This is a genomic window from Kitasatospora sp. GAS1066B, assembly GCF_041262605.1.
Classification (GTDB): domain Bacteria; phylum Actinomycetota; class Actinomycetes; order Streptomycetales; family Streptomycetaceae; genus Kitasatospora.
The window spans coordinates 1-112,971 of sequence record NZ_JBGCCO010000021.1 but is presented as its reverse complement, the minus strand read 5'-3'; the positions used below and the strand labels follow the sequence as shown (position 1 = coordinate 112,971).

The window sequence follows — 112,971 nt, the reverse complement described above, 5'->3', positions numbered from 1 at the left end:
CCGCGGCCCGTCCAGCTCGGCCCGGACCTGCTCGGGCGCGGTGGCCCGAAGTGCCGCCAGCTCCACCCCGAGATCCGGCACCGAGGAGGTCGGCGGCGGCGCCACGAAGACCGGGATCGCCAACGGCCCCTCCGGCACCAGGTCGGCGAGCAACTGCCAGTCCAGCCGGGCGGCGGCCAGCCGGGGGCGGACCGCCGCCAGCCATGGTCGGTGCAGCGGGTGCTCGTCCGGCCGCCGCAGCACCCGGACGCTGGCCACCACCTCCCAGAGCGGGGAGACGGCGAACCGGGTGTGGGCCAGGTCGCGGGCGGTGAACTCCAACTCCAGCACGGGGCAGGCCTTCCTCGACGGGCGACGGGTGGCGGGCGACGGGCGGCGGCCCGTCGAATTAGCTCAGTCTAAATTCATGGCCAGGGACTCCTGGCCGAGGCCAGGGTTGTGCGCCATGACCACCGATCTGCGGCTCGAGCTGCCCGCCGCCCCCGCGACCTCCTCCGATTCGGATTTCCGACTGCTCCTCGCCGCCGCCACCGTCAGCAAGCTCGGCACCGCGGTCAGTTCGCTCGCCCTGCCCCTGGTCGCGGTGCTCGCGCTGCACTGCTCGGCCGGCCAGGTGGCTCTGCTGGCGATGCTGAGCACGGTCGCCTTCCTGCTGATCGGGCTGCCGGTCGGCGCCTGGGTGGACCGGCTGCCGAAGCGCCCGGTGATGATCGCCGCCGACCTGGTCCGGGCCGTGCTCTTCGGCTCGGTCCCGGCGGCCTGGCTGCTCGGCTGCCTGACCTTCACCCAACTCGCCCTGGTGGTGCTGCTCGCGGGGGCGGCGACCGTCTTCTTCGACGTGGCCGCGCTGAGCAACCTGCCGTGGGTGGTGGGCCGGCCCGGTCTCACCCGGGCCAACGCGCATCTGGTCACCGCGGACGCGGTCACCCAGGTCGGCGGGCGCGGGGCGGGCGGCTTCCTGGTGGCGCTGGTGTCGGCACCCGCGGCGGTGCTGGTCGACGCGGTCAGCTACCTGGGCTCGGCCGTGCTGCTGCTGCGGATCCGCCGCCCGGAGCCGGCGGTCCCTCCCCGGCCGGCCGGCGGTAGTGGGCGGGGGTTGGCGGGCGAGGTGCGCGACGGGTTGCGCTTCGTGCTGGGCGACCCGCTGCTGCGCCCGATCGCGCTGGCCGGCGCCTGCACCAACCTGTCCATCCAGCTCTGCCAGACCGTGCTCCCGGTGCTCTTCGCCCGCACCCTGCACCTGCCGGACGGCGTGCTCGGCCTCTTCTTCGCGCTCGGCGGGGTGGGCGTCTTCCTCGGCTCGCTGCTCGCCCGCCCGCTGGCCCGCCGACTGGGCGCGGGGCGAGTGCTCTGGCTGATGGGCCTGGCGGTCGCGCCACTGGGGGTCCTGGTCGCCCTGGCCGACCGTGGCCCGCTGCTCTGGTGCGCCGCCGGGGCCTGGCTGCTGATCACGCTCAAGGTCGGCAGCGACAACGTCATCAACGTGAGCTTCCGTCAGCACGCCACCCCCGACCACCTGCTCGGTCGGATGAACGCCACCATGCGCTTCCTGCTCACCGGCGCGCTCACCGTCGGCGCCGCCCTGGCCGGCCTGCTGGCCACCGTCGCCTCGCTGCGCGCCGCCCTCTGGGCCGGCGCGCTGGGGCTGGCCGTGGTGTGGGTCCCGATCTACCTCTCGCCGCTGCGCGGCATGCGGGACCTGCCGGGGACGGAGCACTGACGCCACCAACTCGCCTGCCCCGAACCGACGCCTGCGGCTACCGCGGCCGGCGGTGCGCGGGGGCCGGGGGCCAAGTCCCCGGCGCGAGGACGCCGGTGGCGTAGGCGCGGGCGACCAGTGCCGTCCTGCTCGTGGTTCCCCAGCGCTGGGACAGGTGCCTGAAGTGGTAGTTGACCCCGTCGGCGGTCAGGCCCACCGCCGCGGCGATCTGGGTGGTCGTGGAGCCGCCCGCGGCCAGGGCGAGGATCCGCGCTTCCACGGCACTGACCTGGGTGTGCTCCTCCGGGCCCGGCGCCGGGGCGGGTGCGGCGGGTTGGTCCACCACGCGCAGGAGCAGCAGGAGGTTCGGTGGCGCGTCCGGCTGGTCGGTGACCACGTCGATGTTCAGCTCGCCATGGCGTTCGGTGCCGCTCCCGCTGGACCAGGAGACCTCGACCGGGTACCGCGACCTGCGCCGCAGCCGTACCGCTTCGTTGACCGGGTGGAGTCGGGCGCCGGCCGTCAGCCGGAAGAGCGCCAGCGCGTTGTGCCCGCTCAGGTGGCCGGGCAGGACGCCCCATTCCAGGGCCATCGCCGAGTTCACCACCCGGATCGTGCCGTCCGCTTCGCAGAAGGCGGCCGGCAGTGGGAGGAGGTCGAAGAGGATCAGGAGCCGGTTGCGCCAGAAGATCGCCCGCTCGCGATCGGACGACATCGCGGCGTCGGCCGGCAGCCAGCCTGCCTGCTGCCCTTGGTGATCCATCACGCCTTCCCACCCGTCGCGTCGTTGGCGCCGCTACCCCACTGTGCCGTACCCCACTGTGCAGCTACCCCACGGCTCCGAGACCCGCAAGTCCGAGGCGCCCGAGGCCACTACAAAATCATGTAGCCACCCGAGCGCTCAACGTGCCCCCGGGGCGGGACGGTGGAGTAGGCCGCCGCGACCGCGGCGGCGCCAGACCGCTGAACCCCATATTCCGGAGGGCAGTTCACCCATGGCCGATACCCTGCTCCCGCCGCAGCAGTCGAGCGGCGAAGACGTCCCCGCCACCGACGTCCCCGTCATCGACATCTCCGCCGTCAACTTCAGCGGCACGCCCACCCTGGGACTGATGCGAGCGGCCCGCCTGCTCGGCCCGGCCTTCGCGCTGCGCGTGGACGGCCAGGACAACCTCTTCGTCTCCAGCCTGGACCTCGTCACCGAGCTTGCCGACGATCAGCGGTTCACCAAGAACATCGGCCTCGGGGTGGCGAACCTGCGGCCGATCCTGGGTGACGGACTGTTCACCGCGCACATCGACGAGCCCAACTGGGCCAAGGCACACGACATCCTGATGCCCGCCTTCGGTCTGGGGTCGATGCGCACCTACCACCCGGTGATGCTGAAGGTCGCCCACCGGCTCATCGAGTCCTGGGACCGCCGGGCAGCCACGGGGAGTCCGGTGGAGGTGGCCGACGACATGACGCGGATGACGCTGGACACCATCGGACTCGCCGGATTCGACTTCGACTTCGGCTCCTTCGACCGCGACGAGCCGCACCCGTTCGTCAGCTCGATGCTGCGCTGCCTGGACTGGGCGATGACCTCGGTCGGCCGCGCCACCGGGGTCGACTTCAGCGAGCAGGACGAGGCGATGCGCGTCGACGCCGCCTACCTGGCCTCGGTGGTCGACGAGGTGATCGCCGCGCGCACCACCGCGCCCACCGTCGCCGGCACCACCGCCCGCACCACCGCGCCGGACACCGCTCCCGGCAAGCCGCAGGACCTGCTGGGCCTGATGCTCACCGCGACGCATCCCTCCGACGGCGCCACCCTGGACCTGGAGAACGTCCGCAAGCAGATCATCACTTTCCTGATCGCCGGGCACGAGACCACCTCGGGAGCCCTGGCCTTCGCCCTGTACTACCTGGCCAAGAACCCGGCCGTGCTGCGCCTGGCGCAGCGCGAGGTGGACGAGATGTGGGGTGACACCCCCGCCCCGGAGCCCACCTTCGAGGACGTCGGACGCCTGGGCTACCTCCGGCAGGTGCTGAACGAGGCCCTGCGGCTGTGGCCCACCGCCCCCGGGTTCGCGCGCGAGGCGCGCCAGGACACCGTGCTGGGCGGCCGGATCCCGCTGCGGGCCGGGCAGAGCGTCAGGGCCCTGATCCCGATGCTCCACCGCGAGCCGGTGTGGGGCGACAACCCCGAGCTGTTCGACCCCTCGCGCTTCGCGCCGGAGGCGGTCGCCGCGCGCTCCCCACACGCGTTCAAGCCGTTCGGGACAGGTGAACGCGCCTGCATCGGACGGCAGTTCGCGCTGCACGAGGCCACCATGGTGCTCGCCATGCTGCTCCATCGGTACCGGCTGATCGACCACGCCGACTACGAGCTGAAGCTGAAGCAGTCGCTCACCATCAAGCCGGACGGGTTCACCCTCACTCTCGCCCCGCGCACCGCCGCCGACCGGGCCGCCAACCGCGCCGCGCTGCCGACCGCGAGTGCCGCACAGCCCGACCGCGGCCCGGCCGAGGTCGCCGACCTGCCCACTCGGGTGCGCCAGGGCACCGGGCTGCTGCTGCTCCACGGCTCCAACTACGGAACCTGCCGCGACTTCGCCACCGGCCTCGCCGAGGCCGCCGCGGAGTTGGGGTGCGACACCACCGTCGCCCCGCTCGACGCCCACCGAGGCGCGCTGCCCACCGACCGGCCCGTGGTGATCGTCACCGCCTCGTACAACGGCCAACCCACCGACGACGCGGCCGCGTTCGTGAGCTGGCTGCGGGAAGCCGAAGCCGAAGCCGAAGCCGAAGCTGGTGCGGCCGAGGGCGTCAGCTACGCGGTCCTCGGCGTCGGTGACCGCAACTGGTCCGCCACCTACCAGCGCATCCCCACCCTCGTCGACGACCGGCTCGCCGCGCTCGGCGCCACCCGCATCCTCGGCCGCGCGGAAGCCGACGCCTCCGGCGACCTGACCGGCAGCGTCAAGGCGTTCACCGCCGCCCTGCGCACCGCACTGCTGGAGCGGTACGGCGACCCGGCCACCGTGGGCGCCGGGCCGCAGCGCCGGCAGGACGGCCCCGCCTACACCGTCACCGAAGTCACCGGCAGCGCGCTCGACACCCTGGCCGCCCGGCACGGCATGACGCCGATGACGGTCGTCGAGACCGCCGGGCTCACCCACCCGCAGTACCCGCGGGTCAAGCGCCTGGTCCGCCTCGCCCTGCCCGAGGGGACGTCCTACCGCACGGCCGACCACCTCACGGTGCTCCCGGCCAACGACAGCGCCCTCGTCGAGCGCGCCGCCCACCTGCTCCGGGCCGACCTCGACACCGTCCTGAGCATCGTCCCCAACCACCCCCGCCGTGACGGGATCCCGGTAGCCGGACAGTTGACGATCCGTCAGTTACTCACCCATCACGTCGAGTTGCAGGACCGCCCGACCGTGGCTCAGCTGGCCGTGCTGGCCGCCCTCAACCCCTGCCCGCCGGAGCGGGCCGCGCTCGGGGCGCTGGCCGAGAACGCCGATGCCCACGCCGCCGACCAGCGCACCCTGTTGGACCTCATCGAGGACCACCCCGCTCTGCGCGAGAGCCTGAGCTGGCCCGCGCTGCTGGAGCTGCTGCCGCCGATCAGGCCCCGCCACTACTCCGTCTCCTCCTCGCCGACGGCCGACCCGCACCAGGTCGACCTCATGGTCTCGGTGCTGGAGGCACCCGCCCGTTCGGGGCGCGGCACCTTCCGAGGCACCGGCTCCGGCTACCTGAACTCCGTGCGGCCTGGCGACACCCTGCTCGCCCGGATCCAGCCCTGCCGCGAGGCCTTCCGGGTCGGGCACGACGCCGACACCCCGGTCATCATGATCGCCGCCGGCACCGGGCTCGCCCCCTTCCGCGCCGCCATCGCCGAGCGTCGCGCTCTCGCGCTCGGCGGCACCCCGCTCGCCCCGGCGCTCTGCTACTTCGGCTGCGACGCCCCCGACGCCGACTACCTGCACGCCGACGAACTGCGGGCTGCCGAACAGGCCGGCGCGGTCTCCCTGCGCCCTGCCTTCAGCAAGACCCCCGTCGACGGCGGGCGTTTCGTGCAGGACCGCATCACCGCCGAAGCCGACGAGGTGTGGGAGCTGCTGAACGCGGGAGCCCGGGTCCACGTCTGCGGCGACGGTGCCCGGATGGCGCCCGGCGTTCGGGACGCCTTCCAGGCCATCTACCTGCGGCAGACCCGAAGCGCCGACCGCGCCGAGGCTCAGCGCTGGCTCCAGACCCTGATGGACCAGGGCCGGTACGTCGAGGACGTCTTCAGCGGCTGACCCACCACCGGGCCCGCCCCCGTCCAGCTGTCGGCGGGGGCGTTGCCGGGCCCGTGCGTGTGGGGCCTCAGTTGTCGACCCGGCCCACCCACACCTCGGTGATCCCGCTGACGTAGCGCGCCCCGCAGTGGTCGCTGGGGACCACCAGCTGTGGCCCGGTCGCGTCCAGCGGCGCGCCGTCCACGCTGGTGGCGAGCAGCACCTGATGGCCGCCGAAGTCCGGGTCGATCTCCGCCCAGGAGAGCACCACGTGGTGGCCGTCCGCGCCCTTGACGGTCAGCACGAAGCCCAGCCGCTGCTTGCGGCCGGTCAGGTCGACCTGTGGGCGCGCCGCGCGAAGCACGTCCCACAGCTTCGGCCCCTCGAAGCCGTGCCGCTGCTCGCCCTCGGTCAGGCAGTCGAAACTCACCTGGACCTGATGGGCCGGCAGGTCACGCAGCTGGGCGACGGTCAGCTCGACAGGTTCGTCGAGGCGGCCGTGGAAGCGGACGGCGGCAGGTCTGCGCATCGGGACTCCATCTCCGGACCGCGCCCGTGCGGCCCGTTTCGGGTGGTACCCGTGGGGCCTCGCAGATACCCACCCAACCGGCAATTTCACCGGCAGATGCGATGAATCGACCCATGCAGGCCTGGCAACTGCCAGGTGGCGGTGTGTCAGCCGTCGTGATGGCCCCGGAGGCTGTCGAGGGTCTCCTGGAAGCTGCGGATCAGTGCGGCGAGTCCGGTCTCGAAGGCCCGCTCGCGAAAGTCGGCGGGAGCGTTCAGCAGCGGCTCGAGGCCGGGCGGCAGCGTCTCGGCCGTCCAGGCCGCGTCGAGCGGGCGGTCGAGGTGGAGGGCCGAGCCGATCAGCAGGTACTCGACCGACTGCACGAGCGGGAGGAGGTGCTCCTCCGGCCACCCGGCGGCGCGCAGCACGGCGAACGCGTTGGCGTACCCCTGGAGGGCCGCGAGGGACTGGGTCGGCCGGGAGGTCAGCAGCGGAACCGCGTTGGGGTGGGCGGCGAGGGCGGCGCGGTACGAGCGGGCCCAGGTGTCCAGCGCGGCCGTCCACGGCTGGATGGTCGGGTTGAGCTCCATCTCGGCGACGATGAGGTCGCGGATGCCGTCGATGATCGCTTCGCGCCCGGCGACGTAGTTGTAGAGCGAGGGCCCCTTGACGCCCAGTCGGGCCGCGATCCGGGTGCTGGAGAGCGCGTCGCTGCCTTCCTCGTCGACGAGTTCGAGAGCGGCGCGCATGATCCGGTCCCGGGTCAGCAGCGGCCGTGGCGGTCTGCCCATCTGTTCGTCCTGGCGCCTTTCGCTTGTTACCCCCGGGTATTGGGCCTCCGCCCGATCTAGTGTACGTTCTCGCCCAGGCAAAACTACTGGCTCTAGTTTTAGGAGCGCCTGGTGGATTTGCGCCTGGCGCCGCCCCGGTGGCACCAGGTCCGGTTTCGAAGGGCAACTCGCCTTCGGGGCCTCGGCCGACGGCGGACTTCGGCCACCTCCCGTGTGATCGCTCCACCTGCCGGCAGCCACCCGGGAACCTCTCCGCGGTGGACTTCTGCCGGTGCCGTCCCTGGCATGCCCCTGGCAGGGGTTCCCAGGGAGCCTCCCCGTCCGTCCCACGCCGAAGGTGACCCTCCGCATGTCCACGCGCACCCTCGCGCTGTCCGTGCTCGCCGCATCCGTGGTGCTCTCGCTCAGCGCCTGCGATCCGACGACCCCGGCAGCCCAGTCCGCCGACTCCGGCACTGCCGCCGCCCGGACCACGTCCGCCCCGGGCGACCAGACTGCGCCGATCACCTCGGTCGCCACCGGCAATCCCGCGGTGACCCTGGTGACTCCGGCCGCGGACCGCACGACGTCAGCCACCCCGGTGGCCGCCGTCGGTACCCCGACCAAGTCGGCCACCAGGCCGGCCGGTTCGCCGACGTCCTCGGCCGCCGCCGGCGTTTCACCCGCGTCGGCCACCCCGTCCCCGTCCGGCACGCCGACCCTCGCGGGCGCGGCGCCGGACCTCACGTTGGCCTCGTACAACCAGCAGACCGGCAAAGCCGTGCTCGCCGTCGGCGCCGACGGCACCGGCACCGCGAGCCCGTCCGCCCCGAGCCCGTCCGCCGCGAGCCAGTCCGCCCCGAGCCCGTCCGCCACGGCCGCGGCCACCGCGGCCGTGCGGACCGGGCAGCTGATCGACAGCCCGCCGTCGACCGCCGCGCCGCACGGCGCGCTGCTGGCGATCACCGCCGTCAAGCAGGGCAGCGCGGGGACGGTGCAGGTCGACACCCGCCCGGCCACCATCTCCGAGTTGCTCGGCCAGGCCTGGGCGAACATCAAGACCGCCCTGGATCCGCACCAGATCCAGGTCACGCCCAGCATCCAGGACCTCAAGGCCTCCTACGTCCCGAACCCGGACGGCGGCAACGGCTCGGCCTCGGTCGCGCTGAAGCTGGACGCGAACGACACCGTCGCGCTGCCCGGCGGCGCCAAGGCCACGCTCACCGGCTCGCTCGAACTGGACCCGAGCGTCGTCTTCTCCTACCAGGGCGCCCACGGCATCCTCGCCCCCGAGCAGGCCAAGGTCGGGTTCGACCTGGGCGCGCACGCCAACTGGCACCTCACCGCAGGCCTCACCGGCTCCACCGGCCCGGTCCGGATCCCGGTCGCCACGCTCACCGCCAGCCCCACGGTGATGGTCGGCGGGCTGCCGGTCGTGATCACCCTCAACCTGACGGTCTACGCCGAAGTCAGCGCCGACGGCAGCGTCAGCGTCGACGTCGCGCAGGCCGTCGACGGTGACTGGGCCATCCACGCCGACTACACCAAGGCGTCCGGCTGGACCAGCGCGACCGACCCGATCACCACCCGGATCACCCCGGTCAAGGCCACGTTCGCCGGCAGCGCCGACGTGCGCAGCGGCCTGGTCGCCGAGGGGTCCGTCGCCCTGTACGACGCGGTGGGCGTGAAGGCCACCGTCGAGCCGTACCTGCGGGCCGCGGTGCAGGGCACGGTGAGCGTCGACAGCAGCGGCGCCAAGCCGACCGTCAACGGCAGCGGCGGCCTCTACGGCGGGCTCGACGTGAACGGGGCCGTGATGGCGAGGATCGCCATCCTCGGCACCCCGCTGCTCGAGAAGGACCTGCCGTTCGCGACCTACCACAACGAATGGCCCATCCTGGCCGGTTCGTACGGCAACGCGACCCCGAGTGCCAAGCCGACCAACTGACTGTCCGTCCATCCGATCCATCTGATGAAAGGTCAAGTCCCGATATGAGCACCAAGGCGAAGCTCATCGCCGCCGCGGCCCTGACGGCCGCCCTCACCACCGGTCTCGCCACCCCCGCGATCGCCGCGCCCGCGACCCCCGCCCAGCCGACGGCCGCCGTCGCCGCTGCGACCAGCAGCAGCACGGTGACCGAGGCGCAGTGGCTGTCGGACGTGAGCGCCGCGATCGCCCCGGCCGCCGCATACGTCCAGCAGCGCACGGCCGAGCCCACGGACCAGAAGCTCGCGATCGTGTTCGACATCGACAACACCACGCTCGCGACGCACTTCCACCCGTTCACGATGCCGGGCATCGCACCGGTCGTGCAGCTGGCGCAGTACGCCCACGCGCACGGGGTCGCGCTGATCTTCGTCACCGCGCGGCTGGACTTCATCGACCCGATCACCCGTCACAGCCTGTCCGAGGCCGGCTACACCGTGGACGAGCTGCGCGGGCGCGACTTCGGCGATCTGTTCGAGCCGGTCCAGCAGTTCAAGACGAACCAGCGGATCCAGGTGGAGGACGAGGGCTACACGATCATCGCCAACATCGGCAACAACTGGACCGACCTCAACGGCGGCCACGCCGAGCAGACCTTCAAGCTGCCGGACTACAACGGGCTGCTCTCCTGAGGCTGCCTCACCTGAGTGAACTCCCGCCCGGGGCCGGGCCGGTGCGCCGAGCCCCGGGCGGGTGAGCACGGCGGTGGGTCACGGGGTCGCGGCCTCGCCGGCCGTGGCCCCGGCGGTCATGGGGGTGGGGCTCTTGGCGCCGGTGGGGGTGTCGTCCAGGAAGCCGCCCGACTGGTGTTGCCACAGTTTGGCGTAGGCGCCGTTGGTGGCGAGCAGTTCCTGGTGGGTGCCCTGTTCGAGGATCCGGCCGCGGTCGAGGACGACGAGTTGGTCCATCTTGGCGACAGTGCTCAGCCGGTGAGCCACGACGAGGGCGGTGCGTCCCTCCATGAGTCGCCACAGGGCCTCCTGGACCAGGAGTTCGCTCTCGGAGTCCAGGGCGCTGGTCGCCTCGTCCAGCAGCAGGATGGGTGCGTCGCGCAGGATCGCACGGGCGAGGGCGACGCGCTGGCGCTGGCCGCCGGAGAGTTTGACGCCGCGCTCGCCCACCATGGTGTCGAAGCCGTCCGGCAGCGCGTCGGCGAACTCGGTGACGTGTGCCGCCTCGGCCGCGCGGCGGATCTCGGCTTCGGTGGCGTCCGGGCGGGCGAACGCGATGTTCTCGCGCAGCGTGCGGTGGAACATCGCCGGGTCCTGCGGCACGTAGGCGATCTGGCCGCGCAGGTCGGTCTGGCGCAGCCTGCTGATGTCCTGACCCCCGATCAGGATCCGCCCGGCGTCGATGTCCGTCATCCGCAGCAGCAGCCGGGTGAGCGTGGTCTTGCCCCCGCCGGACCGGCCGACGAGGCCGATCTTCGCGCCGCCGGGCACGGCCAGGTCGAGGCCCTCGAAGATCGGCTCGGCGCCGGCGTGGGCGAAGGTCACCCGCTCGAAGCGGACGTCGGTGGCCCGCAGCCGCAGCGGTTCCGGCGAGGCCGGGTCGACCACGGTCGGCGGCGTCCGCAGCAACTCGGTGAACTGCGCGGCCTCCGTCATCGAGCTCTCCAGCCGGCGGTAGATCTGGTTGAACTCGAACATGACCCGGGTCGCGCTGCTGTAGTACGTGAAGGCGACGACCACCGCCTCCACGCTGTGCCTGCTGCCGCCGAGCGTGACCGCGAGCAGCAGGCCCAGTGCGTTCGTCAGCACGGACATCGGCGCGACCAGCGTGTCGATCCGCAGGTTGCTGTAGTCCCAGGATCGCAGGGCCAGCCGGCGCGACTGCGCGACGCGGGAGCGGTGTTCGGCGGCCTCGCGCTCCTCGGCGGCGAACGCCCGGACGGTGTCCATGTTCATCAGGCTGTCGGCGACGTGGCCCGACACCCGGGCGAGGGCCTCCTCGCGCTGGTCGACCAGCTGCTGGCGGCGCCGGATGAGGGGCGTCACGCATGCTGCCGTCAGCACGATCATCGCCAGCAGCCCGACGACGAGCAGCGGTTGGTAGTGCCACAGCACCACCGAGCCGAACAGCAGCGGCACGAAGTTGGCCACGACCGAGAACGTCAGCGTGTCCACGAACTCCTCGAAGCGCGAGGCGAAGCTCAGGACGCGTTTGGTCAGCGAGCCGGCGAAGTTGTCATGGAAGAACGCGGAGTCCTTGGCGAACAGTTCGTCCATCCCGATCACGTACAGGTGCTCGATGCCGCGGGCTTCGAGGCGGTTCATGCAGTGCAGGCCGATGCGCCAGAGCGTCTCCGCGACCAGCAGGACTCCGGCGAAGGCCAGCACGTAGGGCAGCGTGGTGCCGATGCCGACAGCCGAGGCGGCGGCGATGCGACCGACGAGCTTCGCGACGACCAGCGGCGCGAGGTAGGCGATGCCGATGTTGCCCAGCGCCGGCAGCAGCATGGCCGGCAGCGCCAGCCGCGGCGACCGGGCGAGCTCCCGTCCGTAGTAACGAAGTGCGAGGAGCATCGAGGCCCGGCCCGGCGAGCCCTGGTGCGATTCGGACGATCCCATCCCAACCCCGGGTTGTCGTGCGGCGGCGTGTGAGGAGGCCAGAAACCGAAGTCTCCCGCGCGGGCGCCCGGGGCGTCCAAGGGTTTTATGACGGACCGTCAGCAGGATCAGTGGCCCAGCGCGGCCTTGGCCGCCACGATCACCAGCCCGAGCACCAGATTGACCGCCGCCTCGATCAGCGCCTCGAGACGCGACGCGCTGGCGTGCAGGGCACCGAGGTAGGCCCAGCTGACCTGCTGGGCCACGGCGACGATCAGGGCGAACCAGCCGGTGGCGCTGAGGCTCAACCCCAGCAGCGGACTGATGGCCACCGCGACCGCCGGCAGCACCGCCGCTTCGGTGATCGACCACTCGTTCCGGCCGACCTCGCGCACCTCGGACCAGCCGATCAGGCGGCCGACCGACCTCTCGCCCACCAGGCGCGCGTACACGTGGGCGGCCCAGAAGACCAGCCCGGTGACGAGCAGCAGCACGACGGTCTGGAAGCGGGGGAACTTGCCGACCGTGCTCGACGCGGCGAGCACGGAGGCGGCCAGCAGGGATCCGTAGACGGCTCCCGCGTAGTCGGTGCGGGAAGGCGCATGACCGCTCCGGTGGGGTTTGCGCCGCCACGGGATGACATGGTTCACCGGGTCACCGTACAGGCGCCCGGGGCGTGCGCCGGGTGCGCCACGCGCGCCGGGCATCGGCCCGGGAGCCGTCCGCACCCGCTCTGATCAGGCGCTCGCTGCCAGGAGTGTGCCCGGACGGTGACCGTCCGGGCACACGCCGTCAGACTTCGTCGGCCTCTTGGGTCATTCCGGCGCAGAGCGCCCAGATGACGAAGATGTCGATGGCGATCAACACGATGGCCCAGAACGGGTAGTAGGGCAGCCACAGGAAGTTCGCGATCATGGCGAGACCGGCGAGGACGATACCCACGACGCGTGCCCACACGGCGCCGGTGAACAGGGCCACGCCCGCGAGGGCGACGAGGAAGCCCAGGATGAGGTGCACCCAGCCCCAGCCGGTGGCGGTGAAGCTGTACGAGTAGTGACGCGTGACGACGACCAGATCGTTCTTGGCGATGGCGGAGATTCCCTCGAATATCGCCATCGCGCCACCGAAGATCATCAACGCGGCGGCGAAGAAGGTCCATCCGGTGGCGAGCGGCCGTCGGGAAGTCCGGGCGCCCGTAGGCGCTCCACTGGTGCTGCTGGCCATGTCTGTGCTCCTTCGGAACAGCCTGCCGTCAAGCCGGGTGGCAGGTGGGCAACTCCCATTCCAGGCTGGCACAGCGGGAGGTGGGCAGCGCGCTGAGTGGCCGCAGGCTCGTTCGACGTGCCGGTGTTCGCGTCGATCGCCGTCCGAGCACGCTGCCCGGCCCGCGCCGAAGCGGGCCGGGCAGCATGCTCAGCCGGTCAGTAGAAGAGGTCGGGGCTGAGCTGGTAGTCGTAGCCCGAGCCGCCCTGCCAGTAGAAGCGCACCTCGGTCTTGTAGTCGTGGCCCCCGCTCGGGTCGGTGAGGACCCAGGTGAAGCTGTACGAGCCGTTGTGGCAGGGGAACGTGGTGTCGAGCGCCTTGCCCTGGGTGGTGTAGTCCCAGAGGATGACCTCCTCGTTGCAGTTGCCGTTGGCGAAGTTGGAGGTCGCGGTCGCCGTGACGTGGCCGTCGCCCGCGCTCACGCAGGCCTGCTCGGTGCCGGTACCGCCACAGCCACCGCCACTGGACGCCGCGGCACTGCCCGCGCCCACCAGCCCGATGCTGCCGGCCAGCGCCATGCCGACCAGTGCCACGGTGGCCTTCCTGACTCCGTTGACGAACATGAGGTCCCGCCTTTCGACTGTGGCCCGGTCCAGCGACCGGGCACTTGAAAAGGTTCGGGTACGACGATGGACATTCGATGAGCACGCGTGTCAGGCCAGGCCGTGCAGCGTCCGCTCGACCTCGGCCGCCTCCCAGGGGAGGTTCAGCTGCCGAAACCGCCCCAGCGCTTCGACCAGGCACGACCTGGCCCGATCGGTGCGGTGCAGCCTGGCGCACGCCTCGCCGAGGGTCCGCAGCAGGTGGCCTTCGAGTTTGCCCGAGGCTTGCCGGGCCAGCGGGAGGGTCTCCTCGGCCGCCTGGACGGCGGCCCGCTCGCGCCCGGCGGCGAGATGGACCAGGGCGATCAGGCTGCCGGCGGCGACGTGATAGTCCGTCAGCCCGAAGCGGCGCAGCCGCCGGTGCGCGTGCTCGGCCTCGGCGAGGGCGGGGGCCAGGTCGCCGTCCAGGTGCAGCACCTTGGCGAGGTAGAAGCGACCGAGCGCCTCGGAGCTGGAGAGCTGCCCGCCGGTGAGTTCGGCGCCGCGGGTGGCGGTGGCCCGGGCCTGCGCGAGGTGCCCGCACTCGGCCTGGTTGACGGCGAGTTCGCCGAGCGTGAGGCCTTCGGCTTCGGCGTCGCCGAGTTCGCGGAAGACCGCGGCGGCCTCCGTCAGCACGCTGATCGCCTCCTCGTGCTTCCGCAGCATCCGCGCGGTCCGGCCGAGGATTTGCAGGACCCGGGCCCGCAGCCCGCGCAACTCCCGTCCCTCGCAGAGCGGCAGAGCGCGGCCGAGTTCGGTGCCCGCCCGCGCATAGCAGGCGGTGTGCCAGAGCATGCCGCCGCGCACCGCGCGCGCCAGCGCCTCGGCACCACGCTCACCGCGGGCCAGGGCAGCGGCGGCGAGGTGCCCGGCGAGGTCGGCCACCGTGCTCGCGTAGGTGCAGCCGAAGAGGGCCGAGCCCATCGTGTCCAGCAGCGCGGCGGCCCCGGCCAGCGGCAGGCCGGGGTCCTGGCAGGCCCGGTGGATCACCGCGTGGTGCAGGGCGCTCTGCGTCAGCATCCAGGCGTTGGCCCGCTCGATCGTGTGGAAGGCCAGCCCCGGCGCGGTGGTCGTGGCCTCGATCGGGCTGCGCCGGGGCCGGCTGGCATGGTGCGCGGTCCGCTCGGCGTTGCGGGCGCTCGCCAGGCAGAAGTCGAGCAGCCGGGCGAACGCGGCGGTCACCGACCCGGGGGAGTCCTGCCGGGTGCTGCGCTGCCGGGCGAAGACCTTCACCAGGTCGTGGAAGCCGTACCGGTCGGCGGCCGGGGACTGCAGCAGGTTGAGGTCGACCAGCGTCTCCAGCAGTTCGCGGGTCCCGTCGAGGCCGTGGTCGAGCAGCGCGGCGGCGGCGGGGAGCGCGAGTTCGGGTGCGTCGGGCAGCGCGAGCAGTCGCAGGGCGCGTGCCTGCGCCGCATCGAGCCGCGCGTAGGAGAGTGCGAGCACGGGCTCCACCGCGGCGGGGTGGCAGGCGAGTTCGGCGAGCCTCGTCGCCTCGTCGGCCAGGCTCGCGGCGAGCTGGCCGAGCGGCTGCGTGGGATCGGCGGCCAGGCGGGATCCGGCCACCCGCAGCGCCAGCGGCAGCAGCCCGCAGGCGGTGGCGATCGCGGCCGCCGCCTCGGGTTCGGCCTGGATCCGGGCCCGCCCCGCGATGGCGGCGAGCAGGTCGAGCGCCTCGGACCGCTCGAGGGCGTCGAGGTGGAGGTGGTGGGCGCCCGGCAGCGCGGTCAGCCAGCCGCGGCTGGTGATCAGCACGGCGCAGGTCCTGGCACCCGGCAGCAGCGGGATCACCTGTGCGGCGTCGGCCGCGTTGTCGAGCAGGAGCAGCAGCCGGCGCCCGGCCACGGTGGTGCGGTAGAGCGCGGCACGCTCGACCGGGTCGGCGGGGATCGCGCGGCCCGCCAGGCCGAGTGCGGCCAGCAGGGTGGCGAGCGCCTGGGCGGGGTCGATCGGGTCGGCCTCGGCACCTCGCAGGTCCAGGTGGAGCTGTCCGTCGGGGAAGCGCTCGCGCAGCGAGTGGGCGACGTGCAGGGCCAGCGTGGTCTTGCCGACTCCGCCGAGGCCGTTGACGGCCAGGACGGCCACGGCTGCCGGGTCCGGCCGGGAGAGCAGGGCGGTCAGCCGGGCGACCACCGTCTGGCGGCCGGTGAAGTCCCCGACACCAGCCGGCAGTTGGCGAGGCACCAGGGCCGGTGCCGAGCCAGCCGGCGCGGGGTCGGCGTGGCGGGTCCGGTCCAGCAGCGCGTCCAGGTCCGGGCAGTCCAGCCCCTCGGCGCGGTAGAAGCGCCGGGCCTCGGCATGCACCGCCCGGGCCTCGGCCGGGCGGCCCGACCGGTGGAACTCCACCATCAGCAGCGCCCGGAAGCGCTCACGGAACGGGTGGGCGAAGACGGCCTGTTGGAGGTCGACGAGGCAGCAGGGGCTGTCCCCGAGCTCGACGTCCAGGCCGAGTTTGGTCTCGAGCACCGCCAGCCGGCGTTCGGCCAGGTGTCGCCGCAGCTCGGCGGCGTGCCGTCCCGGCAGGCCCGCCAGCGGCTCACCCTGGTGCAGGGCGAGCGCCCGGGCCAGCAGGTCCCGGGCTCGCGGCCGCTCGCCGGCGCCGAGGGCTTCGTCGGCCTGTGCGACCAGGAAGTCGAAGGCGTCGACGTCCACTGCCTGAGCGGGCAGGTCGAGCCGGTAGCCGCCGTCGACCGTGACGAGCAGGTGCTCGGCGGCGTACCTGCGGAACTCCCGGCGCAGCCGGTAGACATGGGTGGCCAGCACGGAACGGGGCCGGCTCGGTGGGCGGTCCTCCTCGAAGACCCCGCCGCCGAGCGCGGCGACCGTCAGCACTCGGCCGGGCCGGGCCAGCAGCATGGCGAGGAAGGCCTGTTGCTGGCGCCGTCCCAGATCCAGCGGCTGCTCGCCGTGCCAGCCGCCCAGCGGGCCCAGCAGCCGGAAGCGCAGCCCGGCCCCGCCGCTCGGCACCGGCTTCTCCCGATCGGCCGGGCCACCGCTATCCGCCACACTTCTCCCCTCCGCCGGCCGCCGGAACCAGCGCGGAGATGGACCAGGCCGGGCGGCGCACCAGCAGGTCGGCCGAGCGGCGCAGCGGACCCGGCAGGTGGTCGCAGGCGGCGGCCAGTGCTCGTGCGGCCACCGGCTCAACGTCGAGCCGCTGCGGACCGAGCACCCGGCCGAGCAGCACCTGCGCCTCCTCGGGGGTCATCCGGCCGACGCCGACGGTGTGGCCGGCCGCCGCGCCACCGGCGTCCTCACCCGGTCCGTCGACCGTGACGAGGGTGGCGCAGCCGGCTGTCGCGGGCAGCAACGGGTGGACCTGGTCCATGGCGGCGACGCCGTCGAGGACGACCAGCACCCGGCGCCCGGCCAGCAGCCGGTGGTACAGCAGGCGGCGGTCGTCCTGGCTCACCGGCACCGCGTGCTCCTCGATGCCCAGCGCCCGCACGAACGCCGCCAGGATCCCGGGTACCGCGCCGGGGCCGGTGCCGTGCAGATCCGCGTACAGCTGCCCGTCCGGATAGCCGGCCCCGGCCAGGTGGGCGGCGTGCACCGCCAGCGCGCTCTTGCCGGCCCCGCGCGGTCCGGTCACCATGACCAGCGGTGCCGTCGGCGGAGCGGAAACGTTCAAGGCCTGGGCGATCGAGGCCAGTTGGGCCCGGCGCCCGGTGAAGTCGGCGAGATCGGAGGGCAGCTGGAAGGGCCGCCGGACCGCCCGGGCAGCCGGCAGCGGGCCGCGCCGGCCGGCGAGTTCGAGGTCCAGTTCGTGGCAGCGCCGCATCGCCTCGTCCCGCCGACCGGCCAGCAGGCGGCGCTCGTGCGCCGCGAACGGCCCCGGCACCTCGTCCAGGGCCGGGCCCGACCACAGCTGCAGCGCACCGGAGAGCAGGGTCCGGGCCCGCTCCGGCTGCCAGTTCCGGCGGGCGGTGGCGGCCTCGGCGAGTGCGCCCAGGAAGGCCGTCCGGTCGACGGCCTGCGGATCCGCGTCCAGCCGGTACCCCTTGCCCTCGTGCCGCAGGACGCTCGCGCCGGCCCGCTCCGGGCCGGCACCGTCCAGCGCCTTGCGGAGCCGGTACACGTGGCCGGGCAGCGCGCCGACCCGGTCCGGCGCCTCGTCCCCCTCCTCGCCCCACACCCCCTCGACGATCTCGCCGACCGGTACGGGCCGCCCCGCGGCGGCGAGGAGCACCGCGAGCACGGCCCGGTCCCGGGCCCGGTTGATCCGCAGTTCGCGGCCCGCCCGCCAGGCCCGCAGCGGACCGAGGACGGTGAAGTGCAGCTCCGGCACGGGCTTCTCCAGCGTGCAGAGGTCGACAGCCCGTCATTCTATCGATTCGTAGACGGAGTTGGTGGAGAACGCCGACTGCCGGGCGCGCACGGCGCGGAGCGCGCCACCCCGGCGCGCGCCTACCGGCCCGTGCATCGAGTGGGGCATCCGGGGAAAGGTCATGCCGCCGTTCCCGTCAGCAGCGCGGTGGCGGCCCAGAGCCTGCCCGCGGCCTCGGTGTCGCGTGCGGCCCGGGAGGGCCGGCCGACCTTCGGATGGCCCTTGATGCCGCCCGGGCCGTCCGGGCCGATGTAGGAATTGCCCGGCAGGTCCTGAGTCGCGGCGAACAGTGTCGGCAACGCGCCGTGCTCGGGATCGTTGAGGAAGAATCGGAACTTGTTGATCCGGTTGGCTGCGGAACGGCTCGCCAACGACGTGGTGGCGATCCCCGGGTGCGCGACCATGGAGCGCACCGGGCTGCCGGCCTCGGTCAACCGCCGTTGCAGCTCCAGCGAGAAGAGGAGCAGGTCGAGCTTGGAGCCGCTGTATGCGTCCATCGGCTTGTACGGCCGCCGCTCCCAGTTCAGGTCCTCCGGCCGGGCGTGCCCCATCCGATGCAACTGGGAGGCGACGTGCACCACCCGGTCGGTGATGCGCGGCAGCAACAGGTTCGTCAACGCGAACGGCCCGAAGTAGTTGGTCGCGGTCTGCAGGTCCAGCCCGTCCGCCGTCCTGCTGAGCGGGACGTCCATCACACCCGCGTTGTTGACCAGCACGTCCACCTTCCCGGTCCACTCCGTCGCGAAGGCACGCACCGACTCCAGGCTCGACACGTCCAGGCGCCGCACCTCGGTGCGGCCCGTGATCCCGGCCGACGCGGCCTCGCCCTTGGCGATATCGCGCACCGCGAGCACGACCCGGGCGCCGACCCGGGCCAACTCCCGCGCGGTGACCAGGCCGATCCCGCTCGACGCACCGGTGACGATCACCGTGCGGCCCGACAGGTCCGGCAGCTCAGCCGCCGTCCACTTCGACATGAGGCTCTCCTCGATCCGTGATCGACGCGAGCCGCAAGGTCCTGGGCCCGTCGTCCGCCGCCGTGGCGGTGGACACGAGTAGACGCCGCGCCCGAGGAGGCGACAAGGACCCGCCGAGCCACTGAACGCCGGACAGTGGATACCGGACCCGGCGCCCGTCGATAGTGGAACCAGCGGCGCCGGCAACCGGCCCGCCACACGAACGGGATGAGGACATGGACCGGGACGAACTCGGGCACTTCCTGCGCAGCCGGCGCGAAGCCCTGCAACCCGAGGACGTCGGCCTGCCCGGCCGGACCCGCCGACGCACCGCCGGCCTGCGCCGCGAGGACGTGGCCGAGCTGTCGGGCATGTCGGCGGACTACTACGCCCGCCTCGAACGCGGAAACGGCCCGCAGCCCTCCGAACAGATGACCGCCGCCCTCGCCCGTGGCCTGCGACTCTCCCTCGACGAACGCGACCACCTGTTCCTGCTCGCCGGCCACCGCGCCCCGCTCCGCGCCCTGCGGGCCGAGCACGTCAGCCCCGGCCTGATGCGGGTGCTCGACCGGCTCGACGACACCCCCGCGCAGATCATGGGCGCGCTCGGCGAGACGCTCGCCCAGACCAGGCTCGCCACCGCGCTGTTCGGCGACGAGACCAAGCACACCGGCCCCGCCCGAAGCGCCGTCTACCGCTGGTTCACCCACCCCGCCGCCCGCCGCCTCTACCCCGCCGAGGACCACCCTCACCACAGCCGCGTCCACGTCGCCCAACTGCGGACCGTCGTCACGCAGCACGGTCCGCAGTCACCTGCCGCACAACTGGCCCACACCTTGACCGGCCTGAGCACGGAGTTCGCCGACCTCTGGAACGGCCACCAGGTCGGACTGCGCTACACGGAGCAGAAGCGGTTCATCCACCCGGAAGTCGGCCGGCTCGACCTCTACTGCCAGTTCCTGCTCGACCCGGATCGAACCCACGTGCTGCTGATCCTCACCGCCACGCCTGGTAGTGAGAGTTACGAGAAGCTCGCCCTGCTGGCGGTCCTCGGCGCGCAGCACCTCGCTCCCGGCTGACGCGAGGTCATCAGCTGCTGGGGACCGTGACGCAGACCTCCTCCTGGTACGCCCACACCTGATCGAAGCCGTCCCACGCCTGATCGAGGCCGCAGTACTGGCCGGGGCCGTCGCCGGGCACGCTGACCGAGAAGCTGCCGGGGGCGGGAAGGGTGTGCAGGCCGGTGACGAGGAGTTGCCCGGTGGGTCCGCTGAGGATGATCCGGCCTCCCCAACCGCGCCCGCCGGTGGCGACGTTCACCGTGGCGGTCACGGTGGTCGGCGCGGCCGGCGGGCCGTCGAAGCTCAGGCAGATGGACTTGCCGATCCGCTGTCCGGAGCAACTCGCGGCAGTGGAAGGCCAGTTGGAGGCGTGAGCGGCGGTGGGCAGTGCCGCCAGGCACAGGATCGCGAGGCCGGCGGTCGTGGTCCTGCGTAGGGTGAGCCGTGGTCCGGTCATCAGTGTCTTCCTTTCCTACCGGTCCGGTGTGCGTCAACTCGTGGTGACGCAGACGCTCTTCTCCTGGAAGTAGGTCTGGTGGTAGACGTCCCAGCGCCAGTCGACGGCGCAGTAGCGGCCGGGGCCCGCGCCGGGCCGACTGTTGGCCCAGCTCGCGGGAGCCTGGAGCATGTGGTCGCCGGTGCGCAGCAGTTGGCCGCTGGGGCCGTCGATCTCGATCTGGCTGAACCAGCCGCGCCCGCCGGATTGGACGATCATCGTCGCGGTGACGGTCTGCTGGCCGACGCCGAGGCAGATCTGCTTGCCGTAGGGGACGACGGCAGAGCAGCCGGAGGCCGCTGACGCGGCCGTCGCGGGCGGGCCGGCGAGTGTGACTGCCGCGACGGCGAGGCCGACGGGCGTGGCCAGGCGCGGGAGTCGTTTCACGGGAGACGGGCTCCTTCCGTGTGCTGATGGGTGACGGGGCGCGCGGTCGTGGTCTGCGCCGTTCTGAAGGCGGTCAGCAGGACGGTGGCGGCCGTGATCAGGAGGATGCCCTCCACGACGACGCTGATGAGGCCCAGGGGTTCGGTCCAGTTGCCCTTGTCGTCGTTGTAGTCGGGCAGGCCGGGGCCTCGGGAGAGGATGAAGCCGAGCAGCGGGCCGAGGGCGACTCCCATGGCGAGCAGCCAGTCGACGGGGTAGGCGTCGCGGGGCACGCGTTGCCGGGTGCTGGCGAGGAGCAGGACCGCGCAGAGCACGCCAGTCGCCTCCAGCAGGTAGTAGCCGATGCCGACGTAGTGCGGTGTCTTGTCGCCGGGGAAGCCTCCCTGGTCCTGGACGTGGATCCAGGACACGGCGAGGCAGAGCAGCGCGGCGACCACTCTGGGGAGTAAGCGGGCACGGTCGAGCGAGGGCATGGACATGGGAGCCTCCGGGGCATCAGGGCAGGAGCGCGTCGGTGAGCCGCCGCTGGAGGCGGACTTGACGCTGTGCCTTCAATGCTGACGAGATGTCAGCGAAGTTGCCATGTTCCCGTCCTCTGAGAACCCTCTGAATCGCCACCCGGCTTCCACCGGCGCTCCGGCGCCATGACTCGGTGCCCCTCGGCGCCCTGTCGGGTGCACGAGGCGGCCCAGTGCGCGGGGCTGTTACCGGGGTGTTATGCGCCGGCGGCGACAGTGGTGCGGTCAGATCCCCGCAGAGTGATGGGAGCCGCCGGTGTCCACCGTGAGCGCATCCTCCGCACGGCAGGCCCGCCACCGGGCAGGGCCGTCCCCGCAGCAGCAGCCGTCCGGCCTGCCGGGCGCCGGCCACCTCTGGTCGCGGGTCCTGCTGCTGGTCATCTGGGCCGGCGTGCCGGCGGTCCTGGCGATCTGGTGGCAGGACACCATCCCGGGCTCGCTGCGCGGCGGCGGGGACTACGTGACCGCCGCCGGGCGCCTGTCCGGCCTGCTGGCCGCCTACCTGCTGCTGGTGCTGGTCGCGCTGATGGCGCGCATCCCGTGGCTGGAGAACCGGGTGGGCTCCGACGTGGTGGCGCGCTACCACCGGACGCTGGGCGAGTACACGGTCGCCCTGGCCGCCGCCCACGCCGTGCTGATCATCCTCGGCTACGCGTGGCAGTCCGGCACCAACCCGCTCACCGAGACGGGCACCGTCCTGTTCCACTACCCGGACATGCTGCTGGCCACCGCCGCACTCGCCCTGCTGGTGCTGGTGGGGGTCGTCTCGGCCCGCGCGGTGCGCCGCAAGCTGCCGTACGAGACCTGGTACCACGTCCACCTGCTCGTGTATGTCGCGATCGCGCTCGCCTTCGCCCACGAGTTCTCCGTCGGCGCGGACTTCTCCACCTCGCCGAGCAACCGCCTGCTCTGGTCCGGCGCGCACATCGCGGTGGCCGCCGCTGTCCTCGTCTTCCGGGTCGTCGTGCCGGTGCGTCGCTCCCTGCGCCACCAGGTGCGGGTGGCCCGCGTCGTGTCGCAGGGGCCCGGCGTCGTGTCGATCCACCTCACCGGACGCGACCTGGACGAACTGGGCGCTCAGGCCGGCCAGTTCCTGCGCTGGCGCTTCCTGGCCCGCGGCCTGTGGTGGCAGTCGCACCCTTACTCGCTGTCCGCAGCACCCGAGCAGGGACAGTGGCGGATCACCGTGAAGAACCTCGGCGACTCCAGCGCCGCCGTCAGCCGCCTGCACTCCGGCACCCGGGTCTGGTTCGAGGGCCCCTACGGCGCCTTCACCGAGCAGCGCCGCAGCCCCGCCCGCAAGGTGCTGCTGATCGCGGGCGGCGCCGGCATCACCCCGATCCGCGCGCTCTACGAGAGCCTGCCCGGCACCGGCGCCGACGTGATCCTGCTCTACCGCGCCACCCGCCCCGAGGACCTCGTCCTCTACCCGGAGCTGCAGGACATCGCCCACCGGCGCGGCTTCGGCCTCTACCCGCTGGTCGGCCCGCGCACCGGCCCCCAGGGCGACCCGCTGTCCGCCGCCCGGCTGCGCCAGATCGTGCCCGACATCGCCCAGCGGGACGTGTTCGTGTGCGGGCCGGGCGGGATGGCCGAGGCGGCCGCGCGGCAGCTGCGGCGGCTGGGGGTCCCCCAGCGGCGGATCCACCGCGAAGCGTTCGAGTTCTAGGAGGGGCACGCACCATGCGCAAGACCACGATGGCTCTGCTCTCCACCAGCGCCGGGCTCGCCCTGCTCATCGGGGCCAAGGCCGCGTCCGCCGGTGCCCCGAAACCCGCGCTGGCCGCGACCTCCCGCCTCCCGGGCGCACCCTCGTCGGCTGGGCACGCCCCCACGCAGTCCGCCGCCCCGGCGAGCGGCCCGTCGTCCGGTCCCACGACGGCTGCGGCCGGCGGGCGCTTCGCCGGCAGCGTGGTCGACACGCCCTACGGACCCGTGCAGGTCCAGGCCGTGCTGAGCGGCGGCAGGCTCACCGATGTCACCGTGCTCCAGCAGACCAGCGGCGGCCACAGCTCACAGATCGACTCCTACGCCCTGCCCCAGCTCAAGTCCGAGGCGCTGAAGGCGCAGAGCGCCAACATCGACGCCGTCTCGGGCGCGACCTACACCTCCGACGGCTACGCGCAGTCCCTGCAGGCCGCGCTCGACGCGGCCCACCGGTGACCGCCGTGCGCACCGCGACCGACCACGTCATGGGCACCGTCGTCTCCCTCACGGCCCCCGACACCACCGACCCCGCCCTCTTCGAGACCGCCGCCACGGCGGCCTTCGCCCACCTCCACCACGTCGACCGCGTCTTCTCGCCGTATCTGTCCGACAGCCCGATCAGCCGCATCCGCGACGGCCGCCTGCCCCTGGCCGACCTCGTCGGCCACCCCGACGGCCCGCAGATCCGCGAAGTCCTCGACCTGTGCGAGCGGTTGAAGCAGGACAGCGGCGGTGCGTTCGACGCCTGGGCGGTCGGCGACCCGCCGCGCTTCGACCCGTGCGGTGCGGTCAAGGGCTGGGCCGCCGAACACGCCTGCGCCCTCGCCGCCGCCCACGGCCTGCCCCGGCACCTCCTCAACGCCGGCGGCGACATCCGCCTGTACAGCGGCAACGACCCGGCCCTGTGGCGGGTCGGGATCACCGACCCGCACCACCCGGGAACCGTGCTGACCGTGCTGCACCTGCGGGACGGGGCCGTGGCGACCTCCGGCACCGCCGAGCGCGGCACGCACGTCTTCGACCCGCGCACCGCACGTCCAGCCGCAGCGCTGACCCAGGTCACCGTCACCGGACCCGACCTCACCCTCGCCGACGGCTACGCCACCGCCGCCCTCGCCATGGCCACCGACCCCCGCGGCCGGACCGCCGCCCAGGCCTGGCTGGCCGCCCTCGCCGCCCGCACCGGCTACCAGGCGCTGACCGTCGACCCGTTCGGCGTCACCTGGCACACCGCCCAGCTGCCCGACCTGCTCACCGCACCTGTCACCCGCACGCCCGCGCCCGCGAGAGGATGACCCCATGCGGATCCTGATCGCCGAGGACGAACAACGCCTGGCCGCGCGCATCGCCGAAGGGCTGCGCGACCAAGGCATGGCCGTGGACGTCAGCCACGACGGCGACGATGCCCTGTACAAGATCGACGTCAACGCCTCCTACGACGTCCTCGTCCTGGACCGCGACCTGCCCGGCACCCCCGGCGACGAGATCTGCCGCCAGCTGTCCGGCCGCGAGGACGCCCCGATGATCCTCATGCTCACCGCCCTGTCCGACCCCGGCGACCGCGTCGACGGCCTCAGCCTGGGCGCCGACGACTACCTCGGCAAACCCTTCTCCTTCCCCGAACTCACCCTGCGCATCCGGGCCCTGGCCCGCCGCGGCCGCTCCCACACCGCCCTGCTCACCCACGGCGACCTCACCATGGACACCCTGCGCCGCACCGTCCACCGCGCCGGCCACCCCATCTCCCTGACCGCCAAGGAGTTCACCCTCCTACAGGTCCTGCTCACCGCCGACGGCGCCGTCCTCAGTCAGGAGCAACTCCTCGAACGCGCCTGGGACGAACACGCCGACCCCTTCACCAACACCGTCCGCGTCACCGTCAACCGGCTGCGCCGCAAACTCGGCCAACCCGAACTGGTGGAAACCGTCGTCGGCTCCGGCTACCGGATCACGCCATGACCCGCCACCTGCCCAAGCCGCCCAGCTGGCTTCGGCTGCCGCCCCTGACCATCCGCACCCGCCTCACCCTCACCTACGCCGCCCTGTTCACCGTCGGCGGCACCGTGCTGCTCTTCGCCCTCACCTTCGCCTTCTACCGCGCGATCTTCCGGCCACTGCCCGCCAACCAGATCCCCAGCCGCTTCGACCCCGACCACGACCACTTCGTCGGCCTGAGCGACCAGATCCGCTCCTCCGCCGCCGAACACCTGCTGCGCGACGCCTTCCTGCTGCTCCTGGTCGTGGTCGCCGTCTCCGCCCTGCTCGGCTGGTGGGTCGCCGGCCGCCTCCTGCGCCCGATCGCCGCCATCACCACCGCCGCCCGCCGCGCCGGCCAGACCACCCTGCACGAACGCCTCAACCTGGCCGGACCCAGCGACGAACTCAAGGAACTCGGCGACACCTTCGACGCGATGCTGGAGCGCCTCGACACCGCCTTCGCCGCCCAACGCCGCTTCGTCGCCAACGCCAGCCACGAACTGCGCACCCCACTGGCCGTCACCCGCACCACCACCGAGGTCACCCTCGCCAAACCCGAACCCACCCAGGCCCAATGGCGCGCCATGGCCCACGACGTCACCCAGGCCACCGACCGCGCCCAGCGCCTGATCGAGGCCCTGCTCATCCTGGCCCGCTCCGAACAACGCCTCACCGACCTGGAAGACGACGACCTCGCCGACATCACCGCCGAGGCCCTCGACCACACCGCCACCCGAGCCCGGACCCGCGCCCTGCACGTCGAGACCGACCTGGCGCCCGCACCACTGCGCGGCAACCTCGCCCTGCTCGACATCGCGGTCACCAACCTCCTGGAGAACGCGGTCAAGTACAACCACCACGCCGGCCTGCTCCAGATCTCCACCCGCACCGTCCACCACCCCGACCACACCCCGCACCCCGGCACCTGGGCCGAACTCACCGTCACCAACGACGGCCCCCACCTCGACCCCACCACCATCGACCGGCTCCTCGAACCCTTCCACCGCGGCGACCACACCCGCCTCACCACCACCGAAGGCGCGGGCCTGGGCCTGTCCATCGTCCGCGCAATCACCCACGCCCACCACGGACACCTGACCGCCACCGCCCGCCCCGACGGCGGACTGATCATCACCATCCTGCTGCCCGAGGCACCCTGAGCCCAACGAGCTGACGGACTGGATACCGCTACCCCGGGGCAGGCCACCGCGGCGCAGGCACCGAGCCTGAGCGCCTCCCGCACAGCCTTCAGCTTGCAGGCAGGCCTCCTGGTCACCTCCGTGACCTGGAATCCGACGCTGATCGTCTCGGTGCAGGCCTCCGCTGTAGGGGGTGCCTACACCGGAACAGTGACGCACTCGGTTGCCTAGCGCCGCGTCGGGAGGTACGGGAGGTGATGGTGCCTCAGGCCCGCCCGGTGGTCACCGGCCAACCGTGGTCGACGCGGCGGTGGCGAGGATGCCGGCGGTGGTCAGGCCGGCGCTGCGGGCGTGTTCCGCTTGGGCCGGGCGGCAGCGGTTCTGGTCCGGGTCGTACTCGGTCATGATCACGCCCGCGTGGTCGGAGGCGGGTGTTTCGAGGTGCGCCGACCACCCGTGGTCCCGCAGGGCGTCGCGGAATTCCTCCGAGTAGCGGCTGCTCACCAGCGTGTCCGAGGTGCCGTGGACGAGCCAGACGGGACTCGGCGCGAGAGCGGGGCGGGACAGCTCGGCCGTCGGGCTGGTGCCGGTGATCCGGGACGGCCGGTCGTAGCGGCCCGCGATGCCGACCGCGGCCGTCGGGCGCCAACCGTCGACGGCCTCGGGGGCCAGGGCGAGGCTCACCGCCGCCGAGGCCCCGGCCGACCAGCCGGCCAGCACCGTGCGGTCGGCGTCACCCCCGTGCGAGGCGGCGTGCTCGCGGACGAACCGGAGGGATTCGAGGAGGTGGCCGCGGCCGCCGTCCTCGGCGTCGGGGCGCCAGTCGGGAACGTAGACGAGCAGGCCCTGCCGGGCCGTTGCCTCGGCCAGGGGTGCCAGCACGTCCCGTTCATCGGGACCGATGCCGTGCCAGAGGAGCACGACGGGTGCCGGGCCGGCCGGCGTGGGCCGGTAGATGTCGATCGACTTGGCGCCGGGTCCGTAGGTCGAGGTGGTGACTTCGAGGTTTGCCGTCATGGCGTGTCGGTGCTCTTTCCGCTGGTGTTCTTCTGGTTCGCCCAGTCCATCAAGTGGCATCCTCGTGCGCGGCGGCGGTCGCGAAGTGGGCGGCGATGCGCAGCAGTGCGCGAACGTCGTCGTCCGGCGTGCGGACCTCGTCGCGGTCGCCCGCGTCGGCGTAGGCGGTCGGGGCCTTCGGTGATTCGTTGCGGTGGTAGGCCGTCAGCGCCCCGCGGAGTTGGTCGGCGGTGACCGCGGCGGCCAGCTCGGCGCCCTGCAGCCCGGCGCTCGTGTGACGCGTCTCGGCCGCGTGGCGCACGGATGCGTCCAGGTGGTGGCGCAAGGCCCACTGGCCGTCCCGGATCTCCACGGTGCGCCGGTAGAGGTGCCAGGTGGCGCCCCAGACGGGCGGGCGGTCCGCCGAGGCGTGCCGGGAGGTCTGCAGCGCGATGGTGGGCAGGGCGTCGTGCACCCGGTGCCACAGCGGTGCGAGGCGTTGGTAGTTGCGATAGGCGCTCGCCCAGGCCCGGGCCCTCGGGACGGCGTGCACGGCCAGCGTGGGAATGAAGAATCCGGTGAGTTGGAGCGTGGTGCCGCCGTCGGCGCAGAGCCAGGCGAAGTTCTCCGCCTGCGCCGACGCATGGGGGAGGCCGAAGACCGCGGTTGCGACGTCCACGAGTCGGACCGCGCTGTAGCCGAAGGTCAGCAGTGCCCCCGCGCCCACGACGCGCAGACCACGGGCGATCCATGGCTCGCCCGTGCCGCCGGCCCGCCGCCAGCAGACCACGGCGGCGATGCCCTCCCCGATGGCATAGGCACCGATGTAGAGCGTCAGGAACGCCTGATAGATGCCGCTGTGGATGTACTTGGCCGTGAAGGCCTGCGGGGAGACCGCGCCGGTGACGGGGAGCAGGAGGAACAGCGTCGCCAGTGCGGCGATGACCGCCGCCCCGGCCGCGAGGCAGAGCCGGACCGTCCTGCGGGCCTTCTCCGGCGGCAGGACCCAGTGGGCCAGCACGATGAGCTCCAGCGTCTCCAGCGCCGTGACGATGCCGAAGGAGGCCAGGATGCCGATGGCCGGGTTGCCGGTCGTGCGGCCCAGAAACGCCCAGACCGGATCGAGGGACACCAGGAAGGAGAAGCCGGAGAGACCGTACATGCCGACCAGGGCGGTCAGCGCCCGGTCCCGGCCCAGGTGTCGCGGTGGGCAGAGCAGTATCAGGAAGCCGGTGACGGCCAGGGTCAGACAGACCGGGTGCAGGAACTGCTGCATGGACCCGTGTCACCGCCTTTCGCGCAGCAACGTGTCCGCCACCGGATCGTCGCCTTGGCGGCGCGGGCCCGGGCGGTGTGCGTGGCGCTGCAGGTAGGTGCCGATCAACTCCGCCTCCTCCTCGTCGTCGTGTTCGTAACTCGTGCGGCCCAGCATCATCTTGACCACCCTCGGGTCGAGGTCGGGGACCAGCCGGTCGGCGACCGGCTTGGCCGACGGGGCCGACGGGAGGACCGGCAGACCCTGGTGGTTGCGGAGGATGTGTCCGAGCTCGTGCGCGATGATGTGGTCCTGGTGGGCGGGGCTGGTGTCCGGGTGGACGAAGATGTAGTCCGTGCTCTGCGAGCGGATCCAGAGGCCGCACAAGCCCTGCGCGATGTCCTCGGAGATGGGGAGGGTCCGGATCGGGTAACCGGAGAGGTTCTCGACGACCGGGAAGAGCTCGCGCACGCTGCTGACGCGCGGCAGGTCCAGGCCACGCACGAAGCGCCGGCAGCTGCTGCGCAGGCCGCCTCTCATGGGTTCCGGTCCGTTCCTTCGTCGGCTGAGCCGGCCGGGAGCCCTTCCTGTGCGCGCAGTTGCTCGACCGTGGCGAGCACCTGCTCCATGCTCTGCGGTGACAGCCCCGCCACCCGCAGGGCGACACGCTGCACTCCGCTGTTGCGCAACTCACCGAGGAAGGCCAGCTCGGCCGTGACCCTGTCGGCGGTGCTGTCGTCGAAGAAGTAGGCCGCGGGGACGCCGAAGAACCCCGCCAGCGCCTCGAGGTGCCGCCTGGTGGGGTTGTCCCGCCGCCCGGTGCGCAGCTGCCACAGATAGACGTGGGAGAGGGAGGCGCCACCGCGTTCGCGCAGCAGGTCGGCCACTTCGTGGTTGCTGTAGGGGCCTCGGTCGGGTGGGTGGACCGTCTCGAACAGCGCGTTCAGTCGCTCCTGGAGTGTCCTGGTCAAAAGAACCCCTCCCCGGTCCTCAGGATGAACGTGAGCTGACGCAGCGTACCGATCATGCGACAGTCAGCATGGTAGCCGAACGCACTGTCGCCGGGCCCGGGCCGGTGGCCCGAACCCGGCGACGGCCGGTGCCTGCCCGGGGCAGGGATCCGAGCTCAGGGACCCGAGGTCAGGTACGTCACCGTGGAGCCGCTGGAGACCTGGCCCCCGGAGCCGTTGATCACGTGGCTGATGGTGCCGCTGCCGCCGAGCGAGACGGTGACCATGTCGTGGAAGGCCGAGCCGCTGCCGGGGACCTCGATCGCCCGGTCGGCGACCACCGACGGGTTGGTGCTCATGTAGCAGTAGACGCCGAGCCCCCAGGCCTGGTGTGAGGTGACGGAGTCGGCGACCTTGTAGGAGGGGTAGCCGTTCTGCCCGCCGCCGGGGGTCCAACTCGCGTTGTCCGGGACGTCGTAGGGCATCTCGGACTGGTAGAAGTAGGTCCGGCCGCCGTTGCCGTTCCAGAGCGTCTGGTACTGCTGGTAGTGCTCGACCGCCAGGCCGTACATGGTGACGTTGTCGCCGTTGACCACCAGGCCGTTGGCGGCGGTGTTGGTGTTCCAGCCGAAGGTGCCGCCGTTGCCGTGGTCGGCCCGCCAGATCCACAGGTCGTTGCCGATGGTGTCGTTGCTGTTCACCACCAGGGACCGGGTGGCCTGGCCGGCCACGTCGCCGCCGACCCGGAAGAACACGTCCTGGAGGCTGGTCGGGTCGGCCGCGTGCGAGGCGGTCGCGCCGGCGGGGCCGATCTGCACCAGGGAGGAGCTGTTGGTGGTGCCCGCGCTGACGATCAGTCCGGCGATGTCGATGCCGTTCACGTCGGCGGTGGTGATCGCGGTGACGCCGTTGTCGGGCACCAGGGTCGCCATGCCGAGTCCGAGCACCACGGTGTCCGGCTTGGTGATGTTCAGCGGCGCGTTGAGGTGGTAGACGCCCGGCGTGACCAGCAGGTTCTTGCCGGCGGCGAGCGCGGCGTTGATGGTGGCGGCGGTGTCACCGGCCTTCACCACGTAGAACTGGGTGATCGGGATCGAGGTGCCCGCGGTGCTGCCGCCGGTCCAGTCCGGGCCGGTGGCGTTGGTGCGCAGGGCCGGCACCATGACGTTGTAGAGGCCGGTGGAGTCCTCGTACAGGTAGGGCTTCTCCCGCACGGTCGGCGTCTGGGCCACCGTGGTGTAGGTCGGGAAGGACTGCGCGGGGGCGCCGTTGTCGCCGACGAAGACCATGTTCCAGTTGGAGCCGCCCCAGCTGCCCATCGTGCTGTCCTGGGTCAGGTACTGCTGCTGGGTACCGGAGTTGATCTGGCCGGAGACCTTCGAGTCGCCGATGAACCCGCCGGAGGACCAGTTGCTGCTGCTGTTGCCCGAGGTGTAGTCGTCCAGGGTCATGTTGCCGTGCACGTCGACCCGGCGGAACGGGTCGGCCTGCGAGACCGCGTACTCCAGGGTGCCCGAGCTCGGCGTGTCGGAGAGGTTCTCCACGTCGCGCCAGAAGTTCTGGGTGGCGTTGCCGCCGGACCAGGCGGCGTCCACGTGGATGCCGCCGCCGGTCAGCGAGACGTCGTCGGGGGACGCGCCGAGGCCGGCCACCTGGGTGTAGAAGCCCACCGGCACGTCGACGTCGTAGCTGCCCGGCGTGAACAGCAGCGCGTACCGGTCGGTGCCGAACTGGTTCGACTGCTGGGAGCCGTAGACCGAGTTGATGGTCGACTGGATGCTGGCGGCGGACATCGACGGGTCGAAGATCTTGACGTTCGGTCCCAGGTCGGGATTGTTCGGGTTGGGCGGCGGGGCGCTTCCGCCGACCTGGTTCAGTGCGTAGGACTGCGCGGCCGTGCCGTTGCAGGTGTACTGCTGCAGCTGCACCGCGTCCGCGGTCGAGGCGGACGGTACGTCAAGGCAGAGCCCGCTGTAGTGGTTGACGAAGTGGTAGCCACCGCCGCTCTCGGCCACCGGCTGCCACTCCTGGCTGCTCCAGCCGCCGTTCGACCAGAGGTGGATCTGCGCGCCGCCGGCGGTCGACGGACCGGCCACGTCGATCGCCGGCTGGGCGCCGTTGGCGTTGACGATCACGTAGTAGCCGGCATCGGTCGCCGGCAGCAACTGCCACTGCTGGGCGCCGGTGCCGTTGCAGGTGTACTGCTGCACGGCGGTGCCGTTGGCGGTGGCGCCGGAAGCGGCGTCCACGCACTTGCCGCTGTTGGCGTTCACCAGGTTGTACCAGGCTGAACTGGAGACGGCGGCGTGCGCGCCCGTCGCGCCGCCCACCGTGGAGAGCGCGGCGGCGACCAGGACCGCGGCGGCCCCCGGTCCGGCCAGGCGGCGCGTCGGCCGACCGTGCTTCAGGAAGCGTTTCATGGTGACCTCTCCCGAGCGGGATTTTGTTTCTTGAAGGAAGCAGAGCCGATGCCGCCGCGTCAAGGCTTCCGTTCATCCCGGTGGGTGGCCCTCGTGCTGCCTCGGGGGAGCTGCAACTATGCAGTGAATCAGATGACTTGAGGCAACGCCAGCCTACTGGACGGTCTAGTGGTCCAGACCATGTGGGGCTTCATCTTCTGCACGCGATCGGGCGGTGAACCGCGTTCCGGCAACATCGTGCGCAGGTAGGCAAGTGCGCAGGTCGGAACCGTTGCGGCGGGTCTGGGGCGGTCCGTTCTGGTGATTCATTGGGAAGGTTTCCTGTTACAAGCCTTGACGAGGTGTCATGAGCGCGCGCAGACTCCCGTTCTGCTCGGGTCGGATGAAACACCCCCGCCATCGGCCACCTACGGAGCCCCTGATGCGTTTCAAACACGGCACCGCCACGCTCGTCACGACCGTCGTCGCCTCCGCCGCCGCCTTCCTGGGCAGCGCGGGCCAGGCACACGCGGCGACCGCAGCTCTTCCCGCCCACTTCGCCGCCCCCTACCTGCAGCTGAGCAGCGGCACCGCAGCCGACCTGGCGTCCGACATGAACGCCACCGGTCTGAAGAACTACACGCTCGCCTTCCTCATCCCGCAGTCCGGCTGCACCGCGCAGTGGGAGGCCGGCGGCGACCCGGTGGGCGCCTACACCTCGCAGATCAACGCGCTCAAGGCGGCCGGCGGCAGCGTCATCATCTCGTTCGGCGGCGCCCAGGGCGGCGAGCTGGCGCAGACCTGCACCTCGGTCTCCGCGCTCACCGCCGCCTACGCCAACATCGTCAACACCTACGGTGTGACCCGCCTCGACTTCGACATCGAGGGCGGCACCCTGGGCGACACCGCCGCCAACCAGCGCCGCAACCAGGCGCTCGCCGCGCTGCAGGCGCAGAACCCCTCGGTGCAGGTGGCGTACACCCTCGCGGTGGCCCCGAACGGGCTGCCGTCGCAGGAGTACGGCGTGCTGACCGACGCTCAGAGCCAGGGCGTCAACGTCAGCGCGGTCAACATCATGACCATGGACTTCGGCAACGGCGAGAACGCGCTGAACGACGCCGAGTCGGCCGCCACCGCCAGTGCCGGCCAGCTCGCCGGCCTCTACGGCATCTCCACCTCGGCCGCCTACGGCCGGCTCGGCCTGACCCCGATCGCCGGCCAGAACGACGACAACGAGTACTTCTCGCAGTCCGACGCGCAGACCCTGGAGAGCTTCGCCGCCGCCCGAGGCGTCCAGGAACTCTCCTTCTGGGAGGTCGACTACTACGACAAGCCGACCGGCTACGCCTACTCCCGGATCTTCAACCAGCTGACCGGCGGCGGACCCGGCCCGGGCCGCACCGGCCAGATCACCGGCTACGGCGGCAAGTGCGTGGACGTGGCCGGCGCCGCCACCGCCAACGGCACGGCGGTCCAGCTCTACGACTGCAACGGCACCGGGGCCCAGCAGTGGACCGTGGGTACCAACGGCACCTTGAGCGCCCTGGGCAAGTGCATGGACGTGACCGCCGCCGGCACCGCCGACGGCACCCAGGTGCAGCTGTACGACTGCAACGGCAGCGGCGCCCAGGTCTGGCAGCCCCAGTCCAACGGCGAACTGGTCAACCCCAGTTCGGGCAAGTGCCTGGACGCCACCGGCCCCAGCTCCGCCAACGGCACCCGGCTGCAGATCTGGACCTGCTACGACAGCGCCAACCAGCAGTGGACGCTGCCCAGCTGAGCCCCACCGGCACCAATCCGGGAGCAGTCCCACCGTGCCCGGGCACGGTGGGACTGCTCCCGGTGTCAGAGGAAGTAGAGGCGGCTGAGCGGCACGTCCTGCGCGGGCTCGGACCGCACCGGGGTGCCGTCGAGGGTCACCAGGCCATTGCGCGGGTCGACCTGGACGTCGCCCAGGCGGGCGTTGCGGATCAGGTCGGCTGGGCCGATGCCCCGGGCTCCCCTGACCGCCACCCGGCGCCGCCGGGTGGCCATGGCGTCGTACGGACGGCCGAACGAACCGGACTCGGCGGCGGCCCGGCCGACGAACGCGACCGACAGGTCGGCGGCCGTCGCGCCGTGCGCGCCGAACAGCGGCCCCAGGACGAGCGGTTCGCAGGCTTCGGTGGCCGCGTTCGGATCGCCCGTCACGCCGTAGGCGGGGAAGCCGGCCTTGAGGACCAGCTGGGGCTTCGCGCCGAAGAACGCGGGCCGCCAGAGCACGAGGTCGGCGAGCTTGCCGACCTCGATCGAGCCGACCTCGTGCGAGAGGCCGTGCGCGATGGCGGGGTTGATGGTGAGCTTGGCGATGTAGCGCAGGACGCGGGCGTTGTCGTCGTCGGGCCCGTCGCCCGCCAAGGGACCGACATCGGCTTTCATCTTGGCCGCCACGGCGAAGGTGCGGCGGACGGTCTCGCCGGCGCGGCCCATGCCCTGCGCGTCGGAGGAGGTGATGCCGATGACTCCGAGGTCGTGCAGGACATCCTCGGCGCCCATGGTCCCGGCGCGGATCCGGTCGCGGGCCATCGCGGCGTCGCCCGGCAGGTCGGTCTTGAGCCCGTGGACGGAGACGATCATGCCGTAGTGCTCGGCGACCGCGTCCCGGCCGTAGGGGAGGGTGGGGTTGGTGGAGGAGCCGATGATGTTCGGGACCCCGGCCATCTTGAGGACGTTGGGGACGTGTCCGCCGCCGCAGCCCTCGATGTGGAAGGCGTGGACGGTGCGGCCCTCCAGGACGGCGATGGTGTCCTCGACCGAGAGGCACTCGTTCAAGCCGTCGGTGTGCAGGGCGACTTGGACGTCGTGTTCCTCGGCGACGCGCAGTGCGGTGTCCAGGGCGCGGGTGTGGGCGCCCATGTCCTCGTGCACCTTGAAGCCGCAGGCGCCGCCCTCGGCCAGCGCCTCGACCAGCGGCGCCGGGTCGGAGGACGAACCCCAGCCCAGGAAACCGATGTTGACGGGCCAGGCGTCGAAGGCGTTGAAGGCGTGGCGCAGCGCCCAGGGGGAGTTGACGCCGACGCCCCAGGCGGGGCCGATCTCCTGGCCGATGATCGTGGTGACACCGGAGGCGAGCGAGGCCTCCATGATGCGCGGGGACATCAGGTGCACGTGGGTGTCGACGGCGCCGGCGGTGGCGATCAGGCCCTCGCCGGAGACGATCGTGGTGCCGGTACCGACCACCACGTCGACCCCTTGAAGCGTGTCCGGGTTGCCGGCCCGGCCGATCGCGGCGATCCGGCCCTCGCGGATCCCGATGGAGGTCTTGCGGATGCCCTGGATCGCGTCGATCACCAGCACGTTGCTGATGACCACGTCACAGGTCTCGCGGACGGCCGCGGCCTTGAGGTGCAGTCCGTCGCGGGCGGTCTTGCCGAAGCCGACCAGGAACTCCTCGCCCGGCAGCTGCGAGTCGGACTCGACCCGGACCACCAGGCCCGAGTCGCCGAGGCGCACCCGGTCACCGGCTCTCGGGCCGTGCACGGCGGCGTACTCGTGGGGTTCGATCGTCGTGCTCACCGCTTGCCCTCCAACTCGTCGGTCAGGGCTCCGAGGTAGCCGCACGCGGCGGCTCTGCGCAGCGCTTGCTGCTTGGCGCCCGGTGCGTCCAGCGGGCCGTCGACCAGCCCGGCGAAGCCGATCGCGACGCGGGCACCGCCGATCGGGACGAGTCCGACCTCGATCACCGCGCCCGGGTCGAAGCGCACGGACGAGCCGGCCGGGACGGCGAGCCGCATGCCGTAGGCGGTGGCGCGGTCGAAGTCGAGCCGGGGGTTGGCCTCGAAGAAGTGGAAGTGGGACGTCACGCTCACCGGCACCGTCGCGGTGTTGCGGACCGTCAGAGTGTGGACCGGCTGCGGCAGGTACGCCGTGTCGGTGCCGGATATCACGGCACCGGGCGCGGCCTCGCCCAGGCTCCCGCCGCCGAACGGGTCGGGGACCACCGCCAGCCGGGTGCCGTCGGCGAACACCGCCTCGACGTTGACCTCGGTGACGAGGTCCGGCACGCCCGGCAGGACGTCCTGCGGCCCGAGCACGCAGCGGGCGCGCTCGATCGCCTCGGCCAACCGCAGGCCGTCGCGCGCTGCCTCGCAGACGGTGTCCGCGATCAGCGCGGTGGCTTCGGGCACGTTGAGCAGCAGCCCGCGCAGGCGGCGGGCGCGGGCCAGTTCGGCGGCTGTGAAGATCAGCAGCCGGTCGCGCTCGGTCGGGGTCAGCCGCACGGTGTCACCCGGCCGGCTGGTCGTGGGTGGAGCAGTGGATGCCGCCGCCACCACCGGCGATGGTGTCGATCTGGAGCGGGACGATCTCGCGGTTCGGGAAGTGCTCCTTCATCAGCCCCTGCGCGTGCTCGTCGGCCTTCGGGTCGCCGAACAGCGGCAGGTAGACGCCCTTGTCACCGATGTAGAAGTTCAGGTACGAGGAGACGAAGGCCTCGCCGCGGCCGGTGATCAGGTCGGGGTCCGGCTGCTGGAGGTCGATGACCGTCAGCGGTTTGCCGGTCGCGTCGGTGGCGCCCGCCAGGACGGTCCGGGCCTGGTCGGCCGAGCGCGACCAGACGTCCGCCGGCATGCCGGGGAAGGCCTGGTCCAGGAACACGACACCGGGGCCCGCGAATCGGGCGAGGCAGTCCACGTGCGCGTCGGTGATGTCCTGGCCGCGTACGCCGGCCAGCCAGATCACCTTGGTCACGCCCAGGGCCGTCCTGAGGTCCGCCTCGATCTGGTCACGGCTCTTGCCGGGGTTGCGGTTGTCGTTGACCACCGAGCTCTCGGTGACCAGCAGGGTGCCCCGGCCGTCGCTCTCGAACGAGCCGCCCTCGGCGACGACCGGGGTGCCGATCCGGTCCAGGCCGTACCTTGCCAGGACCGCGCGGGCGACGCCGGCGTCGTTCGCGTGCTGCTGCTTGCCGCCCCAGCCGCTGAAGTTGAAGTCGACGCCCTTCACCTTTCCGGCCTCCTCGACGAACACCGGCACGGTGTCGCGGGCCCACAGGTCGTCCACCGGGGTCGAGAAGATCTCGATGTCCGAGCCGCAGGCGTTCTGCGCCGAAGCCTCCTGGCCGGGCCGCACCAGCAGGACGACCGGCTCGCGGCTCCCGATCGCCCGCGCCACGCCTGCGATGTCCTTGCGGACGGCGTCGAGCTGCCCACCCCAGGTCTCCTGCGACGCGGGCCACGCCATGAACGTGCGCGCGTGCTTCTCCCACTCGGCGCCGAGCCGGCGTCCGGCCGTCGCGCTGGTCGAACTGTCGGGCTGGACAAGCCCGTTGGAGGCTGGCGTGCCGGGTCCGGCCGAGCCGTCGGGCCCGGTGCAGGCCGCGGCGCCGAGCGCGACGACGCCGGCACCGGCGAGGGACCGCAGCACGGTACGGCGGGAAAGGGCGGACAGGGCCACGTGGTTCTCCGGGGATCGGGGGGCGGTGCCGGGTGCCGTACTGGTCTACGGGAGCGGTTCCTGCATGGTCGAGCAGTGGATGCCGCCACCGCCTGCCATCAGGCGGTCGACATCGAGCTGGACGACGGCACGGCCGGGGAAGGCCGCCTCCAAGGTCCGCTTGGCGGCCGCGTCCTTGTAGTCGTCGCCGAACTGGGCGGCGATGACGGCGCCGTTGACGACGTGGAAGTTGAGGTACGAGTCGACGAAGTCGGAGCGCCGCGAGCGGACGCTGTCCGGCCCCTCGACGCGGACGACCTCCAGCCGTCGTCCCCGCGCGTCGGTCTCCGCGGTCAGGATGTCGAACTGCTCGCGCGCATCCCGCGCCCAGGCGTCCTTGCGGCCGTCCGGTGGCAGCTGGACCAGCACCAGACCCGGGCGGACGAAGCGGGAGGTGACGTCGATGTGGTCGTCGGTGATGTCCTTGCCCTTGATGCCGGGCACCCAGATCATCCTGTCCGCGCCATACACGTCGAGGACGGCCGCCTCGACCTCGTCGCGGCTCCAGCCGCGGTTGCGGTTCTTGTTGACCAGGCTGCTCTCGGTCGCCATGACCGTGCCGGCACCGTCGGTCTCGATGCCGCCGCCCTCACCGACGAAGTCGGCGCGGATGAAGGGCAGGCCGGTCAGGTGGGCGACGCTCCCGGCGACGTGGGCGTCGTCGGCGTGGACCTGCTTCCTGCCCCAGCCGTTGAAGTTCAGCCCGATCGCCTGCAGTCCGCCGCGACCGTCACGCCGGAAGACCGGGGCGATGTCGCGCATCCACAGGTCGTCCGTCGGGATCGAGCCGATCACGGAGACGCTCGGGCCGCAGGCGTGCTGGGCCTGGGAGACCGAGTAGTCGTCCGGTGCGCACAGGACCACGGGCTCGTAGCGCGCGATCGTGCGGGCGATCAGCGCGATGTCCTCCTGCACTCCGCGCAGTTGACGTCCCCAGACCGACTTGCGCGACGGCCAGGACATCCATGTCCGGGCGTGCGGCACGTCGTCCCTGGGCACCTGGGGGCGCAGAAGCGAGTCTTTCATGGGCCCCACTCTGACACTGACTGAAAATTCAGTCAAGCATCGGGCCGCGTGTCTGCGCCCGGATCGGACGCCGGGGCGCCTACGGACGCAGTCGCGCGATCTCGGCGTCGATACCGGCGGCCATCAGGGCGCGGGCGTGGTCCAGCGGCAGCCCGCCGCTGAGCCAGCGCACGCTCAAGCCCTCCAGCAGCGCGGTGAGCCGCTCGGCTGCGCCGGCCAGTGCCACCGCCGATCCCATCGGCTGGATCCGCCCGAGGATCTCGGCGATCTCCTGGACCCAGACCAGGGTGGCCCGGGCCAGGTCCTCGCGCAGGTCGGGCTCGAAGACCGCGCTGGCGCGCAGCTCTCCCCAGGCGGTGCTGTTCTCCCGCACCTCGGGGGTGTCCTGCAGCTCCAGCAGCAGGGACTGCTCCAACTCCTCGCGGGCGCTGAGGGGTTCGCTGCCCGCTTCCTGCTGCCTGGTGTAGCGCTCGGCGCGGTCGCTGATGAACTCCAGCGTCTGGCGGAGGATCCCGGTGCGGTCCTTGAAGTGGTAGTAGATCAGCGCGGTGGACACACCGGCCTCCGCGGCGAGTTCCTCCACGCGAAGACCGCGCACCCCCCGCCGTGCGATCACGCGCGCGGCGGCCTCCATGATTGCTGTTCTACGACCGGCCATGGTCCGATACCCTACGCGACCCCAGCTCGGCGTCGATGGCGCCTTCGAGCAGGTGCCGGGCGTGGTCCAGCGGCAGGGAGCCGCTGAGCCAGCGGACGCTGAGGCCCTCGATGAGGGCCGTCAGACGTTCGGCGGCGGCCGCGTGCGCCGGGGCCGTGCCCAGCGGATCGGCGCGGGCGAGCAGATCGGCGATCTCGTGGACCCAGGTGTGGGTGGCCCGGGCCAGGTCCTCGCGCAGGTCGGGCTCGAAGACCGCGCTGGCGCGCAGCTCTCCCCAGGCGGTGCTGTTCTCCCGCACCTCGGGGGTGTCCTGGAGTTCGAGCAGCAGGACCTGTTCCAGGTCGGCCCGGGCGTCGTCGGGGTAGGTCCCGGGGCTGCGCTCGGCGGTGTAGCGGTCGGCGCGGTCGCTGATGAACTCGAGCGTCTGGCGGAGGATCCCGGCGCGATCGGTGAAGTGGTAGTAGATCAGCGAGGTCGACACCCCCGCCTCTGCCGCCAGCTCGCTGACGCGCAGTCCGCGCACGCCCCGCCGCGCGATCACGCGGGTGGCTGCCTTGAGTATTTCCGTCCGACGATCCGACATGGTTGCTCACTCTACCTTGACTGAATTTTCAGTTCGGTGCAGGATGCGGGGCACATCACACCCCCCGTTCCCCACTTGCGAGTTCTGGATCGAACAGGAAGAGGTCGCCGTGAGTTTCCGTATGCCTGCCGAATGGACCGAGCACGACGGCTGCCTGATGGCCTGGCCCGTCCGGCCGGACCTGTGGGGCGAGACCCTCGACGAGGTCAAGCGCGAGTACGCCGCGGTCGCCCGTGCCATCGCGCAGTTCGAGCCGGTCACCATGGCGGTGCCGCCCGGGTACGGCGACGAGGCCCGCGAGAGGTGCGGCGACGGCGTCACGGTCGTCGAGCTGCCGATGGACGACTCCTGGCTCCGTGACTCCGCGCCGATCTTCGTCCTGGACGAGGACGGGCACCGCGCCGGTGTGGACTTCCGGTTCAACTCCTGGGGTCGCAAGCACCACCCGTGGGACGCCGACGACAAGCTGAGCGCGCTGCTGCTGGAGCACCTCGGTGTTCCGGTGATCCGCTCCGAGATGATCCTGGAAGGCGGTGCGATCACCGTCGACGGCGAAGGCACCCTGATCACCACCGAGCAGTGCCTGCTGCACCCCAACCGCAACCCGGGGATGAGCCGCGCGGAGATCGAGGACGAGCTGAAGGCCCGGCTCGGCGTCACCAAGGTCATCTGGCTTCCGTACGGCGGGCTGCTGGACACCGAGACGGACGGGCACGTGGACGGTGTCTGCGCCTTCGTCGCCCCCGGCCAGGTCGTTGTCCAGCTGCCGGCCGACCCCGAGCACCCCGACTACGTGCGGATGCGCGCCAACCGCGCCGTCCTGGAGCACTCGACCGACGCCCAGGGCCGTCCGTTCGAGATCATCGACCTCCCGCAGGCCGCCTGGGTCGAGGTCGCCGGCAGGCGGACCGAGGTCGGGTACCTGAACTTCTACCTCGCCAACGGCGGCGTCGTCGCCCCCGTCGCGAACCATCCCGAGGACGAGGGCGCCCTGGCCGTGCTCGCTCGCGCCTTCCCCGGCCGCAAGGTCGTGGGCGTGCGGACCCGTGTCATCGCCTACGGCGGGGGCGGCGTCCACTGCATCACCCAGCAGGTCCCGGCCGCCCGCGCGCGTGCCTGATCCTCCATCAGAGCCCGATCGTCCAGCAGACCCTGACCCCCACCAGAATCGGAGAGGAAGCGCCGATGCCCCCCACACCGCCGCGCCCGGGAAGACGCGGGAGGCACGCCAGCGGGATCACCCTGGCCGCCTCCGCCCTGAGTGCCTTCGCGCTGGTCGCCGCCTGCGCCGGCCCGCCGCAGCCGAGCGGCCCCGGCGGCCAGGACGCCTACACGCTGTCGGCGGACACCCCGGCCGCGAAGGGCCAGCTCGACTCCTTCAGCTGGGCCCTCTACGCCGAGCCGCCGACCCTGGACTACCTCCAGGCCTTCGACTACCCGCAGAACACCGTCCTGTCCAACATCTGCGAGAGCCTGATGCGCTGGACGCCCCAGCTCAAGGAGGAGCCCGGACTGGCGGAGCGGGCCACCAACCCCGACCCCACCACCTGGGTCTTCGACCTGCGCCCCGGCGTCAAGTTCCATGACGGCACCGTGATGACCGCGGACGACGTGGTGTTCAGCCTGGACCGGCAGCGGAACCCGGACAACGGCGGCGCCTGGGCGAACGAGTTCCAGAACGTCGACACCATCGCCAGGACCGGACCGCTCCAGGTCACCGTCAAGCTCAAGACCCCCGACTCCCAGTTCCCGCAGTACATGGCCACCGCCGCCGGCGTGGTCGCCAGTGCGCGGGGTGTGCAGGCGGCCGGCAAGGACTACGGCACCAGCGGCAGCCTCGACTGCACCGGCCCGTATCGGCTGGGCAGTTGGACCAAGGGCCAGTCGATCGAGCTGGACCGCTTCGACGACTACTGGGGCGCCAGGGCAAAGTCGAAGAAGGTCGCCTTCGAGTTCCTCACCGACCCGTCCGCCCGCACCAACGCCCTGCTCACCGGCGAGGCCGACGGCGGCTACCTCATCCCCACCGAGAGCTACGCCCGCCTGAAGAACAGCAGCGCCGGCACCCTCTACTTCGGCGAAGGCCTCAGCACCGTCAACGTCAACGTCACCAACACGCACGGCCCACTCGGCGACGTCCGGGTCCGCAAGGCGCTCTCGCTGGCCATCGACCGTGCCGGTTTCGTCAGCACCGGCCTCGGCGGCAACGGCACGGCGACCACCTCCCTCACCAGCAAGGCGGCCTGGGCCGCAGCGGACGCGGCGACCCAGCAGGCGGCCCTCGGAGGACTCCAGCCGACCGCGCAGGACATCGCGCAGGCGACCCAGCTGATCAAGGACGCCGGCGCGCGCGGCAAGACCCTCACCATGGCCACCAGCTCGATCGGCCAGGACGTCTCGCTGCTGGCCACGGCCGTGCAGTCGGCGGGCACCAGGATCGGGCTGGACATCCAGCTGAAGACGATCGCCCCGGACGCCTTCACCGCGCTGTTCACCGACCCGAAGGCGCGCGAGGGGATCGACATGTTCCCCGAGACGTACTACCTGTCCATCACCGACCCGATGGACCTGCTCACCAACTTCCAGACCGGCTCCTACCAGAACTACGCCGGCTACAGCGACAAGGCCTACGACGACCTCGTCAAGCAGGCCGTCGGTACGTACGACCCGGCCCAGCGCCTGGCCATCGAGGCCCGGTTGAACCGGCAGGCCGCCGACCAGGCGCTGTGGATCCCGGTCGCGCAGTGGCCGACCTCGCTGTTCATGAACAAGCGGATCACCGGCGCCCCGACCACGATCTCCTACATGTACTACCCGTGGGCAGCCGACGTGGGGGCGGCCAGGTGAGCTTCGCGAGATTCGCCGTCCGGCGGCTGCTGGAGATGGCCGCCACCCTGCTCGGCGCCTCCTTCGTGATCTTCGGTGCGATGTACCTGGCGCCGGGCGATCCGGCGAGCTTCCTGCTCTCCGGGCGGTCGGCCTCACCGGCCGCCCTGGCGGAGATCAACACCCAGTACCACCTCCAAGACCCCTTCTTCGTGCGGTACTTCCGTTGGCTCGGCCAGGTGCTGCACGGCGACTTCGGGCGCTCGATCGAGTACCGCACCGGCGTCTCGAAGCTGCTCGCCGACCGGCTGCCCAGCACCCTGCTGCTGGTCGCGATGGCACTCGTCCTGGTCGTCGTGGTCGGCCTGGCGCTGGGCTGGATCGGCGCGGTGCGCGGCGGGGCCACCGACTCGACGATCCTGGTCGCCACGACCGTCGCGGTCGGCACCCCGTCCTTCGTCGCCGCCATCCTGCTGCAAGGACTGTTCTCCGTCCGCCTCGGCTGGTTCCCCACCAGCGGCACCGGCCAGGGCTTCGGGGACATGATCCGGCACCTCATCCTGCCCGCGATCGCCCTCGCCCTGTACCTGATCGGCATGCTCGCCCGGGTCACCCGCGCCGCCATGCTCGAGCAACTGGACAGCGAACACGTCGCCGTGGCCCGCAGCCGCGGCGTCCCGGAGCGGCAGGTGATCTGGCGCCACGTGTTCCGCAACGCGTTCGGCACCGTGCTCACCACCGGCGGCCTGATCGTCTCCACCCTGATCATCTGCACCGTCCTGGTGGAGTCCGCGTTCAGCATCGGCGGAATCGGACAGCTCCTCGAACTCGCCACCACCACCAAGGACTTCCCCACCGTCCAGGCCATCTCGCTGTTCATCGTCGGGCTGTTCATGACCGTGAACCTCATCATCGACCTGCTCTTCCCGCTGGTCGATCCCACGGTCACCCTCGGAGCCCGGAGGTCCACCGCATGACCACCGCCCTCACCCGCCGGCCCGGCCTCGCCCGCCTCCGGGCCGCCCGGCAACCGCTCTACCTGGCCTGCCTCGGTTTCGTCGTGCTGGTCGTCCTCGCGGCGCTGCTCGCGCCGTGGCTCGCCCCGGGCGACCCGAACACGGTCGACCTCGGCAACGTGCTCGCCGGGCCGTCCGCCGACCACCTGCTCGGCGTCGACGCCGCAGGCCGCGACACCCTCTCCCGGCTGCTGCTCGGCGCCCGCACCTCGCTGATCGGCCCGCTCGGCGTCGTCGTCTTCGCCACCCTCGCCGGTGTCGCGGTCGGCGTCGCCGCGGGCTGGCGCGGCGGCTGGCTGGACTCCGTGCTCTCGCGGAGCACCGAACTCGTCTTCGCCTTCCCCGGCATGCTGCTCGCGATCCTCATCGTCACGGTCTACGGCGAGGGACTGCTCGCCCCCGTCCTCGCCCTCGCGATCGCCTACCTGCCCTACGTCTCCCGGCTGACCCGCTCCCTCGTCCTCGCCGAGCGTGAACGCCCTTACGTCGCCGCCTACCAGGTCCAGGGCCACTCCTCGCTGCAGATCTGCCTGCGGCACGTCATCCCCAACATCGCCCCCGTCGTCCTCGCCCAGTCCACCATCAACTTCGGCTACGCCCTCATCGACCTCGCGGGCCTGTCCTACCTCGGACTCGGTGTCCCCGCGCTGACCCCCGACTGGGGGCGGATGGTCTTCGACGGCCAGACCGCCATCCAACGCGGCTACCCGCTCTCCGCGATCCTGCCCTGCCTGGTGATCGTGCTGACCGTCGTCGCCTTCAACGTCGTCGGCGAACGCTGGGCCGACCAGGTCGCCAGGAGGGACCGATGACCCGCACCCTGGACATCAGGAACCTCTGCCTGCGCCTTCCCGACACGGCCCGACCCGTCCTCGACGGCGTCGACCTCCACATCGCGGCCGGCGAAACCGTCGCCCTGGTCGGCGAATCCGGTTCCGGCAAGAGCCTGACCGCGCGAACCGTGCTCCGCCTCCTGCCGAAGGGCGCCGAGACCGAGGGTGCGGTCGAGGTCGCCGGCGAGAACGTCCTTGCTCTCGACCCGCAGCAACTGCGCGCGTTGCGCACGGGCAGGGTTGCGATGATCTTCCAGGACCCGCGGGCCGCGATCAACCCGTTGCGTCGCGTCGGCGACTTCCTCACCGAGAGTGTCCGCCTCACCGGCGCCATGAGCGAGCCGGACGCCACCCGCCGTGCCGCCGAACTCCTGACGGCCGTCGGGCTCGACGCCTCGGTCCTGCGCCGCCACCCCGGCCAGCTGTCCGGCGGCATGCTGCAACGCGTCATGATCGCCGCCGCCTTGATGGGCGACCCCGTCCTGCTCCTGGCCGACGAGCCCACCACCGCGCTCGACGTCACCAGCCAGGCGGAAGTGGTCGCACTGATCGGCGAGTTGAAGGAACGCTTCGACACCGGGCTGCTGTTCGTCACCCACGACCTCGGGCTCGCCGCCGCCATCAGTGACCGGGTCTACGTGATGTACGCCGGACGGATCGTGGAGACGGGCCCAGCCGCCACCCTGTTCACCGACCCCCGCCACCCCTACACCCTCGCCCTGCTCGCGGCCACCCCACGCCTTGCCGCCCCCGGTGGCCGGCTTGCCGCCATCGACGGCCAACCGCCGGATCTGCGGCACGAGTTGACCGGGTGCTCGTTCGCCCCGCGCTGCCGCTTCGCGACCCAGCTCTGCACCACACAGGCCCCGGAGCCGCAGTCCGCACCAGGCGCCCCCGGTCACCTGGCGGCGTGCCACCACAGCGACCGTCTCGAGGAGAGTGCTGCCGATGCCTGACACCGTGCTCGAAGTCACCGGCCTGCGGCGGACGTTCGGCACTGTCCGGGCGGTCGACGACGTCTCCTTCACGCTCGCCGAAGGCGGCTCGCTCGGGATCGTCGGCGAGTCGGGTTCCGGCAAGACCACCACCGCCCGGATCATCGTCGGCCTGGAACGGGCCGACACCGGACAGGTGCTGCTGCACGGATCCGACCGCACCGCCCGTGCCAGGGGCAAGGCCCGACGCCTGGCACGGGCCCGCCAGATCCAGCTGGTCTTCCAGGACCCCTACCTCTCCCTCGACCCGCGCACCACCGTCGAGGCGGCGCTGCGCGAAGCCCTCCGCCTGCACTTCCCGGACATCGACCACGCCCGCCGGATCACCGAGCTCCTCGACCAGGTCGGTCTCGGCACCCGGGCCGCGAGTGCCCTGCCACGCCGGCTCTCCGGCGGCCAGCGCCAACGCGTCGCCATCGCCCGCGCGCTGGCCGTCGAACCCGCGGTCATGGTCCTGGACGAGGCCGTCGCGGCGCTGGACGTCTCCGTGCAGGCGCAGGTCCTCAACCTGCTCGCCGACATCCGGGCACAGACCGGCGTCGGCTACCTGTTCATCACCCACGACCTCGGCGTCGTCCGCTGCGTCACCGACGACGTCATCGTCATGCGCCACGGCAGGATCGTCGAGTCAGGGCCCACCGCCGAGGTCCTGGCCACGCCCCAACACCCCTATACCCGGCTGCTGCTGGACTCCGTGCCCCGACCGGGCTGGGACCCCCGGCAGCTGGCCGCCGCCAGGCGCGCACTCTCGCTCACCACCAACCGTGGTAACTCCACGGATAGTTGACTGGAGGTCAGCAATGAACGACACCCTTGAGCCCCGGCCGCGTGCCGGGGTCGGACGACGCGGATTCCTGACGGCCGCGGGCCTCGCCGCGGCCGCTGCCGCCGTCGCCGCCGCGACCGGCGGCCGGGCGGTGGCAGCCGCAGGCCAGCCGGCCCGCGCAACGGCCACGACGGGCCACTCCGTACCGCTGGACAGCGATCCCCACACCCGGACCTGGATGGCGTGGCCGGACAGCACCAGCATCTGGCGCAGGCAGCTCAGCGGCGTCCAGTCGAACATCGCGCTCGTCGCCAGGACCATCGCGAAGTACGAGCCGGTCACCATGTGTGCGAACCCGGCGAGCGTCGCCAAGGCCCGCTCCATGTGCGGCGCGGGCGTCACGGTCATCGGCTCGATCCCGGTCGACGACTGCTGGATGCGCGACACCGGCCCGATCTTCCGCACCGACGGAGCGGGCGGTCTCGACGCCGTCGGCCTCAACTTCAACGGCTGGGGCGGCAAGCAGACCCACACCAACGACGCGCTGGTGGCCCAGCGCGTCGCGGCCTACCTCGGCATCCCCTTCACCGCCGCCGGTCTCGTCGGCGAGGGAGGCGCCATCGAGACCGATGCGGCCGGCACCCTGATGGCCACCCGGAGCAGCATCGTCAACACCAACCGCAACCCCACCCTGTCGCAGGCCCAGCTCGAAGCCGCCATGTGCGCGGCCTACGGCGCCTCCACGGTGATCTGGTTCCCCGGCATCTCGGGCCAGGACATCACCGACGACCACGTCGACGCCACCTCCCGCTTCCTCGGCGCCGGGACCGCCGCCGTCCAGATCCCGCTGCCCACCGACACCGACATCTGGTCCGACGACGAGCGCCGGCAGCTCCAGATCCTCTCCAGCTCCACCAACGCGCTGGGAGCCCCGATCGCGGTCAGCCAGATCCAGGGCCCCGACTACAACCTCATCCGCTCGACGAACCCCAACTTCGTGGGCTCCTACGCCAACTACTACCTCTGCAACGGCGCCGTGATCTCGGCCCAGTTCGGCGACACCAACGCCGACGCCGCCGCCGGCGCGACCCTGGCCCAGCTCTTCCCGGACCGCACGATCGAACAGCTCGACATCGACTACATCGGAGCGGGCGGCGGCGGCATCCACTGCGTCACCCAGCAACAACCCGTTCCGTAACGCGACGAGCGGGGCGGCCGGTGCTGCCGGCGAGGTGAGTCGGGTTGTCCGAGCGATCGGCGGGTGCGGACAGCACCCGCCGATCGCGAGACCCGTCGGCCCGCACTCCGGTGGGCCGACCGCCGTTCACGCGCGAGTCAGTTGTCGCCGGGCCGGTTGCCGCGCGGCAGCCGGTTCAGGTCGAACGACCAGATGCCGCGTCCGTGGGTGGCCGCGTAGAGGTCGCCGTCCGGGCCGATCCGCAGCTCCAGCACCGCCGTGGTCGGCAGGTCCTTGCCGAGCACCTTCCAGTCGGTGGCGCCGGGGGCGCGGTAGAAGGCGGCCAGGTCCGTGCCGAGCGCCAGGCCGCCGCCGGGCACGATCCGGATGCTGTCGGCCGGGACGTCGGGCAGGTTGGCCGAGATGTCGGTCCACGTGGCGCCGCCGTCACGCGACTCGAAGACGTGACCGATGCCCGCGCCGGGGCCCTCGGTCCAACTCCGGGAGAAGCCGCTGATGGTGACGTAGACGTGGCTCGCGTCGGCCGGGTCGACGTCGAAGCCGGAGATGTACCGGTTGGGGATGGTGCCGTCGACGGGCAGGTTCAGCTGGTGCCAGCCGGTGCCGTCCGCGTTGCCGGTCGCGATGCCGCGGGTGAAGCCCTGGTTGTTGCAGGGCCCGCACCAGCCGGCGTAGACGGTGCCGCCGGAGGCGACGACGGCGGTGGCCAGGTGGCCGGCGCCCAGGTCGTAGGCGCTGGTCCAGTCGCTGGTGCTGCGGATCGCGTAGCCCTTGTTCTGCACCCAGACGTGCTGGCCGCCGGCGACCCAGGTGTCGGGGTTCTTGGCGTCGGCGGCGATCGGGGCGATGAAGCGCGCGGCGCCGGTGGCCTTGTCGGGCGGGGCGACCTCGTACTCGGTGGCCTTGGTCGGGTCGGTGGTCCAGGCGCCGTTGTTGACGCCGCAGTCCTGGGTGACCCACATGTCCAGGTTGGTGTACTCCTGGGCGATGTTGCAGCCGTTGTTCGGGTCGACGATGGTGTCGCCGCCGTCGCCGCCGAAGTTGGATCCCATCACCTTGTCGCCGGCGCGCAGGACGGACTGGCCGTTGTCCTGCAGGCCGCCGCTGACGATGACGCCGTGGCCGGCCGGGTCCTTGCCGACGCCCACCGAGTAGTACTGCAGGGTGTCGATGGTGCCGTCGTTGAGCGAGGTCCAGTCGGTGGCGTGGCCGGAGGCGTCGACCGCGCCGTTCAGCGGGCGGCGGTAGATGCCGCCGTCGTTGCCGACGTAGACCGACGTCTTGCCGTGGTAGCTGCCGACCGCGACCGCGTGCTGGTCGGAGTGGGTGGTCTGGGAGCAGTCACCGGTCTGCTTGGTCGGGTCGATGCCCCAGCACGGGAAGCCGAAGTTCCAGTACGGGCCGGGGGTGTTCCAGCTGGTGCCGCCGTTGGTGGTCTCGAAGACCTCCTCCAGGCCGGCGTACAGATGGTCCGGGTTGTTCGGGTCGACCTGGAGGAACTGGTTGTACCAGGACTGGATACCGGGCTGGTAGCCGGCGCCCTGCAGCGCCGAGCCGGAGCCCATCAGCTTGTTCTTGTCCGCGATCAGCGTCCACGGACCCAGCGGTGAGCCGGACTTGGAGACGTAGATGCCCTGCAGACCGCTGTCCGGGTTGGTGTTCAGCAGGTTCGGCGACTCGTCGATCGCGTAGTAGCGCGAGCCGTCCGTGGAACGGGCGAAGGTCACGTTGCCGACGTCGGCCGCGTCGCTCGGCAGGTCGCCCAGCGAGCTGACGCGCTGCCAGCTGCCGTCCGGTGCCTTGCTGTAGAAGCCGTTGTAGGTGTCACCGCTGCGCCAGCCGACCGCGAGGACGACCTTGGAGGGGTCCTTGGGGTCGATCGCGATGTCATTGGCGATGTTCTTGTACGGCGCGCTCGGGTCCGAGGCCATCGAACCGCCGGGCAGGTAGTCCGGGTTCGGGGCGAACTCCAGCGTCCACGGGCCCGACAGCGTGGTGGTGGAGTGGCTCCAGACACCGCGACTGGTCGCCGCCCAGACCTTGTCACCGGCGAAGCGCAGCGCGTGGATGGTGGTGCTCTCCAACTCCGCACCGCCGACCCGGTCGCCGGGCTGGAACTCGCCGTGCTTGGGGTCGGACAGCACGTACACGCCGGTGCCGACGAAGGAGGTGGCGCCGGTGTTGGACTCGCCGGTGGCGTACCAGAGCCGCCCGCCACCGTCGAGGCCGAGCGCGCCGGTGGAGAGCGAGGGCAGCTTGTTCGAGATGGGCTGCCACTGGCCGCCGCCGGTGCGCGAGCGGAACACGCCGCCGTTGGCGCCGCCCGCGTAGACGTAGCCGTCGTCGTCGGCGGCTATGCCGGTGATCCGGCCGGTGACGTCGCCGGCGCCGCCGCTCGAGTTGGAGTTGACGTCGCGGTAGCGCGGATCGTCCGAGTTGTACGGCTTGTTGGTGACCTGGTCCCAGGAACCGGAGGTGTGGTCCAGGGACTGCAGCTGGGACCACGCGGCGCCGTACGCGCCGGGCGCCACGACGCCGGGCGCGGTGCGGGCCTCGGTGTACTGGGCGGTCGACTCGGCCGAGTTGAAGGCGTCGTCGTCCCCGCCGTCGCCGCCCGGTGTCGCCGCGTTCGCGGTGGCGAGGGAGTTGGCGTGATGACCGGACGCGGCCTGCTGGGCGTGCGCTGCGCCGACCGCTGCCAGGTGGCGGACGTTCCACGGCACGGCGCTGTTCGCGGGTGCCGCGGCGGCCTGGGTGACGGCGAGTCCGAGAGCGGTGAATGTGACGGCGCAGATCATGAGCCGTCGTTGATGCCTGATGGGCACCTGGTGCTCCTCCCCATGTACTGCCGGGCGCGCGCGGTGTCGGACGCCTCGGCGAAGCATCAAGCAGCCTCCCGGGTGCGGCTGTTGGAGGGGAAGGGAAGATCAGGTTGCGAAACCATAAAGATCACCACCCGGCCGGGGCCTCGTCCAAGGCGCCCGCCGGTCCACGGCGGCGTCACGGCGAGCTACGAGGTCGCGGCCGGGTGGGACGGTGCGGCGGTGCCACGATGCACCGGGTCGACCGGGTTCTCGACGCCCCCGGACCCGGGGGCGGTCGCGGTGGGTGCCGTGGTCGTGGGTCGCGTGGTCGTGGGGGAGAGCGTGTGCTCGGGGGCGGACGGTGTGACCGGAGTTCGGGGCGGGCTCGTCGGGGTGGCCGCCCAGGTCGCCCCCGCCGACGACGGTGACGTGCTCGCAGTAGCAGGCGCCGACGACCGACCCCCGCCGCTGGAACCGCAGGCCGACAGCGACGCGATGATCGCCGCGCCGGCGACAAGGGCCTGCGCCCGCCTCTTCATCTGACGACTCTCCGAGTTCCGTCCGGGCCGCCCGATCCGGGCATCGGCGACTTGGACGATACGGGCCGGGGGTTGGTTCCCGCATCCCGCGACGGTGGTCGTGGGGTGCGGAGGAACCTGGCAAACCACCCTCGCGCACCGGGAGTTGTCGGGTCGCCAAGCAGCCGGATCCCGCCCGAATCGACGGGGAGCGGGGGAGGTCTGCTGCTGCGGCGATCGCAGGGGCCCCGCCGGTCAAGGTTTGGTAATGATTGTCATCTCGGGGTCGCTGTCAGTAGAGATGAAAACCATTTCTATCTAGGGTGAGGGTCGTCCACCGGAACTGGGCCCCGCCGCGTCCGCGGCCGGGTCCGCATGCGAGGAGTAACCCGTCATGAGCGCCGCCCTGCCCAGCAAGGTCCGCCGTCAGCCGCTCAGATTCCTGCTCGGCGCCGCCGCCGTCGCGGCGCTCGCGGCCACCAGTGCTTGCTCCACCACGTCGAACGCCGCCTCGGGCGGATCCTCGGCCGGCGGCTCGAAGGTGATCCAGGTGGTGGCGGCGGAGAACTTCTGGGGCAGCATCGCCACCCAACTCGGTGGCTCGCACGTGAAGGTGTCGAGCATCATCACCAACCCGGACACCGACCCGCACTCCTACGAGCCGACCGCCGCCGACGGCCGCACGATCGCGGGCGCCGACTACGCGATCACCAACGGGATCGGCTATGACGCTTGGTCGGACAAGCTGCTGGCCGCGAACCCGGCGCCGAACCGGACCGCGTTGAAGGTCGGCGACCTGGTGGGGAAGAAGGAGGGCGACAACCCGCACCAGTGGTACTCGCACGACAGCGTGTACAAGGTGATCGACCAGATCACCGCCGACTACAAGAAGATGGACCCGGCCGACGCGGCGTACTTCGACTCCCAGAAGCAGTCCTTCGAGACGCAGACGCTGGCGCAGTACAACCAGTTGGAGTCGGACATCAAGGCGAAGTACGCGGACACCCCGATCGGCGCCTCCGAGTCGATCGTGACGCCGCTGGCCGAGAGCGTGGGCCTGAAGATGCTCACCCCCGAGACCTTCCTGGACGCGGAGAGCGAGGGCACCGACCCGACCGCGGCCGACAAGTCGACCATCGACCAGCAGATCGCGACCAAGGCGATCAAGATCTACGTGTACAACACCCAGAACTCCAACCCCGATGTCGTGGCCCAGGTCAACGCGGCCAAGGCGCAGGGCATCCCGGTGGCCGAGGTCACCGAGACCCTCGCGCCGGCCAGCAGCACCTTCCAGGACTGGCAGACCAAGGAGTTGCAGGGCATCGCGGACGCACTGAAGCAGGCGACGGGCAAGTGAGCATCCACCCGACCGAAGCGGTCCGAACGGACCTGGAGCACGCCGGAACCGGCGAGCGGCCGGTGCTGTCGTTGCGTGGCGCGGCCGTGCGGGTGGGCGGGCGGACCCTGTGGTCGGGTGTGGATCTGACCGTGGGGGCGGCGGAGTTCACCGCCGTCCTCGGCCCCAACGGGGTCGGCAAGTCCACGCTGGTGAAGGTGCTGCTGGGGGTGCTGCCGGCGGCGGCCGGCGAGGTGCGGGTGCTGGGTGGGCCGCCCGGCGCGCTCGTCCGGCCCGTCCACGAGCGCGAACTGCCGGAGCCGGTCACCGCGCTGGCCTGGGCCGGCCCGGGCCTGCTGCTGCTCGCCGACCACGAAGGGCGGGTGGAGGCGTGGCCGCTGCCGCGTGGCCCGGTCCGCTGACGCTGCGCCCCGGCCACCGGCCCCGCACGCCGGTCGTCGTCGGGGTGCTGCTGCGGCAGCGCCCGCCGTCTTGACATTCCTTTAACTCCCGCTTGGCACAACCTCCCTGACGCTGCGTTAAAGTCGTGCGATGGCCATCGCATTGCGCGGTGACAAGGGGGAACGATGTCGGATTTCACAGTTGACGTGAACGCGCTTGCCCAGCTGTCGAAGGACTTGCAGGGTTGCGCCGACGAGCTCGACCACGGGCTGAAAGCCCTGCACGACGCAGGCGCCGCCGGGCTCGGTTTCGACTTCCTGGACGGCTCGTGCAAGCACTTCCAGGACAAGTGGGAGTACGGCCTCAAGAAGGTCCAGGAGTGCGTCAAGACGCTGCACGAAGGGCTGGACCAGGCGCAGCAGAACTACGCGCAGACCGAGCAGGGCCTGGCCACCGAATTCGGGGCGGGCACCTCGTGAGCGAGCAGCGGAGCTGGGCCGGCCTGGGCTTCAACCCGGCGCCCGGCGACCAGGGCGTGGTGACCGGACTCAGCAGCAACCTGCGCCAGGTGGCCGGCCACCTGGTCTCCGTGCACGCCACCTTGACCAGGATCGCGGCAGGGCAGGACGAGTGGACCGGGCAGGCGGCCCAGGCGTTCGGGGGCCACCTCGGCAAGCTGCCCGGCTACCTCCAGGACGCGTCCGACTCCATCACCGAGGCGTACCAGGAACTCGACAAGTGGTACCAGTCGCTGGCGGCGAACCAGCCGCGCGCGGCCTCGCTGGACGACCAGGCGGCGGCCGCCCGCAGCACACTGGCCGAGGCCGAGACGGAGCATCAGGGCGCGGCGGCCGCACCCGACCTGCAACTCGCCGGTCAGCGGTTCCCGGACCAGGCCTCGCAGACCGCCGCCCAGAATCGGTACAACGCCGCCAAGGCGCAGCTCGACGCCGCCTCGGCGAAGATCCAGAGCGCCTCCGAGACCGTCGACTACTACGTCGGGCAGGGTCACGACCTGGGCGGCGCACACGAGGCGGACGCCCGGAACGCGGCCGCCCGCATCAGGTCGGCGGCCGACAGCAAGGCCCCGCCGGAGCCCGGGCTGTTCCAGCGGATCGGGCACTGGCTCAACCAGCACGGAGCCGACCTGCTGAGCGTGGCCGCCGCGCTGACCGGAGTGGTGGCGATCTTCTGCCCGGCGCTCGCCATCGTCGCGATCGGGCTCAGCGTGCTCGCGGCCGGTGCGCACGCCCGTCAGTACGGACTGAGCGGGCTGTGGCCCCCGAACGCCAAGAACATCGGCAATGACCTCACCCTCGCCGGCGACCTGCTCGGCGCGGTGCCCGGGGTCGGCATCGCGGTGAAGGGGTCGCGGGTGGGCCTGAAGGCCGCGGAGGGTGCGCGGGCGGCGGACGGTCTGCTGGGCGCGGCCAAGGTCGGGCTCAAGACCGGAGCCAAGGAGGCCAACGCGCTGGCCCGTGGCATCGACCCGGCGACCCCGCTGCTCAGCAAGCCCGCCGAGTGGGCCGCGGTGAAGATGGGCGTCGCCCCGGAGAAGGCATGGGACATCGCCGACCGCGTGCAGGCGGGCATCACCACCGGGCTGACCGTGCCGACCATCTACTCGCTCGGCGTGGACAACCAGGGCCCGGGCCTGGCCAACGGCGTCAACTACACCACCGGCGCGGGCAACGCGATCGGCGGCATCGGCAGTGCCTCCGGGATCAAGACGAAGCGGGTCCAGGGCACCGTCGGCACGCTGCTGACCCTCGGCAACCTGGTGGGCATCGGCGTCTGGATGGGCCGGTGAACGCCGGCCCCGCGCCGACGCTCTGGTTCGAGGCACCGATCGGCTTCACCGAACTGCCGCTGGACGCCGACCCGGCGGAGCGGACCACCCAGGTGCTGGAGGGGCTGGACGCCTTCTACCCGCAGGCCACGGCCGAGCAGAAACTCAGCGCCGCGCTGAGCGGCGAGGCCGGGCTGCGGGAGCAGTTGGCGCAGGGCCTGGTCTACGGGGCGAGTTGCCGCTACCACGCCGAGGACGGCCGGGCGATCCACGGCCTGTTCCAGCTCTACGTGCGTGCCGAGGCGGTCGGCGAGCCGCTCACCTTCGCCCAGCGCAACGCCGGTCCACTGGCCGCCGCCCACCCGCAGGCCGAGGTCGGAGTGCTCGGCCTGCCCTGCGGTCGGGCGCTGGTGACCACCGAGGACAGCGTGGTGCCGGTGCCCGGCCGGACCTTCGGCATCGCCGAGGACGGCACGGCGACGGTGCGTCAGATCCAGGCGCTGCTCGCCCACCCGGGCGCCCAGCACCTGGTCGCGGCGGTCTTCAGCACCGAGGATCTCGGGTACTGGGAGGAGTGGCTGCCGCTCGTCGCGTCGGCACTGAGCGGGCTCTCGTTCTACCCGCCGCAGGAGCAGGCGGTCGGCGGCGGTGTGAGCGACCGGATCCGGGAGGCCTTCGGGTGAGCACGCAGAGGGTGGCCGAGACCGCAGCGGTGCCGCGCCGGGCGGTGCGCAGCGGATGGCTGACGGTCCTCTACACCGCCGGGGCGGGGCTGCTCTCGCTCGGCGGCCTGTTCGGGCTGATCCTCGGCGAGGTGTACCTGAACGCCTGGGCGCTGACCGGCCTTGCGTTCTGCTACGCGCTGGTGACCGCCGTCGTCTTCCTCTTCGTGGCCGGCATCGACATCGGCTGCCAGGCGGCGGTCGCGGTGTGGGTGCTGGCCGGCCTCGCCTGGCTCCCCGGGGCCTCCGCCGCCGTGCAACTCCCGCTCGTCCTGCACGGCCGCACCACCGACGCCGTGGTGGTCTCCGTGGAGCACACCGTGGTCGACCGGGACCAGCGTTGGTACTCCACACTGCGCCGGCCCGACGGCGCTCCGGTCCCGGGCCCGCGCCTGCTGGACCGCGACAACCGGTTGCACCCGGGCGACACCGTCCGCGTGGTCTTCGACCCGGACGGTGTGGTCGGCCCCCGCCGCCCCGGCGACATCCACCCGGCCAGGGACGCCGGCTGGTCGATCGGCTTCGCCGCGCTGCTGCTGGGCGCGGTGGGGTGGGCCGGCTGGTACGGGCACCGCGAACGGGAACACCCCCGTCGAACTACAGCTCCAGGCCCAGCCGGAAGGCCTGGTAGGGGATACGACGCTCCCACGGCTCCCAGTGAGCCGTCCGCTCCGGCGTGATCATGTGTCCGATCGGGCCCGCGATGCACAGCCCGCCGAGGTCCTCCTGCCGCACGGCGGCGCGGATCACCAGATCGGCGAGCTGTTGGCCGTTGCCGGTGACGTCGACATCCCACGTACCGGCGCTCAGGCCGTCCCGGACTGCCTGCACGGCCGCGGGCGTCCCGTTGCGGGACACCATGGCCACTTCGCCCAGCCGTCCGGTCTCCCTGAGGGCCGCGACGGCGCCCAGCATGGTCTCGTCGTTGTACGGGATGAGTCCGTCGAGTCGGGGGAAGTCGGCCAGCACGTTGAGTGCCTTCTGCCGGCCGCCCTCGGCCACGTCGGTGACGTTCTTGTACCGGGCGTCCTCGGGATCGTTCACCAGGTGCAGGCCCGCCAGGCGCAGTCCGCGCTGGAGGCCCAGGACCAACTCGTCGTCGTCCACGGAGCCGGGGCCGCCGATCATGGCTACGTCCGCTCCGGTCGGCAGCAGGGTGGCGAGATGCTCGGCCATGTAGACGCCGTGGTTGAAGTTGGGATAGACGATGGACGCGGAAACGGGATAGTGCGGGCGCTCCAAGGTGATGACGGGGATGCCCTGCCGCATCGCGGCCGCCGCCCCCACTGCTGCGGAGTCGGGGGTGACCACCCAGACCACCATCGCGTCCACCCCCGCCTCGACCCCGGCCAGCATCGCGGCGTCGGCTGTGCCCGGCCAGTCCTTGTCGCGGAAGTCGGCGCAGATCACCCGCAGTTCGATGCCGTGCTCGGCGAGCCGGCTCTGCAGACCCTGGCCGACCGCGTCGACGGCCGGGTTCGCGCCGTACTCCATCGGACTGACGTACAGGACGCGCATGGTGGTCGATCTCCCTGGTCTCGGACCGGTGACGGTGAGTCATGCTCTGTGCCCGCGCGAGGTTCCCGGTGCGCCTGGTCCTGGTGCGCCTGGTCCCGGTGCGCCTGGTCCTGGTGCGCCTGGGTCCCGCCGCGCCGCCGCGCCGGGACTCACCAGCGCGGCGGCTTTGCGTTGGACCTACTCCTCGTGCGTCCGGTAGGAGACGCTCTGCAGGACCTCCTGGGTGATCTGCGCGAGCGGCGTGGTGGCCGCGTCCTCGGTGAGCAGTTCCTCGGCGCTGGGCAGGGCTGAGGGGTCGATGTCGGTGAACATGTCGGGCTCTCCTCTACTCTCGGGTGTCTGCTGGTGCGGATTCATCAATCGCGCGTCGATTGCCGACGGCGGAGTGATGGTCAGGGGCCAGTTCCAGGTGCACCCACTCCGGTCCCCACATCACGGGTACGGCTGGGCGGCGGCGGAACACCGGGTGCGGTTCGGCCAGGCGCGCGTGGAACTCCGGGGCGGCCAGGACGCCGCAGATCTCCTCGGTGATGGCGGTGGCCAGATGGTTGCCGAGGCAGATGTGCGAGCCGACTCCGAAGACCAGTTCTCTTCCCTGGCGGGGACGTTCGTGGTCGAAAACGTCGGGCTCCGGAAAGCGCCTGGGATCACGGCTGGCACGCAGGACCACGGTGCGCACGAACTGGCCGCGCCGAATGGTCTCGCCGTTGATCACGACATCCCGGGTCGCGCGCCGAAGAGCCGTCTCCACCGCGGGACACGCGAAGCGCAGGGTCTCCCGCACCACCTTCGCGAGCTCCCGCCCGTCCTGGCGAGCCCGTTCCAGGACGGTGGCGTCGCGGAACAGGTAGTACGCCGCGGCGGCGATGAGGTGGGTGGTCGTGTAGACGCCGGCCGTGTAGAGCGCGCGGGCATTGGCTGAGATCTCCTGCTCGGAGAGCCCCTCGCCGTGTCTGCGGCGCTCCAGCGCACGGGCCAGCACGCTCCCGGCGGGCACCGCGCGGGCATCCGCCACCACCTCGCCGATGAGGCGGTCGATCGAGGTGACGGCCGCCACGACTTCGGCCAGCAGGCCGTCCGACCACTGCGGCGTTCCGAAAGCGCCTGCCCTGACCGTGACATCCGCCCACCGGCCGAACTCGGCACGTGCGTCCGGTGGGATGCCCACGACCTCGGCCATCACCTCGCGGAGGACCGGCTTGCCGATGTCCTCGATGACCTCCGCCCGCCCGGCGGGCAGGCAGCCGGTGAACGACTCCTCGGCCACCTTGCGGATGGAGGGGCGCCAGGCTTCGACGGACTCCCGGGTGAAGGCATCACGCAGCTCATGCCGTAGCCGGCGATGGGCCTGCCCGCTGTTGTAGAGCGGGATGTGCCTGGCCTGCTCCCACAGTGGTTCCAGCGCCGTACGCTCTGCCACGCTCCCAAGGCCACGGGGCAGCGGAAGGAGCGGAACCTCCAGCGCGCCGCTGCGCATGACCGCCACTGCCTCCGCGTACCCCTCGACCACCCAGCAGTCCAACGAATCGCTGAAGTGCATCCCCGCACCTGGCCGACCTGCCGCTGCGAACTGCCCGGTCACCGGGCAGTTCGGCGAGGAGACCGTGGGCTGCCCGTCGGCCACTCCTGCGGCAGGGCCGCTGCGGAGGGAGTTGTCAGCCGTGCGGTCAGCCACTCTGTCAGCCACGGGAACGACCACCTTCCGCTGCGTCGCCCTCGAGTTCCGGCGAGCCATGCTCGAAGCAGTGCTGAGTTGGAGGGGCTCCGGCCAGCCAATTGATGCTGGATGTAAGCCAAGTGGAGGATGGATCACAATGATCCGGCTCTACTGACGGCGTGTCAATGCTCGTCTGAGCTCGGCTGTTGATCTCGATCCTGCATGATGGCCCGCCGGATTCCGGCGGTCGTATCAAAGGGGTGCTGTCATCATCGCGGGCGTAGGTGGCGAGCTGAACCGCCAAGCTCACACGTCTGCTCTCGCGAGCAGGAGAGCTGGGGGAGTCCGAGCGCTGCTTTCAGCACCACGTGGTGAATAGGTGACACCTCAACATGTGCGCGATCGCACAGTCCACCCACCAGACGAGGCTGTCCCCCCTCGGCGCTCGGCCCGGCCGCCCTCTGCGGGCAGGCCGAGCACCGGGCGGACTGCCGGGATCAGGAGCCGTACACCTCCGTCATCTCGGTGACGGTGTTGTGCGAGTCGATCACGACGTCGAAGAAGTTCTGGCCCGCGCAGAAGTAGCCGGTCGGCAGCTTCGCGCCGTCGAGCTGGCCGCCGTTCGGGTCGGCGCATGCCTTGACGTGGGCGATTCCGGTGTAGCGGTCGCCGTTCTTGGCGACGACGGTCTTCGGGCCGTCCTTGGCGATGATGGTGATCTTCGCGTCCAGGGAAAGGCCGTAGGTCTTCAGAGTGTCACCGTGCGAGTAGGCGGCACCCTCGTTCATCGTCGGGTCGCAGTGTGCCTGCGCGTCCGCGGCGACCACGTTGTTCATGGCTCCTTCGAGATGGTCGACCCAGATGTACTTGTGCCCCGGGGCGAGCGTTGGGCAGTCACCCTTGCCACCACCCTTGCTGCTCGTGGGGGCCGCGGACTTGCCGGCACCGGAGGTCGGAGCGGCGGCCGGCTTGCTCGCCGCGGCCGGGCTCGACGCGCCTGCGTTGGCGGTGGTCGTGTCGTCCGGGCCGCAGGCGGTCAGCGCGAGCGCGGCGGAGACGAGCAGGGCAGCGCTGAGGACATGGCGCATGGAAATGATGAAACCCCCGTACAGAGGCCGGCGCCGCCGGCCAGGTGAACCGAAACCGGAACGGACCGTGGGCATCAGCTGCCAGGCGGTCGTTCGGCCGGAAGTGTATAGGCTGGTGGGGACACGAGTTGACTGCCGGTCATCTGACGCGGCGACGGTTCGCGCAGCGCGTCACCGTCTCGGGGGGTCCTCGCGGACGGGGGTCTGCGCGACGGCAAGCCGCACGCTCTTGGAGTTCCCTGCTTCCGACATGACGTCTCCTGATGGAGTCGGACGGAAGTACCGGAGGGCGGACGTGTAGGACTCGCCGGTCTTGGCGGCGCGGGCGCGCACCTGGCGCTTGACGTTCCTATGGGCTGTCATCGCGGCCTTCCACGCCCTGAGCGACCGTTCCCCAGCAACCTCGCCCGAGGCGATCGGGCTGCGACAACGGCCTGAGACGCTAGTCCCTTTGCCTCCGACGGGAGACCGTGCTGGGGACGGTCGCGGGAGGTTCGGCGTAGGCCACGCAGTCCGTCGTGCCGCCGCCCACGGACTCCGTCAACCACCGCCGCCCGCTCACTGATCGCCCGCACCCACTGACCGACATCGGCACCACCCGGCTACAGCGCGAGCATCGCCGCGGCGACTTCATCGGCGGCCGCGTCGGGGATCACGGTCGCGGCCTGTTCGAGCACCAGCAGCCGCGCACCGGGGATCTCGCGCGCGAGCGCCTCGCCGTTGCCGACCGGGAAGAACCGGTTGTGACGACCGTGCACCACGAGCGCCGGCATCGCGAACTCGGGCAGGCGCTCGCGCCACCGCGGCTCGCAGTCGAGCTTGGAGAACACCATGCCCAGCTGGTTGGCCATCTGGACCGCGGGCTCCGTGCCCGGCGTGCGGTCGAAGACGCGCTCGGCGGTCGCGCGTGCCGCAGCGGGATCGTCGCCGAGGATCTCCGCCCTGGCGGCGGCGAACTCCGCCACGGCAGCGCGGTCGGACCAGTCGGGCGTCGGGAGCGCGAACCGCCGCTTCATGGCCGCCATGTCGTGGTCGGGCAGATCGTCGTCGACCGGGCCGGGGGCGACGGGCCGCGTCCCGGCGAGGGTGAGCGCCGAGAACACGTCCGGATGGTCGAGCGCGGCGACCTGGGCGACCATCCCACCGACGCCGATGCCCGCCAGGTGCGCCGGCCGGTCGGCGAGTCCGCGGGCGAGCGCGGCCGCGTCGTCGGCGAGATCCCGGAGCGTGTACGCGGGCGCCTCGGGGTCGACGGTCGTCGACGCGCCGGAGTCGCGCAGGTCGTAGCGCACGACGTGACGTCCGCCGCGCGCGAGCGCCTCGCAGAGCGCGTCGGGCCACGACAGCATGGTCGTGCCGCCCGCGAGCAGCATGAGCGGCGCCGCCGCATCGCCGAAGTGCTCGACCCCGAGCGTGACGCCTCCGGGTGTGCGGAACGAATGGACCGTCGAGTGCATCGTCAACCTCCCGGGCAGGTGCGTGACCGTGGCCACGCTACCCTGCACCGGCGACGCCGCCCGACGTCCGGCGCTCCACCCTCACCTGCGAAGAGCCAGTACTCCGGGACGGCCGGCCGCACCGAGGCCCGGTCAGGGAATCTCGGTCAGGGAATCTCGGCCCGGGTCGGGCTCGCGGACGGGGTGGGCGACTCGTCCGGCCACACGCAGGAGGAGGTGACGGTGAAGTTGAGCGGCGCGGTGCTGTCGGCTGCCCGGTCCATCGTCACGTTGGTGGAGTCGTCGGGGGAGTGCGTCTGGAGCGTGCTCGCCGATGCGTAGACGAACCGGTAGTGCTTCGCGTCCAGTTCCTTCCGGACAGCCGCAAGGGTCTGCGCGTCGACCGTGAGCCCGACCAGGTTGTAGCCGGTCCCGTACTGCACGGTGCCGTCCGGCTGGGCGTTCGGGTCGACGAGGCACGGCGACGACGAAGTCGCGAGAGTCTGCACCGTCTGCGGCTTCACCGGCAGCGAGGCGATCACCTCCTGGGCCACGGCGGCACTGCGTGCCCGTGCCTGAGCCGCCGTCAGCTTCGGTTTGGCCGTTCCGCCCTGACCACAGCCGCTCAACGCAGCCACCAGGCCCAGCCCGACAAGCACCCGCACCGACAGTCGGCCTCCGATCTCCCGGCTCCGGCGACTCACGGCTGTCCTCCCGTCGTGGCGGTCGTCCTCGGGGTGGAGCACGAACGTGTGGTGGGGCCCGCCGGGGACGTAGACGTTCGCCGGGGCGTCGGGCTCGGCGGCGTAGGTGCCGCGGGGCATGGTGACACCAGGCAGTCCGCATGCGCGGCAGACGAAGACGGTCACCTAGCCGCCTCCCCGGACACGCTCGTGGCCCGGAACTCGTGGACGACCTCGATCTTGCCGATGATGTGCCGGTTGAACTCCTCCAGTTCCTCGGCTGGTATCCACAGTTCGAGGATCGTCTCGCCGCCCGCCTGCTGGACGGGGTAGCGCGCGACGAAGTTCGCGTCCACCTGGAAGCGTGTCACGTAGCCGACGCCGTGGGCGGGTACGTTCCAGCCGTGCGCGATGCGGATCGCGTAATCCTCGTTGAGTACGGGATAGAAGATCGGCTGCTCGGGCAGCCTGGGCGGCCACGCACGCCACCCGGACGCCTGCACCAGCGCCAACTCCTCTGGCCCTGTCGGACGCCACAACGTCACGACGGACGCGTCCGCGTGCCTGGTCTCCATTTACTGTGGCCCTTCTCCAGCGGTGCCCTGGGGAACTCGGTTATCCGTGCCACCTTATGGATCCCGGTTCCTGGCCGGCGACGGGTTTTCGCAGCTCCTGGGCAGTTGGTACCCCCGCTCGGTGAGGAGCCGGAAGATTTCGGTGGAAGGCCTCGCCCCCTAACAGCGTGGCAGCTGAGCCCGATTCGGACTAACGGCTCGGTCCACGATTGGTGATGGGTGCAGGCGTAGCTCCTTCTCGGGGACAGGGTGTTGCGACGACCACTGGGTTAGCCGAGGGCCCGATGGTGTCGGCGGTACGCGGAAATTCGCTGGTCGCCAGTTGTCGGTGGTGTTCATACTGCCGCAATGGATCCGGTGACTCTTGAGACCGACCGTTTGGTGCTGCGGGCCTTCACATCCGCCGACGTGGATGCGGTGTACGAAGCCTGCCAGGACGAGGACATCCAGTTCTACACCCCGGTACCGGTGCCGTACCGGCGTGCGGACGCGGAGAAGCTCGTCGGCGAGAAGCTGCCCGCTCAGTGGGCCGAGGACAGGGACTACACCCTCGGCGCGTTCCGCAAGGACAGCGGCGCCCTGGTCGGCTCGTACTGCCTGACCCTCCTCAGCCGCGGCGTCTGGGAGCTCGGTTACTGGGCGGTCAAGGAGCAGCGCGGCCAGGGCTTTTCGGTGGAGGCCGCTCGAGCCCTGTGCGACTGGGGCTGGGCCACGCTCGACGTGCACCGCATCGAGTGGTGGGCCATGGCCGGGAACACCGGCTCGCGTGCCGTCGCCGAGAGACTCGGCTTCACGGTCGAAGGGACACTGCGCAATCGCGGCATTGCCAACGACGGCAAGCCGCACGACTGGTGGGTGGGCAGACTGCTGAGGCCCTGATGCTCGGGCCGGTGCTGCGCTGGCTGCGTTAGCTCTTCAGCAGCGACGTTCCCAGCTCAGACAGCTCTGCAGAAGAACGACACCCATTGGTGATCGGCGGGGCAGCCGTGACGTGACGGTGGCCGCACGGGTTCTTCGAGTGTGACCAAGAAGTGGGCCCGTGCGGCCTTGACCCATCCTGCCTTCTGCGGCGTCTCCCGTACACATCTCGGCGATTTGATCGAAGAGTTGGCCGACCCGTGGCTCGCCCGGTGCGAGTCGGCGCTGTACGAGCGGCGTGGTGCCGAGCGGCAGCGAGAGGCCGGTGCCGGGCCCAAGCACGACCTGGTCTTCACCGACCGGCTGCTGGTCACCCTGGTCCACCTGCGCACCGGGCTCCCGCACGCCGCGCTGGCCGAGCTGTACGGCACGGCCCGCTCCACGGTCTCCCGGGCCATCGGCGAGATCCGGCCGCTGCTGGCAGCACGCGGCTTCGCCGTCCCCGACCGCCCCGGCGTCCGGCTGCGGACCCTGGCGGACGTGTTCGCCTATGCGGAGGCCGAAGGGATCCGGCTGCGGATCGACGGCGCCGAGACCCAGGTCCGCCGCCCCAAGGCGAACCGACCTGGACGACGGGCCTTCGTCTCCGGCAAGAAGAAGCAGAACACCATCAAGACCACCACCATCAGCGACGGCCAGGGCCGCCTGCTGTGGTCGGGCGCCGACCGGCCCGGCCGCATGCACGACCAGACCGCGATGCGTACCGAGGGCATCGCCGAGCAGCTCCGGTCCCGTCCGAAGGTGACAGCCGAGGTCGACGAGGGCTACCGGGGCCTGGCCAACGAGTTCCCCGACCAGGTCAGCGCCCCACCGAAGATGCCGAAGGACGAGGCGCCGCTCGGCGAGCAGTATGCGTGGCGGGAGATGCGACGGCGACAGTCCTCGGAGCGGATCTGCGTCGAGCACGCCAACGCCGAGCTGCGGCAGTGGCGCCCGCTCCAGCGCTACACCGGCCGACGCGAGGACTACGCCGAGACCCACCTCGCGATCGCCTCGCTGGTCTCCGACCGCGCAGCCCGCCGGCCGACCCGCAGCAAGCCAAGCACCGAACTCGTGCTCGCCCGACAGGCGGCCTACTGATCACCCACCAGTCGACCCGAGTGGCCAGCACACCCAGACCTCAATCGCGGACCAAGTCGTAACTCGCCACAGGCATGCATCGCTGCCGCCGTCCGGTCCCGTCCGGTCAGCTCGTGCGCAGTGGCTGCCGGTGCAGGAGGTGGTGCATCACGTGCTCCGGGATGGCCGGGTTCGCGGCAGCCGAGGCTGCGGCGGTGGCGTCGTGGAGCAGCGTGGTCAGCGCGCGTGTGGTCAGGCGTGGGTTGCGGGCCGCTGCTTCTCTGATGACCCGGTCGGGGTCGTCCAGCAGGCGGATGACGGATGCCGGTGACAGCCGTGGGTCGCGCAGGGCCCGCGAGCGCACGCCGCGATCGGGGTCGCGGCTGAACTTCTCGACGAGTTCGGCGGTGGCTGCGGGGTCTTCGAGGGCGAGTGCGCGCATGTCGGGGTTGGGGTCGTCGGCGTACCGCAGGGCTTTCTGGCGCGGGAAGTTGGGGTGTTCCGGAACGGCTTGCAGTGACCGCACGGCAGCCGGGAGCGCAGCGCTCCGTGTTCCAACGGGTCCGCGGTTCAGCGGTTCAGCGGCTCGGTGCTCCGCTCCCGGGCTCGGCGGCTGTGGCGCGGTGGCGGAGGCCGTCCATGAGGAGGTCGAGGAGGCGCCCCATCCGGGCCTGGTGCTCCGGTGTTGCGGCGGCGAGTGACAGGCCGCTCAGGCTGAACAGCACGTCGTCCGGCTCCGCGTCGGAGCGCACCACGCCCGCGGCCGCGCCGGCCTGCAGCAGTTCGGTTATCGCGGCAGTCAGCATCGTCCGGCTGTGGGAGAAGGGGTCGCCGCCGGAGGCGATCAGGGCGCGCAGGGCGTCGGCCATGCCGCGCTTGGCCGTCATGTACTGGATGAAGCCGTCCATCCAGGCGCGCAGCGCCTCGTCTGGTGCCCGGGTCGCCAGGAGCTCTCCGGCGGCGTCGCAGAGGTGCACGAGTTCGCTGCGGTAGGCCGCTTCGACCAGCTCCTCGCGGGTGGCGAAGTGGCGGTAGAGGGTGCCGATCCCGACGCCGGCCTGCTTGGCGATCGCGTCGAGCGTCACCTCGGGCCCGTCCTGGGAGAAGGCCTGGACGGCCACTTCGAGCAGTCGGTCGCGGTTGCGCCGCGCGTCGGCGCGCAGCGGCCTGGGTTCGGCGGCGGCCACGGGGGTTCCTCCTTCTGGTCCGGCGTACGGCCGGAGATGGTGGCTCGGTTTCACGGTCGGAGCCCTGCTTGCAAACGGAGCATCCTCCGCTTAGTCTCGAGATATACGGAGGGGCCTCCGGTTTCCACTCTACAGGCCCCCCGCACCCCAGCTCCAGGCCCTCAGCCAGACGGGAAGCGACCATGACCGCCAGCACCCCCACCCCACGCATCACCACTCCCTTCGGCGCCGAGTCCACGGCTGCCGAGGTCATCTCGGGCGTCGACCTGACCGGCCGTCGCGCCGTCGTCACCGGCGGGGCCTCCGGGATCGGCGTCGAAACCGCGCGTGCCCTCGCCTCGGCCGGCGCGCAGGTCACCCTCGCGGTCCGGGACCTGACCGCGGGAGCCCGTGCCGCCGCGGACATCAGCGCGACGACCGACAACCGGGACGTCCACATCGCGCCCCTGGACCTGGCCGACCAGTCCTCCGTCGCGGCGTTCGTCGCCGCCTGGGGCGGACCGCTGGACATCCTGGTCAACAACGCCGGGGTGATGGCCTCCCCGGAACTCCGCACGCCAGAGGGTTGGGAACTCCAGTTCGCCACCAACCACTTGGGGCACTTCGCGCTGGCCACCGGACTGCACGGAGCGCTCGCGCAGGCCGATGGCGCCCGCGTCGTGGCCGTGAGCTCCAGCGCCCACCACCGCTCGCCGGTCGTCTTCGAGGACATCCACTTCCGTGAGCGCCCCTACGAGCCCTGGTCCGCCTACGGCCAGTCCAAGACCGCCAACGTGCTGTTCGCGGTCGAGGCCGCCAAGCGCTGGGCCGCGGACCACATCACCGTCAACGCCCTGATGCCCGGCGGGATCCGCACCAACCTCCAGCGCTACGTCTCCGAGGAAGAACTCGCCCGGCTGCGCAGCCAGGCCGCGGGCGGCGCGGAGCTGAAGTGGAAGACGACCGAGCAGGGCGCCGCGACCTCCGTGCTGCTCGCCGCCTCGCCCCTCGTGGAGGGCGTCACCGGACGCTACTTCGAGGACTGCAACGAGGCCGTCCGCGGCCAGCTCGGCGCTCGCAACGGCGTCGCGGAGTACGCTCTCGACCCTGAGGCGGCCGCGCTGCTCTGGCGGGTGTCGCAGGACACGCTGGGTTCGCGCGACTGACGGGTCGCCGGCTGATGGATCGCCGACTGACGGATCGCCGGCTCATGGGGAGCCAGGCGAGCCGCCGCACCTCAGTCCTGGTCGGACATGGACAGGGCCCCGGTGATCAGGCGGGTGGCGAAGTCGTGGTCGTCGCCGGACATCCGGTTGATCTGATCCGCGAGCAGGACGGCCGTGGCCTCCAGCGGATTCATCTCGGCCTCGGTCCAGTAACCGTACTGCGCGCGCCACAGGTTGGGGCTCAGGTCGGTGCCGGCGGCGATGAGCAGGCCGGCCATGGTGGGGATGACCTCGGGGCGGAAGGTCTTGGGCATCATCCGCATCGTGGCCACGACGGTGGGCACCACGTACTCGATGACGTCCTTTTCGTGCTCCTCGCAGGCCTTCCGGAGCCAGGTCATGAACATGTAGATGAGCGTGCACGCGCCGTCCAGCAGCGCATTGGCCTCCGTGGGGCCCAAGGACGCGGTGAACTGGTCCAGCAGCTGCTGCCGTTCGGGGTCCGTCTCACCCGTGCCGTCGTAGATGGATTTGAGTCGGGAGTCGATCACCATGAGCGCTCCGCTCACATCGCCGACGGAAGCGTATTCGGGGTCACAGGGCGATGACACGGGTCTCCTCCTCAAACGCCCGCAGTGGGCAGCGGGCGGCCTGTTCGTAGAGTAGACCGGCGACCGGATGGGGTCCGGCGAATCCTGATGGAGAACCCTTTGGGGTGACGGCACCGCTCAAACCTCGATGGCACCGACCTCGACGTGCTCGCCCCGTCTTCAGGGTTGAAGACCGAACGCCCGTACCTGGCCGAAGGCCTGGTACGGGCGCCGAACCACGCTGCCGGAAACTCATGGGCAGCGCTCAGCCTCGCGAGGCGACGACGCGAGGCGACGACAGCGTCTGCGCTCAGACCTCCTCGACGTCTGTGAAGAGGAGCCGCACACCGCCGGTCGCCAGCTCGAAGACCTTGGAGACGAACGCCGATGCCTCCTCGGTCGTCACCGCCCGGCTGGCCGCGTCGTAGTCGGCGAAGTACAGGTCGAGCACGCGATAGGCCGGGGTCGCGCTGCCGTCCTCCTTCGGCCAGACCTTCGCGCTCTCGACCCGCTGGACTCCGGGAATCTTCTTCGCCAGCGCGATCTGGTCGTCGTGACCGGCCTCGAAGGCGTCGGCGTTCTGCGGGTTCTCGAAGATTGCGGTGATTTTCGTGGGCATTGTTCTTTTCCTCTCTCCGGTGTTGCGGTCGATGTTCGTCCTATTACTGGGTCTTCCAATTCGCATTGTCAGGAATCGACTTGTCGGGCACCCGGACCTGGATGATGGACGGGCTGCTGGAGTTCTCCAGCGCACCCGCCACGGCCTCGCCCAGCTCCCCGTACGTGCTGACCTCCCATCCCTGGCAACCGAACACCTCCGACAGCCTGCTGTAGTTCCACCGGTGCAGGACGCAGGGCCGGTAGAACGGCTTGTCGGTGTGGAAGACCGATGCGTCGGCGAGCCACTGCTCAACGCCGTAGACGCCGTTGTCGATGACGAAGATGATCGGATTGAGTCCGAAGCGGGTCTGCGTCGACAGGCACTGGGCGGTCATCTGGAAGCCGCCGTCGCCCGAGAAGACCATGACCCGCTGGTCGGGTCTCTTCGCCAGGCAGACACCTGTCGCGGCCGCCGCGCTGTAACCGATCGCCGAGTAGGACGACTGGACGATGAACCCGCTCGGGGCGGGCACATCGAGGAGCAGGCTGCCGAAGTAGTTCATGCTCGCGTCGCTGCCGACGATGGTGTTCCGGTCGATGTACCGCTGCACGTAGTTGTAGAACCCCTGGTACGTGATCACCTCGGTCCCCGCGACAGCCGGCGTGCTCCGGGTCTGCCTCGTCGGCAGTTGCCGCCCGTTGGGCGCGACCTGCTTCGCCGCGAGGATCCCGTCGATCAGGTGCTCCAGCGCGACCTGTCCGCCGAAGTAGGTGCCGAACTTGACCGCGTCCAGCGAGGCGAACGCGGTCTTGTCGTAGTCCGGGTCCCAGCCCAGGCAGTTGATGTCCGTCAGCCATACGCCGAGGGCCAGGACGAAATCGGCCGACGCGACCAGCTCGGTGACGGCCTCCGAGGAGGCCTGGCCGTCGAGCACTCCGGCGAACAGCACATCGTCCTCGGAGAGGACGGCCTTGCTGAGGAGTTCCGTGACGAAGGGGACGTCCAGCTGCCGGATCAGCCGCAGGGCCTTCTCCTGGAGGCCGAGCCGGTCGATCTCCACACCGATCCAGATCAGCGGGTTCTCCGCGCTTTCGAGCTTGGCGCAGATCTTTTCTACCGACTCTTCCAGGCTGGTCGGGTCCGACAGGATCCTGGCCGGCTTCAGCACGCCCCGAGGCGGGTCGCACTCCAAGTCGACCATGTCCTGGAGGAGTTCGAGGTATACCGGGCGCCGTTCACTGATGCACCGGGTCAGTGCGGAATCTATCAGCATCGGTGCGAGGTCGGGACTGTCGATCCGGACGGCGGCGACCGTGATGTGCTCGAACGACTGGAGGTCCGTTTCGCGTCCGCTGATGAAGTGGTGCGCGCTGAACCCGGTCTGCTCGAAGGTCAGGGTCTTCTTGATGCTCGGTGTGCCGTTGATCAGCACGATCGGCACCTTCTCGACGTAAGCGCCGGCGACGGCGTTCACCGCACACAGCGCCCCTGCGGAGTAGGTGACGCAGAGGGCCCCGATGCCCTTCAGTCTCGCGTATCCGTCCGCCGCGTAGCCGGCGTTCACCTCGTTGACTTCTTCGACGATCTCGATGGTGCTCGGTGTGACGTACCGGTTCAACCACTCGATCGAATAGTCACCCGCGATGGAGAACAGGTGCTCCAGGCCCAGCTGGCGGAGCCGGTCCACCAGGTACTGTCCCACCGAGTAGCGCTCGTTCATGGTGACCCCCGTCATCAGTAGTCGCTCGCGCCGCCGAAGAGTCGGGGCAGGTAGATGTCGAAGATGCCCGGACACTTGCGTTCGGGGTACCGCTGGAGCATGAACTCCTTGAAGGCGTCGTCCGCCAGGCCGTTGCCGATGGCCTGCCGAGCGGTCGAGAGGTACTCGATGTTGCGAGCGACTTCGTTCTTGTCGGCCGGCAGGCCGTGGCCCGGCAGGAAAAGCTCGTAGTCCTCCAGCAGCATGTCCCGCAGAACCCGGATCCAGTGGTCCAGGTGCTTCGTCAGATACAGATGGGTTCCGCTGTAGAGCAGGTCCTGGGCGAAATACACGCTCAGCTCGGGAAGCCTGATGGTGAGGTGGTAGTCGATCTCGGTGTCCGTCACCCGGTCGAAGACGTACCTGACCCCGTCGATCATCTCCTCACCCGGGCCGGCGAGTTTCTGGGGGACGACTATCCGGTCCGGCACGAGGTCGCCGAGTTTCCAGTGGTCGCTCCTCGAGTCCTCGCCGTGCTCCTCGATGAAGCTCATGGTCTCGGGCAGCGCGTAGATCGTGACGTCGGCGAACGCGGTCCCCGTGCCGAACCAGTGGTCGGGGTGCCGGTGGGAAAGGTACAGTCTCTCGATCGGCTTGCCAAGGCTGTCCGCGTACTGTCTGAACGCCTTCGCATAAGGCACCAGGAACTGCCCGTCGACGAGCACCAGCTGGTTCTCGGTTTCGATGATGTGCGTGGCGTTCGCGATGTTGTTGTACGCGAAGGACGCGACGAAGGTATGAATGCGGACGTTACCCGCCCGCTTCACGACCATGATGATGGGATCCGACACCTGAGCCAGCATTCGGGGACCTCTCTGCTGTGATGGATCGACGTCAGGCGGACGGGAGCTGTGCCCGCACTTCCTCCAGCGCGGCCGAGGCGACGTCGTAGGCGCTGTCGACGCCGCGCACCGGGTCGTCCTCACCGGGCCGCCAGAAGCGCCGGCGCGCCATGCGCATCGAGCTGTCGAACGGCGGAATCGCGTTGAACACCTCGACCAGGTACGGCCCGTGGTAGACCGGCTCGATCTCCTTCCGGACGATGTCCCACGGGATCCAGCTGTCCCGCACCGCACCTCGGTCGGGTGCGGAGATGTGGACGTAGCAGAGCCGGTCCTGCCGCGCGGCTCGGGCGACGTTGGCCTTGAAGACCGACGGCCCCCGGCTCTCCATCACCACCTGAGCGGTGTCGACCGTCACGCCACCGCACGAGGGCCCGAGGTCGTCGAGGAAGTCCAGCACCTCCGAGACCGTGTTGGGCGGGGGTGTCTCCCAGCTCTTGACGGGCTCGATGGCGAGCTTCACCTGCTGCGCCGAGGCGTACTCCGCGAGCTCCTCGAAGACGGAACGCGCCGCGTGGTAGCGCGACTTCATCCAGTCCTGGAGGGCGTCGCTCCAGATCGGCGCACCGGCGTCCGTGACCGGGAAGACCCCGTAGGGGTAGAGGAACGGCCCCGACATGATCGAGTCGCCGCCCAGGACCCGGGTGATGTCGACCCGCGACTTCAGGTAGGACAGCGCCTGCCTGCGCTGCTCCTCGTAGGGCGACGTCGGGTCGAAGGTCCGGGTGGTCCCGACGTTGGTGGTGAACTTGACCTCCCTCAGCCCCGCCTCGTCGAACGCCTTTTTGAGACCGACGTAGCTCTCGACCTCGATCCGATGGTCGACGGTCGCGGGTTGGGAGGCGATGTGCAGGTCGAAGCCGTCGTAGCCGATGTCGGTCAGGGCCTGCAGATGACTGATCAGAACCTGGGTGTAGTCCGAGTCATGCGGCCGCAGATCGGCCGTGAACATGAAGAAGCTGAAGTAGACGTCCCGGCTGGATGCCGCGTTCATTCCTGGTGTCCTCGCTGTTCTGAGTTCGCTACCAGCCCAGGAGGTCGGCGAGGTAGGCGCGGGCCTTCTTGGCGTACTCGAGCGGGACGGCCTTCTTCGGGTCCTGCTCGGCTTCCACGACGAGCCATCCCTGGTAGTCGGCGTCGGCCAGCACCCCGAGGATGGGCCGGAAGTCGATCGCGCCGTCTCCGGGCACGGTGAAGACGCCGAGTTCGACGCCCTCCTGGAACGACAGGCCTTCGCCTCGCACCCGCCGCACGACCTCGGGCCGAATGCTCTTCATATGGACGTGGCCGATGCGGTCGGCGTGAGCCCGGGCCAGATCCAGCGGATCGTCGCCGGCGAAGGCGATGTGGCCGGTGTCGAGCAGCAGGTGGACCAGGGCCGGATCGGTCGAAGCCATCAGCCGGTCGACGTCGGCCCGGGTCATCACACCTGTGCCCATGTGGTGGTGGTAACTGAGCTTCATCCCAGCCGAGTTGGCGATCTTGCCGAGCTCCTCCAGGCCCGACGTCAGATCGTCCCACTGGGCGTCGGTGAAGACCGGGCGGTTGGCGAACACGTCGACGGGGAGCAGGTGCGACGAAGCTCCGAACTCGGCCACGACCAACTCGGTCCCACCCAGCGCCTTGACCTGGAGCAGCGTCTTCTCGAAGGCGGTGATCGTCTTCTGCCGCATCTTGCCGATCGTGAAGTACGTGCTCGTCCAGGGCTCGGACACCTGCAGGCCGCGGAGATCGAGCGCGGCTCTGAGCACGGCGGCGTCCGAGGGGTACTTGTGCCCGATGCTGCAGCCCTGGAAGCCGGCGAGCGCCATCTCGCTGACGGCCTGTCCGAAGGAGATGCCGGCGTCCATGGTGGGGAAGTCGTCGTTCCACCACAGGGTGCAGCAGACGCCGAGCTTCACCTTGTCCGGGCTGAGGCGGTCACCCAGTTCGGTCATTTGGCTGTCCCCTTCAGGTAGCGGTCCTCGATCCGGGGCGGCTGAGCCCAGGAGCCGTAGCCGGGCGCCTTGGCACCGGGAGGATTGGCCCCGATGGCCGGCCACAGCAGTCCCTCCTGGTAGGAGGCGGCGGTGACCGTGGACGTCTCGGCCGCCGGCTGGGCGCCGTAGCAGTCGGTCCACTCGGCCGGCAGGCCGTACCACGTCCCGGAGTACCAGAGCTTGATCACATTGCGGGCCACCGGGCCGAGGCGGTCGTCGCTGAAGATCCGGTGGCGCAGGGCCCGGTCGAGCAGGGCCCGGTCATGGCCGCCGACGCCGTCGGCCGCATCGGCCCGGGCCGCCCGGTGGGCGTCCAGCAGGGCGGTGACGACCTCGTCGCCGCAGGCGGCCCGCGCCTTGGCCAGGTAGTGGTGGGCCAGACCCGTGCCGAGCAGGTCGGTCTGCTCGAAGGCGGTGAGGTCGACCGACAGGAGGAGGAACTCATCGAACGACTGGACGGTCACCGGGTCACCGCCCGGGTCGTCCCGCCGGCGGTCCGGGCTGCGGCCGGATCGGACCCGACCGGGGTCGGGATCTCGAAGGTGGGAGCGGCGTGCAGGCCGCCGCTGCCCGGCAGGGGGTTGCGGACCAACCGGTTGAACCCGTCGCGCAGGCGGAACATGTACCAGACGGCGTCCAGCAGAAGTGTCGGCCTCCCGTTGAACGCCTTGGTGAGCAGGGCGAGGAAGGCTCCGTATTCGGCGTTGAACTTCCGCGCGGCACCCGCGAGTTCCGATCCCACCGGGTAGTCGGCCAGCCGGGCGCTCACCTTCACCTGGTACACGTCGTCCCAGCTGACGCTGAGCGGCGGCCCCGAGGGCGCGTCGGGATGGTCGCCCACCTGGTAGTAGCGGCCGAGCTGCAACTGCCGGAACCGGTAGTAGTGGGCCAGCTCGCCGTCCGCGTCGTACAGGCCCGAATCGAGGCCCTCGCCCTGAGCGGCGATCAGGCGCAGCGCCCGCCGGGCCGAGTCCAGGTCGCAGACGGTGATCACCTCCCCGCCGCCGGAGTAGAAGTACTCGGGCCCCACCTGCCGGGCCGGATCCCCGCAGAAGAGCCCGGGATCGCCGGCCGCCACCTTCTCGAGCCCTTCGATGATCTCCTCGTAGAACTCGCCGATGCTGTAGAAGCGCATCCCCTCGGCCGTCGGGCTGGAGACCAGGAGCGGCCTGCCGCGGTCCGAAGTGCGCACCAGCCGTGCGCCGGCGCTGGGGGCCTTGCCCGGCCGCTCGATCCTGCAGAACGTCTCCACCGCCTCGGGGGAGAAGGGCCGCAGGTCGACGGTGAAGTCGTCCTCCCCGTCGGGCAGATAGGCCGGGTAGCTCGGCACGAAGCCGGGGAGCGTCAGGTCGGGCGTCCCGCCGATGGCGTTCAGGACGTTGGCGACCAGGGTCAGGTGCAGCATCTCCTCCACCGCGACCACCCGGATGATGTGGGCGGCGTCGGAGTTGGTGGAGGAGTGGATGGAGTAGTACGCGGTCAGGTAGGTGGGGATGGTCGCGTGCTCGAGCGCCATCGCCGAGCGCAGGTAGCTGATCAGGTCGTCACGGTTGTCGATGCTCGACGCGGTCACCGGGCCGCCTCCTGAGCTCGGCCCGGGGCGGCGCCGTTCGAGCTGACGTGGATCGGTGCGGTCTCGGACTCGAGCTGGGCCAGCATGGCCCGAGTGCTGCGCAGGCACAGGGCGGCGATGGTGAGGGTCACGTTCGAGGTGCCCACGGTGGGCATGCTGCCCCCGCCGACCAGGTAGAGGTTCTGGTGGTCCCAGCTGCGCTGATCCGCGTCGACCACCGAGGTCGACGGGTCGCTGCCCATCACGTGGGTGCCGGCGAGATGGTTGCCCCCGCGGATCTCGTACCCCTCGCCGGCGTGGACGGCGTAGCCCCAGAAGTTCGGGTCGTACTCGGTGTGGTCCTCGGCCCCGAGGCGGGCGAAGATCCGCTTCGACAGCTGCCGGGCGTACGCCACCCCCCGCATCGTGTAGTCGGGGATGTCGTAGCTGAGGATGGGCCGCATGTTCCCCAGGCTGTCGGTGACGGCCGGGTCCACCGTGATCCGGTTGCTCGGGTTGGCGGGGACCTCGACCATGAACGCCAACTGCAGCTGGCGGGACACCCGGTCCACCAGGCCTTGGCGGAGCGACTCGCCGTAGCGGCCGCCGGCGTCCACCAGGTCGATCAGGTCGGTCATCGGCGCCCCGCGGGCCCAGCCCCAGCCGTCGTTGTGGATGTCGACGCTGAATGCCGCCTGGCGGCGGCGGAAGCGGCCCCCGCGCAGGTCGGTGATGCCGCCGGTGCAGTTCGTGCCCCGGAACGTGCCGGCCACCTCCGGTAGCAGGGCCCACGCCAGCAGGTAGGCGTGGTCCATGAAGTTGCGCCCCATCAGGCCGCTGGAGCCGCGCAGGCCGGAGGCCAGCATCAGCCGGGGGTTCTCCACCGCGTTGGCCGCCAGGATGAACAGCCGGCCACGGGCCCTCACGGTGGTGAAGCCGGGGCTGTCGGGCCGGTCGTAGCGGCGGTACTCGATCTCGGTCACTCGGCGGGTCCGCTCGTCGACGTGCACCTTGTAGGCCACCGCCTGGGCCACCAGGTCGACCCGGCCGCTCCGCAGGGCCGCGGCGAGGGTCTTGCCCGCGTTGTACTTGGCCTGCACCGGGCAGATGGGCACGCAGTTGTTGTTGCCCTGGCACCGCCCGCCGACCTCGACCTGGTAGGTGCTCACCGCCCCTCGCGGCAGGTAGCCCTTCCCGCCGTCGTAGGCCGGGTTCGGCACCCCGTTGCGCCCCTGGGGGAACGGCCGGACCCGCAACTCTCGTTTCTCCCCGTCGAGTTCGACGGGCATCCCGTCGAGGTCCGCGGCCACCACCTGGTCCAGGTAGGACAGCGGCAGCCCCTTCATGGGGAACACGTAGCCCTCGTCGAAGGTGATCCCGAGGTAGGCCTGGTCCGCCACGTCGGCGGAGACGCCGATCTCGCGTTCGGCCTCGTTGTAGTACGGGGAGAGGTCCTCGTAACCGAGCGGCCAGTCCACCCCTTCGCCGTAGAGCGTGCGCATCCGGAAGTCCTCGGGCAGCATCCGCAGCGTCTTGGCCTCCCAGTGCATGGTGGTGCCGCCGAGGACCCTCGTGTAGGTGGTGTCGGTGGCGAAGGGCCCGCTCTGGACGAGGTAGGCCGAGGCGTCGGGCGCACCCGGGAGGATGCGCCGTGCGTCGGTGCCACGGGGCATGGGGGCGTTGGCGACGACCGGGTAGGGGGCCTGGTTGTCCTTGCCGGTCGCCGAGTAGAAGCGGTCGAGGTAGGCCTCGTAGCCCCGCATGGTGAGGTCCTCGGCCGGGCCCGCTTCGAGTATCAGTACTCGCTTGCCGGCTTCGCTCAGCCGCGAGGCGATGATGGCGCCGGCGATCCCGCCACCGACGATGACGGCGTCGTAGAGAACCTCGGCCGCCGCCGCGGGGTCGGTGCGCTTCGCCGCCCCGTCGGGGAATTTCGCGTACATGGGGCAGTTACTCCTCTGCTGTCCGCGGGATCACACGGCCTCGGCCCGGGCTCGCATGGCGGACAGGTAGGCGGCGAAGCTCCACGTCAGGTTGTGAACACTGCGCTCGAAGCCGGTGGTGCCGTCGAACTGCTCGGAGAGCTCCAAGTTGTCGCTGTGGTAGACGACAGCGCGCACCATGGCGTCACCGGTCGCTGCCAAGGCGGCGGCGGCTGCCGCCGGGGCCGTCGACGCATCGATGCCGGACTGCGCGAAGAAGGGCGCGGACAGGTCGTCCAGGGGCACCTTGCCGCTCGCCTTGATCTCGGCTGCCAGCTTGTAGTGCAGCTCGGCGACGTTGCACGTGGAGAGGGCCCAGGGGTGACCGCCGAGCACCGGGTGCGAGGTGTCACCGTCGTAGACGTCGCCCGGGTAGCGGCCGAACAGCGGCCCGATGCCGAACTCTTCCTTGTCCGCCTTGTTGACCGGGTAGAAGGCGATGCCGCCCTCCTCCCACTGCGAGCGCAGTTGGGCCGCCGTGGCCAGCAGCTTGGTGTCGATGACGGGAACGGCGCCGTAGACGGCCGACTGGACGATGTCGATGTTCGGGTCGTAACCGCTGACCACCGGATTCTGGGGAGACGGCTGGGCCCCACTACCGGGGTCGGCCATCATGCTCACGTACTTGCTCCCGTCCCAGTGGCCTGCCAGGGCCTGGCGCAGCCAGTCGATGGCGGGCCGCAGCCCGACCGGCTTGTCGATCCCGACGATGGTCGAGGCCTGGATCTCCTCGAAACAGCGCAGCTGGGCGGACCGCGCGAAGAAGCTGAACCCGCTGTGCTCCTCCCACAGGTTCGTGGTGGCGTCCTCGTAGACGCCGAGGAGGTAGGCCACGTTCGCGTTCACCAGGTCGAGCGCCCGCTTGCGGGTGTCGAGATCGAGCTGGTCGTAGGCGGCCAGGATGGTGATCGACTGCAGGGCCGGACCGTCGTTCTGCTCGGTCCACGGGCGGGCGTCGCCGGCGATGTTGAAGCAGGCGTGACCCTTGGTCAACGGCGGCTGGGCGTTGGAGTGGCAGAGGTCGGCGAACTGCACGTAGTCGTTGAGCGTCTGCACCGTCCCACCCGGGCGGGTGGGCATGCCGGCCTTGGCCACCTCCATGGCCGTGATGGCCCCGTCGCGCACCCAGTTGAAGACGTAGTCCTCGTCGATGCCGGGGGTGTCGGCCGGGAAGGACGGGGCGGCGATGATGCAGCCCGGCTTCGAGTCCCGGGAAATGTCGCCCGGCGACTGCGGATCGCTGAAGACGAATCCGTCACTGGCGATGTTCCGGAACATGTACGTGTACATGATTGGCACCAGCGACGGCAGATCGAACGCCCCCGGATCAATGGTCCGCTGGACGTTCGTCCGGGCTCGGGAGGTGCCGGCGGGTCGGTTCGTGCGGGCGGGCATGTCGGGCGTGGTGCTGGACTCGGTCATTGCTGAACCCCCGTCATCCTGCGAGTGGACTTGTCGGATCCGATCGGCGCCCCGGTCGCGCGGATCGCAACGCTTGCCCCAGCGGGCCGTGGACGCCGCGCCCTGGCGGCCTTACGGGTCCTGGGGATTTGGTGAGGAGAGCGGCGCGCAACAACGCCGGCACGCCTGCGATGACACGCTGAATCGAGTGCCCGCGGCGACGTCTTTCCCGGAATCGTGTCAATAAGGAATGCATCCCCCTGCCCCCGCCCCCTTATTTTCTCGGGAGGCGCGCGATGCGGATACGACGATCACGTCGTTCGGCGGCACCCGTGCTTCCCGCGACGAAAAACTACAGCCAGCTCGTCAGGTGTCGCAAGAGGAAAATCGAATGTTGCGTACGAGGCTGGAGTGATCGGGTGCAGCCCACTGTTGCACAATTGCGCATCGAATCCTGATGGTGCGCATGGGCATCTTCCCCCGTTCTGTTTCTCATTGGGATCATTCCACTGCCCCACCCCCGACGGGCTGACCGGGAAAGCAAAAAGTGCTGGTCGAGACGAATCTCAACCAGCACTTTTCCGGAACCCGTGGGCTCACGGTCGTCCTAACCGGCCTGGTACTTGCCCGTCTCCCGGTCGCGGTAGATCGCGCCCGACTTGCGCAGCTGCTCCAGGTCCCGCCGCACGGTGCGCGGGTCCGGCTCGACCACATAGCTTGCGCGGGCGCGTACCCAGTCCCAGGCACCGCCGTCCTGCCGCATCGCCTGAAGGAGCTGGTCGCGTCTCTCGATGGCCGAGGTGGGTGCTTCGGGGGTGTTCTCGTTCATGGGCCTCATTCTCTCCCGGGACCCGCACACCTCCCAACTCCGCTCCCGATCCCCAGGCCACCCCGCCCCGCGCCGCCGTCACCCCCGGCGGCTGATCGACCGGCCAGCGCCACACCCTCCGGCCGTACTCGTGGTACGGCCGGCTGGAGCCGAACAGTGCTCCAGCCGGCCGGTTCAGGTGAGTGGACGTCGGATCAACTCGGCAGCGTCCACTGTTGGTTGGCGGCGCCGGTGCAGTCCCAGATCTGCAGTCGGGTGCCGTTGGCGGAACTGGGCCCGGTGGCGTCCAGGCAGCGACCGGAGGCCTGGTTGACCAGGGACTGGTTGGCACCCTTGGTCCACTGCTGGGCGCCGGTCCCGTTGCAGTCGTACAGCTGGGTCCGGGTGCCGTTGGCGGTGCCGGCGGCGGTGACGTCCAGGCACTTGCCGAGGGCGCGGACCGTGCCGTCGCCGGGAAGGGTCCACTGCTGGGCGGCGGTGCCGTTGCAGTCGTAGAGCTGGATGGCGGTGCCGTTGGCGGTGTTGGCGCCGGCCACGTCCGCACACTTGCCGCCGTAGCCGGTGATCTGCCCGGTGGCGCCGCTGGATTGGCTGCCGGCCCAGCTGAAGGTGGCCGTGGTCTGCGCCGGGAGGTCGTAACTGAACGACTCACCGCCCCAGTTGACCCGGACGTTCTGGGTGGAGCCGCTGTCGTTGTAGGCCACCAGGGCCTTGGAGCCGTCCGGGTTGAGCCAGGCCACGTTCGGCACCGAGGAGTTGGCGGTGGAGTCGATCCGATAGGCGCCGGGCTTGACGAACTTGGTGAGCTGGCCCAGGTCGTAGTACTCCACGGTGTAGTCCACCTGGCCGCTGCGCGAGTCGCCGTTGTGCACCGTCACCAGGCCGGTGCAGGTGCCGCAACCGCCGTTGTGCGGGCCCATGTTCTGGTCCACCGCGAGCGACCACTTGACCACCGACTTTCCCCAGTTCCGGGTGTAGTCGATGATGTTGTGCATGTCCTCCTGCTGCTGGTTCGCGATCCAGGTGCCACCGGAGTGCTCGGTGTCGAAGGCGTCCACTGTCGGGTACTGGTTGTGCACGGTGGTCTGCTCGGTGACGTCGCCGCCGTAGCCGTGCCAGGCCAGCCCGCCGAAGAGCGAGTCGTTGCGGATCGTCGCGTCGTCCACCGTGGGGGCCGCGAAACTCGCGTACTGGTCCCAGTTCCAGTCCAGGGCGAGCACCTTGGTGCTGAGCCCGGCCGCATGCAGGGCGGGTAGCAGGTCGGTGCCGATGAAGTACTGCAGGCCCGAGCCGTTCCACTGCATCGAGGGGTAGCCGGAGCAGCAGGTCGGCTCGTTCTGCGCGGAGACGTAGTCGACGTGCACGCCGTTCGCCTGGTAGGCCTGGAGGTACTTCACGAAGTACTGGGCGTACGCGGCGTAGTACTGCGACTGCAACCAGCCTTGGCTGTAGGCGCCGCTGTCCTTCATCCAGGGCGGGGCGGTCCAGGGGGTGGCCATCACCTTGAGCGCCGGGTTGAGCTGCTGCGCCTGCTGGGTGAGCGGCAGCACGTCGACCAGGTCATGGGCGATCGTGAAGCTGTTCAGACCGGGATCGGTCTGGCCGGCCGGCAGGTCGTCGTAGGTGTAGCTGTAGCGGGCCAGGTCGGAGGCGCCCATCGGGTTGCGCAGGAAGTCCAGGCCGATCCCGGCGTTCGGATCGAAGAGGTTCTGCATCACCTGGGTGCGGGTGGCCGAACTGAGCGCACCGCTGCTGTTCAGCAGCCAGGCCGCGGTGTCGGTGAACGAGGCGCCGGCGCCGGTGAACTGCTGGTAGCGGGTGTTCTCGTCCACGGAGATGGTCTGGCCGCCGGTGCCGGTGCCGGCGGTGAAGGCGATCGGACTCTGTTGTTGCAGACCGCGGGTGACGGTCCGTCCGCCGGAGTCGCTGGTGCTGGTGAGCCAGATGTTCACCGGTTCGTCGGCGGCCTGGGCGGGCGGCGGGGCGGCCAGCGCGAGCCCGGCGGCAGCCAGCATGCCTGCCAGGCCGGCGCAGAGCGCGCGTCGGGGTAGGGAGAAGGTCGGCAAGCGCATGGGGGAGTGCTGCCTCTCGGCTGGGGGAACTGGGGGGACTGGTACAGACCACTTAGTTCGCGACGTGATTAAACTCGGGCCCCGAAGTGCCGTCAAGAGCGTCGGCACGGTCCGGGGATGGTGACTGTCCTTCAAATAGTGAACGCAGAAGCTCCAGTGGTCCCCCATTCAGGTTTTTGAGCAGAATTTCCCGTTCAACTCATTGACGCTCGTGCGCCACGGGAGTTAACTCCCTCTCCAGTTCCTGTCGTGACGCCCACTCAGCACCTCGGCTACGAACGGATGGTCCCATGCGCCCTGCGCGGAGAATCCCACGTCGTGTCACCGGTCTGGTCCTGGCCGTGGTCACCGCCGCCACCCTGAGCGGCTTGGGGGCCGCACCCGCCCCGGCCGCCGCCGCTCGCACACCCGCCTACCTCGACGCCACCGCCTCGATCCCGAGCCGGGTCGCCGACCTGCTGCACCGGATGACGCTCAACGAGAAGATCGGCCAGATGGACCAGTTGGCCCTGGTCACCGTGCAGGGCAACTGCCAGTGGAGCGGCGGCGCGCTCAACCAGGCCTGCCTGCACAACGTCCTGGTCGACAACGCGGCCGGGTCCATCCTCTCCGGTGGAGGCATGCCACCGGCCACCAACAGCCCCAAGGACTGGGCGGACCTGACCAACCAGCTCCAGAGCTACGCCATCACCAACTCCCGCCTGCACATCCCGATCCTCTACGGCATCGACGCCGTCCACGGACACAACAACGTGCTCGGCGCGACCATGTTCCCGCAGCAGATCGGCATGGGCTCCAGCTGGGACCCCGCCCTGGAACGCGGCGTCGAGCAGTCCACCCAGCGTGCCGTTGCCGCCACCGGCATCAACTGGGCCTTCGGACCGGTTGCCGAGATCGCCCGGGACCAGCGTTGGGGCCGCTACTACGAGGCGTTCTCCGAAGACCCGCTGCTCACCGGCACCATGGCCGCCGCCGCGGTCAACGGCCTGCAGGACGCCTCCAGCGGCACCCAGCTCGCCGCGACGGTCAAGCACTTCGCCGGGTACTCCCAGCCGCTGAACGGCCACGACCGCGTGCCCGCCGACTACTCGGCCCGCTATCTGCAGGACACCATCCTGCCGGCCTACCAACAGGCGCTGTCGGCGGGAGCATTGAGCGTCATGGCCGACTCGGGTGCGGTCAACGGCGTGCCGGTGACCTCCTCGCACTACCTGCTCACCACCGTGCTGCGCGACCAGTACCACTTCGACGGCGTCGTGGTCAGCGACTGGAGCGACATCCGCAACCTGCAGACCTCCTACCACATCGCCGCCGACTACCCGCAGGCCATCGCCAAGGCGGTCAACGCGGGCGTCGACATGGCGATGGAACCGACCAACGCCGCCGACTTCACCGCCTCGGCGCTCACCGCCGTCCAGCGCGGCCTGATCTCCCGGCAGCGCATCGACCAGGCCGTCTCCCGCATCCTCACCATGAAGTTCAAGCTCGGTCTCTTCGAGCACCCTTACGTGGACGCGTCCAAGGCCGACGGGATCGTCAACGGCGCCGACCTGGGCCTGGCCCGTACGGCGGCCACCGAGTCCTCGGTGCTGCTGCGCAACCAGAACAACGTGCTCCCCTTCGGCGCCTCGGTCCACAAGATCGTGGTCACCGGCCCTTCGGCGGACAACCTGAACAACCAGCTCGGCGGCTGGTCCATCGGCTGGCAGGGCGTGCCGAACGGGGTCACCGTCCCCGGCACCACGGTCCTGGCCGGCCTGCGCAAGGGAGCTCCAGCGGGCACCGCCATCGACTACCAGGCTGACCAGGCCGCCGCCGTGACCGACCTGCGGTCCGCGGACGCAGCCGTCGTGGTCGTCGGCGACACCCCCGGCGCCGAGGGGCCCAACGATCACCCCGACCCGACCCTCGACCCGGCCCAGCAGGCGCAGGTCGCGGCGCTCCAGGCCACCGGCAAGCCCGTCGTGGTCGTGGTCATCGCCGACCGCCCGCTGGTCCTGGGCAGCGCCGCGAACACCGCCGGCCTGCTGATGGCCTGGCTGCCCGGCACCGAGGGCGGGAACGCGGTCGCCGACATCCTCTACGGCAAGGCGAACCCCAGTGGCCGCCTGTCGGTGTCCTGGCCCAAGGCGATCGGCAACGAGCCCGAGTTCTACACCCAACTGCCGGGCACCAACGGCGGTACGGACTCCGGATACAGCCCGTTGTTCCCCTTCGGCGCGGGCCTGTCCTACACCGACTGGCAGATCGGTGCAGCCACACCCGACCGCACCAGCACCCCGGCCGAGGGCACCGTGCACGTCAGCATCCCGGTGTCCAACACCGGCGCCGAGGCCGGTGACCTCGTCGTCCCGCTGTACGTGTCCCAGCCGGTGAGCCGGGTGCTCACCCCCGCCAAATGGCTCGTCGGCTTCACCCGGGTGAACCTGGCGGCGGGCGCCCACACCACCGTCCACCTCGACGTCCCGCTCTCCCGACTCGCCCACACCGAGGGCGACGTCGCCGGATCGGGCAGCCCGACGGTGGAGCCGGGCCAGTACACGCTGCTCGCCGGCGACAGCACCACCGGCACGGCGTTCACCGTCAACTGACGCCCAGTCAACGAGGTCCGCACCACCCTGGCGCCCGATGCCCCGCCGTCGTGGGGAGCATCGGGCTTCGCGGGGGGACGCTCGCTTCGCAGCCGAGCCTTGCCGAACCCGCCCGGGACTTCGGCGTGGTCATCTCGTCGGTTGCCCGAGGGCGATGTCGACGAGCATGTCCTCCTGGCCGCCCACGAGGCCGCGCCGGCCGGCCTCCAGGAGAAGGGTGCGGGCGTCGACACCGTGGGTGCGGGACAGGGTCTCGGCGTGGCGCAGGAAGCTGGAGTAGACGCCGGCGTAGCCGAGGGTGAGGGTTTCGCGATCCACCCTGACCGGCCGGTCGTGCAGGGGGCGGACGAGGTCGTCGGCGGCGTCCTGGAGGGCGTGCAGGTCGCAGCCGTGTTCCCAGCCTTCGAGGGTCGCGACGGCGATGAAGGCTTCGATGGGGCAGTTGCCCGCCCCCGCGCCGTGTCCGGCCAGTGAGGCGTCGACGCGGGTGGCCCCGGCCTCGGCTGCGGTGAGCGAGTTGGCGACCGACAGGGAGAGGTTCTCGTGTGCGTGGATGCCGATCTCGGTGGCGGGGTCGAGGACTTCGCGGTAGGCGCGGACCCGCTCGCGTACTCCGTTCATGGTGAGGTGGCCGGCCGAGTCGGTGACGTAGACGCAGTGCGCTCCGTAGGACTGCATCAGTGCGGCCTGCCGCGCGAGTTCGGGGGCCGGAGCCAGGTGGCTCATCATCAGGAATCCCGACACGTCCATGCCCAGCTCGCGTGCGGTGGCGATGTGCTGCGCGGCGACGTCCGCCTCCGTGCAGTGGGTGGCGACCCGCACCGAGCGCACGCCGAGTCGGAACGCGCGCTTGAGCTCCTTGACGGTGCCGATGCCGGGCAGCAGGAGTGTGGTCAGCCGGGCATGGGTGAGGTTCGCGGCGACGGCCTCGATCCATTCCCAGTCGGTGTTGCTTCCGGGGCCGTAGTTGAGGCTTGTGCCGGCGAGCCCGTCGCCGTGCGCCACTTCGATCGCGTCGACGCCGGCCGCGTCGAGTGCGGCCGCGATCCGGGCCGCGGTCCCGGGCGGGAGGCGATGGCGGACGGCGTGCATGCCGTCCCGCAGGGTGACGTCCTGGATGAACAGCCGCTTGGTCATACCTTCGCCTCCAACAGGCGTGCTGCGATCCGTTCGCCGACGCGCAGGGCGGCCGAGGTCATGATGTCGAGGTTGCCCGCGTACGGGGGGAGGTAGTGGCCCGCGCCCTCCACTTCGAGCAGGACGCTGACCTGATGGGTTGCCGGGCTCGCACCGATGAGCGTGTGCGGGTGGTCGGCGAGGGGTGTGATCTGTACCGGCTGCTTGAGCCGGTAGCCGGGGACGTACGCCGCGACCTGCGCGACCATGTGCTCGACCGACGTGGCGATCCGGTCGCGGACGTCCGGCTCGGGGGCGTCGACGAGGCACAGGACGGTGTCGCGCATGATCAGCGGTGGCTCGGCCGGGTTGAGTACGATGATCGCCTTGCCGCGCCGCGCGCCGCCGACCGATTCGATGGCGGCGGCCGTGGTCTCGGTGAACTCGTCGATGTTGGCGCGGGTGCCGGGCCCGGCGGATCGTGAGGCGATCGAGGCGACGATCTCCGCGTACGGCACGGGTGCCACCTGTGCGATCGCCGCCACCACCGGGATCGTGGCCTGGCCGCCGCAGGTGACCATGTTGACGTCCGGCGCGTCCAGGTGGCTCTCCAGGTTCACCGCCGGGACGACGAACGGGCCGAGTGCTGCCGGGGTGAGGTCGATCAGCCGCTTGGCGTGCGGTGCGAGGGCGCGGGCGTTGGCCTGGTGGGCCTTGGCCGAAGTGGCGTCGAAGACGACCTGGATCTCGTCGAAGCCGGGCATGGCGATGAGCCCCGCGACGCCCGCTGCGGTGGTCGGCACGCCGAGGCGGGCGGCCCGGGCCAGACCGTCGGACCCGGGGTCGATGCCGACCAGCGCCACGACCTCCAAGTGCTCGCTCAGCCGCAGCATTTTGACCATCAGGTCGGTGCCGATGTTGCCCGAGCCGATCACGGCGGCCTTGGCCCTGGTCTGTGCGGTCGGGTTCATTCCGGTGCCTCCGTGAAGGTCGCGCTGACCTCGCCGACGCCGCTGATCTCGGCGCGGAAGCCGTCGCCGGGAGCGACGGGCACCACCGGGCCCAGCGCGCCGGAGAGCACGATCTCCCCAGCTCGCAGCGGCCGGCCGTAGTGGTGTGCGGTCCTGGCCAGCCAGGCGACGGCGGTCAGGGGGTTGCCCAGGCAGGCCGCGCCGGACCCCTGCGAGACGACCTGCTGCCCGCGCCACATCGTCATGGCGCAGTCGGCCAGGTCGAGGGTGCCGAGTTCCTGGCCGTGCGCGCCGAGGACGAACAGCCCCGCGGAGGCGTTGTCCGCCACGGTGTCCACGATGCTGATGTCCCAGTCGGCGATCCGGCTGTCGACGATCTCCAGCGCCGCCACGACGAAGGCGGTGGCGGCGGCGACCTCGGCCTCCCCGATGGTCGCGCCGGTCAGGTCCCGCGCCAGGACGAAGGCGATCTCGGCCTCGATCCTGGGTTGCAGCGTCCGGTTGATGTCGACGGGCGCGCCGTCCGGGCTTTCCATGCTGTCGAGGAGCACGCCGAAGTCGGGCTGGTCAACGCCCAGTTGGGCGCGCACCGCCGGGTTGGTCAGGCCGATCTTGCGGCCGACGACCCGGGCTCCGGCTGCCTCGCACCGCTCGACCCACGCCGCCTGGACCGCGTAGGCCGCGTCGATGTCGCCGGCGGGCAGCAGGTCGCGCACCGGAGGGCGGGGTCGGTGCCGGGCCCGGGCTTCGGTGAGCTGCCGCAGCGCCTCGGCGGTGCCTGCGTCGAGTGTTCTGGAAGCCGGCGACATGTCAGTTCACCTCGAAGGTCGTGCCGATGCCCATGCCGGTGATCCATTGCGGAACCGGCTCGTAGCTGGTCCAGACCAGTGGTCGGGCCACGGCGGCCAGCCCGATCAGCCAGGTCCTGATCTCGTGTCCGCCGCTGCCAGCCTGTTCTTCGAGACCGGGGTCGCCCAGCGCGACGATCGGTCCCGGGTCGGCGGTGCCGAGCTGCTTGAGGAACCAGGTGTCCCAGAGGCGGTTGACGTGGGCGTTGGGATCGCCGCCCATCGCGCGGATCCTGGGCACGCGCACCGCGTCATACGCGTGTGGGTCCTGGCGCCCGTGGATCACCGCTGTGCGCCGCTCGTCGGGCACCGAGGGGTCGCGCGGATCGTTCGGAGGCAGCCAGTGCGACAGCCCGCCGCTGGCGATGACCAGGACCCGCCCGGCGAACTGCGACGCGCGCAGGGCTTCGCCGAGGGCCTTGCCCAGCTCGACGCAGCGCTCCATGCTCGGCAGCGGCGGTGCCGCGGTGTTGACGACCAGCGGCACGAGCGGGATGCCCGCCGTGCCGCAGACCATGTCGTAGCTCTGCACCAGGCCGTGGTCGGCGGTCAGCGCGTAGGAGAGCGACAGGTCGAATCCGGCCTGGGCGAGCGCGTCGCGGACCGACCAGGCCAGCTCGGTGGCGACCGGCAGCGGACCGGACCTGCTGCCGAAGTCGCCGAAGCCGGAGGCCTGTTCGACGCCGAGGACGAACGGCGGCATGGCGTCGTAGAAGTTCGCGTGGAAGTGGTCGGGGCCGATGACGACGACGGCGTCCGGGGCCAGCCGGGAGACGGCCCGGGCGACCCTGGCGGCGTCGGCCATGAACCGGCCGCCCGGTTCCTCGGGCCCGTGTGGCGGCGTCATGGTGGCGAACGGGGAGTGGGACATGCCGATCAGGCCGATGATCTCGCTCATGCCGGTCCCACCTCGGCGAGCAGGAAGTCCCGGTGGACGCGCAGGTACTCCTCGGGCTTCTCCCACTGCGGCCAGTGGCCGGCGTCCTCGATCACGTGCAGGCGGGCGCGGGGCAGCCACTTCAGGAGCAGCGCGGCCTCGTCGAGGCCACCGGTCGGGTCGTGGTCGGTCCACAGCAGCAGCGTGGGCGCGTCGATCCTGCCGACCCAGGCCGGGTCCCAGGCGAAGTCCTTGCGCACCTCGGGATCCTGCAGGACGAGTGTGTTGGTGATGGCCTGGACGAAGCCGGGGCGGCTGTAGACCGCGCGGCGCAGGCCGACCAGTTCGTCGGTCACCATCTCCTTGTGGTGGAACAGGAATTCGACGCGGCGGCGGACGACCTCGTCGCTGGGGTCCAGGACGGCGGCCATGGTGCTCTCCCGCAACCGGACCATGACCTCGGGCTTGTCGGCGATGTTCCCCGGGGTGTTGAGCACCAGTCGGTTCACCCGGTCCGGGTGGTGTGCCGCCGTCCAGGCGGCCACCCAGCCGCCGAGCGACTCGCCCGACAGGTGCGCGGCGTCGATGTCCAGGGCGTCCATCAGCCCGACCAGGTGGTCGGACAGCACGTCGGTGGTGTAGGGCCGGTCGGGCAGGTCGGACCAGCCGTGGCCGACCATGTCGTAGACGGTGACGCGGAAGTCCTCGGCCAGACCGGCGACATCGCGGGCATAGGCCTCGAGGTGTCCGCCGGTGCCGTGCAGCAGGACCAGGTCCGGGCCGGACGACCCGGCCCGCAGGACGCGGGTGCGGACCCCGCCGACGTCGACGTGGCGCAGCTCGTGGTCGACGTCCGCGAGCTCGCCCCAGATGCTGATGTGCGCGGGCAGGTCGCTCATACCGGGTTCTCCTCAGCTGCCGGCCCCTCGGGCTGCGGGTGGTCCTGCCGTGCGTCCTCGCGGAAGCGGTCGCGGGCCTCCTTGATGGTCGCCAGGCCGGCGCTCTGGCGCCGGCCGACCCCCAACAGGCCGAGCAGGCGCGAGTTCTCGATGGTCAGGAACTCCACCGGGTGCTCGGTGGAGTCGTTGTAGTGGCGGTGCCAGGTCCACGGCGGGGTGTAGACGAAGTCGCCGGCGGACCAGGAGCAGGTCTCGTCCTCGACCTCGCTGTGGCCCTCGCCCGAGATGACGAAGTGGACGGTCTCGTGGTGGTGGCGCTGCATGTCGGAGCTGAGGCCCGGCGGGATCGTCTGCCGGAAGATCTCGAACGTGGCGGTCGGCAGCTTGCCAGCGATGGACAACGTGGTCGGGTTGTGCACCTGCCCTGCCGGGAGGGTCTCCAACTCTGCTGCTGTCACCACGATCGGGCGAGCGCTGCTGGGCCGCACGGTGTCGGATATCGCGCCGAGGAACTCGGCCATGGAGAAGTCCTGTCCGGATTGCGCCATCAGATGGTCTCCGTTCGTCCGCCGTCTACCGTGAGTACTGTGCCGTTGACGTAGCCTGCGGCTTCGGAGGCCAGGAACGCCACCACCGCCGCGATCTCCTCGGGACGCCCGGCCCGGCCGGCCGGAACGGCCGCGGCATCCGCGGCGTCCAGCTCGGCGTAGCTCCTGCCGTCCAGCCGGGCGCGGTTGTCCAGGATCTGCCTGCGGCGCTCGGTGGCGGTCGCACCGGGTGCCACGCAGTTGACCGTCACGCCCTGGGCCGCGAACTCCCGGGAGAGAAGCTTGGCCGCCGCGGTGACCGCGGATCTGAGCACGACGGAGGTCGCGAGGTCGGGCTGTGGCTGGCGCACGGCCGAGGAGGTCACGAACAGGACGCGGCCGAAGCCCCGCGCGGCCATCCGGGGCAGCACCAGTCGTGCCAGCCGCAGGGGGCCGAGCAGCAGAAGTTCGTACGCCCGCTGCCACTGGTCGTCGCCGACGTCCAGGATCCGGCCGGGCGGCGGTCCGCCCGCGTTGAGCACCAGGACATCGAGCGGGCCGTGGCGCTCCTCGACCCAGGTGACCGCCGCCGCGGCGCCGTCCGGCTCTGACACGTCGTTGACCAGCGCCTCGACCACGGATCCGGTGCTCTCCCGCAGAGCGGACGCGGCTGCTCGGAGCGGTTCGGCTCGGCGGCCGGTGACGACCACCCGGTGTCCCGAGCGCGCCAGGTGCTCGGCCGCGGCGTACCCGATGCCCGAACTGCCGCCGCCGACGAGAGCGGTTCGCTTGCTGATGTCTGCCTCCGTATGGTTCCGGGCCTCGCGTGGTGGTCCGCGACGGGTCTAGCCTGGCCCCCATGGACTCCGGAGCCAACGATGAGTCCCGCTGAGCGGGACACCAGCTGTGACACCGGCAGCGACAAGGGCAGCGACAAGGGCAGCCTCGGCGGGCTGGACCGCGCGGCGGCGATCCTGGGCGCTTTCGACGCCGAGCACCGGGAGTTGACCCTCGCGGCCCTGGTGTCCCGGTGCGGCCTGCCGCGCTCGACCACGCACCGCACCGCCGAGCGGATGATCCGCCTCGGCTGGCTGGACAAGCCCAAGGACCGGTACCGCATCGGCAACCGCCTCTTCGAGCTCTCCGGCCTGGCACCGATCCGGCACGAACTGCGCGAGTCCGTACTGCCGTTCCTACACGACCTGTACAACGCGACGAAGACGACGGTGCAGCTCGGCGTGCTCGACGGAACACAGGTCCTGGTCGTCGAGAAGATCACCGGGCACCGGCCCATGCCGATGCTCTCCCAAGTCGGCGGCAGGGTCCCGGCCTACTGCTCGGCCCTGGGCCGTGCCATCCTCGCCTACAGCGACACCGGGACCATCGAGGCGGTCCTCGCCGCCGACCTGCCCGCCAGGACGCCGCGCACCCTCACCAGTCCGGTCGCGATCCTGCGCGAGCTGACCGCGATCCCGTCCCGGGGCTGGGCGATCGAACGCGAGGAGGGCAACATCGGCGTGAGCTGCCTGGGCGCCCCGGTCTTCGGACCGCTCGGCGAGGTGGTCGCGGCCCTGTCGGTGACCGGCCCCACCGGCCTGGTGCGCGCGGACCGGATCGGGCCCGCGGTCCGGCTCGCCGCGGCGGCCGCCTCCAGGGCCTACTCGCAGCGTCGCTGAGGAGGACCGAACACGCACGGTCTCAGTGAGCGGGACATGTGCTTGCGCCGCGAGCTCGCGACACCGAATGCTGTGACCGCTGGCGTACCGACGACTTGTCGGTGCGGTGATCTGAGGAGACGACGATGACTCTCGGTGGTGGCTACCTGCTGCCCTCGCGTGAGGGACACGCGATCGCAGCGATCGGGCTCGGCATCACGATGAAGACGGACGGCGCGTCCACCCGCGACGCCTACTCGATGTTCGAGTACACGATTCCGGCCGGGGTCGACGGCCCTCCTCCGCACCTGCACACCCGCGAGGACGAGTCCTTCATCTGCCTGGCCGGGCGGCTCGATGTCCGCCTCGGCGACGAGGAGTTCGTGCTGGAGCACGGCGACTACCTCTACTTGCCGCGTGACGTCGTGCACGCGTTCCGCAACCCGTACGGCGAGGAGTCGCGGGTCATCTCCGTGGTCTCGCCGGCAGGCCTGGAGAAGTACTACCAGGCGCTGGCGGACATGCCCCCGGGTCCGAAGGACGTCTCGCTGATGAAGAAGATCATGGCCGAGTTCGGCATCCAGCTCCAACTCCCGCCCGAGGTGGGCTGACCATGCGGATCGCCATCATCGGCGCCGGCGTCGCCGGTCTCGCCACTGCGAAGGTGCTCACCCAGGCCGGGCACACGGTCCAGGTGTTCGACCGGACGCCCGACGTCGGGGGTGTGTGGAGCCGGACACGACGCTATCCGGGACTGACGACCCAGAGCCCGGGGGTCCAGTACTCGCTCTCGGACTTCCCGATGCCCAAGGAGTTCCCCGAGTGGCCCAGCGGGGAGCAGGTCCAGGCATACCTGGCCGCCTACGCCACGGCGTTCGGTCTCGACAGCACGCTGCGGCTGAACACCGAGGTGAGCGCCGCGCGCCCGGACGGCGTCGGCAGCGGTTGGACGATCGAGACGACCGACGGCGCGGGCACGCACTCCACCGAGGAATTCGACCAACTCGTCGTGGCGAACGGCGTGTTCTGCGAACCGGCCATCCCTTCGTACCCGGGCGTGGAGGAATTCACCGCAGCGGGCGGGCGGTTGTGCGCGGCCACCGAGTTCCACGACGCCCAGGACGCCCAGGGCAGACGCGTCCTGGTCGTGGGCTACGGAAAGTCCGCCTGCGACGTCGCCGTGGCGATCAGCGAGGCGGCCGAGAGCACCGAGGTGATCGCGCGGCAGCTGCTGTGGAAAGTGCCACGCAGGATCGGCGGCTTCCTCAACTTCAAGATGCTGCTGCTGACCCGCATGGGCGAAGCACTCTTCCGCTATCTGCGGCTGCGCGGGTTCGAGAAGTTCCTGCACGGCCCGGGCAACGGCCTGCGCCGCAGGATGCTCGACTCCGTCGGCTCCGTCTCGGTGCGTCAGTTCGGCCTCCGGCGACTGGCCCTGGTCCCCCGCGGCAGCATGGAGGGCATCGTCCGAGGCGCCATCGGGCTCGCGACCGAAGGCTTCTTCGAAGCGGTCGCCGACGGCCGCATCGGGGTGCGCCGGGACCAGACGATCACCCGACTGCTCGCCCGGGACGGCAGGCCGTTCGCCCAGCTCGCGGACGGAACGACGCTCCCGGCCGACCTCGTCGTGTGCGCGACCGGCTTCACCCAGGCCGTACCGTTCCTCCCCGCGGAGGTACAGGAGGGGTTGCTGGACGAGCGTGGGAACTTCATGCTCTACCGCCAGATCATGCCCCCGGACATCCCCGGGCTGTACTTCAACGGCTACAACTCCTCGTTCTTCAGTCCGCTCAACGCCGAGATGGCGGCCCTGTGGATCGCGGCGGCGATCGCGCGAGCGATACCGCTGCCGAGCACGGAGGAGGTGCGCCAGGCGGTCGTCGACCAGTTGGCGTTCCTGGACACCGCGACCGACGGGCACCACTGCAAGGGCACGAAGATCATTCCCTTCTCGATGCACAACGTCGACGAGGTGCTGGGCGACCTCGGTCTCAACATCAACGTCCTGATGCGCGCCTCGCACTGGCTCAACCCGATCAACCCAGCGGCGTACCGCCACCTCACCCCGGCCCTGCTGCGCAAGCTCCCAACCGCCACGACCGACCCCGGCGCCACCCCCACCCCGGAGACCCCCGGCTCGACGCCGCCTCACCTGCCCCATGCCATCGGCGAGGCGGCCGGCGCCCCTGCACGGCCGCAGCGCACGGCCCGTGACTAGGGTCGCGGGCTTGGACGGCGGCTTTAAGGGACGGGCTCGAAGGTGCCTCGGCGTATGGCGTGCCGGGTGGTGATCCCGAAGAGGATCTCGACCACGTTCAGCCACGAGCAGGAGGTGGAGGTGAAGTACAGGGTCACGCGGGGGTCTCCGCCGGCCGTGCCTTGATGTTGGGAGGCAGCGCCTGCCGAGAATGTCGTCCGTGCAGCTCAAGGGCTTGCGGCGGCTGAGGCAGGGTGATCAGTCGTGTTGCCTCGCCCCCTGTCCGGCATACCTGACGGGTCATCAACGTGTTCGTCGCCCTGCGTCGTCAGCCCGCTGTCCTTGAGGTCGTCCGCCTATCGTGCGCTCGGTTCGCGTTGTGATCCTGCCGGGCGAAGGCCGCAACGAGCGGGGCGCGTGGGCGGCCCGAAAAAGCGCTCGCCGAGGCCCCGACCGGGTTGGCAGGATGCCCGGCAATGACCTCCCACCCCGAAACCTTCGACAGCCTCCCCTGCGACCACATCGCCATCGCCCGTGACGCCCTGAACGGCCTAGCCACGGGCGACGCCTTCGGCGCCCAGTTCTTCGTTCCCGACAACCTGCCCGCCCTGCGCGGACGGCAGCTCCCACCCCCACGGTGGCCCTGGACCGACGACACGGAGATGGCCTGCACCGTTTATCGGAACGTGATGCGAAGCGGCGAAATCGACCAGGACGCGCTGGTGCGGTCGTTCGCCCAGCGACATGACTTCGATCGCGGCTACGGCCCGGCGATGAACCGACTGCTGCGCCTGGTCCGGCAGGGCGAGCCGTGGCGGGAGTTGGCCGCCGGGCTGTTCGATGGACAGGGTTCGTGGGGCAATGGAGCCGCCATGCGCGTCGCCCCGCTTGGCGCCTGGTTCTTCCTCGACCCCGACCGGGTCCCCGGGCAGGCAGCCTTGTCCGCCGAGGTGACGCACACCCACTCCGAGGCCGTGGCGGGCGCGGTGGCGGTTGCCCTCGCCGCGTGCTGGGCCGCGCGTGGCCGCACCGAGCCCGTCACCGGCGCGGACCTGCTGGATGCCGTTCTGGCCCACACGCCACGCAGCAGGGTGCGTGACGGTATCGCCGAAGCCCGCACACTCCTGGACCAGCCGCACGTCGAACTGGCCGCGCACCGGCTCGGCAACGGACGCCAGGTCAGCGCCGTCGACACGGTGCCATTCACGCTGTGGTGCGCTGCCCGGCACCTGACCGACTTCGAGGCGGCGCTGTGGGCGACCGCCTCGGCCGGCGGCGACGTGGACACCACCTGCGCCATCGTCGGCGGCATCGTCGCCTCCCGGGTCGGCACCGAGGGCATCCCGCTCGCGTGGCGCAGCTCCGTCGAGACACTGCCTGCATGGCTGGACGGGCTCGAGTCCTGGGACGCCGAACACGCCGGTCGACCTGGGGACCGCTACCCGTGTCCCTGCTGCGGACACCTGGTCCACGACGAGATGCCGGGCTCGTCCGCGATCTGCCGGGTCTGCTTCTGGGAAGACGACCTGACGCAACTGCGCTGGCCGACAACGGACGGAGCCAACCGGATCTCACTCACTGAGGCCCAGCAGAACTTTCAGTGCTTTGGGGCCTGCGACCAGCGCGGCCTGAGATTTGTCCGCCGACCGCAGCCTGACGAGCCGTTGGACCCCACCTGGCGTCCGATCGACCCATGGCGCGACTCGTTCGAAGACCACGACAGTCTGGAGCGAGTTCCGTGGCCCGATGACCGGACGGCGCTGTACTGGTGGCGTCCGACCTTCTGGCGGCGCCATACCCGGTAGCGACAACCCTCCCATCACAGCGCAACGTCATGAAGATCCCTGATCAGCACGGCCTATGACAGTCGGACAGTGTGCGCCTGACTGGAACTGCAGCTGGCACCGATGCCGTCGTCAAAGCTGCGGGCCGAAGCGTGGGCAAGGGGCCGGACGAGTATTCAGCCGGGGAGGGACTCATTGGGTTGACGGTTCCGTCCCCTGAGGACCGTGTCCTCGGTGTGGTCAGGCTCGGAGGTGCGGCGCGGATCGTCGACCTACGGCAGGTTTCGGCCGTGACTTTGATGTTTCGGAGAGTAGTGGAGCGGACGAAGCCTCAGGTACGTTGATTGGTTGGGTCCGTGAGCGCGGTCAGCGGCCGCACCAGGCTAAGCCCTCCGGGCCGGGCGGCTTGCGGTTCGCGTTCTACGGGGGGCTCCACCGAGGACCGTCAGGATCCGGCCACCTCCCGGGCCTGGCAGCTGCAGCGGGCGGACGCGGTAGCGTCCGGGCACGGGCGGATCGTGGCGCAGTACTTCGACGTTGGCCACAGCCTGGTGGTGCCGTGGGCGCGCCGGCCGGAGGCGGCCGCGCTGGTCGCGGATCTCGCCTACCCGCGCCGGAGTTTCGACGCGGTCACCATCGGTTCCAGCGAGCGCGCGTTCTACGGCAGCCAGTTCGCCGTGATGGCCCCGCTGTTCGAGCACTTCGGCGTGGGCCTGTGGGTGCCCGAGCGGGGCGGTGTCGTTGACCGATGATTCTCCCGGGGATCATCGCCAAGCGGGCACTGATCGCTCCCGCTGGCCCAGGACCACCAGCTCCTGCGCTCTCCGCGAAGCGAGCGTCGACACCCACTGCTTACTCGGAGGATCCCGCCCACCGCAATGAGTTGAGCAGGTGGGCGGCTGAGTTCGAGTCCACTTACGAGGTGGACCCGGAGGACGAGCCTGAGCTCGCCTGGGCGTCCCTGGTCCGCCGCCAGGGGCGCGCCGAGTTGGCCCGTACCGCGTTGCTGCGTCTGCTCGACGACGCCGGACCACGTGACGCTTCCCAATTCTCACTTGGCGCGCGATGGGTCTCGGTCTGAGTGTCACCGAGGAGCACTTCCGCATCGCCCACGAAGCCACGACGGCCAGCGTGCCCGCCGTCGCCTGGGCAGCGCTCGCGGCTGGAACCGTGTTGCTGCTTGAGCTGCCCCGCCCGACAGCGGATCTGCACCGGTTGGCCCGGGAGACGGCGGCGATGCTGGGCGGCTCCCCGTCGCCCGTGCCTGATCAGCCCGGCAGTTCGGGCGCCTGACGGCCCCTTCGCCGATCCAGGTGCGGGGCGCCCGGAGTGATGGTGCGGTCGGCTCTGATCCGCGATCCGGCTGCCCGCCGCCGGCCGGGGGTCGACCGCTATAGGTGAGGGTGCGTTCTGGAACCAGACCGGGGGTCTGGCTTCAACTCCGTGCCGAGACCATGGTCCGGATCGCCTCTGGTCGGCGCAGCTCTTGGCGGGGTCTGGTCAGGACATCCGGGTGTGGGTCTGCGGCCGCCCCCGGTGTGGTGCTCGGGTCGGGCCGTGGAACACTTCGGCGACGGATTTCCAGGTGGCAGGCCTGGAGACGGTTGATCGGAAGAGTGGCATCGGTGCGCAAGGGTGAGGCGAAGGCCCTGTTGGAGCAGGCTCGGGCGGCGTGGGAGGCGGAGCAGTGGCAGCTCTCCGCAGACCGCTACGAGGAGGTGCTGCGGCACTACCCCGACGAGAAGCCGAGCGGAATCTGGTGGTTCGACGCCGCGTTGGCACACAAGTTCCTCCGCAACTGGGACAAGGCGTTCGAGCTCGGCAAGGAGGCCGCGTCCCGGGCGCCGCGCGGGGAGGGCGACCCTGCGTACTGGAACCTGGGCATCGCCGCGACCGTGTTGCGTGAATGGTCGGTGGCCCGTGACGCCTGGTCAGGCTTCGGTATCACGCTGCCTGAAGGCGACGGCGAGATCGTCGGCCGCTTCGGGATGGCCTGCGTTCGGCTGGAGAGCGCCGGTGAGTACGAGGTGGTCTGGGCGCAGCGGCTGTGCCCGACGCGGGCACGGGTTGTCAGTGTTCCGGTGACGGCGGGACGTCGGTTCGGTGAGATCGTGTTGCACGACGGGGCGCCGACCGGCGAGCGCATCGTCGACGGCCGAAGCCACAGCGTCTTCGACGAGATCATGCTGTTCGAGCCCTCCGACCTGCCGACCCACACGGTCAGCCTGACCGCCCCGGCGCCGGACGATCTCGAGGCGCTGGTCGAGCTGTTCGCCGATCGAGGCTTCGGAGCGGAACCGGCGAGCAGCGTCAACCTGCTGTGCAAGTGCTGCAGCGAGGGCAGCCACGAGCAGGAGCGCAGCATGAACGCCGGCACTCAGCAGGTCTCGCTCGCAGCGCCGATGGACGAGGTCAGGATCCTCCTCGACATCTGGGCCGAGAGCAGCCCCGGGCGAGCCTGGCGGGATCTGGAGCTTGTTGGCTGAACAGGCCTGACGGTAAGGAGTTGGGGCCGAGGGGTGAAGCAGCACGTGGAGTCGCCGATCTGGTACGCGCTGTCGGAGGCCGTCCGTGCCGGGGTCGATGGGCTGGTGCGGCAGGTCGGCGGATGTGGGCGGTCACGGTGATGCGGGACGGCTGTCCGGAGCCGAAGCCGGGTCTGTACGCGTGCCTTGACGTGGTGGCCGAGCGGTACCACGTGCTGGGGTAGGGCTTCGAGAGCGCCCCGACCCAGCCGCTGGACCTCGAGGTGTTGATCGGCGCTGTGGGGGCGCTTCCCGGACGTCCGGTGGCGATCGAGGCGGTGTGGGACGGCGACACCGAGGGATGGTTCGTGGTGCTGCTCGCGCTCACGGACGATCCGCAGAGCGAACACCAGCTCGCGCTGGTCCGGCACGGCGGCGACATCCGACTGTTCAACGGGACTGTCCCGCCCTGGCCCGAGGCCCGGGAGGCCGAGCAGGCGGGACGGGCACTCGCCGACCACCTCGGTGTGCGGTTCCACTTCCCCAGCCCTGACCGGCCTGATGACGAGTGGGCCACCGAGCAGGCCCGCAACCTGCTGATGAGCCTGGACGACGTTCGCACTACTGGCATCCGGTACCTGATCCGCGACAACGCCGGTTACTTCACCGAGGGCTTCGATGTGGTCTTCAACGCCATCGGCGCCGTGTGGTGCCCATCCTGCCCGGCGCGCCCCGGATGAACGCGATCGCCGAGCGCTGGGTCGGATCCTGCAGACGCGAGGCCACCGACCGCGTGCTGATCACCGGAGAGCGCCACCTGCGCCTCGTCATCGACGAGCACCCGGCCCACCACAACGAACACCGGCCGCACCGATCACTCGGTCAACAATGCCCCGACAGTGTCGGCACGCCTGCACCGCCCGCTGCCGATGATCAATCGCGTGTCCTTCGGCGCGACCGCCTTGGCGGTCTCCATCCGCGGATACGCGCAGGTCGCATAGGGTGACACGGTTTTCGGCACGCGCGGGCTTCACCCCGCGGGGCCGGGCCCAGGCCCGGACCTTGCTGACAGTCCGGGGCGGGGGACCGGGGCTGCCGCCCTTTCGCCGGGACGTCCTTGCTCACAGCGGGGTCAGGATGTCCTGGTGCGCTCGGCCGAGGACGAAGCCGTTGTCCAGCCGGACCTGGAGGGTCATTCGGTTGCCCTGCTCCTGGTACGCGGCCCATTCCGGCTCCAGCGCGGCGATCTCCGCCTCCAGCCGCGTGCGGCTCGCGGCGGGCATGGTGTGCCCGAAGTCCTCGAACAGCGCTTTGAGCCGCTGGTACTCGCGAACCTCATGGCTCTCCGGGAGTTCTCCGTCCACCTGCTCGACGGTGCCCTCGATCCCGGCTCCCAGCGAGAGGAAGCCGACGACTGCCCCCGGTTCCCCGGCGACTGCCTCGCCGATCCCCAGGTCCTCGGCCAACCTGACGCGCTGGCCTTCCTTCAAGGTCATCTGTCCTCTTCCTCTCCATCGGCCGGTGCCGCCGGCGTGGCCGGTCCGTGGCCTGGGCCATTATCCGCCGGGCGCGTCACGGTAGGAGACCCGCCCGGTCCGTCGTTCCGCTCGGACCACCGGCGTCAGATCGTCGACAGCCGTCGCCCACGGGCCGTGACAGGCCTGCGGAGCCGGTGCTGGCTCTGGCGCCGGCGCGGTGGTGAGGAAGCGAGGCGGGACCCGGCGGCGCTCGGGCCCCTGTGGGGGCCGGGGCCGTCCGGTTCGGGACGTTGTCCGGCCCCGTGGCCGCGCATGCCGGAGGAGAGCAGCCACCGCCCCGCGACCGCGGGGTCCTCAGCGACGCCGTACCTGACATGCACGCACCGCGGCGGTGGTCGAACGGGGTGGTGCGCCAACGGTTTCGGACCTCGGGCAGAACCGGACCGCTGGCCTCCCTACGCCCAGAGCTGCTCGCCGAGGCTGCCTCCGGCGGCCGCGCCGGGCGGCACGTAGACCACGGCCGAGGCCTGGTGCTGCAGGAACGGGGTGAGGGCGTCGCGGGTGGCCAGGCGGTCCTGGACCCGGACGAACTGCGCGGGGTCGCGCATGAAGGCGCAGAACAGCAGGCCGCGGTCGGTCGGGCCGTCGTCGTAGCTGTAGCTGCGCCGGAGCATCCGGGCACCGCCGTCGAGGCGCGGGCTGGTGAGCCGGACGTGGGCGTTGGCGGGGATCACGTAGGAGCCGTCGGGGTTCTTGGCGTAGATGTCCGGGTCGTCGTGTTCGGCGGTGCCGGTGAGTGGGACGCCGTCGCTCTCGCGGCGGCCGATCGCCCGGTCGCGCTGGTCCGCGGGCAGGGCCGCGAAGCCGGCCACGTCCATCCGGATCCGGCGGTAGACCAGCACCGTGCTGTTCTGGTGCGCGCCGGGCGGCCCCCAGACGAACTGCTCGTCCTGCGCCGGACCGGGGTTGGAGGTGCCGTCCTTGAAGCCGAACAGGTTGCGCGGGGTGGTTCCCGGGGCGGCGACGGGGAGGAAGCCGGACTGGCTCCAGCGCGGGGTGGCGCCGGCGGACCGGGCGGCGCTGGAGGCGAGTTCGGCGACCACGGTGAGCGTCCAGCGGTCGGCGGCGCACAGCTGGAGCAGCAGGTCGCCGCCGCCGCGGGCCTGGTCCAGCTGGTCGCCGGGGAAGGGCGGCAGTTCGGCGAGCGCGGCGGGAACGTTGAGGCCGAGCCGGGTGGCGAGGCCCGGGCCGACGCCGACCAGCGAGGTGAGCCGGGTGGTGCCGACGCCCTGGAGCCGGACATCTGACGGGGCGTCGGAAGCCGCTGCGGCGAGGGCGTGGGTCAGCGCGTCGAGGACGGTGCGCAGGGTCTGGCGGTCGGCGGCGGCGGAAGTCTGCGGGAGGTCGAGGGCGAGCAGTTGGGTGGCCGGCTGCTGGGGCGCCGTCACACCGGCCTGCCGGGGCCCGTAGAAGGGGGTCGCGGCCTCGGGCGGCGCGGCCGGGGCGCGCTTGTGGGCGTCCGTCCGGTCGTTCCTGACCAGGTCGTCGGCCGCCGCGCCGAATCCGGCGGCGAGCACCGCACCGGCAGCGAGCAGGGCGCCGCGCCGCCCGAATCCGGCGCTGACCGGGTGGACGGGATCCTGGGCCTTTTCCGGTTCGGTGGGCATGCGGCTATTGCAGACGATAGAACACCTTCATGCAAATGCTGTCTGTCCAACCTGTGTTGAGTCTCCATCAGGTCCGACCGCCGGGTCCTCGGGCGGTGGCGGTGCGCCTATCGGTGCTGGTCGCGGCGGTGGCGCTGGCGGCCACCGGGTGCTCTTCCCCGGGTTCGGCGTCCGCCGACGCGAAGCACCCGGCCGGGACGGTGCTGCGGGTGCCGCAGGACTTCCACACGGTGCAGCAGGCGGTGGACGTCGCCCGTTCGGGGGACACGGTGCTGATCGGCCCTGGTGTGTACCGGGAGAGCGTGCAGGTCACCAAGCCCGACGTGGTGCTGCGCGGCACGGACCGCAACGCGGTGGTCTTCGACGGCGGGGTGCGACTGGTCAACGGCATCACCGCGACCGGCGCGGGCTCGGTGGTGGAGAACCTCACCGTGCGCGACTACCTCGCCAACGGCGTGCTGTTCACCGGCGTCACCGACCAGAAGCTGCAGCAGCGCGGGGCCGGCGGCTCGGCGTACGACCCGCTGGACACCTCCCGCTTCCCCGCCGTCCAGGGCTTCCGGGCGACCAGGGTGACCACGTACGACAACGGCCTGTACGGCATCTACGCGTTCGACGCGCACGGCGGTGTGATCGAGGACTCCTACGCCTCCGGGCAGGCCGACTCGGGCATCTACGTCGGCCAGTGCCGGCCCTGCGACACCCTGGTCCGTGGGAACACCATGGCGCACAACGCGGTCGGCATCGAGATCACCAACGCCTCCGAGGGCGTCTCGGTGCTGGGCAACCTGGTCACCGGCAACCGGGTCGGTGTCACCATCAACTCCAACGACCAGGAGGCGCTCGCCCCGCAGCACGGCGCGGTGCTCGCGGGCAACGTGATCAGCGACGACAACGCCACCGACACGCCCGAGCAGGCGGACGGCGGCTTCGGGATCGGGATCGGCATCGGCGGGGGCACCGGGGACCGCGTGCAGCGCAACCTGGTCCAGGGCAACACGGCGGTCGGGGTGATCATCACCGACCCGCCCGGGCACCCGGCGAGCGGTGACCAGGTCTCCGGCAACCGGGTCACCGGCAACGGCGAGGACCTGGTGCTGGCCGCCGCGGACCCCAGCAACTGCTTCAGCGGCAACCAGCCGGCCACCCAGAGCCCGGCCGGGCTGGAGGGCCTGGCGGGCTGCGGGGCGAACGGGGCGAGCAGCGGGGCGAGCGGGCGGGGCAGCCTGCCGAGCGGTCGGGCGGCCTCGGTGCAGGCACCGCCCGGTGTTCCGTTCAGCCAGGTGCCGGCGCCGCCCGCGCAGCCGTCGATGCCCGACCCGACGGCTGCGGCCGTCCCGGCGACCGGGTTGCCGGGGACCGTCGATCCGGACGCGTACCCGCTGCCCACGGACTCCGGTGCGGTGCCGGCCGCGCACTGACGCGTAGTCGGATCCGCGGTGCGCCATGGGATTCGGGTCTCAGCCGGTGCCCGTGTCCCAGGGCGCCTCCGGGAGCTTGGCGTTGGCGTCGTGCCCGGTGAACTCCAGGGTGGTCGGGGTGCCCAGGCCCGGCATTCGCATGGTGACCCTGCGCAGGCCGCCGTTGCCGTCCACCCAGTAGGTCAGCGGCGACTTCCCACCGTCGGGGCCGCTGCCCGGGGTGGTGCCGGTGGCCCGAGGGCCGGAGATCTCGTCGTAGTCGCGGCCGTCGATCCGGTCGCGGCCCAGCCAGCGGGCGCCGGACTGGGCGAGCAGCAGCGGGTTGTCGGGCCGGTCCGCGCCGAGCCCGATCAGCAGTTGGAGCCCGGCGTCCAGGGGATCGGTGGTGTAGGAGCGCGGCGACCAGCCCGAGCGGGGGATGTGCTCGGCCTGCTGCCAGGGTGGGGTGCCGTCCAGCGCGGGGGCCAGGCCGAGGCCGTCGCTGTCCCAGACGATCAGGCCTTGGTCGAGCTGCGGAGCGGCGGTGGCGCCTGACGTGCCGGACGAACCGGTGAACCCGGCCCCGGTGGTCTGGTAGCTCCCGACGCCGTGGTGCGTCCGGTAGTCCACCACCCCGCTGACCCGCAGCACCACGCCGCCACCCTCGGCGGCGGTCAGGGTCACCGCCGAGGGGCTGGCCTGGTACACGTTCAGTCGCGACAGCGCCAGGCGGGAGGCCTCGTCCATCGTCACCGGCCGCTCGCCGCTGCCGCCGGACAGGCTCCGGTAGGCGGCCACGCCGCCCACTGCGGTGCCGCACACGGCGAGCGCGATCAAGGCCCTGAACCAGCGGGTCCGGTGCGACCAACGGGTCCGGCGTGGCGCGGGGCCGTCCTGGCGCGGCGCGAGGCCGGCGGTCTCGGTCTTACGAGCCATGCGGTCGTCTTCTCTCATCGCTGGGGGAGTGGTCGGGTCCCGGCCGATCGGTTGCACGGCCGATCGGTCATGCAGTCGATCGGTCATGCAGTCGGGCGGGTTCGCCGGCCGGTGACCGGCGAACCCGCCCGATCCGGCCCCGGGATCACCGGTGCCGGCCGCCCCTCGCGGGGCCGCGGCCCTAGCCGCGCTGTGCCGAGGCCTTGCGCCTGCGCGTCAGCACGAGCATCGTCGCGCCGACCGCGGTGAACGCGGCGCCACCGACCAGGGCCAGCGGAACCAGCTCGTCCATGCCGGTGAAGGCCAGGTGCGAGCCGGGCGGGGAGCCCGGGCCGGGCACGACCGGTGCCGGCGTGGTCGGGCCGGGCGTCGGCGTGGGCGTCGCGGACTGGCTCGGCGTCGGCGTCGGCGTCGGCGTGGGTGTGGGCGTCGGCGTGGGTGTCGGCGTCGGCGTCGGCGTCGGCGTGACGATCTTCTGGTTGACCGCCGTCACCGAGACCCCGGTGGTGAGGTTGTCGGCAGTCAGGACCAGCGGCCCGAAGACCGTCGAGTCCGGCGCGGTGTAGCCCGCGGGCGGGCTGACCTCCTGCCAGTAGTACGTTCCGACCGTGCCGCTGCCCTGGCAGATGCCGTCGGCCCCGGTGGCGCAGACGTCACCCACCTTGGTGTCCGGCTTCGACCCGCCGGTCTGCAGGCCGTCGATGCCGTTGCTCTCCTCCCACAGTTGGAACCGGGCTCCGGCCAGCGGGTTGCCGTCCTGGTCGTGCTTGACCACGCGCAGCACGCCCTCCTGCTGGCGGAAGCCGAAGTCGTAGGTGTGGTTGTTCTCGCCGGGCCCACCGGTGGTCAGCGCCTTCACGGGGTAGGCCGTACCCGGCGGCACGGTCCCCTTGGAGTCGATGAAGTGGTTGATCCCGACGTTCGCGTCGGTCGGCACCCACTCGTAGAGCGGACCGCCCTTGGCGTAGTCGGCCGGCTTGTCGAGCTTGATGGTGTAGTCGGTCTTCGGCTTGAGCCCGCCGCTGACGTCGGAGTCGTCGAAGTAGTACTCACCCCGCGCCGTCGTCTTCGTCGTGCCGACCAACTTGCCCGATCCGTCGTACAGGTGGATCGTCGCCCCGGCCACCGGCAGCTGGCCCGGGTCCTGGATGCCGGTGCGCTGCGGGTCGTACCAGACACGGTTGCCGATCTGCAGCGGCGCCTGGTCGCAGAGCACCTCCAGGTCGCCCATCGAGGCGCCCTTGCCGAACGCGGAGTTGACGCCCGCGGGGTTGAGCCGCAGCCCGTCCGGCGGGTGCTGCTTGCCGTCCCGTCCGACGAAGGCGGTGCCGGTCCCGAAGGCCGTGCTGTTGGGGTCGAAGCTGGAGACCGCGATGGTGTCCTCCACCTTGGAGAGCGCCATCCCCGCGAAGGCGGCGTTGTGGTGGGCACCCAACCGGCTGTTGTCGAAGAACCGGGTGCCCCGGGGGGAGAGCCCGCAGCCGCCGTTGGTGTCCATCACGTACGTCCCGCCCGCCGGGCAGGCCTTGTTCAGGTCGCCACCCGACAGCACCAGGCCGGGGGTCCCCGGCGTGGGGCCGGCCGGCGCGCGGTCGGCGAACCGGTCGCGGAAGGCCAGCAGCATCGAGCCGTCGGTCTCGAAGCCGATCTCGCCCAACTCCGGTTCCGGCTGGGCCAGGTAACTCGTGCAGGCCTGACCGTTCTGCGAGGTCGGCCAGGTGTTGGTCCAGGGCCACCACCCCGTGCCGCCGTCGCACGCGCCCGAACCGACCGTGGACTGCCGGGGGTAGTCCAGCGGCTGGTCCAGCACCGGCTTGCCGAAGGCCCCGGTGGCGAGGTCGAACGGCATGACCACCACGCGCATGTCGGAGGTCTTGCCGGTGGACTCGCCGGAGCAGACACCGCCGACGTAGCCGGCGCCGTCCTGCATGCCGAGCCCGAACGGCCGCCAGTCCACGGCCGCCGGGCAGCCCGGGTCCGGGATGCTGAAGGCGGCCTTCGGCGCCGCCGCGGTCGCCGCGGTGGCGTCGTACTCGTAGAGCTTGCGGTCGTCGAGGTTGACGACGAACAGGGAGGACCCGTCGTCGGTGACCTTGATGCCGCCCAGGCTCTCCTTGCCGGGCACGGCGAGGAAGGCGTCATCGGTGCCCGGACCGTGCACCGTCGTGCCCGCGTCCGGGACCACGGTGAAGAGCGAGGTCTTCTTCGCCGCGATGTCGGTCACGTAGATGCCGCCGGGCCCGCCCGGACCGTAGTCCGTGGTGCGCTTGGCCACCGCCGAGGAGAAGACCCGCTTGTCGGCCTTGTTCCAGGCGATGCCGTAGAGCGTCCCGGTGTCGGCGTTGGTGGCGATGTCGGTGACGTTGACACCGTTGGCGCCGTCCTGCCCGCGCGTGTCGTACGGGAAGGAGACCAGCGTGCGCTGGGATCCGCCTTCGCGCGACGCGGGCTGACAGGTCGTCACCAGCGGCGCGTTCTTCTGGCAGTAGTCGCCAGGGCTCCACAGGCCGGTGGTGTAGGACACGCTCTTCTTGCCGGAGAGGTCGACGAACTCCTCGTTGCTGCTCAGCTGGGTCGGCGCGCCGTCCAGGCCCTGCGCTGAGGCGAAGGCCGGGAACAGCACGCCCGGCTGCGGATTCACCACCTGCACGCGGTACTTGCCGCCGGTGGCCTTGCTCTGCGCCGGGGCCAGGGTGACCGTGCCGTCGGCCGCCGTGACCGCGTCGATGCTGGTGCCGGCGTCATCGGTGAGGGTCACCGTGACACCGCCGATGCCCGGTTCCAGCCCGGGTGTCCAGGCGCCGCTGGTGTCAACGGCCCGGATCACCCGGACCGTCACCGTGCCGTCCCCGGCCTGCGGGTACGCCGACGGCGCCAACACCAGCGAGCAACTGCCGAGTCCGAGGACGAGCGCCGCGACGCCGCCCGTCGCGCGCAGACCGACGCTGCCCGGCCGTCGCCGGCCGGGCCCGCGCGCGCTGCCTGTTACTGGTTCGCTTCTGTCTGTCATCCCCTGCTCTCATCGTTCAGACAAGGGGCAGCTGCCCAACTTCATGAGGGAGTACGTGAGATGGCGGAGAGCCGCCTTGCTGGCGAGCTTAAGGGGGATTTAGGCAAGATCGTGGCGGAATGGCGAATTACGTCTTCATGAACCTGTCGAGCAGTGAGCCTTCTCAGAGTGGGCACTGGTCCTGCGGGTGCCGGAAATGACGTCTGTGCAGGTCGGGCGCCTGGCGTGGGTCTTGTGTGCTGCGGCGTGCTGATTGCTGACCAGGCTTCGCCTGACGTACCTGATGATCTCGAAACGCGTTCGCCGCGCTGCGGTTGCTACCGCTGAGCGATCGTGGCAAGGACGTTGAGATCCTGGCCCTTCGTCATCGGATCACAGTGCTGCAGCGGCAACTCGGTTCGGCGGGTGCGGCGGTGGTCAAGGGTGGGCGAAGAGGGTGCTGGCGAGGGCGACGTGGACGGCGGTGCCGCCCAGGATGCTCAGGACGGCGTTGCGCCGCCAGAGGTGCAGGCCGAGGGTGGCGGCCAGGGCGACGGCGGTGGGTACGGCCCGCATCGGGCTGGTGAGGGGGAGGTCGCGCAAGGCGTAGACGGTGAGGATCACCATCACGCCGACCGGCATTCGTTCGCTCAGGTGGTGCAGCACGGCGCTGGCCCGCAGCGGGGCGAGCGCGGCGAAGGGCAGCGCGCGCAGGCCCCAGGTGACGGCGGCCGACACGCCGATGGCGGCGAGCAGATAGGGCGTGTCAGGCACGGGTCGGCTCCTTCGGGGCGGGGGTGCGGTGCCGGGTGAGGGCGCGTCGGGTCAGCAGCCCGGCGGTGAACAGCGCGGTGGCGGCGAGCAGCATCTGGCCGGGGAACAGGAAGCGCGCGGCGAGTGCGCAGACCAGGGCCAGTGCGGGGGTGGGGACGTCGCGTCGGGCGCGGTAGGCGTCGACGGCGAGCACGACGAACAGCGCGGTGAGCGCGAAGTCCAGGCCGACCAGCCGGGCGGGCACCAGTGCCCCGAACAGCGCGCCGGCGGTGGCGCCGGCGACCCAGTAGACCTGGCAGAGCACCTGCAGCCAGATGATGCGTCGCCCGCTCCAGGAGCGCGCCTGCCGCCCGGTGGTCAGGGCGTACGCCTCGTCCGTCATGGCGAAGGTGCTGTACGCCCGGCCGAACCGGCCGCCGACCCGATGCAGCGGGAAGGACAGGGCGTAGAAGACGTGCCGGAAGTTCACCAGGAACGCCGTCATGGCGATCTGCGCGAGCGGGGCGACCGCGACAACGAGCCCGATCAGCAGGAACTCCAGCGACCCGGCGTAGACCAGCGCGGTGAAAGCGGTGGCCCACCACCAGCTCAGGCCTGCGTGGACGACGAGCACGCCGAACGCGATGCCGAGCGGGAACAGGCCCAGACCGACGGAGCTGGAGTCCCGGAGCGCGGCCGTCAGGTCGTTCCGGGCGCTCGGCGCGGCGGCGTTCATGTCGGCGGCGTTTGTGTCGGCGGCGGGCCCAAGTGGCGGAACGGGACGGCTGAGCGTCCCGCCAGGGGTGGAGTTCATGGGGAAATTCTAGGCCGGATTTCCGGTAATATGGTTTCCAATTATTGCCCTGGAGTCGCTCTGTGAGTAATAAAGAGATGCTGGACGGCATTGATCGTGACATTTTGTTCCACCTGCGTCAGGACGGTCGGCTGACCAACGTCGAACTGGCCAAGCGGGTCGGCCTCACGCCGCCGCCCTGCCTGCGCCGCGTCAAGCGGCTGGAGGAGGCCGGGGTCATCGCCGGATACCGGGCCCGGATCGACCCGGCGGCGGCCGGCCGGGGGTTCGAGGTGGTGGTCGCGGTGGAGATCGGCGTCAACGACCTGCAGACGGTGGAGGAGTTCGAGTCGACGGTTGCCTCCTACGAGGAGGTGGTCGAGTTCCGCCGGCTCTTCGGCCGCCCTGACTACTTCATCCGCGTCGCGGTCGCCGACCATGCCGCCTACGAGCGCTTCCTCACCGCCCGGCTGATGGGGCTGCCGGCCGTCGCCCGGGTCGACTCGCACCTGACCATGAAGATCATCAAGAACGACGGCTGAGCGGGCCCTCCTCCGCCCGTGCGGCGGGGGACACGGGGGTCACCGGCAGGCCCCTGCCTTCGCGGCGCGCCGCCACCGTCGACGCACGCTTGGAGCACTATGGACACGGTGCGAGCGATGTGATGTGCGCGTGGGCCTGGCGGGCGGCGTCAGTGATTCGTTCGTCGGCGCGCAGCTCGCGGTCCGAGTCGCCGATGTACATCGGCAACCGCACCTGACGGTCGATCACCTCACGCAGGGCGGGCAGTGCGGGGGCGGCTGCGGGGCCCAGGTCGGTCAGCAGTGCGCAGGTGTACGGGCCGAACATGTCGTCGCCCAGGTAGTGCGGAGCCGTTGCCAGGATGGGGTCGGCTGCCTCCTGCCCGGCGTGCTTCCACAGGACGCCGAACAGGTGTGGATGCAGGTGGCGGGGCTCTCGCACCCGGGACCACAGATACTCGGCGTGCGTGCTTGCGAGACCGCCGTTGTCGATGAGCCATTCCAGCAGATTCACGGCCTGGACGAGGTGGCGAGAGTTCTCGGCGACGGCATCGAGGGAACGCTCGGCCAGTGCTCTGTCCTGGGTGATTCGGATCAGGCTGAGGAACGCGTGGTCCCTGGTCCGTTGGTTGGGCCCGGGCTGGGCCGTGAGGCGGTCCAGGAGGGGAACGGCTGAGGCGGCAGCAGGGCCGATCTCGCCGAGGCTGACGATGAGTTGGGTGCGCAGCCAGGCGTGCGGGTCGTAGTGGTCCTGGCTCCACCGGTCGAGCTGTTCGAGGAGTTCCGGCACGGCGGGCGCGGCTGCCGCGCCGCAGGCACGCAGGACGGATACGGTGGGCGCGGCCGAGCACAGCCTGGGATCGCTTCCGTCAGCACAGTCGCGGCCGTGCCGGCGCAGGGCCGCCTGGGCGGCCTCGATGACGGGTGCGAGGTCCGCTCCGGCGGCCGCAAGTCCTTCTACTGCCTCGCCAGCCTCGGTGCCCAGGGCGCCGGAGTGGATCAGCTGGGTCAGTACCGGTACGGCACGGGCGTCACCGATCCGACCGAGCGCGAGCGCGGCGGGCTTCTCGGCCCGCGGGTCGCGCAGAAGGGCGGCAAGTTCTTCCCGGCAGAGCCGACTGGCTTCGAGGGAAGCGCCGATCGTGGTCGCGGTGGTGACGCGCACCGCCGGTTCGCGGTCGCTCAGTAGCAGCGGCCGCAGGCGTGGCACGACGCGAGTCGGGGCGGCCCGCCAGTGCCGGATAGCGATCAGGGCCATGTCGGCTGCAGCCTGCTGGCTTACCGCGTCCGGCCTGGCCGCGAGTCGGCCGACCCAGGTGAGGCAGGCGTCCTGGGTGGTGTGGTTGCGCGCGCCCAGTCCCCACAGGGTTCCCGGTCGCCAGTCGAGCAGGCCGCCGCGCCGGCCGATGCCGGCGCCGCCGGCTTCGAGGTCCAAGCAGGCGGCTGACTCCCAGAACTCCCGTTTCTCGGACAGGCCCAGGCGCAGCACGCCCAGGGCGGACCGAAGGCGGACTGCCGGGTCGGGGTCCTCATGCAGTGCCGTCGCGAGGGCGAGGAGGTCGGTGTGGTCCGGTTTCTTCCAGGGCTCGAAGAGTGCTTCGGTGAGCGCCACGCGTGCCGTCGAGCTCAGTGGACTCGGGTCGTCTGACAGTGCCCGTACGGCCCGCGGGCGATCCGCTGCAGCGAGGAGCCAGGCTGCGGCGCGCCGTGTGGCCGGGTCCCGATCGCGCAGCGCGGCTGCCGCGCGTTCGGCTGCGGCGGGCCACGGTGGGTCCTCGTGGGAGAGCTCGGTGAGCAGGCATAGGACCGCCCGCCGCACGTCGGTGCTGTGGTTACTGGTCAGGGTGAGCAACTGGTCGGGAACGGGGCCGGTGCGGTCCGTCCGTACCGCGTCGAAGATGGCGCTTCGGGCCGTTCCGTACCCGGCCCGACGGGGATCGCGCAGGGCAGCCGACAGCCAACTCTCGACAGGGGACGCCGGGTTCTGATCCGGCGTGCGGGGGGTCATCGACCCGGGCGTACGACGCCCTTTCGCATAGACATGTCGCGACCCTGCCCGAGCCGGGTCGGCGGGCGCAAGTTCATTTCGCACTTCACGGCTTCTCCTTCCCGGCGTCAGTAGTCCGCACAGCGACTGCGGCGGCCAGTGGCTCGAGCCCGGCTGTACGGCAACGGACTTCAACCACCACCCCGGCCGTCAGACCGTGGCAGGAGGCGCCGAGATCATCGCGTGGATGGCCCGGGTGGCTCCGGACAGGCCGACGGATGGGTGCATTCGACGTGGTGGGGACGCTGTCCCAACAGGGGGTCAGCGGTGGCGCAGCTGCGCGGGGGCGGCAGGGGCGGGCAGGCTTTCCGGCTCGCCCTCGGCGTTGGCCGACGTGCCGTCAGGGTAACGAGCGCAGTCGGCTGAAGCGGAGACCGCGAGGCGGTCGCCGGGGTAGAGGGCGACGCTGACGGTGTCGCCCTCGGTGGCCCGGGCGGCCGCAGGCGGCCTGAGCCGCAGCTGGAGTTGCTGGGCGTTGCCGTTGTCGTAGGAGAGGACCGCCCAGCCGGCCCGTGTCAGGGTCTGCCGCGCCCGCTCCAGTGCGTCCTGCGCCTGAGGGCGCGTCACGCCGCCCAGCGCCCAGCTGTCGCCGATGTCGGAGGTGTACGGCTCACTGGGTGGGCTGTCGTTCATGTTCTCCAGTAGGTGGCCGAGTCCTCTCAGGTGGCATTCGAGGGTGTCGGCGGTGATGCCCTCGCCGGGCCACCGCGGGTCGAGCCCGGCCGACGGGGGCAGGGCGAGGGCGTCGTAGACCGCCTGGGTCTGCACGTCCAGCCGGTGCGCGGTGACGGTCGGGTCGGCCACGGGATAGGGCTCCCCGCGCCAGATGTCCGCGAACTTCACGGCGGCGAAGCCCGCGATGGCCGTTGCCACAGCGGCCGCCGCGACCCGCTTGGCGAGCTTGCGGCGGGGACTGGTTCGACGAGCACCCTCGATCATGGTTCGAATCGTGCCCTGGCATGCCCGGCCGGCGCATGAGTACCCGTACTCATCATCGGTGCGCACCGCGGGCCGCCGGCCTCGGGGGAGCCGACGGCGCCGAACTGGCCTGTGCTGCGCGAGTTCGAGTCGTTCTACAACGGCCATCGGCCGCACCGGGCCTTGGGGCAAGCGGCTCCGCTTCGGCCACGGCCCGAACCGATTGCCGAACCAGGGCAGATCAGACATCTCGAGATATACCGACGAGATCGACTCGGTGGCACCCTCCACGAGTACCATCACGCCGCCTGAGCTGGGCGGATGACTTCTCGGCACCCACAGGGTGGAATGCCGTGCTCACGGAGGATCTCCCAGACCGTGGAGGCGGCGACCTTGCTGCCCAGCGCCGCAAGCTCACCGTGGATCCGACGGTACCCCCACGAGCTGTTCTCGCGTACCAGGCGGAGGACCATGGCGCGGATCGAGCGGACGGTGGGCGGGCGTCCGCGCCACCTCGGTACGCAGGTCGCGGCATGGCGCCGCTTCAGCAGGTCCCGATGCCAGCGAAGAAGCGTGAGCAAAAAGTGCTGGTTGAGATGAATCTCAACCAGCACTTTTCCGGAACCCGTGGGCTCACAGTGTGGCTCCCCTCGTCCTGGACGAGACAAGCCAGCCTCACCCGTCCCAGCTGGCCAGAAACGCCCGAATCGACCGGATACGCGGATGGACGGGCTCCAGGACCCGCTCGGCGTCCGCGAGTAGTTGCCGGGCGGCGGTCCGCGCGGCATCCGGGTTGCCCAGTGCGGCGACGGCATGCGCGAGATGCAGGCGGGTGGACAGGGTGTGCGGGTGGTCCGGGCCGAGGATCCGGCTGCGGTCCTCGGCCAGGGCCTCGAGTTCCGCCTCCGCCTCGGTCGTCTGACCGGTCTGCAGAGCGAACCAGGCCCAAGCCCCGGGGACGGCCATGGTGTGCGGGTCGTCCGGGCCGAGCGCCGCATTGGCATCGGCCGCGAGGAGCGACAAGTCTGCTTGAGCGGAGCGGAGTTCACCGGAGCAGCCGCGGAACCACGCTAGCCCGCGCCGGGTCGCGAGCGTCTGGGCATGACGGCTTCCCAGCACCCGCTCGCGGTCGGCCAGCAGAGTCCGAAGCAGCTGTATGCCTCGGCTCAGGTCTCCCGTCTCGCCCATGTAGTAGGCGAGTTGGTGGCGTGCGGCGAGCGTGTCGGCGTGGTGGGGACCCAGCTCCCGGCTGGTGTCGCTCACCAGCGTCGCGAAGAGCGGGACGGCCTCCGCCGGTCGGCCGGACTCGGCGGTGAAGAACGCCAGTTGGTGCCGAGCCGCGAGGGTGTCAGGATGTGCCGGTCCCAGCTCGGTCATCCGGCGGATGAGGATCGGTGCGAGCGCCCGGACGGCCTGCGTAGGGTGACCGGAGTCGCCCAGGACGAGCGCCAGTGCGAAGTCGGCTCCGGGGACCGCCCCGTCGCGGGCACGCCGCAGCGCCACGGTGGCGCGCCTTAGCCGGGACTCCTGATGAGCCACCAGGCCCAGGTCGTAGCAGTCGGCCGCGCTCACATGCGGAAGCAGCCCGTCCCAGAGGTGCTCTGGCACCGGCCGCTGGGCGGGGACGTCGAGAAGGTAGTCGAAGGCGGTCCAGCCAGCTGTGGTACTGCCGGTCAGCAGGCTGCTGGTCGCGTGCGCGGCCTGACTGGCCCAGGCCAGTGCGGGCTCAAGCGGCTCGGGTTTGAGGTCGTCGCCACCGCGCTCGGCCAGGTAGGGCAGGTGGAGTTCGGCCAGCCACTCCTGTGGCAGCGCCCGGCGCAGGCCGAGCCGGCGGCAGTCCACGGCGGCTGTGACCAGCGCCGCGCCGCGCGGGTTGGCACCGGGCGCCCAGGCATCCCGCCAGGAGTCCAGCAGGGCCGGCCCGGAGGCGAGTACCTCGGAGACCCCGAAACGGCTGCTGCTGCGCAACGCCCGTTCGATTCTCGGATCCTGGGCGAGCCATCTGGCCCGTTCGCACTCGGGGACGGACCACCGGCGGGCGATCCGGATGACTCGGGCAGCCTGGATCACACCGCGCTCCGTCCGCCACAGGTCACGGTCCGAGCCGGTCAGGCGGCTCTCCTCGCGGGCGTCGTAGCGCCGGTGCTCCTCGGCCCGCATGGTCGCCACCACCGTGACCTGGCCTTTCTGCTTGGCGAGCAAGGCAGTCAGCGCGGGCTCGGTAATCCCGTCCGCACCGAGGTAGCACTCCAGGTCGTCCAGCCACAGCAGGCTGGCGAGGCGGCGGTGACGGCGGATCTGTGCGAAGGCCGCCGGCAGTGCGGCCTTGTCCAGTGGCCGGACGAAGAGCCGGTCCGGGAAGAGTTTGCGCACGCTCTCGTAGGCGAGTCGTGTCTTTCCCGCAGTGGACTCACCTAGCAGTAAGACGAACTGACTCTGCGTCATAGCCTCCAGTAGTTCCGGCTCGGCATCCCGGGCGATGTAGGCAGGGGCTCCGTCGGGTGACCACTCGGCAGGGTGCACCCCGGCCGCAACCGGATCGCTCAGTTGCGAGACCAGCGGTAGCCGGCCTGCGCGTCCGCGTAACAGTTCCCCGGAGGATTGATGTGCGGGCGCGTTCCGGTTCTTTTCGCCGCCTGCCGCGACGCGGTCGGCGAGAAAGCCGAGCGTGGTTGCGAGTGCGCCGATGCCCACCGCAGGGGCACCGGAAAGCCAAACCTGGGAAATCGCCGCAGCTGCCGCGCCGACCCCCACCATGCCGACATAGACCGGCCATCCCCGCGCCCGACCGGGCACTTTCGCGACCTCTGGCATGCGCCATCCCCCAGTACCTCCGGGCCACTTGGGGCATTGTGCCGCACCCCCGGGGCGGGTGCACTACCTCGAACCGACTCTGCTTCCGATCGACGGCGGTGGGCCTGCGGAGAATGTCATCCACGCAGCTCAAGGGTTCGCTTGGTGGTTGCGGCAAGGTGATCACCTGTGTTGCTTCGCATAGGTCGCGGTGATCAACCTCCATGAGCCGACGGCTCAGTGGAGTTCTACACCCTCGTCAGCGACGTCCGTCAACCGTCCTGGCGGTCGACCGGGGTGACGGCTCCGGCCGCCCAGCAGGCGGGTGCGCACGCCACGGCGGCGTCGACCAGGTCCTCCTTGGTGACGTCCGGATCGCTGAGCCACGCCTTGATGGCTCCGGCGAAGCCGTGGGCCAGGAACTTCGCGATCACCTCGTGACTGACGTCCTGAAGATCAGGACCGGCGATGCGCGCAAGGAAGGAGAGGGCGTAGTCGCTGAAGTGGCGCACCAGCGCGTCGTAGACGCCTCGGACTCACCGATAGCGCTCACACACTACCCAACCTCACCCATCAAATGGTCGGCTACATGATCTCGTCTCACGTCAGATGCCTTACCCAGAAAGGGGAGTGCCCGTCCGCGTCTCGCGTGTGGTGACTCGGACGAGTTCAGTCGCGCAAGTGCGCCTACCTGGGCGCTTGTGTTACTCGGGGACGGCGGGCGCGCTGTCACGCCCGTCGGCTAGGCTGAGGTTCGTATCGAACTGATTGCCGAGCGTTACGGGGGGCGCGTGTCCGGGGTGGGGTTGACCGAGCGTCTGGCGGCGTTGCACGCGGGGCGGGTGGCTGGTCCGACGCTGGTCGCGGAGTTGCGTGCGGCGTTGTTGCTGGCGCCGACCGAGAACGGTGAGCCGCTGGCGGCGGATGCGGACGGTGTGCGCTGGTTGTACGCGTTCACCGACGAGTCGACGCTGGCCCGGTTCGCGTCCGCGCGTGGCATGGGCGGCGAGGTGGACTACCTGACGGTGCGTGGCTCGCGCTTGCTGGATGTGGCGTTGCCGGCGCTGGGCGTTCCGGCGGGGGTGGCGGTGGATGTGGCGGGTCCGGCGCCGTTCCTGCTGCCGGCTTCGGCGGTG

The 112,971-nt window shown here is 71.0% G+C and carries 105 protein-coding genes and 2 pseudogenes (1 of these 107 only partly in view); 42 read left to right on the top strand and 65 right to left on the bottom strand.

Annotated elements, in window-relative coordinates; genetic code table 11:
- A protein-coding gene (locus tag ABH937_RS23620) for a DUF5937 family protein (RefSeq protein ID WP_370219369.1) crosses the window boundary here: on the bottom strand, positions 1-330 show its 5' portion. 684 nt of this gene lie to the left of the window's left edge; only the first 330 of its 1,014 coding nucleotides appear in the window; the start codon lies at positions 328-330; its stop codon lies beyond the left edge, outside the window.
- A 115-nt stretch (positions 331-445) separates the two neighbouring features.
- Between ABH937_RS23620 and ABH937_RS23615 the strand changes: the two genes are divergently transcribed.
- A complete protein-coding gene (locus ABH937_RS23615; RefSeq protein WP_370219368.1) occupies positions 446-1,720 on the top strand; it encodes an MFS transporter in 1,275 nt (424 codons plus the stop codon).
- Between the two features lie 37 nt (positions 1,721-1,757).
- Here ABH937_RS23615 and ABH937_RS23610 read toward each other — a convergent pair whose 3' ends face one another.
- Positions 1,758-2,462 (bottom strand): helix-turn-helix transcriptional regulator, encoded by a 705-nt coding sequence (locus tag ABH937_RS23610; protein WP_370219367.1) that lies wholly within the window; start codon positions 2,460-2,462, stop codon positions 1,758-1,760.
- Between the two features lie 232 nt (positions 2,463-2,694).
- On the opposite strand from ABH937_RS23610, the gene ABH937_RS23605 reads away from it, so the two are divergent.
- Positions 2,695-5,991, top strand: a complete 3,297-nt coding sequence (locus tag ABH937_RS23605) for a bifunctional cytochrome P450/NADPH--P450 reductase (protein ID WP_370219366.1) — start codon at positions 2,695-2,697, stop codon at positions 5,989-5,991.
- 67 nt (positions 5,992-6,058) lie between these two features.
- On the opposite strand, the gene ABH937_RS23600 is transcribed toward ABH937_RS23605, so the two are convergent.
- Both ABH937_RS23600 and ABH937_RS23595 read right to left on the bottom strand, forming a co-directional pair.
- Positions 6,059-6,499, bottom strand: coding sequence for a molybdopterin-dependent oxidoreductase (locus ABH937_RS23600; protein WP_370219365.1), 441 nt, complete (start codon positions 6,497-6,499; stop codon positions 6,059-6,061).
- Positions 6,500-6,645: 146 nt separating this feature from the next.
- A complete protein-coding gene (locus ABH937_RS23595; RefSeq protein WP_370219364.1) occupies positions 6,646-7,269 on the bottom strand; it encodes a TetR/AcrR family transcriptional regulator C-terminal domain-containing protein in 624 nt (207 codons plus the stop codon).
- Positions 7,270-7,618: 349 nt separating this feature from the next.
- Here ABH937_RS23595 and ABH937_RS23590 point away from each other — a divergent pair, with 349 nt between their 5' ends.
- Together ABH937_RS23590 and ABH937_RS23585 are read left to right on the top strand one after the other, a co-directional pair.
- Positions 7,619-9,196: a hypothetical protein gene (locus tag ABH937_RS23590; RefSeq protein WP_370219363.1), complete on the top strand. Its 1,578-nt coding sequence runs from the start codon at positions 7,619-7,621 to the stop codon at positions 9,194-9,196.
- 44 nt (positions 9,197-9,240) lie between these two features.
- Entirely contained in the window at positions 9,241-9,867 is a 627-nt protein-coding gene (locus tag ABH937_RS23585) for an HAD family acid phosphatase (protein WP_370219362.1), read from the top strand.
- A 78-nt stretch (positions 9,868-9,945) separates the two neighbouring features.
- Here the strand turns inward: ABH937_RS23585 and ABH937_RS23580 are convergent, their stop codons facing one another.
- The 7 genes from ABH937_RS23580 to ABH937_RS23550 form a co-directional block, all read right to left on the bottom strand.
- Positions 9,946-11,805, bottom strand: a complete 1,860-nt coding sequence (locus ABH937_RS23580) for an ABC transporter ATP-binding protein (protein ID WP_370146625.1) — start codon at positions 11,803-11,805, stop codon at positions 9,946-9,948.
- Between the two features lie 107 nt (positions 11,806-11,912).
- Positions 11,913-12,434 (bottom strand): hypothetical protein, encoded by a 522-nt coding sequence (locus ABH937_RS23575; protein ID WP_370219361.1) that lies wholly within the window; start codon positions 12,432-12,434, stop codon positions 11,913-11,915.
- Between the two features lie 142 nt (positions 12,435-12,576).
- The gene (locus ABH937_RS23570) at positions 12,577-13,008 is read right to left on the bottom strand and encodes a hypothetical protein (protein ID WP_280692804.1); all 432 of its coding nucleotides are present in this window, start codon (positions 13,006-13,008) and stop codon (positions 12,577-12,579) included.
- Positions 13,009-13,205: 197 nt separating this feature from the next.
- The gene (locus ABH937_RS23565; RefSeq protein ID WP_280692806.1) at positions 13,206-13,610 is read right to left on the bottom strand and encodes a hypothetical protein; all 405 of its coding nucleotides are present in this window, start codon (positions 13,608-13,610) and stop codon (positions 13,206-13,208) included.
- A gap of 90 nt (positions 13,611-13,700) precedes the next feature.
- The gene (locus ABH937_RS23560) at positions 13,701-16,631 is read right to left on the bottom strand and encodes a BTAD domain-containing putative transcriptional regulator (RefSeq protein WP_370219360.1); all 2,931 of its coding nucleotides are present in this window, start codon (positions 16,629-16,631) and stop codon (positions 13,701-13,703) included.
- A complete protein-coding gene (locus ABH937_RS23555; protein WP_370219359.1) occupies positions 16,621-17,913 on the bottom strand; it encodes a BTAD domain-containing putative transcriptional regulator in 1,293 nt (430 codons plus the stop codon). The genes ABH937_RS23560 and ABH937_RS23555 overlap by 11 nt, the downstream gene beginning before the upstream one ends.
- A 158-nt stretch (positions 17,914-18,071) precedes the next feature.
- Complete coding sequence (locus ABH937_RS23550) at positions 18,072-18,929, bottom strand: oxidoreductase (protein WP_370219358.1); 858 nt, start codon at positions 18,927-18,929, stop codon at positions 18,072-18,074.
- A gap of 215 nt (positions 18,930-19,144) precedes the next feature.
- Here ABH937_RS23550 and ABH937_RS23545 point away from each other — a divergent pair, with 215 nt between their 5' ends.
- A complete protein-coding gene (locus ABH937_RS23545) occupies positions 19,145-19,987 on the top strand; it encodes a helix-turn-helix transcriptional regulator (RefSeq protein WP_370219357.1) in 843 nt (280 codons plus the stop codon).
- 10 nt (positions 19,988-19,997) lie between these two features.
- Here ABH937_RS23545 and ABH937_RS23540 read toward each other — a convergent pair whose 3' ends face one another.
- From ABH937_RS23540 to ABH937_RS23530, 3 genes are read right to left on the bottom strand one after another with little or no spacing between them, the layout of a single operon-like run.
- Positions 19,998-20,426 carry a hypothetical protein gene (locus ABH937_RS23540; protein WP_370219356.1) on the bottom strand — a complete coding sequence of 143 codons (429 nt, stop codon included), beginning with the start codon at positions 20,424-20,426 and terminating at the stop codon, positions 19,998-20,000.
- A 33-nt stretch (positions 20,427-20,459) separates the two neighbouring features.
- Positions 20,460-20,852, bottom strand: a complete 393-nt coding sequence (locus ABH937_RS23535) for a hypothetical protein (protein WP_370219355.1) — start codon at positions 20,850-20,852, stop codon at positions 20,460-20,462.
- Positions 20,849-21,331, bottom strand: a complete 483-nt coding sequence (locus ABH937_RS23530; RefSeq protein ID WP_370219354.1) for a hypothetical protein — start codon at positions 21,329-21,331, stop codon at positions 20,849-20,851. Before ABH937_RS23530 ends, ABH937_RS23535 begins: the two co-directional genes overlap by 4 nt.
- Positions 21,332-21,626: 295 nt before the next feature.
- Between ABH937_RS23530 and ABH937_RS23525 the strand changes: the two genes are divergently transcribed.
- The 5 genes from ABH937_RS23525 to ABH937_RS23505 are packed head-to-tail and all read left to right on the top strand — an operon-like array spanning position 21,627 to position 26,214.
- Entirely contained in the window at positions 21,627-23,039 is a 1,413-nt protein-coding gene (locus ABH937_RS23525) for a ferric reductase-like transmembrane domain-containing protein (protein ID WP_370219352.1), read from the top strand.
- A 14-nt stretch (positions 23,040-23,053) separates the two neighbouring features.
- Complete coding sequence (locus tag ABH937_RS23520; protein ID WP_370219351.1) at positions 23,054-23,533, top strand: FMN-binding protein; 480 nt, start codon at positions 23,054-23,056, stop codon at positions 23,531-23,533.
- A 5-nt stretch (positions 23,534-23,538) separates the two neighbouring features.
- Positions 23,539-24,372 (top strand): FAD:protein FMN transferase, encoded by an 834-nt coding sequence (locus ABH937_RS23515; protein ID WP_370219350.1) that lies wholly within the window; start codon positions 23,539-23,541, stop codon positions 24,370-24,372.
- Between the two features lie 4 nt (positions 24,373-24,376).
- Positions 24,377-25,036 carry a response regulator transcription factor gene (locus ABH937_RS23510; protein ID WP_370219349.1) on the top strand — a complete coding sequence of 220 codons (660 nt, stop codon included), beginning with the start codon at positions 24,377-24,379 and terminating at the stop codon, positions 25,034-25,036.
- The gene (locus tag ABH937_RS23505) at positions 25,033-26,214 is read left to right on the top strand and encodes a sensor histidine kinase (protein ID WP_370219348.1); all 1,182 of its coding nucleotides are present in this window, start codon (positions 25,033-25,035) and stop codon (positions 26,212-26,214) included. Before ABH937_RS23510 ends, ABH937_RS23505 begins: the two co-directional genes overlap by 4 nt.
- Before the next feature lie 261 nt (positions 26,215-26,475).
- On the opposite strand, the gene ABH937_RS23500 is transcribed toward ABH937_RS23505, so the two are convergent.
- The 5 genes from ABH937_RS23500 to ABH937_RS23480 all read right to left on the bottom strand — a co-directional run bounded on the left by ABH937_RS23500 (position 26,476) and on the right by ABH937_RS23480 (position 31,814).
- The gene (locus ABH937_RS23500) at positions 26,476-27,210 is read right to left on the bottom strand and encodes an alpha/beta hydrolase (RefSeq protein ID WP_370219347.1); all 735 of its coding nucleotides are present in this window, start codon (positions 27,208-27,210) and stop codon (positions 26,476-26,478) included.
- Positions 27,211-27,259: 49 nt separating this feature from the next.
- Complete coding sequence (locus ABH937_RS23495) at positions 27,260-28,465, bottom strand: MAB_1171c family putative transporter (RefSeq protein WP_370219346.1); 1,206 nt, start codon at positions 28,463-28,465, stop codon at positions 27,260-27,262.
- Between the two features lie 9 nt (positions 28,466-28,474).
- Positions 28,475-28,984 (bottom strand): ImmA/IrrE family metallo-endopeptidase, encoded by a 510-nt coding sequence (locus ABH937_RS23490; RefSeq protein ID WP_370219345.1) that lies wholly within the window; start codon positions 28,982-28,984, stop codon positions 28,475-28,477.
- Positions 28,981-29,415: an XRE family transcriptional regulator gene (locus ABH937_RS23485; protein ID WP_280692823.1), complete on the bottom strand. Its 435-nt coding sequence runs from the start codon at positions 29,413-29,415 to the stop codon at positions 28,981-28,983. The genes ABH937_RS23490 and ABH937_RS23485 overlap by 4 nt, the downstream gene beginning before the upstream one ends.
- 155 nt (positions 29,416-29,570) lie before the next feature.
- Entirely contained in the window at positions 29,571-31,814 is a 2,244-nt protein-coding gene (locus ABH937_RS23480) for an RICIN domain-containing protein (RefSeq protein ID WP_370219344.1), read from the bottom strand.
- A gap of 421 nt (positions 31,815-32,235) precedes the next feature.
- Here ABH937_RS23480 and ABH937_RS23475 point away from each other — a divergent pair, with 421 nt between their 5' ends.
- A complete protein-coding gene (locus tag ABH937_RS23475) occupies positions 32,236-33,573 on the top strand; it encodes a ricin-type beta-trefoil lectin domain protein (protein WP_370219343.1) in 1,338 nt (445 codons plus the stop codon).
- Between the two features lie 65 nt (positions 33,574-33,638).
- On the opposite strand, the gene ABH937_RS23470 is transcribed toward ABH937_RS23475, so the two are convergent.
- From ABH937_RS23470 to ABH937_RS23445, 6 genes are all read right to left on the bottom strand, one after another.
- Positions 33,639-35,348 (bottom strand): urease subunit alpha, encoded by a 1,710-nt coding sequence (locus ABH937_RS23470; RefSeq protein ID WP_370219342.1) that lies wholly within the window; start codon positions 35,346-35,348, stop codon positions 33,639-33,641.
- Entirely contained in the window at positions 35,345-36,052 is a 708-nt protein-coding gene (ureA, locus tag ABH937_RS23465; protein ID WP_370219341.1) for an urease subunit gamma, read from the bottom strand. Before ureA ends, ABH937_RS23470 begins: the two co-directional genes overlap by 4 nt.
- Before the next feature lie 4 nt (positions 36,053-36,056).
- On the bottom strand, positions 36,057-37,220 hold the full coding sequence (locus ABH937_RS23460) for an agmatine/peptidylarginine deiminase (protein WP_370219400.1): 1,164 nt from the start codon (positions 37,218-37,220) through the stop codon (positions 36,057-36,059).
- 51 nt (positions 37,221-37,271) lie between these two features.
- Complete coding sequence (locus tag ABH937_RS23455) at positions 37,272-38,291, bottom strand: agmatine/peptidylarginine deiminase (RefSeq protein ID WP_370219340.1); 1,020 nt, start codon at positions 38,289-38,291, stop codon at positions 37,272-37,274.
- A gap of 79 nt (positions 38,292-38,370) precedes the next feature.
- Positions 38,371-38,949, bottom strand: coding sequence for a TetR/AcrR family transcriptional regulator (locus ABH937_RS23450; protein WP_280692831.1), 579 nt, complete (start codon positions 38,947-38,949; stop codon positions 38,371-38,373).
- The gene (locus ABH937_RS23445) at positions 38,936-39,532 is read right to left on the bottom strand and encodes a TetR/AcrR family transcriptional regulator (RefSeq protein WP_280692834.1); all 597 of its coding nucleotides are present in this window, start codon (positions 39,530-39,532) and stop codon (positions 38,936-38,938) included. The genes ABH937_RS23450 and ABH937_RS23445 overlap by 14 nt, the downstream gene beginning before the upstream one ends.
- 109 nt (positions 39,533-39,641) lie before the next feature.
- On the opposite strand from ABH937_RS23445, the gene ABH937_RS23440 reads away from it, so the two are divergent.
- The 7 genes from ABH937_RS23440 (at position 39,642) to ABH937_RS23410 (ending at position 47,166) form a co-directional block, all read left to right on the top strand.
- Positions 39,642-40,652: an agmatine/peptidylarginine deiminase gene (locus ABH937_RS23440; RefSeq protein ID WP_370146623.1), complete on the top strand. Its 1,011-nt coding sequence runs from the start codon at positions 39,642-39,644 to the stop codon at positions 40,650-40,652.
- A 65-nt stretch (positions 40,653-40,717) separates the two neighbouring features.
- Complete coding sequence (locus tag ABH937_RS23435; RefSeq protein ID WP_370219339.1) at positions 40,718-42,379, top strand: ABC transporter substrate-binding protein; 1,662 nt, start codon at positions 40,718-40,720, stop codon at positions 42,377-42,379.
- Positions 42,376-43,335 carry an ABC transporter permease gene (locus ABH937_RS23430; RefSeq protein ID WP_370219338.1) on the top strand — a complete coding sequence of 320 codons (960 nt, stop codon included), beginning with the start codon at positions 42,376-42,378 and terminating at the stop codon, positions 43,333-43,335. Before ABH937_RS23435 ends, ABH937_RS23430 begins: the two co-directional genes overlap by 4 nt.
- Positions 43,332-44,186, top strand: a complete 855-nt coding sequence (locus ABH937_RS23425; protein ID WP_370219337.1) for an ABC transporter permease — start codon at positions 43,332-43,334, stop codon at positions 44,184-44,186. The genes ABH937_RS23430 and ABH937_RS23425 overlap by 4 nt, the downstream gene beginning before the upstream one ends.
- The gene (locus ABH937_RS23420; protein WP_370219336.1) at positions 44,183-45,163 is read left to right on the top strand and encodes an ABC transporter ATP-binding protein; all 981 of its coding nucleotides are present in this window, start codon (positions 44,183-44,185) and stop codon (positions 45,161-45,163) included. Before ABH937_RS23425 ends, ABH937_RS23420 begins: the two co-directional genes overlap by 4 nt.
- Positions 45,156-45,989, top strand: coding sequence for an ABC transporter ATP-binding protein (locus ABH937_RS23415; RefSeq protein WP_370219335.1), 834 nt, complete (start codon positions 45,156-45,158; stop codon positions 45,987-45,989). Before ABH937_RS23420 ends, ABH937_RS23415 begins: the two co-directional genes overlap by 8 nt.
- A 13-nt stretch (positions 45,990-46,002) precedes the next feature.
- The gene (locus ABH937_RS23410; RefSeq protein ID WP_370219334.1) at positions 46,003-47,166 is read left to right on the top strand and encodes an agmatine/peptidylarginine deiminase; all 1,164 of its coding nucleotides are present in this window, start codon (positions 46,003-46,005) and stop codon (positions 47,164-47,166) included.
- A 137-nt stretch (positions 47,167-47,303) separates the two neighbouring features.
- Here the strand turns inward: ABH937_RS23410 and ABH937_RS23405 are convergent, their stop codons facing one another.
- The gene (locus ABH937_RS23405) at positions 47,304-49,964 is read right to left on the bottom strand and encodes a glycosyl hydrolase (protein WP_280692956.1); all 2,661 of its coding nucleotides are present in this window, start codon (positions 49,962-49,964) and stop codon (positions 47,304-47,306) included.
- A gap of 246 nt (positions 49,965-50,210) precedes the next feature.
- Here ABH937_RS23405 and ABH937_RS23400 point away from each other — a divergent pair, with 246 nt between their 5' ends.
- The 7 genes from ABH937_RS23400 to ABH937_RS23370 all read left to right on the top strand — a co-directional run bounded on the left by ABH937_RS23400 (position 50,211) and on the right by ABH937_RS23370 (position 55,417).
- Positions 50,211-50,513 carry a hypothetical protein gene (locus ABH937_RS23400; RefSeq protein ID WP_370219333.1) on the top strand — a complete coding sequence of 101 codons (303 nt, stop codon included), beginning with the start codon at positions 50,211-50,213 and terminating at the stop codon, positions 50,511-50,513.
- A gap of 369 nt (positions 50,514-50,882) precedes the next feature.
- Complete coding sequence (locus ABH937_RS23395; RefSeq protein ID WP_370219332.1) at positions 50,883-51,845, top strand: metal ABC transporter solute-binding protein, Zn/Mn family; 963 nt, start codon at positions 50,883-50,885, stop codon at positions 51,843-51,845.
- Entirely contained in the window at positions 51,842-52,246 is a 405-nt protein-coding gene (locus tag ABH937_RS23390) for an ATP-binding cassette domain-containing protein (RefSeq protein WP_370219331.1), read from the top strand. The genes ABH937_RS23395 and ABH937_RS23390 overlap by 4 nt, the downstream gene beginning before the upstream one ends.
- Before the next feature lie 165 nt (positions 52,247-52,411).
- Entirely contained in the window at positions 52,412-52,705 is a 294-nt protein-coding gene (locus tag ABH937_RS23385) for a hypothetical protein (RefSeq protein ID WP_280692855.1), read from the top strand.
- Positions 52,702-54,036 (top strand): hypothetical protein, encoded by a 1,335-nt coding sequence (locus ABH937_RS23380; RefSeq protein ID WP_280692857.1) that lies wholly within the window; start codon positions 52,702-52,704, stop codon positions 54,034-54,036. The genes ABH937_RS23385 and ABH937_RS23380 overlap by 4 nt, the downstream gene beginning before the upstream one ends.
- Positions 54,033-54,698, top strand: a complete 666-nt coding sequence (locus tag ABH937_RS23375; RefSeq protein WP_370219330.1) for a hypothetical protein — start codon at positions 54,033-54,035, stop codon at positions 54,696-54,698. The genes ABH937_RS23380 and ABH937_RS23375 overlap by 4 nt, the downstream gene beginning before the upstream one ends.
- Positions 54,695-55,417 (top strand): hypothetical protein, encoded by a 723-nt coding sequence (locus ABH937_RS23370; protein WP_370219329.1) that lies wholly within the window; start codon positions 54,695-54,697, stop codon positions 55,415-55,417. Before ABH937_RS23375 ends, ABH937_RS23370 begins: the two co-directional genes overlap by 4 nt.
- On the opposite strand, the gene ABH937_RS23365 is transcribed toward ABH937_RS23370, so the two are convergent.
- From ABH937_RS23365 to ABH937_RS23335, 7 genes are all read right to left on the bottom strand, one after another.
- Entirely contained in the window at positions 55,335-56,255 is a 921-nt protein-coding gene (locus ABH937_RS23365) for a sugar ABC transporter substrate-binding protein (protein WP_370219328.1), read from the bottom strand. The genes ABH937_RS23370 and ABH937_RS23365 overlap by 83 nt on opposite strands.
- A gap of 177 nt (positions 56,256-56,432) precedes the next feature.
- Positions 56,433-56,567, bottom strand: coding sequence for a hypothetical protein (locus ABH937_RS23360; RefSeq protein WP_370219327.1), 135 nt, complete (start codon positions 56,565-56,567; stop codon positions 56,433-56,435).
- A gap of 13 nt (positions 56,568-56,580) precedes the next feature.
- Positions 56,581-57,675 (bottom strand): cytochrome P450, encoded by a 1,095-nt coding sequence (locus ABH937_RS23355; protein WP_370219326.1) that lies wholly within the window; start codon positions 57,673-57,675, stop codon positions 56,581-56,583.
- A 734-nt stretch (positions 57,676-58,409) separates the two neighbouring features.
- Positions 58,410-59,000 carry a hypothetical protein gene (locus tag ABH937_RS23350; protein WP_280692867.1) on the bottom strand — a complete coding sequence of 197 codons (591 nt, stop codon included), beginning with the start codon at positions 58,998-59,000 and terminating at the stop codon, positions 58,410-58,412.
- Between the two features lie 602 nt (positions 59,001-59,602).
- Positions 59,603-60,457 (bottom strand): alpha/beta hydrolase, encoded by an 855-nt coding sequence (locus ABH937_RS23345; RefSeq protein ID WP_280692869.1) that lies wholly within the window; start codon positions 60,455-60,457, stop codon positions 59,603-59,605.
- Between the two features lie 146 nt (positions 60,458-60,603).
- The gene (locus ABH937_RS23340; RefSeq protein WP_370219325.1) at positions 60,604-61,305 is read right to left on the bottom strand and encodes a hypothetical protein; all 702 of its coding nucleotides are present in this window, start codon (positions 61,303-61,305) and stop codon (positions 60,604-60,606) included.
- Positions 61,302-61,694, bottom strand: coding sequence for an ADP-ribosylation/crystallin J1 (locus ABH937_RS23335; RefSeq protein ID WP_280692873.1), 393 nt, complete (start codon positions 61,692-61,694; stop codon positions 61,302-61,304). Before ABH937_RS23335 ends, ABH937_RS23340 begins: the two co-directional genes overlap by 4 nt.
- Positions 61,695-62,042: 348 nt before the next feature.
- Here ABH937_RS23335 and ABH937_RS23330 point away from each other — a divergent pair, with 348 nt between their 5' ends.
- Entirely contained in the window at positions 62,043-62,573 is a 531-nt protein-coding gene (locus tag ABH937_RS23330) for a GNAT family N-acetyltransferase (protein ID WP_370219324.1), read from the top strand.
- Positions 62,574-62,714: 141 nt separating this feature from the next.
- Positions 62,715-63,692: a transposase family protein gene (locus ABH937_RS23325; protein ID WP_370219323.1), complete on the top strand. Its 978-nt coding sequence runs from the start codon at positions 62,715-62,717 to the stop codon at positions 63,690-63,692.
- Positions 63,693-63,798: 106 nt separating this feature from the next.
- On the opposite strand, the gene ABH937_RS23320 is transcribed toward ABH937_RS23325, so the two are convergent.
- Positions 63,799-64,197 (bottom strand): hypothetical protein, encoded by a 399-nt coding sequence (locus ABH937_RS23320; protein ID WP_370219322.1) that lies wholly within the window; start codon positions 64,195-64,197, stop codon positions 63,799-63,801.
- A gap of 52 nt (positions 64,198-64,249) precedes the next feature.
- The gene (locus ABH937_RS23315; RefSeq protein WP_370219321.1) at positions 64,250-64,858 is read right to left on the bottom strand and encodes a TetR/AcrR family transcriptional regulator; all 609 of its coding nucleotides are present in this window, start codon (positions 64,856-64,858) and stop codon (positions 64,250-64,252) included.
- Positions 64,859-65,040: 182 nt separating this feature from the next.
- Here ABH937_RS23315 and ABH937_RS23310 point away from each other — a divergent pair, with 182 nt between their 5' ends.
- The gene (locus tag ABH937_RS23310; protein ID WP_280692878.1) at positions 65,041-66,003 is read left to right on the top strand and encodes an SDR family NAD(P)-dependent oxidoreductase; all 963 of its coding nucleotides are present in this window, start codon (positions 65,041-65,043) and stop codon (positions 66,001-66,003) included.
- A gap of 71 nt (positions 66,004-66,074) precedes the next feature.
- Here ABH937_RS23310 and ABH937_RS23305 read toward each other — a convergent pair whose 3' ends face one another.
- From ABH937_RS23305 to ABH937_RS23250, 12 genes are all read right to left on the bottom strand, one after another.
- Positions 66,075-66,614: a hypothetical protein gene (locus tag ABH937_RS23305; RefSeq protein ID WP_280692880.1), complete on the bottom strand. Its 540-nt coding sequence runs from the start codon at positions 66,612-66,614 to the stop codon at positions 66,075-66,077.
- Between the two features lie 289 nt (positions 66,615-66,903).
- On the bottom strand, positions 66,904-67,212 hold the full coding sequence (locus tag ABH937_RS23300; RefSeq protein WP_280692881.1) for an EthD family reductase: 309 nt from the start codon (positions 67,210-67,212) through the stop codon (positions 66,904-66,906).
- Positions 67,213-67,255: 43 nt separating this feature from the next.
- Entirely contained in the window at positions 67,256-68,929 is a 1,674-nt protein-coding gene (locus ABH937_RS23295) for an alpha-keto acid decarboxylase family protein (protein WP_370219320.1), read from the bottom strand.
- On the bottom strand, positions 68,929-69,744 hold the full coding sequence (locus ABH937_RS23290) for an MBL fold metallo-hydrolase (RefSeq protein WP_370219319.1): 816 nt from the start codon (positions 69,742-69,744) through the stop codon (positions 68,929-68,931). Before ABH937_RS23290 ends, ABH937_RS23295 begins: the two co-directional genes overlap by 1 nt.
- 43 nt (positions 69,745-69,787) lie before the next feature.
- Positions 69,788-70,789, bottom strand: coding sequence for a sugar phosphate isomerase/epimerase family protein (locus ABH937_RS23285; RefSeq protein WP_370219318.1), 1,002 nt, complete (start codon positions 70,787-70,789; stop codon positions 69,788-69,790).
- 28 nt (positions 70,790-70,817) lie between these two features.
- Complete coding sequence (iolE, locus tag ABH937_RS23280) at positions 70,818-71,732, bottom strand: myo-inosose-2 dehydratase (protein WP_370219317.1); 915 nt, start codon at positions 71,730-71,732, stop codon at positions 70,818-70,820.
- Positions 71,729-72,238 carry a hypothetical protein gene (locus ABH937_RS23275; RefSeq protein ID WP_280692891.1) on the bottom strand — a complete coding sequence of 170 codons (510 nt, stop codon included), beginning with the start codon at positions 72,236-72,238 and terminating at the stop codon, positions 71,729-71,731. Before ABH937_RS23275 ends, iolE begins: the two co-directional genes overlap by 4 nt.
- Complete coding sequence (locus ABH937_RS23270) at positions 72,235-73,347, bottom strand: ferritin-like protein (RefSeq protein ID WP_370219316.1); 1,113 nt, start codon at positions 73,345-73,347, stop codon at positions 72,235-72,237. Before ABH937_RS23270 ends, ABH937_RS23275 begins: the two co-directional genes overlap by 4 nt.
- Complete coding sequence (locus ABH937_RS23265) at positions 73,344-75,269, bottom strand: GMC family oxidoreductase (protein WP_370219315.1); 1,926 nt, start codon at positions 75,267-75,269, stop codon at positions 73,344-73,346. The genes ABH937_RS23270 and ABH937_RS23265 overlap by 4 nt, the downstream gene beginning before the upstream one ends.
- Positions 75,270-75,299: 30 nt before the next feature.
- Positions 75,300-76,730 carry a glycoside hydrolase family 15 protein gene (locus ABH937_RS23260; RefSeq protein WP_280692896.1) on the bottom strand — a complete coding sequence of 477 codons (1,431 nt, stop codon included), beginning with the start codon at positions 76,728-76,730 and terminating at the stop codon, positions 75,300-75,302.
- A 586-nt stretch (positions 76,731-77,316) separates the two neighbouring features.
- Positions 77,317-77,538, bottom strand: a complete 222-nt coding sequence (locus ABH937_RS23255) for a hypothetical protein (protein WP_280692897.1) — start codon at positions 77,536-77,538, stop codon at positions 77,317-77,319.
- A gap of 194 nt (positions 77,539-77,732) precedes the next feature.
- Complete coding sequence (locus tag ABH937_RS23250) at positions 77,733-79,610, bottom strand: ricin-type beta-trefoil lectin domain protein (protein ID WP_370219314.1); 1,878 nt, start codon at positions 79,608-79,610, stop codon at positions 77,733-77,735.
- Between the two features lie 368 nt (positions 79,611-79,978).
- Here ABH937_RS23250 and ABH937_RS23245 point away from each other — a divergent pair, with 368 nt between their 5' ends.
- Positions 79,979-82,201, top strand: a complete 2,223-nt coding sequence (locus ABH937_RS23245) for a beta-glucosidase (RefSeq protein ID WP_370219313.1) — start codon at positions 79,979-79,981, stop codon at positions 82,199-82,201.
- A 129-nt stretch (positions 82,202-82,330) separates the two neighbouring features.
- Here ABH937_RS23245 and dmpG read toward each other — a convergent pair whose 3' ends face one another.
- The 7 genes from dmpG to ABH937_RS23210 are packed head-to-tail and all read right to left on the bottom strand — an operon-like array spanning position 82,331 to position 88,236.
- Positions 82,331-83,338 carry a 4-hydroxy-2-oxovalerate aldolase gene (gene dmpG, locus ABH937_RS23240; protein WP_280692903.1) on the bottom strand — a complete coding sequence of 336 codons (1,008 nt, stop codon included), beginning with the start codon at positions 83,336-83,338 and terminating at the stop codon, positions 82,331-82,333.
- Positions 83,335-84,288 carry an acetaldehyde dehydrogenase (acetylating) gene (locus tag ABH937_RS23235; protein ID WP_370219312.1) on the bottom strand — a complete coding sequence of 318 codons (954 nt, stop codon included), beginning with the start codon at positions 84,286-84,288 and terminating at the stop codon, positions 83,335-83,337. The genes dmpG and ABH937_RS23235 overlap by 4 nt, the downstream gene beginning before the upstream one ends.
- The gene (locus ABH937_RS23230; protein ID WP_370219311.1) at positions 84,285-85,097 is read right to left on the bottom strand and encodes a 2-keto-4-pentenoate hydratase; all 813 of its coding nucleotides are present in this window, start codon (positions 85,095-85,097) and stop codon (positions 84,285-84,287) included. Before ABH937_RS23230 ends, ABH937_RS23235 begins: the two co-directional genes overlap by 4 nt.
- 1 nt (position 85,098) lies before the next feature.
- A complete protein-coding gene (locus ABH937_RS23225; RefSeq protein WP_280692909.1) occupies positions 85,099-86,034 on the bottom strand; it encodes a 2,3-dihydroxyphenylpropionate 1,2-dioxygenase in 936 nt (311 codons plus the stop codon).
- Positions 86,031-86,912, bottom strand: coding sequence for an alpha/beta fold hydrolase (locus tag ABH937_RS23220; protein ID WP_280692910.1), 882 nt, complete (start codon positions 86,910-86,912; stop codon positions 86,031-86,033). The genes ABH937_RS23225 and ABH937_RS23220 overlap by 4 nt, the downstream gene beginning before the upstream one ends.
- The gene (locus ABH937_RS23215) at positions 86,909-87,460 is read right to left on the bottom strand and encodes a cupin domain-containing protein (RefSeq protein WP_280692912.1); all 552 of its coding nucleotides are present in this window, start codon (positions 87,458-87,460) and stop codon (positions 86,909-86,911) included. Before ABH937_RS23215 ends, ABH937_RS23220 begins: the two co-directional genes overlap by 4 nt.
- Positions 87,460-88,236, bottom strand: a complete 777-nt coding sequence (locus ABH937_RS23210; RefSeq protein WP_280692958.1) for an SDR family oxidoreductase — start codon at positions 88,234-88,236, stop codon at positions 87,460-87,462. Before ABH937_RS23210 ends, ABH937_RS23215 begins: the two co-directional genes overlap by 1 nt.
- Positions 88,237-88,317: 81 nt before the next feature.
- Here ABH937_RS23210 and ABH937_RS23205 point away from each other — a divergent pair, with 81 nt between their 5' ends.
- From ABH937_RS23205 to ABH937_RS23165, 9 genes are all read left to right on the top strand, one after another.
- On the top strand, positions 88,318-89,115 hold the full coding sequence (locus ABH937_RS23205; protein WP_370219310.1) for an IclR family transcriptional regulator: 798 nt from the start codon (positions 88,318-88,320) through the stop codon (positions 89,113-89,115).
- Between the two features lie 125 nt (positions 89,116-89,240).
- On the top strand, positions 89,241-89,705 hold the full coding sequence (locus ABH937_RS23200) for a cupin domain-containing protein (protein ID WP_280692916.1): 465 nt from the start codon (positions 89,241-89,243) through the stop codon (positions 89,703-89,705).
- Between the two features lie 2 nt (positions 89,706-89,707).
- Positions 89,708-91,312, top strand: a complete 1,605-nt coding sequence (locus tag ABH937_RS23195) for an NAD(P)/FAD-dependent oxidoreductase (protein ID WP_280692918.1) — start codon at positions 89,708-89,710, stop codon at positions 91,310-91,312.
- A gap of 455 nt (positions 91,313-91,767) precedes the next feature.
- Positions 91,768-93,096, top strand: coding sequence for an ADP-ribosylglycohydrolase family protein (locus tag ABH937_RS23190; protein ID WP_370219309.1), 1,329 nt, complete (start codon positions 91,768-91,770; stop codon positions 93,094-93,096).
- Between the two features lie 497 nt (positions 93,097-93,593).
- Entirely contained in the window at positions 93,594-93,827 is a 234-nt protein-coding gene (locus tag ABH937_RS23185; protein WP_370219308.1) for a hypothetical protein, read from the top strand.
- 313 nt (positions 93,828-94,140) lie between these two features.
- Positions 94,141-94,368, top strand: coding sequence for a hypothetical protein (locus ABH937_RS23180; RefSeq protein WP_370219307.1), 228 nt, complete (start codon positions 94,141-94,143; stop codon positions 94,366-94,368).
- Between the two features lie 425 nt (positions 94,369-94,793).
- Positions 94,794-95,561 carry a tetratricopeptide repeat protein gene (locus ABH937_RS23175; RefSeq protein WP_370219306.1) on the top strand — a complete coding sequence of 256 codons (768 nt, stop codon included), beginning with the start codon at positions 94,794-94,796 and terminating at the stop codon, positions 95,559-95,561.
- A gap of 263 nt (positions 95,562-95,824) precedes the next feature.
- Positions 95,825-96,280 carry a hypothetical protein gene (locus ABH937_RS23170; protein ID WP_370219305.1) on the top strand — a complete coding sequence of 152 codons (456 nt, stop codon included), beginning with the start codon at positions 95,825-95,827 and terminating at the stop codon, positions 96,278-96,280.
- Positions 96,277-96,546: an integrase core domain-containing protein gene (locus ABH937_RS23165; RefSeq protein ID WP_370219304.1), complete on the top strand. Its 270-nt coding sequence runs from the start codon at positions 96,277-96,279 to the stop codon at positions 96,544-96,546. The genes ABH937_RS23170 and ABH937_RS23165 overlap by 4 nt, the downstream gene beginning before the upstream one ends.
- Positions 96,547-96,661: 115 nt before the next feature.
- On the opposite strand, the gene ABH937_RS23160 is transcribed toward ABH937_RS23165, so the two are convergent.
- A complete protein-coding gene (locus tag ABH937_RS23160) occupies positions 96,662-97,036 on the bottom strand; it encodes a hypothetical protein (RefSeq protein ID WP_370219303.1) in 375 nt (124 codons plus the stop codon).
- Between the two features lie 437 nt (positions 97,037-97,473).
- A complete protein-coding gene (locus tag ABH937_RS23155; RefSeq protein WP_370219302.1) occupies positions 97,474-98,685 on the bottom strand; it encodes a Dyp-type peroxidase in 1,212 nt (403 codons plus the stop codon).
- 95 nt (positions 98,686-98,780) lie between these two features.
- Here ABH937_RS23155 and ABH937_RS23150 point away from each other — a divergent pair, with 95 nt between their 5' ends.
- Entirely contained in the window at positions 98,781-100,106 is a 1,326-nt protein-coding gene (locus ABH937_RS23150; protein ID WP_370219301.1) for a right-handed parallel beta-helix repeat-containing protein, read from the top strand.
- A gap of 39 nt (positions 100,107-100,145) precedes the next feature.
- Here ABH937_RS23150 and ABH937_RS23145 read toward each other — a convergent pair whose 3' ends face one another.
- The 4 genes from ABH937_RS23145 to ABH937_RS23130 all read right to left on the bottom strand — a co-directional run bounded on the left by ABH937_RS23145 (position 100,146) and on the right by ABH937_RS23130 (position 105,499).
- Positions 100,146-101,021 (bottom strand): hypothetical protein, encoded by an 876-nt coding sequence (locus ABH937_RS23145; RefSeq protein ID WP_370219300.1) that lies wholly within the window; start codon positions 101,019-101,021, stop codon positions 100,146-100,148.
- Between the two features lie 181 nt (positions 101,022-101,202).
- Positions 101,203-104,031 carry an SdrD B-like domain-containing protein gene (locus tag ABH937_RS23140; RefSeq protein WP_370219299.1) on the bottom strand — a complete coding sequence of 943 codons (2,829 nt, stop codon included), beginning with the start codon at positions 104,029-104,031 and terminating at the stop codon, positions 101,203-101,205.
- A 417-nt stretch (positions 104,032-104,448) separates the two neighbouring features.
- Positions 104,449-104,784, bottom strand: coding sequence for a branched-chain amino acid transporter permease (locus tag ABH937_RS23135; RefSeq protein WP_280692927.1), 336 nt, complete (start codon positions 104,782-104,784; stop codon positions 104,449-104,451).
- A complete protein-coding gene (locus ABH937_RS23130; protein ID WP_370219399.1) occupies positions 104,777-105,499 on the bottom strand; it encodes an AzlC family ABC transporter permease in 723 nt (240 codons plus the stop codon). The genes ABH937_RS23135 and ABH937_RS23130 overlap by 8 nt, the downstream gene beginning before the upstream one ends.
- Positions 105,500-105,654: 155 nt before the next feature.
- Between ABH937_RS23130 and ABH937_RS23125 the strand changes: the two genes are divergently transcribed.
- On the top strand, positions 105,655-106,098 hold the full coding sequence (locus ABH937_RS23125; RefSeq protein WP_280692960.1) for an Lrp/AsnC family transcriptional regulator: 444 nt from the start codon (positions 105,655-105,657) through the stop codon (positions 106,096-106,098).
- A gap of 97 nt (positions 106,099-106,195) precedes the next feature.
- Here the strand turns inward: ABH937_RS23125 and ABH937_RS23120 are convergent, their stop codons facing one another.
- Positions 106,196-108,085 (bottom strand): HEAT repeat domain-containing protein, encoded by a 1,890-nt coding sequence (locus tag ABH937_RS23120; RefSeq protein WP_370219298.1) that lies wholly within the window; start codon positions 108,083-108,085, stop codon positions 106,196-106,198.
- 300 nt (positions 108,086-108,385) lie between these two features.
- Complete coding sequence (locus ABH937_RS23115; RefSeq protein WP_370219297.1) at positions 108,386-109,063, bottom strand: hypothetical protein; 678 nt, start codon at positions 109,061-109,063, stop codon at positions 108,386-108,388.
- Positions 109,064-109,177: 114 nt separating this feature from the next.
- Between ABH937_RS23115 and ABH937_RS23110 the strand changes: the two are divergent.
- Positions 109,178-109,354, top strand: a pseudogene (locus ABH937_RS23110) (integrase); the annotation flags it as partial.
- 14 nt (positions 109,355-109,368) lie between these two features.
- On the opposite strand, the pseudogene ABH937_RS23105 reads toward ABH937_RS23110, so the two are convergent.
- The 3 genes and pseudogenes from ABH937_RS23105 to ABH937_RS23095 all read right to left on the bottom strand — a co-directional run.
- A pseudogene (locus tag ABH937_RS23105) lies at positions 109,369-109,617 on the bottom strand (integrase); the annotation flags it as partial.
- Between the two features lie 100 nt (positions 109,618-109,717).
- The gene (locus tag ABH937_RS23100) at positions 109,718-111,487 is read right to left on the bottom strand and encodes a tetratricopeptide repeat protein (protein WP_370219296.1); all 1,770 of its coding nucleotides are present in this window, start codon (positions 111,485-111,487) and stop codon (positions 109,718-109,720) included.
- Between the two features lie 620 nt (positions 111,488-112,107).
- Entirely contained in the window at positions 112,108-112,347 is a 240-nt protein-coding gene (locus ABH937_RS23095) for a hypothetical protein (RefSeq protein ID WP_370219295.1), read from the bottom strand.
- 294 nt (positions 112,348-112,641) lie between these two features.
- Between ABH937_RS23095 and ABH937_RS23090 the strand changes: the two genes are divergently transcribed.
- On the top strand, positions 112,642-112,971 hold a 330-nt coding region (locus tag ABH937_RS23090; RefSeq protein ID WP_370219294.1), incomplete at its 3' end, for an SseB family protein.

What these genes read in the sequence shown, in the direction of transcription:
- ABH937_RS23595 (WP_370219364.1), bottom strand. Translation starts at nt 7,269, where the DNA reads ATGGGCAGACCGCCACGGCCGCTGCTGACCCGGGACCGGATCATGCGC.
- ABH937_RS23190 (WP_370219309.1), top strand. Translation starts at nt 91,768, where the DNA reads ATGACCTCCCACCCCGAAACCTTCGACAGCCTCCCCTGCGACCACATC.
- ABH937_RS23520 (WP_370219351.1), top strand. Translation starts at nt 23,054, where the DNA reads ATGCGCAAGACCACGATGGCTCTGCTCTCCACCAGCGCCGGGCTCGCC.
- ABH937_RS23310 (WP_280692878.1), top strand. Translation starts at nt 65,041, where the DNA reads ATGACCGCCAGCACCCCCACCCCACGCATCACCACTCCCTTCGGCGCC.
- ABH937_RS23540 (WP_370219356.1), bottom strand. Translation starts at nt 20,426, where the DNA reads ATGACCGGACCACGGCTCACCCTACGCAGGACCACGACCGCCGGCCTC.
- ABH937_RS23285 (WP_370219318.1), bottom strand. Translation starts at nt 70,789, where the DNA reads ATGAACGCGGCATCCAGCCGGGACGTCTACTTCAGCTTCTTCATGTTC.
- ABH937_RS23415 (WP_370219335.1), top strand. Translation starts at nt 45,156, where the DNA reads ATGCCTGACACCGTGCTCGAAGTCACCGGCCTGCGGCGGACGTTCGGC.
- ABH937_RS23505 (WP_370219348.1), top strand. Translation starts at nt 25,033, where the DNA reads ATGACCCGCCACCTGCCCAAGCCGCCCAGCTGGCTTCGGCTGCCGCCC.
- ABH937_RS23100 (WP_370219296.1), bottom strand. Translation starts at nt 111,487, where the DNA reads ATGACGCAGAGTCAGTTCGTCTTACTGCTAGGTGAGTCCACTGCGGGA.
- ABH937_RS23220 (WP_280692910.1), bottom strand. Translation starts at nt 86,912, where the DNA reads ATGAGCGACCTGCCCGCGCACATCAGCATCTGGGGCGAGCTCGCGGAC.
- ABH937_RS23225 (WP_280692909.1), bottom strand. Translation starts at nt 86,034, where the DNA reads ATGAGCGAGATCATCGGCCTGATCGGCATGTCCCACTCCCCGTTCGCC.
- ABH937_RS23500 (WP_370219347.1), bottom strand. Translation starts at nt 27,210, where the DNA reads ATGACGGCAAACCTCGAAGTCACCACCTCGACCTACGGACCCGGCGCC.
- ABH937_RS23205 (WP_370219310.1), top strand. Translation starts at nt 88,318, where the DNA reads ATGAGTCCCGCTGAGCGGGACACCAGCTGTGACACCGGCAGCGACAAG.
- ABH937_RS23590 (WP_370219363.1), top strand. Translation starts at nt 7,619, where the DNA reads ATGTCCACGCGCACCCTCGCGCTGTCCGTGCTCGCCGCATCCGTGGTG.
- dmpG (WP_280692903.1), bottom strand. Translation starts at nt 83,338, where the DNA reads ATGACCAAGCGGCTGTTCATCCAGGACGTCACCCTGCGGGACGGCATG.
- ABH937_RS23395 (WP_370219332.1), top strand. Translation starts at nt 50,883, where the DNA reads ATGAGCGCCGCCCTGCCCAGCAAGGTCCGCCGTCAGCCGCTCAGATTC.
- ABH937_RS23580 (WP_370146625.1), bottom strand. Translation starts at nt 11,805, where the DNA reads ATGGGATCGTCCGAATCGCACCAGGGCTCGCCGGGCCGGGCCTCGATG.
- ABH937_RS23140 (WP_370219299.1), bottom strand. Translation starts at nt 104,031, where the DNA reads ATGACAGACAGAAGCGAACCAGTAACAGGCAGCGCGCGCGGGCCCGGC.
- ABH937_RS23615 (WP_370219368.1), top strand. Translation starts at nt 446, where the DNA reads ATGACCACCGATCTGCGGCTCGAGCTGCCCGCCGCCCCCGCGACCTCC.
- ABH937_RS23550 (WP_370219358.1), bottom strand. Translation starts at nt 18,929, where the DNA reads ATGTCGAAGTGGACGGCGGCTGAGCTGCCGGACCTGTCGGGCCGCACG.
- ABH937_RS23480 (WP_370219344.1), bottom strand. Translation starts at nt 31,814, where the DNA reads ATGAAACGCTTCCTGAAGCACGGTCGGCCGACGCGCCGCCTGGCCGGA.
- ABH937_RS23420 (WP_370219336.1), top strand. Translation starts at nt 44,183, where the DNA reads ATGACCCGCACCCTGGACATCAGGAACCTCTGCCTGCGCCTTCCCGAC.
- ABH937_RS23180 (WP_370219307.1), top strand. Translation starts at nt 94,141, where the DNA reads ATGGGTCTCGGTCTGAGTGTCACCGAGGAGCACTTCCGCATCGCCCAC.
- ABH937_RS23250 (WP_370219314.1), bottom strand. Translation starts at nt 79,610, where the DNA reads ATGCGCTTGCCGACCTTCTCCCTACCCCGACGCGCGCTCTGCGCCGGC.
- ABH937_RS23345 (WP_280692869.1), bottom strand. Translation starts at nt 60,457, where the DNA reads ATGCACTCGACGGTCCATTCGTTCCGCACACCCGGAGGCGTCACGCTC.
- ABH937_RS23115 (WP_370219297.1), bottom strand. Translation starts at nt 109,063, where the DNA reads ATGATCGAGGGTGCTCGTCGAACCAGTCCCCGCCGCAAGCTCGCCAAG.
- ABH937_RS23260 (WP_280692896.1), bottom strand. Translation starts at nt 76,730, where the DNA reads ATGACCGAGTCCAGCACCACGCCCGACATGCCCGCCCGCACGAACCGA.
- ABH937_RS23295 (WP_370219320.1), bottom strand. Translation starts at nt 68,929, where the DNA reads ATGACGGGGGTCACCATGAACGAGCGCTACTCGGTGGGACAGTACCTG.
- ABH937_RS23330 (WP_370219324.1), top strand. Translation starts at nt 62,043, where the DNA reads ATGGATCCGGTGACTCTTGAGACCGACCGTTTGGTGCTGCGGGCCTTC.
- ABH937_RS23255 (WP_280692897.1), bottom strand. Translation starts at nt 77,538, where the DNA reads ATGAACGAGAACACCCCCGAAGCACCCACCTCGGCCATCGAGAGACGC.
- ABH937_RS23230 (WP_370219311.1), bottom strand. Translation starts at nt 85,097, where the DNA reads ATGTCGCCGGCTTCCAGAACACTCGACGCAGGCACCGCCGAGGCGCTG.
- ABH937_RS23155 (WP_370219302.1), bottom strand. Translation starts at nt 98,685, where the DNA reads ATGCCCACCGAACCGGAAAAGGCCCAGGATCCCGTCCACCCGGTCAGC.
- ABH937_RS23450 (WP_280692831.1), bottom strand. Translation starts at nt 38,949, where the DNA reads ATGGCCGGTCGTAGAACAGCAATCATGGAGGCCGCCGCGCGCGTGATC.
- ABH937_RS23195 (WP_280692918.1), top strand. Translation starts at nt 89,708, where the DNA reads ATGCGGATCGCCATCATCGGCGCCGGCGTCGCCGGTCTCGCCACTGCG.
- ABH937_RS23570 (WP_280692804.1), bottom strand. Translation starts at nt 13,008, where the DNA reads ATGGCCAGCAGCACCAGTGGAGCGCCTACGGGCGCCCGGACTTCCCGA.
- ABH937_RS23385 (WP_280692855.1), top strand. Translation starts at nt 52,412, where the DNA reads ATGTCGGATTTCACAGTTGACGTGAACGCGCTTGCCCAGCTGTCGAAG.
- ABH937_RS23265 (WP_370219315.1), bottom strand. Translation starts at nt 75,269, where the DNA reads ATGTACGCGAAATTCCCCGACGGGGCGGCGAAGCGCACCGACCCCGCG.
- ABH937_RS23300 (WP_280692881.1), bottom strand. Translation starts at nt 67,212, where the DNA reads ATGCCCACGAAAATCACCGCAATCTTCGAGAACCCGCAGAACGCCGAC.
- ABH937_RS23130 (WP_370219399.1), bottom strand. Translation starts at nt 105,499, where the DNA reads ATGAACGCCGCCGCGCCGAGCGCCCGGAACGACCTGACGGCCGCGCTC.
- ABH937_RS23605 (WP_370219366.1), top strand. Translation starts at nt 2,695, where the DNA reads ATGGCCGATACCCTGCTCCCGCCGCAGCAGTCGAGCGGCGAAGACGTC.
- ABH937_RS23235 (WP_370219312.1), bottom strand. Translation starts at nt 84,288, where the DNA reads ATGAACCCGACCGCACAGACCAGGGCCAAGGCCGCCGTGATCGGCTCG.
- ABH937_RS23510 (WP_370219349.1), top strand. Translation starts at nt 24,377, where the DNA reads ATGCGGATCCTGATCGCCGAGGACGAACAACGCCTGGCCGCGCGCATC.
- ABH937_RS23475 (WP_370219343.1), top strand. Translation starts at nt 32,236, where the DNA reads ATGCGTTTCAAACACGGCACCGCCACGCTCGTCACGACCGTCGTCGCC.
- ABH937_RS23435 (WP_370219339.1), top strand. Translation starts at nt 40,718, where the DNA reads ATGCCCCCCACACCGCCGCGCCCGGGAAGACGCGGGAGGCACGCCAGC.
- ABH937_RS23200 (WP_280692916.1), top strand. Translation starts at nt 89,241, where the DNA reads ATGACTCTCGGTGGTGGCTACCTGCTGCCCTCGCGTGAGGGACACGCG.
- ABH937_RS23350 (WP_280692867.1), bottom strand. Translation starts at nt 59,000, where the DNA reads ATGCGCCATGTCCTCAGCGCTGCCCTGCTCGTCTCCGCCGCGCTCGCG.
- ABH937_RS23445 (WP_280692834.1), bottom strand. Translation starts at nt 39,532, where the DNA reads ATGTCGGATCGTCGGACGGAAATACTCAAGGCAGCCACCCGCGTGATC.
- ABH937_RS23610 (WP_370219367.1), bottom strand. Translation starts at nt 2,462, where the DNA reads ATGGATCACCAAGGGCAGCAGGCAGGCTGGCTGCCGGCCGACGCCGCG.
- ABH937_RS23145 (WP_370219300.1), bottom strand. Translation starts at nt 101,021, where the DNA reads ATGGCTCGTAAGACCGAGACCGCCGGCCTCGCGCCGCGCCAGGACGGC.
- ABH937_RS23335 (WP_280692873.1), bottom strand. Translation starts at nt 61,694, where the DNA reads ATGGAGACCAGGCACGCGGACGCGTCCGTCGTGACGTTGTGGCGTCCG.
- ABH937_RS23490 (WP_370219345.1), bottom strand. Translation starts at nt 28,984, where the DNA reads ATGAGAGGCGGCCTGCGCAGCAGCTGCCGGCGCTTCGTGCGTGGCCTG.
- ABH937_RS23365 (WP_370219328.1), bottom strand. Translation starts at nt 56,255, where the DNA reads ATGCGCGTCCTGTACGTCAGTCCGATGGAGTACGGCGCGAACCCGGCC.
- ABH937_RS23405 (WP_280692956.1), bottom strand. Translation starts at nt 49,964, where the DNA reads ATGATCTGCGCCGTCACATTCACCGCTCTCGGACTCGCCGTCACCCAG.
- ABH937_RS23545 (WP_370219357.1), top strand. Translation starts at nt 19,145, where the DNA reads ATGGACCGGGACGAACTCGGGCACTTCCTGCGCAGCCGGCGCGAAGCC.
- ABH937_RS23360 (WP_370219327.1), bottom strand. Translation starts at nt 56,567, where the DNA reads ATGTTCACCGACATCGACCCCTCAGCCCTGCCCAGCGCCGAGGAACTG.
- ABH937_RS23495 (WP_370219346.1), bottom strand. Translation starts at nt 28,465, where the DNA reads ATGCAGCAGTTCCTGCACCCGGTCTGTCTGACCCTGGCCGTCACCGGC.
- ABH937_RS23125 (WP_280692960.1), top strand. Translation starts at nt 105,655, where the DNA reads ATGCTGGACGGCATTGATCGTGACATTTTGTTCCACCTGCGTCAGGAC.
- ABH937_RS23530 (WP_370219354.1), bottom strand. Translation starts at nt 21,331, where the DNA reads ATGTCCATGCCCTCGCTCGACCGTGCCCGCTTACTCCCCAGAGTGGTC.
- ABH937_RS23455 (WP_370219340.1), bottom strand. Translation starts at nt 38,291, where the DNA reads ATGAAAGACTCGCTTCTGCGCCCCCAGGTGCCCAGGGACGACGTGCCG.
- ABH937_RS23165 (WP_370219304.1), top strand. Translation starts at nt 96,277, where the DNA reads ATGAACGCGATCGCCGAGCGCTGGGTCGGATCCTGCAGACGCGAGGCC.
- ABH937_RS23410 (WP_370219334.1), top strand. Translation starts at nt 46,003, where the DNA reads ATGAACGACACCCTTGAGCCCCGGCCGCGTGCCGGGGTCGGACGACGC.
- ABH937_RS23585 (WP_370219362.1), top strand. Translation starts at nt 9,241, where the DNA reads ATGAGCACCAAGGCGAAGCTCATCGCCGCCGCGGCCCTGACGGCCGCC.
- ABH937_RS23160 (WP_370219303.1), bottom strand. Translation starts at nt 97,036, where the DNA reads ATGACCTTGAAGGAAGGCCAGCGCGTCAGGTTGGCCGAGGACCTGGGG.
- ABH937_RS23600 (WP_370219365.1), bottom strand. Translation starts at nt 6,499, where the DNA reads ATGCGCAGACCTGCCGCCGTCCGCTTCCACGGCCGCCTCGACGAACCT.
- ABH937_RS23425 (WP_370219337.1), top strand. Translation starts at nt 43,332, where the DNA reads ATGACCACCGCCCTCACCCGCCGGCCCGGCCTCGCCCGCCTCCGGGCC.
- iolE (WP_370219317.1), bottom strand. Translation starts at nt 71,732, where the DNA reads ATGACCGAACTGGGTGACCGCCTCAGCCCGGACAAGGTGAAGCTCGGC.
- ABH937_RS23215 (WP_280692912.1), bottom strand. Translation starts at nt 87,460, where the DNA reads ATGGCGCAATCCGGACAGGACTTCTCCATGGCCGAGTTCCTCGGCGCG.
- ABH937_RS23120 (WP_370219298.1), bottom strand. Translation starts at nt 108,085, where the DNA reads ATGACCCCCCGCACGCCGGATCAGAACCCGGCGTCCCCTGTCGAGAGT.
- ABH937_RS23565 (WP_280692806.1), bottom strand. Translation starts at nt 13,610, where the DNA reads ATGTTCGTCAACGGAGTCAGGAAGGCCACCGTGGCACTGGTCGGCATG.